Genomic DNA, 91,605 nt, shown 5'->3' with positions numbered 1-91,605 from the left:
TCATGCCAATGGCACTGCCCGGTAGCTAAATGCGGAAGAGATAAGTGCTGAAAGCATCTAAGCACGAAACTTGCCCCGAGATGAGTTCTCCCTGAGACTGTAAGTCTCCTGAAGGAACGTTGAAGACGACGACGTTGATAGGCCGGGTGTGTAAGCGCAGCGATGCGTTGAGCTAACCGGTACTAATGAACCGTGAGGCTTAACCTTACAACGCCAAAGAAGTCTGGCGTGTTGAGAGACATTCAGCTTGTGACGGATAAACGTTCATGGCGAAGGCGGTGGACGAAACAGAATTTGCCTGGCGGCTGTAGCGCGGTGGTCCCACCTGACCCCATGCCGAACTCAGAAGTGAAACGCCGTAGCGCCGATGGTAGTGTGGGGCCTCCCCATGCGAGAGTAGGGAACTGCCAGGCATCAGATAAACGGAAAAGCCTCATGCGAAAGCATGGGGCTTTTTTGTATGCCGTATCAGTGATGCTGAACGCTTCTGAGCAGAATAAACGGCTGGAAGCAGATTTCCATATCGCTCCAGAACGTTCAGAAAATAGCTGGCAGGTCGGCTGCCCTCGACAACCAAATGCCGGCGAAAAGCCCCCGCTTTTGTTCTGTTGCATTTCAAAAACCCCCCAATACCCATTCATTACGCCCAGCCCCATACCCCGTGAAACATTTTCACCTTTCATACTCCTGCTCGACATTCTCGCCATTCCTGGTTATTGTTGGCTGTCTGGATGTCTAAACGTATAAACGTATGTTGTGAGGAAAAGGTTATGCCGATTCGGGTGCCTGATGAGTTACCAGCCGTCAATTTTCTGCGCCAGGAAAATGTCTTCGTGATGACGACATCACGCGCCAGCGTTCAGGAGATCCGTCCGCTTAAGGTGCTGATCCTGAATCTGATGCCCAAGAAAATCGAAACGGAAAATCAGTTCCTGCGCCTTCTTTCCAACTCACCTTTGCAGGTGGATATCCGTCTGCTGCGCATAGACAGCCGTGAGTCACGCAACACGCCTGCGGAGCATCTCAATAACTTCTACTGTAATTTCGAAGATATCTGCGACGAAAACTACGATGGTCTTATCGTTACCGGCGCGCCGCTGGGCCTCGTTGAGTTTAACGATGTTGCGTACTGGCCGCAGATCCAGCAGGTGCTGGAGTGGGCAAAAGAGCATGTTACCTCCACGCTTTTTGTCTGTTGGGCCGTACAGGCGGCGTTAAATATCCTCTATGGTATCCCCAAGCAGACGCGCCAGGAGAAAATCTCCGGCGTTTACGAGCATCACATCACGCAGCCACATGCACTGCTGACAAAAGGGTTTGACGATACTTTTCTGGCACCGCATTCACGCTATGCCGATTTCCCGGCAGCGCTCATTCGTGACTACACCGATCTCGATATTCTGGCCGAATCGGAAGAGGGCGACGCCTACCTGTTCGCCAGCAAAGACAAACGTATTGCGTTCGTTACCGGCCACCCGGAGTACGACGCCCTGACGCTTGCCGGCGAATACTTTCGCGATGTTGAAGCAGGTCTGGCACCGCGCGTGCCGTATAACTATTTCCCCAATAACGATCCGACTAAAACGCCGCGCGCCACCTGGCGCAGCCACGGCAATCTGCTCTTTACTAACTGGCTCAACTACTACGTGTATCAGATCACGCCATACGATCTGCGCCATATGAATCCCACGCTCGAGTAATCTCCCGCGTACGCGATCCTTAAGCGTTTCAGCATACTTTATAAGGCACCTTCGGGTGCCTTTTTTATTTCCGAAAACCTCTTCATTATCAAAAATGACTTTAATTGTATTTTAATCAAAAGTTTATGCTGATAAAGAAATTAAAATGGAAATTGTTTTTGATTTTAGAAAAAGAATGAGTAGTCTTAATTGTGCTGTACGAAATCTGAACGTAAGAGATCGCGTACGTCTGCTATGGGGAATCTTTTGGATCAAAACCGAGGAGCGCTGCTATGAATCAACAGGCAATTACCGCAGAACTGGCTTTCAGCCAGCCTTTTGGCGAGCAGGAACGGCAGATCCTGACGCCGGAGGCCATCGAGTTTCTTACCGAACTGGTGGCGCGCTTCACGCCACAACGTAACGATCTGCTCGCCGCACGGCAACAGGTGCAGAAAGAAATTGATGGCGGAAAGCTGCCAGACTTTCTTTCGGAAACAGCTTCCATAAGAAATAGCGACTGGAAAATTCGCGGCATTCCTGAAGATTTGCAAGACCGTCGCGTCGAAATCACCGGCCCGGTCGAGCGCAAAATGGTCATCAATGCGCTGAATGCTAACGTCAAAGTATTCATGGCGGATTTTGAAGATTCCCTGGCACCCGCCTGGAACAAAGTCATCGAAGGGCAGATCAACCTGCGTGATGCGATAAAGGGCGCAATTACCTGGACCAACGAGGCGGGCAAAATTTACCAGCTCAAGCCTGACCCTGCTGTGCTTATCTGCCGCGTACGCGGCCTGCACCTGCCTGAAAAACATGTAACCTGGCGTGATGAACCCGTGCCTGGCAGCCTGTTCGATTTCGCGCTCTACTTCTTCCATAATTATAAAAATCTGCTGGCCAAAGGCAGCGGCCCCTATTTCTACCTGCCGAAAACGCAGTCCTGGCAGGAGGCGGCCTGGTGGAGCGACGTCTTCAGCTATGCCGAAGATCGCTTTAACCTGCCGCGCGGCACCATCAAAGCCACGCTGCTTATTGAAACGCTGCCTGCCGTTTTCCAGATGGACGAGATCCTGCATGCGCTGCGTGACCATATCGTCGGCCTCAACTGCGGGCGCTGGGATTACATCTTCAGCTATATCAAAACCCTTAAAAATCACCCCGACCGCGTCCTGCCGGACAGACAATCCGTCACCATGGATAAGCCCTTCCTGAGCGCTTATTCGCGGCTGCTCATTAAAACCTGTCACCGCCGCGGCGCGTTCGCGATGGGCGGCATGGCGGCGTTCATCCCGAGCAAAGATACCGAACGCAATAACTGGGTGCTTAACAAAGTGAAGGCGGATAAAGAGCTGGAGGCCGCGAACGGTCACGACGGCACCTGGATTGCTCACCCCGGTCTTGGCGATACGGTCATGGCGGTTTTTGACGCCGCGCTTGGCGAGCATAAAAATCAGCTGCATGTACTGCGTGAAAACGACGCGCCCATCACCGCCGCGCAACTGCTTGAGCCATGCCCCGGCGAGCGCACGGAAGAGGGGATGCGCGCCAATATTCGCGTGGCAGTGCAGTACATCGAAGCCTGGATTTCCGGCAACGGCTGCGTACCGATTTATGGCCTGATGGAAGATGCCGCGACGGCGGAAATCTCACGCACCTCCATCTGGCAGTGGATACACCATCAGAAAACGCTCAGCAACGGCAGCACAGTCACCAAAGATCTGTTCCGCCAGATGCTGGCCGAAGAGATGCGCGTCATTCAGGAGGAGCTTGGCGAGCAGCGCTACAGCCACGGCCGTTTTGACGAGGCCGCGCGGCTGATGGAGCAAATCACCACGTCTGATGAACTCATCGACTTCCTGACGCTGCCGGGCTATCGCCTGCTGGCCTGACCCTACACTACACCACCACAACAACACGGAGCATCTGCCATGACAACAACACGTACCCAACAGATTCAGCAGTTAGAGCAGGAATGGACAAACCCGCGCTGGGAGGGCATTCGCCGCCCTTATAGCGCGCAGGATGTGGTGAAATTACGCGGTTCGGTCAATCCGGAATGCACGCTGGCGCAGCTTGGCGCGGCAAGAATGTGGCGTCTGCTGCATGGCGAGTCGAAAAAGGGCTACGTCAACAGCCTGGGCGCGCTGACCGGCGGGCAGGCATTGCAGCAGGCGAAAGCGGGGATCGAGGCCATCTATCTCTCCGGCTGGCAGGTCGCGGCAGACGCCAACCTTGCCGCCAGCATGTATCCGGACCAGTCGCTCTATCCGGCGAACTCCGTGCCTGCGGTGGTTGAGCGGATCAACAACACGTTTCGTCGCGCCGATCAGATCCAGTGGGCTGCGGGCATTGAGCCTGGCGATCCGCGTTATGTCGATTATTTCCTGCCGATCGTGGCCGATGCCGAGGCGGGCTTCGGCGGCGTGCTCAATGCCTTTGAGCTGATGAAAGCGATGATTGAGGCCGGTGCCGCAGCGGTTCACTTTGAAGATCAGCTCGCCTCGGTGAAAAAGTGCGGCCATATGGGCGGCAAAGTGCTGGTGCCCACGCAGGAAGCTATCCAGAAGCTGGTTGCGGCCCGGCTCGCGGCAGACGTTATGGGCGTTCCGACGTTGCTGATTGCGCGCACCGACGCCGATGCGGCGGATCTCATCACCTCCGACTGCGATCCGTATGACAGCGAATTCATTACCGGCGAGCGTACCAGCGAAGGTTTCTTCCGTACCCGCGCGGGCGTCGAGCAGGCGATCAGCCGCGGGCTCGCCTATGCGCCGTATGCGGATCTGGTGTGGTGCGAAACCTCCACGCCGGATCTCGATCAGGCGCGACGCTTCGCCGAAGCCATCCACGCCCGCTTCCCCGGCAAGCTGCTGGCGTATAACTGCTCGCCGTCGTTCAACTGGAAGAAAAAGCTCGATGACAAAACCATCGCGTCTTTCCAGGAGGAGCTGTCGGCGATGGGGTACAAATACCAGTTCATCACGCTCGCGGGTATTCACAGCATGTGGTTCAACATGTTTGATCTCGCCCACGCCTACGCCCAGGGCGAAGGGATGCGGCATTACGTCGAGAAAGTGCAGCAGCCGGAATTTGCCGCGGGTAAAGAGGGCTACACCTTTGTGTCGCACCAGCAGGAGGTGGGCACCGGTTACTTTGATAATGTCACGACCATTATCCAGGGCGGCGTGTCGTCCGTGACGGCGTTAACCGGCTCGACCGAAGAAGCGCAGTTCTGACGCTGCTTTAAGCGTCGCATCCACCGGTTGCCAGCGGCGGGTGCGCCGTTTACCCGCCCTGCAACTCACATGGCGCTATACGTAGGGTGGATAAGCGTAGCGCATCCACCGATCGTAAGCTGTGGGCGCGCGTAACTTATCTGCCATATCTTTTATTTTCACACACGGAGCCTGCCTATGCCGCCGCGTGGACTGGAGCTACTCATCGCCCAAACCATCCTGCAGGGGTTTGACGCGCAATATGGTCGTTTTCTGGAAATTACCGCGGGCGCGCAGCACCGCTTCGAGCAGGCCGACTGGCACGCCGTCCAGCAGGCGATGAAAAGCCGTATCCATCTCTACGATCACCATGTCGGGCTGGTGGTGGAGCAGTTGCGCTGCATTATGGAAGGCAAGGCTACCGACCCCGATTTTCTGCTGCGCGTGAAGCGTCACTACACCGACTTGCTTCCCGATTATCCACGCTTTGAAATCGCTGAAAGCTTTTTTAATTCGGTCTATTGCAGGCTTTATGATCACCGCTCGCTGACGCCAGACAGGCTGTTTATTTTCAGCTCCCAGCCCGAGCGACGTTTTCGCACCATGCCGCGACCGCTCGCGAAAAATTTTTTCCCGGAGCAGGGCTGGCAGCCGCTTCTGACCACCTTGCTCACCGATCTCCCGTTGCGCCTGCCGTGGCAGGATCTGGCGCGCGACGTGCGCTACATCATCGCACATCTCAATGAGACACTCGGTCCGGCGCGCCTTGCGCAGGCGCATCTGGAAATGGCGAACGAACTCTTCTACCGCAACAAAGCCGCGTGGCTGGTGGGCAAACTGCGCCTGCCTGACGCCACGCTGCCTTTTCTGCTGCCTGTCCACCGCAGCGACGACGGCGAACTGTTTGTCGACACCTGCCTTACCGGCAGCGCCGGGGCGAGCATCGTTTTCGGCTTCGCCCGCTCTTATTTCATGGTGTATGCGCCGCTGCCCGCCGCGCTTGTCGAATGGCTGCGCGAAATCCTGCCGGGCAAAACCACGGCTGAGCTCTATATGGCGATTGGCTGCCAGAAACACGCCAAAACCGAAAGCTACCGCGAATATCTCCACTATCTGCGTCACGCCGACGAGCAGTTTATCGAGGCGCCAGGCATTCGCGGCATGGTGATGCTGGTCTTCACGCTGCCGGGGTTTGATCGCGTCTTTAAAGTCATCAAAGACCGCTTCGCCCCGCAAAAAGAGATGAGCGAAGCGCACGTGCGCGCCTGCTACCAGCTGGTCAAAGAGCACGACCGCGTCGGCCGCATGGCGGATACCCAGGAGTTTGAAAACTTCGTCATTGAAAAACGCCGTATCAGCCCGGAACTGATGGCGCTGCTGCAACAGGAGGTCGGGCAGAAGCTCACCGACATGGGCGATAAAATCTCCATCAGCCATCTCTATATTGAGCGCCGGATGGTGCCGCTCAATATCTGGCTGGAGCAGGCGACGGGCCAGCAGCTGCGCGACGCCATCGAAGAGTATGGCAACGCCATCCGCCAGCTCGCCGCCGCCAACATCTTTCCCGGCGACATGCTGTTTAAAAACTTCGGCGTCACGCGCCACGGGCGGGTCGTATTCTACGATTACGACGAGATCTGCTACATGACCGAAGTAAACTTTCGCGATATCCCGCCGCCGCGCTACCCGGAGGACGAGCTCAGCGCCGAGCCCTGGTACAGCGTAGCGCCCGGCGACGTCTTCCCGGAGGAGTTTCGCCACTGGCTCTGCGCCGACCCGAAAATCGGCCCGCTGTTTGAGGAGATGCACAGCGATCTGTTCAGCGCCAGCTACTGGCGCGCGCTACAGACGCGCATTCGTGAAGGGTATGTGGAGGATGTGTACGCGTACCGCCGCCGCCAGCGCTTTTGCGTGCGCTGGAAAAACCACAACGGCCACCCGGAGGCAGCCGTTTCAGCGATTGCGCCCTCTGCGGTGGGCGAGGGCTAAAGCGAAGGCGTCAGAAGGAAAATCTCTGACGCCCGCAGGCCATTTAACGAACGCCGCCGAAAGCCTGTGTCACTTCTTTTGCCGCGCGGATCACCATCGCGCCTAACTCCGTCACGCGATCGTCCGTCATGCGTGAAATCGGGCCGGAAATAGAGATCGCGGCGAACGCCTCGTGGTGCTCGTCGTAAATGCAGGCCGCCACGCAGCGCAGGCCAAGCGCGTGCTCTTCATCATCAAACGAATAGCCGCGCTTGCGCGTCTGGGCGAGATCGTCTTTCAGATGCGCAGGCGCCACCAGCGTCGCGTGCGTATAGGCTTTCAGCCCCTGGCGATGGAGCAGCGCGGAGACATCTTCATCGCTTAACTGCGACAAAAACGCTTTACCGGCACCGGACGCGTGCATCGGCAGCTTGCCGCCAATTGGCGCGGACATGCGCATCAGCTGGGTACACTGTACCTGATCGATAATAATGGCCTGATGGTCGCTCTTATCCAGCACGGCGAGGTTCACGGTTTCGCCGGACTCTTCCATCAGTTTGCGCAGAATCGGGTGGACAATCGCCAGCAGGTTGCGGCTTTGCAGAAAACTGCTGCCGATAATAAAGGCGTGCGCGCCGATAGCCCAGTGGCCTAAATCGCCGACCTGGCGCACAAAGCCCAGCTGCTGCATGGTCGTCAGCAGGCGGTGAGTGGTGGAATTCGGCAATCCGGCTTGCTGCGCCAGCTCCGTCAGCGCCACGCTACCCTGCGATTCAGCTATCCACTCCAGCAGTTTCAGGCCGCGCGTAAGCGACTGCACCTGACCCGTTGCCTGCGGGGCAGCAGCAGCGGCGGCGTTGCGGGGCTTTTTGCCACGTTTAGCGGGTACGGTAGCGACCATAGCGGCCTCCTTTTCTGTATCGTGGAAACCATTTTCGTTTTATTTGGCGATAATGCAACCGCCAGGCAACTCATCGGAGCAGTCAATAATGAACATGTCTCAAGTTGCCGTCGCTCGCCTTCCCCGGCCGATCGCTTTATGCCAGTATGGTTTGCTGGCCTTTCCGGCCTGGGTTTTGTCGAGTATCAGGAGCACATGTGAGTAGCAAATCTGAACAGCTGCACCGGCAATTAGCGGAACGCATTATGGTGCTGGACGGCGGTATGGGCACCATGATCCAGAGCTACCGTCTGGATGAAGAGGATTTCCGCGGCGAGCGTTTCGCCGACTGGCCGTGCGATCTTAAAGGTAACAATGACCTGCTGGTACTCACTAAGCCAGATATCATCGCCGCTATCCACTACGCCTACTTTGAAGCGGGCGCCGATATCATCGAGACCATCACCTTTAACTCGACGACCATCGCGATGGCCGATTACCAGATGGAATCGCTGTCGGCGGAAATCAACTACGAAGCCGCGAAGCTGGCCCGCGCCTGCGCCGATGAATGGACGGCGCGCACACCGGAAAAACCGCGTTACGTGGCAGGTGTGTTAGGGCCTACTAACCGTACAGCGTCGATTTCTCCTGATGTTAACGACCCGGCCTTCCGTAATATTACTTTTGATCAGCTAGTGGAGGCTTACCGCGAATCCACGCGTGCGCTGATTGAGGGCGGCGCAGATCTGATTCTCATCGAAACGGTCTTCGATACGCTTAACGCCAAGGCCGCGATTTTCGCCGTGAAGGCAGAGTTCGAGGCGCTCGGCGTCGAGCTGCCCATCATGATCTCCGGCACAATCACCGACGCCTCAGGCCGCACACTGTCGGGCCAGACCACCGAGGCGTTTTATAACTCGCTGCGCCACGCTGACGCGCTCACCTTCGGCCTTAACTGTGCGCTGGGCCCGGACGAGCTGCGCCAGTACGTGGCGGAGCTGTCGCGCATCGCCGAGTGCTACGTCACCGCGCACCCCAACGCGGGCCTGCCGAACGCCTTCGGGGAATATGATTTAGACGCCGATGTGATGGCCGCGCAAATCCGCGAGTGGGCGCAGTCGGGCTTCTTAAATATCGTCGGCGGCTGCTGCGGCACCACGCCGGAACACATCGCCGCCATGAGCCGCGCGGTGGAAGGTTTACCGCCGCGTAAACTGCCGGATATTCCCGTCGCCTGCCGTCTGGCGGGCCTTGAGCCGCTCAACATCGGCGACGATTCGCTGTTTGTGAACGTCGGCGAGCGTACCAACGTCACCGGCTCGGCCAAATTTAAGCGCTTAATCAAAGAAGAGAAATACAGCGAAGCGCTGGACGTGGCGCGCCAGCAGGTCGAAAACGGCGCGCAGATTATCGATATCAACATGGATGAGGGGATGCTCGACGCCGAAGCGGCGATGGTGCGTTTCCTCAACCTTATCGCGGGTGAGCCAGACATCGCCCGCGTGCCGATTATGATCGACTCCTCGAAGTGGGACGTTATCGAAAAAGGCCTGAAATGCATTCAGGGCAAAGGCATCGTTAACTCGATCTCCATGAAAGAGGGCGTCGAGGCGTTTGTGCATCACGCGAAGCTGGTGCGCCGCTATGGCGCGGCGGTGGTGGTGATGGCGTTTGACGAAGTGGGCCAGGCCGACACCCGCGAGCGTAAAATTGAAATTTGCCGCCGCGCCTACAAAATCCTCACCGAAGAGGTCGGCTTCCCGCCGGAAGATATTATCTTCGACCCGAACATTTTCGCGGTCGCGACCGGCATCGATGAGCACAACAACTACGCGCAGGATTTTATCGGCGCGTGTGAAGACATTAAACGCGAGCTGCCGCATGCGCTGATCTCCGGCGGCGTCTCTAACGTCTCGTTCTCGTTTCGCGGCAACGACCCGGTGCGCGAGGCGATCCACGCCGTGTTCCTCTACTACGCCATCCGCAACGGCATGGACATGGGTATCGTTAACGCCGGGCAGCTGGCGATTTACGACGATCTGCCCGCCGAGCTGCGCGACGCGGTAGAAGACGTCATCCTTAACCGCCGCGCCGATGGCACCGAGCGGCTGCTGGCGCTTGCCGAAAAGTACCGCGGCAGCAAAGCGGATAACGCGGCAGATGCCCAGCAGGCGGAATGGCGCACGTGGGATGTCAAAAAGCGCCTTGAGTATTCACTGGTCAAAGGCATTACCGAGTTTATCGAGCAGGATACCGAAGAGGCGCGCCAGCAGGCGGCCCGCCCGATTGAGGTAATTGAAGGCCCGCTGATGGACGGCATGAACGTGGTCGGCGATCTGTTCGGCGAGGGCAAAATGTTCCTGCCACAGGTGGTGAAATCGGCCCGCGTGATGAAACAAGCGGTGGCGTATCTTGAGCCGTACATTCAGGCCAGTAAAGAAGTGGGCAAGAGCAATGGCAAAATCGTGCTTGCGACCGTGAAAGGCGACGTGCACGACATCGGCAAAAATATCGTTGGCGTGGTGCTCCAGTGCAACAACTACGAAATTATTGATCTCGGCGTGATGGTGCCGACGGATAAAATCCTCAAAACCGCGCGTGAAGTAAACGCCGATATCATTGGGCTTTCCGGGCTTATCACGCCGTCGCTTGATGAGATGGTGAACGTGGCGAAAGAGATGGAGCGCCAGGGCTTTACGCTGCCGCTGCTCATTGGCGGCGCGACCACCTCGAAAGCCCATACGGCGGTGAAAATCGAGCAGAACTACAGCGGGCCGACGGTCTATGTTCAGAACGCCTCGCGCACCGTGGGCGTGGTCTCTGCGCTGCTCTCCGACACGCTGCGTGACGATTTCGTTGCGCGCACCCGCAAAGAGTATGAAACCGTGCGCATTCAGCACGGGCGCAAAAAACCGCGCACGCCGCCGGTGACGCTCGCCGCCGCGCGTGAAAACGATCTGGCGTTCGACTGGGAAAGCTACACGCCGCCCGCCGCGCACCGTCTGGGCGTTGAAGAAGTGACGGCAAGCATCGAGACGCTGCGTAATTACATCGACTGGACGCCGTTCTTTATGACCTGGTCGCTGGCCGGGAAATACCCGCGCATTCTGGAAGATGAGGTTGTGGGCGAAGAGGCGCAGCGCCTGTTTAAAGACGCCAACGAGATGCTCGACAAACTGAGCGCCGAAAAATCCCTGACGCCGCGCGGCGTGGTGGGGCTTTTCCCGGCGAACCGCGTGGGTGACGACATCGAAATCTACCGCGACGAGACCCGTACGCATGTGTTGTCAGTAAGTCATCACTTACGTCAGCAGACCGAGAAAGTGGGCTTTGCGAACTACTGTCTGGCCGATTTCGTCGCGCCAAAACACAGCGGCAAAGCAGACTACCTCGGCGCGTTCGCCGTGACCGGCGGGCTGGAGGAGGACGCGCTGGCGGAGGCCTTCGACGCGCAGCATGATGATTACAATAAAATCATGGTCAAAGCGGTGGCCGACCGTCTGGCGGAAGCGTTCGCCGAGTATCTGCATGAGCGCGTGCGTAAAGTGCTATGGGGCTACGCGCCGTATGAAAACCTCAGTAATGAGGAGCTCATCCGCGAAAATTATCAGGGCATTCGCCCGGCGCCGGGTTATCCCGCCTGCCCGGAGCACACCGAGAAATCGGTTATCTGGGATCTGCTGGACGTGGAAAACCGCATCGGCATGAAGCTCACGGAGTCTTACGCGATGTGGCCGGGCGCGTCAGTTTCCGGCTGGTATTTCAGCCACCCGGAAAGCAAATATTTCGCCGTAGCGCAGATCCAACGCGACCAGGTGGAAGATTACGCGCAGCGCAAAGGGATGAGCGTGAGCGAGGTAGAGCGGTGGCTCGCGGCGAACCTTGGTTACGACGCCGATTAGTTTCGGATTAGGCCTGTAAGACGAACACGCTGGTGGGTGCGCGTTGCTTACCCACCCTACAACCGAAGCGTAGGGCGGGTAAGCGCAGCGCACCCGCCGTTCCCGTCATGATCCAACAACCACCATTTCCGCGATCCTCAACGCGCTGGTGGGTGCGCGTTGCTTACCCACCCTACAACCGAAGCGTAGGGCGGGTAAGCGCAGCGCACCCGCCGTTCCCGGCATCCTCCAACAACCGCTATTTCCGCGCTCATCAACGCGCCGGTGGGTGCGCACGGCTTACCCACCCTACAACTGAAACGTAGGGCGGGTAAGTGCAGCGCACCCGCCGTTCCCGTCATGATCCAACAACCGCTATTTCCGCCCTCATCAACGCGCTGGTGGATGCGCGCGGCTTACCCACCCTACAACCGAAACGTAGGGCGGGTAAGCGCAGCGCACCCGCCGTTCCGTCATGATCCAGCACCCATCATTCCCGCCTAATTCAACTCCCGGTTGACCCTTCATATACCCACCCGCCAATACTTCCTCCGGTTAATTACTTATACTCATCAAAGGAGCGGCATCGCGCCTGCTTCTTAGGAAAACACAACGATAAGGAGAAGCCGTGTTAACGCTGTTACACCTGCTTTCTGCTGTGGCGCTGCTCGTCTGGGGCACTCACATCGTGCGTACCGGCGTCATGCGCGTCTTCGGCGCGCGCTTAAGAAGCGTGCTCAGCCGCAGCGTTGAGAAAAAACCGCTCGCCTTCTGCGCGGGCATTGGCGTGACGGCGCTGGTGCAGAGCAGCAACGCCACCACGCTGCTTGTCACCTCGTTCGTCGCGCAGGATCTGGTGGCGCTGACGCCCGCGCTCGTCATCGTGCTTGGCGCGGATGTCGGTACGGCGCTCATGGCGCGCGTGCTCACCTTCGATCTCTCGTGGCTCTCGCCGCTGCTGATTTTTATCGGCGTCATCTTCTTTCTGGGCCGTAAACAGAGCCGCGCAGGCCAGCTCGGGCGCGTCGCTATCGGCCTTGGGCTGATTTTGCAGGCGCTGGAGCTCATCGTGCAGGCGGTCACGCCCATCACCAACGCCTCCGGCGTACAGGTCATTTTCGCCTCGCTCACCGGCGATATCATGCTCGACGCGCTCATAGGCGCGGTGTTCGCGGTCATCAGCTACTCAAGCCTGGCGGCGGTTCTGCTCACCGCGACGCTCACCGCCACGGATGTCATCTCCTTTCAGGTGGCGCTCTGTCTGGTGATTGGCGCAAACCTCGGCTCCGGCCTGCTCGCGATGCTCAACAACGGTGCCGCCAGCCCGGCGGCGCGACGCGTGGCGCTCGGCAGTCTGCTGTTTAAGCTGGTGGGCAGCGTGCTGGTGCTGCCTTTCGTGCCGCTGCTGGCGCAATCCCTGCACAGGCTGCCGGTAGAGGAATCGGAACTGGTTATCTATTTCCACGTCTTCTATAACCTCATCCGTTGCCTGGTGATGGTGCCCTTCGCGGGCATGATGGCGCGTCTCTGTCAGCGCATCATCCCGGACGCCCCGGAAACCGATCTGCGCATGAAGCCCCGGCATCTTGACCCGAGTGCGCTGGACACGCCAGCGCTGGGCCTCGCCAACGCCGCGCGCGAAACGCTGCGCATCGGCGACGTGCTGGAGCAGATGCTGGAGGTCTACGGCAAAGTGATGCATGGCGAACCGCGTCAGGAGAAGGCACTGCGGCGGCTCGCCGACGACGTGGATGTGCTCTACACCGCCATTAAGCTTTATATGGCGCGCATGCCGAAAGAAGATCTGGCGGAAGATGAGGCGAAGCGCTGGGCGGAAATCATTGAAATGTCGCTAAACCTTGAACAGGCGGCGGATATTCTGGAGCGTATGGGCAGCGAAGTGGCGAATAAATCGCTGGCCGCGCGCCGCGCGTTTTCACCGGAAGGCGTGAAAGAGCTGGATACGCTGCTGGAGAAACTGACCGCCAACCTGAAGCTCAGCCTGTCGGTCTTTTTCGCGGGCGACGTGCAAAGCGCTCGCCGCCTGCGACGCCATAAGCACCGTTTTCGCATTCTCAACCGCCGCTACGCGCACGCGCATGTGGACCGGCTGCATCAGCAAAACGTGCAGAGTATCGAAACCAGCTCGCTGCATCTGGGATTGCTTGGCGATATGAAGCGCCTGAACTCGCTGTTCTGCGCCGTGGCCTACAGCATTCTCGAACAGCCGGATGACGATGAGGAGCGGCTGGAAGAGTAGCCTTACAAAGCCGCTTTTATGATTTAACCGTTAAACCGAGACCCAACGCTTTCATCACTGCCAGCGTGGTTTTAAGCGTTGGGTTGCCTTTATCACATTATCTCCACTGGTTCTCTGGCAGGTCAGCCAGCATTTTCGTAAGAAGAAGGCTTAACGCCTGCCCCGCACGGGCGTGCTGGCGGACCATGAAAAGGTCGCGTCGCTGTCCGGTTTATACGCCTGCGCTTTTTTCTGTTTGCGCGTCTGCTTCGCCGCCTGTTCGCGCTGCGCCATCAGCTTGTCGATATACTCTTTTTTGACGTGGTTGGCTTCGGAATTGGTAAGCGGGCGGCCATGGGCGATGCGGGCGCGGTCGAGCAGGGTTTTTAATTCGCGCTGTTCGCTTTCCGTCATCTCTTTCTGGGTCAGTCGGGGCAGGGACATAGTGGCGACTCCTCAGGGGGTGAGGTGCCAGTGTAACGCAACGCCGCCGCTAACTCAGTAAATAAGCCCGGTTTCGCCGGGCTTATTTGATTAGCGTCCGGAACGCCGCGCGTTTTTGTCGACCGGTTTGCCGGACCAGTAGCCCGCGAGCAGCGAGCCGGAGAGGTTATGCCACACCGAGAACAGCGCGCCGGGCAGGGCCGCGAGCGGCGAGAAATAGAGTTTGCCGAGCGCGGCGGCAAGCCCGGAGTTTTGCATCCCGACTTCAATCGCCAGCGTCCGGCAGGTGGATTCGTCAAAGCCGAAGAGACGCCCGCCCCAGTAGCCGCCGAGCAGGCCGATACTGTTATGCAGAATCACCGCCACAATCACCATCAGCCCGACGGACGCGATATGCGAGGCGGAGCCCGCCACCACGGCGCTGATAATCGCCAGGATGCAAACCATGGAAAACGCGGGCAGGTAAGGCTCCACCGCTTTCACCACGCGCGGGAACAGGTGATGCACGATAAGCCCGAGCGCAATCGGGATCACCACGATTTGCAGAATGCTCAGCAGCATCCCCATCACATCGACCTGAATATGCGCGTCAACATAGAGGCGCGTCAGCAGCGGCGTGGCGACCACGCCTACCAGCGTTGAGACTGACGAAATGGTCACCGACAGCGCCACGTCACCTTTCGCCAGATAGATCATAACGTTAGACGCCGTACCGCTCGCCACGCTCCCCACCAGCACCATACCGACCGAGAGATCCGGCGGCATATGAAACAGCATCGCCAGCAGCCAGGCGGCCAGCGGCATCACCAGATAGTGCAGGAAAATCCCTGCGGCCACCGGTGCGGGGCGCGACAGCACGCGTTTAAAATCATCGAGTTTCAGGTGTACGCCCATACCAAACATAATCAGCATTAATAATGTGCTGACCCACGGGCCGATGGGCGTAAACGTGGCGGGCGTGTAATAAGCAATAACCGAGAGCAGCAGCGCCCAGAGCGGGAACAGCCGGGTGAGTGTCGCGAGCATCGTGTTTTCCTTGCACCCCGTGGCGAACCGTCGTCGTAACGCGGCATCGCCGGGGAGAATGTTGTGTTGTGTCGTTATAAACAGGCTGGGATCGAGCCCGGCCATTGTTATTGTTTATCGTGCGAAGGAAAGTTATTCAAACAAATTATGATGAAAAGGCCTCATTCAGGGGCTTTAACCTGCTCCCAGCTCAGCCCAAAACGCGCCAGATATTTACGCAGCCGGTCGGCGTCGTTCGGGTTGGCTTTCTTCTGGCGCGAAACCGCAAACAGCGTGCGTCCGGCCTCAGAGAGCGAGGCGCTACGCCTGCACACGGCAACAACCGCCGCCAGCTGATCCTGGTCGAAGAGATCGAGCGTTGCGGTATCGACAGGCAGCGCGGCGGCAGGGTCTGCGAGCGGCCGCCAGCTCGCGGTAAGACGGCCGATTTCCTCCTCGACTAAGGCGTCGGTAATGCGACCCTGCTCGGCAAGCGTCGCCATGCGCGCCACCGAGCTGCCCAGTTCGCGAAAGTTGCCCGGCCAGCGCGCCTGCGGCGAGCAGGCGAAGGCGAGATAATTTTCGCGCGCCGTTTTATCAAAGCGGATCTGGGTCTGCTGCTGGGCCGAGAAGCGCTGTAGCTCATACTCCACGTTCGGCGCGATATCCTCGCGGCGCTCGGCGAGGCCCGGCAATGCGAAGGCCCACATATTAATACGCGCAAAGAGATCTTCGCGAAAACGGCCTTCAGCCACCCATCGCGCCATGTCGCGGTGCGTACCGGCGATCAGCTGAAAATCGCTCTGCACTTCTTTATCCGCGCCGAACGGGAAAAAGGTCTTTTCCTCAATAGCTTTCAGCAGCATCGCCTGTTCATCGAGCCCCAGCTCAGCGATTTCATCCAGAAACAGCACGCCGCCGTCGGCCTCGCGCAGTAGCCCTGGCCGCGCCTGCTGCGCGCCGGTAAACGCGCCCTTCACGTGGCCAAAGAGCGTCGACATCGCGTTATCGCCGCGAAGCGTCGCGCAGTTCACGGAGACCAGTTTTCCCTGCACCAGATGCCGCGCCTGGCGCAGTTGGAAAATGCGCTTTGCGAGAAACGATTTCCCCGCGCCGGTCGGCCCCGTCAGCAGAATCGGCGCGGTGGATCGCAGCGCCACGCGCTCGATCTGGTCGATCAGACGGTTAAACGTGGCGTTGCGGGTGTCGATGCCGGATTTGAGGAACGACACCGACTGCTGCTGCTCGCGCTGGAAGCGGCTGGTCAGCGTCGCATAGCGGCTTAAATCGAGATCGATGACCGACGCCGTGCCGATGGTTTTCTGCGCTTCATCGTCGCCCTGACGATCGGGGCTGGTCTGTAACAGCGCCGCCGGGAGATACCGCGCTTCGGTCAGCAGGAACCAGCAGATCTGCGCCACGTGCGTGCCGGTGGTGATATGCACCAGATACTCTTCGTTATCGGTATCAAAGGGATAGCGCGTGGCGAAATCCAGCAGCGCGGCGTACACCTCCTCGAAATCCCACGGATCGTCCATCACCACGGTGTGCGGGCGTACTTCGGTATGCGGCGAGACGGCGGCGATATCTTCTGTGACCCGCTCTGCGAGCGACGCGTCGCGCGCCTGGTACAGCAGTTCAAAACGGTCGACAGGCAAACCGGGCTGCTGGCACAGCGCGACGGACGGACGCCATTTATTCCAGCGGTTGGCGCGCTTACCGCGCCGGTCCAGTACGGTGCCCAGCATGCCAATCACCACGCGACGCTTTTGCATCTCTTATCCTTAAAGATAAATAACGATATTAAAAGATAAATCATACGCCTTTCTGTTATAGCCGTCGCGCATCGAATAAAAAATTTATCTCTTAATAATCAACATATTAAAAATTTATTTTCACCTTAACCGAAACTGGCACGCTTCTGGCAATTATCACTTCGTCAGCACGCTGGGTATGCAGGGGTTTATAGCCCCGCCGGCGCACCGGGAACGGTAACACGTTATCCAGGGGGCGTTCCGCCAGTGCAATGACGTGGAAAACGGTCGGTTTATCAGGTTCGACTCCTGAACTTTCTTTCTCCTTCCAGAGAAACGTTAAAAGCAGTACCCCGGCGGTTGAGTCGTTAGCGACCGCCACACACTGACGCCGGTAACGGCGCCGGGCGGCAGGCAGAAAAGACCGGAACAGAGGTAGCTTCCCCCTCCCGCTTCGCGCCGTTATCCGCGTCAGCCACAACAGTAAGGGAAAAAAATGAATAACAAAGTGACGATTCGTAAAGGCCAGCTGGGTTTACTGGCAAAACAGGGCGATTTTTATCAGGTGCTGGAAGCGGGCGAACATCGCCTGCCGTGGTTTAACAAACCGGACGTGACGCTGGTGGAGATGAACAGCGGTGACGTCGCGCCGGAACTGGCCGACTATCTGCGCCGTTTTCAGCCAGAATGGGTAGAGAAATATTGCCTGGCGGTTGATACCGCCGATAACGAAACCGCGGCGCTGTGGCGTAACAACGTGCTGGTGGAAATTATCCCGCCGGGCGCGCGGCGTCTCTTCTGGCGCGACGGCGACAGCCTGCGCGCCGTGCGTATGGATACCCGCGACGTACAGGTGCCGACGGAGATAATGGCCGCCGTGTTGCAGCCGCGCTGCCGCGATGCCGTAGTGAAAGGGCGCGACGCTATCCTGACCGTCAATGTGCCCGCCTGGCACGTGGGCGTGCTGAAAATCGACGGCGTTACGCAGCCGCTGCTGCCGCCAGGCTTAAGCGCGTACTGGAAAATCAACCATCTGGTGGAGGCGGAAGTCGTGGATACACGCCTTCAGGCGATGGAAGTCTCCGGGCAGGAGATCCTGACCAAAGATAAAGTGAACCTGCGCATTAACCTGGGGGCCAACTGGCGCTATCAGGATGTGTTGCAGGCGTACAGCCAGCTTGCCAAACCGCTGGAGCATTTATACCGCGAGCTGCAGTTTGCGCTGCGCGAGGCGGTCGGCACCCGCACGCTCGATGAGCTGCTGGAAAATAAACAGATCATCGACGATGTGGTGAGCGCGCAGGTTATCGCCCGTATGGCACCGTTTGGTATCGACGTGGCGTCGACCGGCGTGAAAGACATCGTGCTGCCGGGCGACATGAAAACGATTTTGTCGCGGCTGGTGGAGGCGGAGAAATCCGCGCAGGCGAACGTGATTCGACGCCGTGAAGAGACCGCCGCGACCCGTTCGCTGCTGAACACCGCAAAAGTCATGGAAAACAATCCGGTCGCACTGCGACTGAAAGAGCTCGAAACCCTGGAAAAAGTGGCGGAGCGTATCGATAAGATCTCCGTATTCGGCGGCCTGGATCAGGTGCTGCAGGGGCTGGTACAGATTAAAGGGGTATAACAATGCAAGAGAATAGCTATCAGACGCTGGCGCAGGCTAACGGCGCGCCGGTAAAAATGTGGACCCACGGCGTGCCGGTAGAGCCGGAAGCGCGTGAGCAGCTGCTGAAAACGGCGAAAATGCCGTTTATTTTTAAACACCTGGCGGTAATGCCGGATGTGCATCTCGGTAAAGGATCGACCATCGGCAGCGTGATCCCGACCAAAGGGGCGATTATCCCGGCGGCGGTGGGCGTGGATATCGGCTGCGGGATGATCGCGGTGCGCACGTCGCTCGTGGCGCGCGATCTGCCGGATAACCTGAGCGGGCTGCGCAGCGCCATCGAACAGGCGGTTCCGCACGGGCGCACCACAGGGCGCGGCCAGCGTGATAAAGGCGCGTGGTCGAACACGCCGCAGGATGTGGATCACCACTGGGCATCGCTTGCCCCGCGCTTTAAACGCCTGACGGATAAATACCCCAACCTGCTGAAGACTAACAATCATCAGCATCTGGGAACGCTCGGAACGGGTAATCACTTTATCGAGATCTGCCTTGATGAACAGGAGCGCGTGTGGGTGATGCTGCACAGCGGATCGCGCGGCGTGGGTAACGCCATCGGCACCCATTTCATCGGGCTTGCGCAGAAAGATATGCAGCGCCATATGGCGAATCTGCCGGACCGCGATCTCGCCTATTTTGAAGAAGGCAGCAAGCACTACGCCGATTACATCGAGGCGGTGGAGTGGGCGCAGGATTTCGCGCGCCAGAACCGCGAAGTGATGATGAACCGCGTGCTGGCGGCGCTTTCCTCGATTATCACGAAGCCGTTTATGACGCAGCAGGAGGCCGTGAACTGCCACCATAACTATGTGCAGAAAGAGACGCATTTTGGTGAAGAGATCCTGGTGACGCGCAAAGGCGCGGTGTCCGCGCAAAAAGGCCAGATGGGGATCATTCCGGGGTCTATGGGCGCCAAAAGCTTTATCGTGCGCGGGCTGGGAAACGAAGAGAGCTTCTGTTCATGCAGCCACGGCGCAGGGCGCGCGATGAGCCGTACCGCGGCGAAAAAACGCTTCACGGTGGAAGATCAAATCCGCGCCACGGCGCACGTGGAGTGCCGTAAAGACAGCGATGTCATTGATGAGATCCCGATGGCGTATAAAGACATCGACGCCGTGATGGCCGCGCAGTTGTCGCTGGTGGAAATTGTGCATACGCTGCGTCAGGTCGTGTGCGTGAAAGGATAATTTTTAAGGAAAAATGATGGAACTGAACGGGGTGGATGCCGCCATGCGCGAGCGCGTGCGGCAGGTGTTAAACGACGTGGAAACAAAGTATGGCGTGAAGGTGCTTTACGCCTGTGAATCGGGCAGCCGGGGCTGGGGTTTTGCCTCGCCGGACAGCGACTATGACGTGCGCTTTCTCTATGTGCATCCGCCTGAGTGGTATTTACGGGTCGATGCGCCGCGCGATGTCATCGAGCTGCCCATCGACGACACGCTCGACGTCTGCGGCTGGGAGTGGCGCAAGGCGCTCGGGCTGCTCAAGCGGGCGAACCCGACGCTTATCGAGTGGCTCGACTCTCCCATCGTCTACCGGCAGGATGAAACCGCCATCGGCGCGCTGCGCGACCAGGTGCCGCAGTGGTTCTCGGCTGAGCGTGCGCGCTGGCACTACTACTCGATGGCCCGCAAAAACTTTCACAGTTATTTGCAGGGCGAGACGGTGCGGCTGAAGAAATATTTCTACGTGCTGCGCCCGCTGCTGGCGGTGCGCTGGGTGGAGGCCGGTAAGGGCGCGCCGCCGATGCGCTTTCGCACGCTGCTGGAGGGCACGGTGAACGATCCGCTGCTGCGGGCGGAAATCGACACGTTGCTTGCCGCCAAACAGCGGGCGGGTGAGGCCGAGTACGGCGCACCGATGCCGCGGATACACGCGTTTATCGCCGCAGAGCTGGCGCGCGGCGAAACGCCGCCGGAGCTGCCGCAGAGTGAAAAGGCGCAGGCGAGTCTGTTAGATAAGCTGCTTTATGACACGGTGATGGCCTGACAATGTCAGGCCATTTTTTTGGTTTACTCGAAGAGATTGTGGTGCAGCTTCTGGACGACCTGTTCGGCATCGTTGCCCGGCACCAGGAAGCAGAGGTTATAGCTCGACGCGCCGTAGCAAATCATGCGGATGTTAAACGGCTCCAGCACGCCAAACACCTCTTTGCCGACGCCGCAGGCTTTTGAGAGGTTATTGCCAATCAACGCCACCAGCGCCAGGTTTTCTTCCACCTCCACGCGGCAGAGCGAGGAGAGCTCGGTCAGCAGCGCCTGCGTCAGCAGCGTATCGCCGGTTGACGTGGAGCCGGTCGTGTCGAGCGTCAGCGCCACGCTCACTTCCGACGTGGTGATCAGATCGACCGAAATATTATGCCGCGCCAGGATGCTGAACACTTCCGCGAGGAAACCGCGCGAGTGCAGCATGTTCAGGCTGTGGAGCGTCAGCAGCGTCTGCTTGCGGCGCAGCGCCAGCGCGCGGAACAGCGGCGGGTTGGTGGTTTTGTTGCACACCAGCGTGCCGCCTGCTTTTGGGTCTTTGCTGGAGCCGACAAACACCGGAATATCGCTGCGCACGGCGGGCAGCAGCGTCGCCGGGTGCAGCACTTTCGCGCCGAATGTCGCCATCTCGGCGGCTTCTTCAAAGGCGATTTCATCAATGCGTTTCGCGGCGGGCACCACGCGCGGATCGGTGGTGTAAATGCCCGGCACGTCGGTCCAGATATCCACGCGACGCGCTTTCAGCGCCTCGGCGAGCAGGGCGGCGGTATAGTCGCTGCCGCCGCGGCCAAGCGTGGTGGTGCGTCCTTTGGCTTCGCTGCCGATAAAACCCTGGGTGATCACCAGCCCTTCCGCCAGGCGCGGCGCGAGCTGCTGCGTGCAGAGTTCGGCGAGCGCCGCGATATCCGGCTCGGCGCGGCCAAAGCGGTCGCTGGTGCGCATCACTTTACGCACGTCAAACCACAGCGCGTCCACACCGCGCTCGCGCAGGATTTCGACAAACAGCAGGGTGGACATCAGCTCGCCGTGGCTGACCAGCTCATCGGTAAGCGCGGTGGAGGTCGCAAGCGACGCGGCTTCGGAAAGCGTGGCGATGTTTTCCAGCAGGCGATCAATCTCTTCGCGGATAACCGTCGGGTTTTGCAGGCGCTCCAGAATGTCGTACTGAATTTTGCGGATGGCGTCGAGCTTTACATAGCGCTCGGTCGCTTCGAGGCCTTCTGCCAGCGCCACCAGCAGGTTGGTGATCCCGGCGGAGGCGGAAAGCACCACCAGACGGACGTGACCGTCGTCCAGAACGACATCGGCGCTGCGGTTCATGGCGTCGAAATCCGCCACGCTGGTGCCGCCAAATTTAGCGACCACTAAAGAATCTGTCATAACAACCTCGTGTCAGGGCGCCATTCATCATGTATGGCGGAATCTGTTCAGCCTGGGCACAAGGAAAGCGCAGTAAAGGGGCGGACGCAGGAGGATAAAACCAACGTTACGATACACCCAGAAGCGCTCCACCTTGCGAAACGTTCGACTGCCGTCGTTTCGGGTGACAGCCCAGGGGATTCAGCCCCTGCAGCCGATGACGCGCCTTACCAGACAGCGCGCCATCTCGGCGTCGTTCCCCCTCGCGTGTGGTCGTAGGACGGGTTCCTCGCACACGTTACCTGGCCGACGCGCCTCTTCCGGTTTTCCTTCATATTTCAGGCTGTGGCGGCGTTGGTTGCGCTTGCTCACCCCAGTCACATACTTTTGTATGCTCCTGGGGATGCGCGCGCTTACCGCCTTGCCACACCCCGAACTATTTTGGAAAACAATGATTTTCGTCCTGTTTGTGGCTACTTCGCTGCGTCGCCGCCTGCGCGTAACCCCAAACCGTTTGAAAATCGTGTTCTCTTTCTTTCTCAGGCTATGGCGGCATTGGTTGCACTTGCCATACCCGAACTCATCTGAAAAACGCTGACGCCGTGCTGCTGTTTTATTGCCGTAATGTGCAAAACCCTAAGCGGGCGTCAGAGACGGCTTCAGGTTGCGTAAGCAAGTAACTAAAGCCGCAGAAAAAAACAGGCCAGGCGCGCGCAGGGCGCGTCGGGCCGGTACTTATTCATAAATAAAGGGTTGGCCGGGGGATTGTCAACGATACGGTCATGGGGATTTTTCATATTACGCAGGCTGCCAGGAAAATAACTTATAACGACTATACTTTTCTCTTGTCGCCGGGGAGGCTGGCGTCCGGCCTTATGATAAAAATCATCACAATTTCAGCGACTGGCGCTACAATCGACCGCAGTCACAATTCTCAAATCACAAGAGTATTGCTATGAAAAACATCAACCCAACGCAGACTTCTGCCTGGCAGGCACTACAAAATCACTTCGACGCGATGAAGGATGTCACCCTCGCGGAACTCTTCGCGAAAGACGCTGACCGCTTCGGTAAATTCTCCGCCACCTTCAACGATCAGATGCTGGTGGACTACTCCAAAAACCGCATCACAGAAGAAACCCTCAGCAAGCTGCTGGACCTGGCAAAAGAGACCGATCTGGCGGGTGCCATTAAATCGATGTTCTCCGGCGAGAAGATCAACCGCACTGAAGACCGCGCCGTACTGCACGTCGCACTGCGTAACCGCAGCAATACGCCGATTCTGGTAGACGGCAAAGATGTGATGCCGGAAGTGAACGCCGTGCTGGAGAAGATGAAAAAATTCTCCGAGGCCATTATCTCCGGCGAATGGAAAGGCTATACCGGCAAACCCATCACTGACGTGGTGAACATCGGTATCGGCGGCTCTGACCTCGGCCCGTTCATGGTGACCGAAGCGCTGCGCCCGTACAAAAACCACCTCAACATGCACTTTGTTTCTAACGTCGACGGCACCCACATCGCCGAAGTGCTGAAAAAAGTGAACCCGGAAAGCACCCTGTTCCTGGTGGCGTCTAAAACCTTCACCACCCAGGAAACCATGACCAACGCCCACAGCGCGCGTGACTGGTTCCTGAAAACCGCCGGTGACGAAAAACACGTGGCGAAGCACTTCGCGGCGCTCTCCACCAACGCCAAAGCGGTCGGCGAATTTGGCATTGATACCGCCAATATGTTTGAGTTCTGGGACTGGGTCGGCGGCCGTTACTCCCTGTGGTCGGCGATTGGCCTCTCCATCATTCTGTCCGTGGGTTACGACAACTTTGTCGAGCTGCTCTCCGGTGCGCACGAGATGGACAAACACTTCTCCACCACGCCGTTTGAGAAAAACCTGCCGGTGCTGCTGGCGCTGATTGGCATCTGGTACAACAACTTCTTTGGTGCCGAAACCGAAGCGATTCTGCCGTACGACCAGTACATGCACCGTTTCGCGGCGTACTTCCAGCAGGGCAATATGGAATCCAACGGCAAATACGTTGACCGCAACGGCAACGCCGTGGATTACCAGACCGGCCCGATTATCTGGGGTGAGCCGGGCACTAACGGCCAGCACGCGTTCTATCAGCTGATCCACCAGGGCACTAAACTGGTGCCGTGCGATTTCATCGCGCCAGCGATTACGCATAACCCGCTCTCTGATCACCATCAGAAATTGCTCTCGAACTTCTTCGCCCAGACCGAAGCGCTGGCGTTCGGTAAATCCCGCGACGTGGTGGAACAAGAGTTCCGCGACCAGGGCAAAGATCCGGCTCAGCTGGAAAACGTGGTGCCGTTCAAGGTGTTTGAAGGCAACCGCCCGACCAACTCTATTCTGCTGCGTGAAATCACTCCGTTCAGCCTGGGCGCGCTGATTGCGCTCTACGAGCACAAAATCTTCACCCAGGGCGCCATTCTGAACATCTTCACCTTCGACCAGTGGGGCGTGGAGCTCGGCAAACAGCTTGCTAACCGCATTCTGCCGGAACTGGGTGATAACAAAGAAATCGCCAGCCACGACAGCTCCACCAACGGCTTAATTAACCGTTATAAAGCATGGCGCGGTTGATTTTAAATAAGCGTGTCAAATAAGCGTAATGATGCCGGCAATATGCCGGCATTTTTTTCTCAGATAAATCTTGTTGTTCGCCCGCGTCCCGCTACTCTTTAATCTTGAGGTTAATCCGAAAATCGCCGTGCCCGGCTTCTGCACGCCTGAAATGTTTCAGATAAACCGGATTTCCATTTTGCAGGGATATATTATAACAAGTTGAAAAACAGGCAATTTATATAAAATCTATTACGCCATCCTTCACTGTTTGTCTAATTATCCTAAAACCCTGTGCCTATTTCCCTGTGTCGTAAACCGGCAGGGGTTGTTGTGTATACTCGGAAGCGCCTGAAAAGCTTTTCAGGTAAATCTCCATTCATTCAATGAAGGGAAATTGATATGAAGAAAATCCTTAGTGGCGTTTTCGCCATTGCAGCGCTTGGCGCTGTCTCAGCCCAGGCTGCACCGGTTAGCGTCGGTGAAGCGGCAGGCTCGGCAGCGACCTCCGTGTCGGTTGGCAGCTCCAGCGCCACCGCGTCAAGCACTGTAGGGTCGGTTGTTGGTGTGGCGCTTGCCGCCACCGGCGGCGGCGATGGTTCCAACACCGGGACCACGACCACCACCACCACCAGCACTGCCACCCAGTAAACCCTTCGGGGGCTTTAACCATAACCACACTACGGTGTGGTTATTTTGACTTTTTTGGGGAAATATCGTGAAGCGACTCGCGATTGTGTTGATGTGCCTGATGATTCAGGCCTGCTCCACCACGACCAAGGGACTCGGCAATTCACTCAGGCAAAGTATTTTCGGCCCGGATGGCGTGCAGCTCACGGATGACGATATCCAGAACATGCCCTACGCCAGCCAGTACATGACGCTGAATAACGGCCCGCAGCTTTTTGTGGTGCTCGCTTTTTCTGAAAACGGCCAGCAAAAATGGGTGACGCAGGACCGCGCGACGATCGTGACGCAGCATGGCCGCGTCGTGAAAACCTTAAGCCTCGCCGATAACCTGATAGACATTAACAACCTGGCGGCCGATCCGCTGGCGCACGCAAATCAGATTATCGACGGCGCAAGCTGGACGCGCACGATGGGCTGGACGGAACGCCATCAGGTGCGTTACGCCACCGCCCGCTCCACCTTTACCTGGGATGGTACCGATACCCTGAAAGTGGGCAGCGACATCACGCCGGTGCGCATTCTGGATGAAGAAGTGACCACAGAAGCCGCCACCTGGCACAACCGCTTCTGGGTGGACAGCGATGGGCAGATTCGTCAGTCAAAACAATATCTGGGTGCGGGGTATTTTCCGGTCACCACCATTCTGTTGAAGGCAGCGAAATAATGAAAACCACACTTATCGCTTCGCTGATTTTTAGCCTCGGCAGCTTTTGCGCTTTCGCCGACGGCACCATTACCGTTTATCGGGACCATGCACAGCCGCTAAAAGTTTCCGGCGCGAAACATCTCGCCGATCTGGTTTCTCAACCGCAGTTAGCCGGCAGCTGGTGGCTGGGTGCGGTTATCAGCGAACGTCAGGCAAGCGTTGAGGCGCAGGCGCAGCATCAGGTGCTGTTAAATCGCCTCGCGTCTCTTGCCGCCGAAGAGGGCGGCGATGACGGCGCGGCGATTAACCGCGTGCACCAGCAGTTACAGGCCATCAAAGTGACAGGCCGTCAGAGAGTGATCCTCGACCCGGACCGCGTGCGGGTGCGTCCGCACAACAACCCGCCGCTGGAAGGCGATTACGAGCTGTGGGTGGGCCCGCAGCCGTCCACCATTACGCTTGTCGGGCTCGTCAGCGCGCCGGGCAAAAAAACGTTTACGCCCGGCAAACCGGTGACCGATTACCTGGACGACGTCAGCCGTCTGAGCGGTGCCGAGCGCAGCTACGCGTGGCTGATTCAGCCGACCGGGCGCGTGGAAAAGGTGCCGGTGGCGTACTGGAATAAGCGCCACGTAGAGCCGATGCCCGGCAGCATTCTGTATGTCGGCTTCGCTGACCATACGTTTACTTCAGCGTATGACGGGCTGAACGAGCAAATCATCTCTTCTCTGACGCATCGGATACCGGATTAATGAAAAAACATTACTACTTCAGCCTGCTGGCGCTGGCGGTCGCTTCCGCCTGCCATGCCGAAACGTATCCGGCACCGGTGGGCCCTTCGCAGTCAGATTTCGGCGGCGTCGGCCTGATGCAGACGCCGACGGCGCGTATGGCGCGCGAGGGCGAGCTGAGCCTGAACTATCGCGATAACGATCAGTATCGTTACTACTCCGCGTCCATTCAGCTCTTTCCGTGGCTGGAAACCACGCTGCGCTACACCGACGTGCGTACCCGCGAATACTCCAACGTTGACGCGTTCTCCGGCGACCAGACCTATAAAGATAAAGCGTTCGATCTCAAGCTGCGCCTGTGGGAAGAGGGCTACTGGCTGCCGCAGGTGGCGGTGGGCGCGCGCGATATCGGCGGTACGGGGCTGTTTGACGCTGAATATCTGGTCGCCAGCAAAGCCTGGGGGCCGTTTGATTTCTCGCTCGGTCTGGGCTGGGGCTATCTCGGTACGAGCGGCAACGTGAAGAACCCACTCTGTCAGTACGACGATAAATTCTGCTACCGCGACCCGAGCTATCAGCGCGCGGGCTCCATTGACGGCAGCACCATGTTCCACGGACCGGCGGCGATTTTCGGCGGTATCGAATACCAGACGCCGTGGCAGCCGCTGCGCCTGAAGCTGGAGTATGAAGGCAACAACTATACCCAGGACTTTGCGGGCAAAATCGATCAGAAAAGCAAATTCAACGTGGGCGCGATTTACCGCGTCGCCGACTGGGCGGACGTTAACCTGAGCTACGAGCGCGGCAACACCGTGATGTTCGGCTTCACGCTGCGCACCAACTTTAACGATCTGCGCCCGTCTTACACCGACAACCGTCGCCCTGAATATGATCCGCAGCCGCAGGACGCGGTGTTGCAGCACAGCGTGGTGGCGAACCAGCTCACTTCGCTGAAATACAACGCCGGGCTTAACGATCCGCAGATTCAGGTGAAGGGCGACACGCTTTACGTGACGGGCGAGCAGTATAAATACCGTGATTCGCGTGAAGGGGTCGAGCGCGCCAACCGCATCATCATGAATGACCTGCCGCAGGGAGTGAACCGTATCCGCGTGACCGAAACGCGCCTTAACATGCCGCAGGTCACAACAGAGACTGACGTGGCGAGCCTGAAGCGTCATCTGGAAGGTGAGCCGCTCGGCCATGAGACGCCGCTCGCACAGCAGCGCATGACGCCGGTCGTTGCCGAGAACCCGGAACAGGGCTGGTATATTGAGAAATCGCGCTTTAATGTCGCGATAAACCCGGTGCTGAACCAGTCCATCGGCGGCCCGGAAAACTTCTACATGTACCAGCTGGGCCTGATGGGCACCGCCGACTGGTGGATGACCGACCACCTGCTGACGTCCGGCAGCGTGTTTGTGAACCTCGCGAATAACTACGACAAGTTCAACTACACCGACCCGAAAGATAATTCGCCGCTGCCGCGCGTGCGTACCCGCGTGCGTGAATATGTGGAGAACAACTATTACGTTAACAACCTGCAGGCGAACTACTTCCAGCATCTGGGCGGCGATTTCTACGGTCAGATCTACGCGGGCTATCTGGAAACCATGTATGCCGGCGCGGGCGCGGAAGTGCTGTGGCGTCCGGTGGACAGCAACTGGGCGTTCGGTATTAACGGCAACTACGTGAAACAGCGCGACTGGACCAGCCCGCAGAATATGATGAAATTCACCGATTACAGCGTGAAAACCGGTCATCTGACCGCGTACTGGACGCCGCCATTTGCGCAGGATGTGCTGATTAAAGCGAGCGTCGGGCAGTATCTGGCAGGCGATAAGGGCGGCACGCTGGAGGTCGCGAAACACTTCGACAGCGGAATTGTGGTGGGCGCGTACGCGACTATCACTAATGTGTCGCCGGAGGAGTACGGCGAGGGCGATTTCACCAAGGGCGTGTATGTGTCGGTGCCGTTTGATCTCTTCACCACCAGCCCGACCCGCAGCCGCGCGGCGATCGGCTGGACGCCGCTCACCCGTGACGGCGGCCAGATGCTGGGCCGTAAGTTTGATCTCTATAGCATGACCAGCGATAAGAGCCTGAATTTCCGGTAATCGTGCGGTGGTTCAGGTTACGGAGCGGTGGGGGTTATGTGGGATGGTGGGTGCGCTGCGCTTACCCACCCTACGGATGGCCCATGTTTAACGGCGGGTGCGCTTCGCTTACCCACCCTACGGACGGCCCATGTTTAACGGTGGGTGCGCTGCGCTTACCCACCCTACAGATGATTCATGTGCAACGGCGGGTGAGAGGTTGTAGGGCGGGTAAGCGCAGCGCACCCGCCACACCACGCAATGTAATGACTACAATCGCCGCAACAACCGCGCCGGGTTACCGGCGTAAACGCCTTTCTCGGTAATCGACCTCGTCACCACGCTGCCTGCGCCAATCACCGCGCCGTCGCAAATCGACACCGCGAGAATGGTCGCATTACTGCCAATGGACACCCCATTACCAATCACAATCCGCCCCCAATTCTCGCTGTCCGGGTCCGGCTTGCCGTCGCGAAACATATCATTGGCGAACATCACACCGTGGCCGATAAAACAATCTTCGCCGATGGTCACATACTCGCAAATAAACGTATGCGACTGCACCCGCGTACCGCGACCGATGCGGGAATGGCGCTGGATCTCCACAAACGGGCCGACAAACACCTCGTCGCCCAGCTCGCAGCCATACACGTTGGCAGGCTGATAAATCACCACGTCGCGCCCGACGGTCACATCGCGCACGGCCACTTCACGCCATTCCGGCACGGGATTCGTCATCACGCACGCTCCCGCGCAATACGCGCGGCAATCTGCGTCAGCGCGGCGCGCGGGCTGGTGAGCAGTTTAGGGTGGCTGAAATAACGCTCCGCGCCCGCCATCGAAGCCTGCGCCAGCGCCACACAACCTGCGCCGCGCGCGAAAGCCTGCTGAGCGGCTTCGGCGACGCGCTGGTGAAAGGCGTCATGCTGGCCGCTCTCAAACAGCGCCCAGGCGTCGGGAATAAGCTCAACACCGAGCGGCGTGGTCGGCGGGAGTGTTGCACGAAACAGCGCGGCGGTCGGGTGCAGCGTGGTTGGCGCGGCGCAGAGCACCACGACGGGCTGTCCGGCGGTCACCGTCGCCTGCGCCAGCGCGCGGTCGACACGCATAATGCCCGGGTCCTGCGCGAGAAAATCGGCGGCACCGCCGAACGTAGAGCAGGTGAGCAGCACCACGTCGGCATCGGTACGCAGATCGGCGAGCGCCGCTATCGTCTCTTTTTCAATTTCGGGCGTGACGCCGCCTGCGGCTTGCGCCTGTTCGAGCAGATGCGGCATCACTTTATGGGTTAAGGCGTCTTGCGGGAGATTCAGCGCACGGGCAGCTTCATCAAAAACCGCCACATTGCTTTGCGCCGTATGCAGGCAGGCTATTTTCATCTTCTTTCCCTGTTATCAGTAAGCGTTACGGTGCCAGCCTCTCGCGGGCCGGGCAAAACCTGAACCTTTAACTATAGACGCTCGCTGCGTTTTTAGTCTTGCCACAGCCCGAGCGCCCATAAAAAAAGGCGGCCCGCGGGCCGCCGAAAACAACTTCTTAGTCAGGGATACAATGGTACTACAGTGGCAAAATAACGATGAAGAGACTTAACCTTTAACCCCGCCCGCCGTGAGGCCGCTTACCAGCCAGCGCTGCGCCAGCAGGAAGACCACGGTAATCGGGATGGCTGACAGCACGGCCGCCGCCGCGAAATCGCCCCACAGGTAGTTTTGCGGGTTGAGATATTGCTGCATGCCGACCGCCAGGGTGTAGCTGTCGACATCGCGCAGCAGCAGCGAGGCGACCGGTACTTCGGTAATCGCGCCGATAAACGAAAGAATAAAGACCACCGCAAGAATAGGCACCGACAGCGGCAAGAGCACCAGCCGGAACGCCTGCCACGGTGTCGCGCCATCCAGCGCCGCCGCTTCTTCAAGCGAGCCGTCGATGGTTTCGAAATAGCCTTTGATCGTCCAGACATGCAGCGCGATGCCGCCCAGATAGGCGAAGATCACGCCGCCGTGCGTATTAAGCCCGATAAACGGAATGTACTGGCCGAGACGGTCAAACAGGGCGTAGAGCGCCACCAGCGACAGCACCGCCGGGAACATCTGGAAAATCAACATGCCTTTCAGCAGCGCGCCTTTACCCGGGAAACGCATACGGGCGAAGGCATAGGCGCAGGTAGTGGAGAGTGCCACGATGCCTGCCGCGGTAATACCCGCGATTTTCACGGAGTTCCACAGCCACAGCAGCACCGGGAACGGCGGCGGCGTGACACGGCCGTCGGCGTGCTCCACGCTGAAACCGAGCGCCAGCCGCCAGTGCTCCCAGGAGATTTGATCCGGGATGAGGCTACCGGTCGCGAAGTTGCCGGGGCGCAGCGAAATCGCCACGACCATCAACAGCGGGAACATAATGGCGGCGATAAACGCCAGCAGCAGCAGGTGAGTTGCCAGCAGACGCAGCTTTTGCGATTTGGGTTGCACCATAGCCATGTGGGATCTCCTTAATCAAACTTAATGCGCGTGGCTTTGAGGTTCACGACCGCCAGCGCACCCACCAGCAGGAAGATAAGCGTGGCGATAGCCGCCGCGAGGCCAAAGTCCTGACCGCCGCCGCCTTCAAAGGCGATACGCCAGGTGTAGCTCACCAGCAGGTCGGTATAGCCCGCAGGCGTGGTGGTGCCGATGCGGTCCGGGCCGCCGTTGGTCAACAGCAGGATCAGCACGAAGTTATTAAAGTTAAACGCGAAGCTTGCGATCATCAGCGGCGTCAGCGGTTTGATAAGCAACGGGAACGTGATTTTAAAGAAGTTCTGGAACGGGCCGGCGCCGTCCATCGCGGAAGCCTCATAAAGATCGTCCGGGATCGCTTTCAAAAGCCCCATGCAGAGGATCATCATATACGGGTAGCCAAGCCAGGTATTGACGATGATGATCATGGTGCGCGCGGTCGTCGGGTCGGTAAACCACGCCGGTTTGATGCCAAACAGCGCGCTCAGCATCATGTTGATTTCACCAAAGCTCTGGTTAAACAGCCCCTTGAAAATCAGAATGGAAATAAACGACGGCACCGCATACGGCAGGATGAGCAGCACGCGGTAGATGGCTTTGCCCTTCAGCGATTCCCACTGCACCAGGCATGCCAGCACCATGCCGACCGCCACCGTCAGCACGACGGTCAGCGCCGCGAAAACAACCGTCCAGACGAAGATAGCCATAAACGGTTTCTGGATGCCTTCATCGGCAAAGACGCGCAGGAAGTTATCCCAGCCGATCGTCACGGTATAACCTGGGCTCAGCTTCTCATCGCCCCACTGGCCGTCGGCGTTCACCGCCTGATAAAAGCCGATGTCATTATTCGGGCGGTATTTCACGCCGCTCTGGTTATTAGTGAGCGTGCCGTCATCGGCGAGTGTATAGAGCGGACGGGTGCCGGAGAACTGGCGCAGCGAGCTCATAACGAGCTGGCTTTTGTCCGGCAGTTCAGCGGTGAGCTGGTTCAGTGCCTGACGATTTTGCGTGATGATGCGAAGGCTGGCGCGTTCGCCTTCTGGCAGGGCAGGCGCGGCGGAAAGCTTCAGTTTCTGCTCGCCGCCAAATTTAAACGGTTCAGAGACATAATAGTTGCCGCTGGCACCGTCCGAGAGGGCGAGACGCCACTGATCACCTGCGGGATACAGGCCAAAGGTGTAGCTTTCGCCTGCCTGATATTTACGATCCATCAGCACTTCACGCGCGCGCTCCTGCGTGAGCTGGTTGGTGCTGCTGTAGTTGGTAAAGGCGATGGCGATGGTGCAGGCGAGCGGAAAGAGCACGAACAGCCCCATGCCCGCGAGGCCCGGATAAACATAACGCCACGCGTAGGCGCGGCGATTCGCGAAGATGTAGAGGCCAATTGAGCTTAAAATCAGCGTCATGATGGCGAACAGGTATTCCCCCTGTGCGTACATTAAAACGACAAGGTAACCCACCAGCAAGCCCAGCAGACCAATCGCCGACCATTTCAGCGCGTCGCTTTGCCACCAGTGTTTCTTTTTAATGACATCCATGGGGATAATCCTCAACAACGATGAAAACGTAGGTGTGGCCGTGCCACGGTGTAATGCCTTACAGGGTGTGGTGGGCGCGCTGCGCTAACCCACCTGCTTTTTTTCGTGGGTGCGCGTCGCTTACCCACCCTACATGGTGTTCGTGGGTGCGCTTCGCTTACCCACCCTACATGGTGTTTGTGGGTGCGCGTCGCTTACCCACCGTAACTCTCTGAGAATGGTGTTGTAGGGCGGGTAAGCAACGCGCACCCGCCATTTTCCACAAGGGTTACTTCGCGATACGGCCCTGCGCGTCTTTCAGCGCGGCGTCCACGGTCTGACGACCGGTTACGGCGTTGATGACGGCGGTACGTACGGCATACCAGAATGCGGACATTTGCGGCACGTTAGGCATAATTTCACCGGTTTTCGCGTTCGCCATGGTGGCGGCGATGCGCGGATCTTTCTCCAGTTTCTCCTGGTAAGATTTCAGCGCGACGGCACCCAGCGGCTTGTCTTTGTTTACCGCTTCCAGACCCTGGTCGGTCAGCAGGTAGTTTTCCAGGAACTCTTTCGCCAGCTCTTTGTTCGGGCTGGCGGCGTTGATACCTGCGCTCAGCACGCCCACGAACGGTTTAGACGGCTTGCCTTTAAAGGTCGGCAGCTGCGCCACGCCGTAATTGACTTTGCTCTTATCGATGTTGGCCCACGCCCACGGACCGTTGATGGTCATGGCGGTTTCGCCTTTGTTAAACGCCGCTTCTGCGATGGAATAATCGGTGTCAGCGTTCATGTGTTTATCTTTGATAAGCTGAACCAGGAAGTTCAGGCCCGCTTTCGCGCCCGCGGTATCCACGCCGACGTTTTTCACGTCATACTTGCCGTTTTCAAACTTAAACGCGTAACCGCCGTCCGCCGCGATGATCGGCCACGTGAAGTACGGCTCCTGCAGGTTGAACATCAGCGCGCTCTTGCCTTTCGCCTTCAGTTCTTTATCGAGTTTCGGGATCTCTTCCCAAGTTTTCGGCGGGTTCGGTACCAGGTCTTTGTTGTAAATCAGCGACAGCGATTCCACGGCAACCGGGTAAGCAATGATTTTGCCGTTATAGCGCACCGCATCCCACGTGAACGGGTAGAGTTTGTCCTGGAACGCTTTCTCCGGCGTGATTTCCGCCAGCAGGCCAGACTGTGCGTAGCCGCCAAAACGGTCGTGCGCCCAGAAAATAATATCCGGACCGTCGCCGGTCGCGGCCACCTGCGGATATTTCTCTTCGAGTTTATCCGGGTGCTCAACGGTCACTTTGATGCCGGTGTCTTGTTCAAACTTCTTACCCACTTCGGCCAGGCCGTTATAGCCTTTGTCGCCGTTGATCCAGATAACCAGCTTACCTTCTTCGATCTTGGCCAGAGCAGAGGCAGAAAAGAGCGCCGTCGTCAGCGCTGAGAGGGCGAGGAGGCGTACGCCGCTTTTAATTTTCATAACTCCTATCCTTTTAGTGGTTTGCGCGTGGATACACGTGTTGGCTTTACGTGTAACAGTCTGGGCATCTGACAAGCGCTTCTCATCCTCCTTTCCTCTACGCCCCACCGCCTCGTAGTGTGATCTGCATAACATAAGTGGATTTTCTGTGGCCTCGCGCACAGAAAACCGCTGCGTTTTTTGCCGGTTACATCACGAAAATCGCCGCGAGCCGCCCGGCCGCAGGACGGCTGACAACCCCTCATCCTCCCGTCTCCTCCCCCATAAAAAAGGCGGGGGTGGAGGATGGCTCGCCCTCGCGTAAGGCGCATAGTGCCGTCAACGTGTTTTTCCCGCGGCAAGCGGGTGAAGTAGACAAGGGAGAAGGGAATGGCAGGCGTTCAGCTTCGCAACGTAACAAAAGCCTGGGGCGATGTGGTGGTATCAAAGGATATCAATCTCGATATCACCGAAGGCGAGTTTGTCGTATTTGTCGGGCCGTCGGGCTGCGGAAAATCCACGCTGCTGCGTATGATTGCCGGGCTTGAGACCATCACCAGCGGCGATTTGCATATCGGCGGCAAGCGTATGAACGACGTGCCGCCCGCCGAGCGCGGCGTGGGGATGGTGTTTCAGTCTTACGCGCTCTATCCGCATCTGTCCGTGGCTGAAAACATGTCTTTTGGCCTGAAGCTGGCAGGCGCCCGCAAAGAAACCATCAACCAGCGCGTCACTCAGGTGGCGGAAGTGCTGCAACTGGCGCACCTGCTGGATCGTCGTCCGAAAGCGCTCTCCGGCGGTCAGCGTCAGCGTGTGGCGATTGGCCGTACGCTGGTGGCGGAGCCTTCCGTATTCCTGCTCGATGAGCCGCTCTCAAACCTCGACGCCGCGCTGCGCGTGCAGATGCGTATTGAGATCTCCCGTCTTCACAAGCGCCTTAAGCGCACCATGATTTATGTCACCCACGATCAGGTCGAAGCGATGACGCTCGCCGACAAAATCGTGGTGCTGGACGCAGGCCGCGTCGCCCAGGTGGGCAAGCCGCTGGAGCTTTATCACTACCCGGCAGATCGCTTCGTCGCGGGCTTTATCGGCTCGCCGAAAATGAACTTCCTGCCGGTGAAGGTCACCGCCACCGCTATCGATCAGGTGCAGGTGGAGCTGCCGAACCGCCAGTTGGTCTGGCTGCCGGTGGAAAGTACCCATGTTCAGGTGGGTGCCAATATGTCTCTTGGCATTCGCCCCGAACACCTCCTGCCGAGTGATATCGCCGATGTGACGCTGGAAGGCGAGGTGCAGGTGGTCGAACAGTTAGGTCATGAAACTCAGATTCATATCCAAATCCCTGCGCTGCGTCAGAACCTGGTCTACCGCCAGAATGACGTCGTGCTGGTAGAAGAGGGCGCCACATTCGCTATCGGCTTGCCGCCGGAGCGTTGTCATCTTTTTCGGGAAGATGGCACCGCCTGTCGTCGGTTGCATAAAGAGCCGGGCGTTTAAGCGCCCCCGCTTACAAAGAAAAGCAATGATCTCAGGAGATAGAATGATGATAACTCTGCGTAAACTCCCTCTGGCTGTGGCCGTGATGGCGGGCATTTTCGCCGCTCAGGCCTCGGCTGTGGACTTCAAAGGTTATGCCCGTTCCGGCATCGGCTGGACCGGCAGTGGCGGCGTGCAACAATGTTTTCAGGCAACAGGTGCCGATGCTAAATACCGTCTGGGTAACGAATGTGAAACCTATGCGGAACTTAAATTAGGCCAGGAAGTATGGAAGGAAGCCGATAAGAGTTTCTATTTTGACTCGAATATCGCTTACAAATCTTCCCAGCTTAACGACTGGGAAAACAGTGAAACGCCAGCGATTCGTGAATTCAACGTGGTTGGTAAAAACCTGATCGACTCTCTGCCGGGTGCAAACATTTGGGCAGGTAAGCGCTTCTATCAGCGTCATGACGTTCATATGATCGACTTCTACTACTGGGATATCTCCGGCCCAGGCGCAGGTATCGAAAATATTGATCTGGGCGTAGGTAAACTCTCTCTTGCTGCGACGCGTTCGACTGAACAGGGCGGTTCTTCAGCCTTTGGCGATCGTGATGCAACAACTGGCATTCGTACTTATAACAATGAAGTGCCAAACGATGTATTTGATGTTCGCTGGGCTGGCATTGAAACCAACCCGAACGGCGCGCTGGAGTTAGGTGTCGATTACGGTCATACCAATATTCCGGATGATTACTACCTGCAACCTGGCGCCTCCAAAGATGGCTGGATGTTCACTGCCGAACATACCCAGACCATCGGTACTGGTTTCAACAAATTCGTCGTTCAGTATGCGACCGACTCCATGATTTCTCAGGGTAAAGGTCAGGCTCGCGGTGGTGCAGTTGATAACGACGGTAGCCTGATCCGTATTCTGGATCACGGCTCAATCTCAATGGGCGATCGTTGGGACATGATGTATGTGGCGATGTATCAGGATACCGATCGCGATAACAATCGCGGCAATACCTGGTGGACCGTCGGTGTGCGCCCAATGTACAAATGGACGCCGATCATGAGCACCCTGCTGGAAGTCGGTTATGACAACGTTAAGTCTCAGCAGGTTGATGAAACCAATAGTCAGTACAAAATCACCCTGGCGCAACAGTGGCAGGCAGGCGACAGCATCTGGTCTCGCCCGGCGCTGCGTGTGTTCGCAACCTACGCCAAGTGGGATGAGAATTGGGGTTATGTCAAAACCTCTAACGGTTCTACCACCTCTGAAGCCGTCAAAAGTGGCACATTTACCGAGTTTGGTAACAGCAGCCGTGGCGACAATGATGAGTGGACCTTCGGTGCCCAGATGGAAATCTGGTGGTAATCACGCGTTAGTGTTGTAACAAGAGGGGCGAAAGCCCCTCTTAACCCTCATTGAAAAGTACAGATTTGCGGGAAGCGCGCTATTGCCTGGCTACCGTTTCCCTCTCCATCCGAGGTAATAAAAATGAAAAAACGTCTCGTCGCATTATGCTTAAGCGCAGGGCTGCTCGCAGGCCTGCCCGCCGTCAGCTTCGCTGATGTGAATATCGTGCCGCAGAACACTGCCGCTGCACCCGCTATCCCGACCGGTGAATTACAGCGCCTGACCTGGACGCCCGTCGCGCAGTCGCAAACCCAGACCACCGATCTCGCCGCTGTGGGGCAAACCCTCAACGTACCGGGCATTAGCGGTAAAGTCGCTGCCTATAGCGTACCGGCGAATATCGGCGAACTGACCATTACGCTCACCAGCCTTGCGAACAAACAGACCGGTATTTATGCCCCGAACGTGCTGGTGCTGGATCAAAACTTAACGCCAGCCGCGTACTTCCCGAGCAATTACTTTACCTATCAGGAACCGGGCGTGGTTTCTGAAGACCGCCTCGAAGGGGTTATCAAGCTGACCCCTGCGCTGGGGCAGCAGAAACTGTACCTGCTGGTTTTCACCACGCCGCAGGATCTGCAGAAGACCACCACCATGACCAACCCGGCGAAGGCATACGCCAAAGGCGTAGGTAACGCTGTGCCAGATATCGCCGATCCGGTGGCGCGCCACACGCCTGACGGCAAGCTTAAACTGAAAGTAAGCACGAACTCCTCCTCCAGCGTTCTGGTCGGCCCGCTGTTTGGTTCTTCCGGCCCGTCGTCTGTGACGGTCGGCAACACCGCCGCACCAGCTACGGCCTATACCGCGCCAGCGCCTGCCGCACCGGCGGCTGCGCCAGCCCCTGCCGCGAAGCGCGAGCCGGTACTTAACGACACCGAAGCCTATTTCAACCGCGCCATTAAAGAGGCGGTCGCGAAAGGCGATGTCGATAAAGCGCTGAAACTGTTGGATGAAGCGGAGCGTCTCGGCTCCACCACGGCACGTAAGACTTTTATCAGCAGCGTAAAAGGCAAGGGGTGACAGTCTCCCCACGCTGCTGATGTTTGCAACACCTGGTGCGCTTGCGCGCACCTTTTTTCCTGGCGCAGCATGCCGTCCTGTTGCACCCATGTTGCGCTTTTGTTCGTACTCCTTGTTTCCCCGCCCCCGTTTTGCTGGTTCTGCGTTACAATACGTCCACTTTTGGCCCCGGAGAGTCACGCATGTCCCATCCCGCGCTGAGACAACTGCGCGCGTTGTCCTTTTTTGACGATATCAGCACGCTTGATAGTTCGCTGCTCGACTGGCTGATGCTGGAAGATTCCATGACCCGCCGTTTCGAAGGCTTTTGCGAGCGCGTGACGGTCGACATGCTGTTTGAGGGCTTTGTCGGCCCCGAGGCGCTGGAGGAAGAGGGCGAGTTTTTGCCTGATGAGCCGCGCTACTGGCTGCGCGAAATCCTGCTGTGCGGCGACGGCGTGCCCTGGCTGGTTGGGCGCACGCTGGTGCCGGAGTCTACACTTTGTGGGCCGGAGCTGGCGTTGCAGCAGCTCGGTACCACGCCGCTGGGCCGTTATCTGTTTACCTCATCCACCCTCACGCGTGATTTTATCCAGCCGGGCCGCAGCGACGAACTCTGGGGACGCCGCTCTCTGCTGAGGCTTTCCGGCAAACCGCTGCTGCTGACTGAACTGTTTTTACCTGCATCACCTTTGTACGGAGAGGAAAAATAATGGAGTGGAGCCTGACGCAGAATAAGCTGCTCGCCTATCACCGCCTGATGCGCACCGATAAGCCGATCGGCGCGTTACTGCTGCTCTGGCCGACGCTGTGGGCGCTCTGGGTGGCATCGCCCGGCGTGCCGCCGCTGTGGATACTCGCGGTGTTTGTGGCAGGCGTCTGGCTGATGCGCGCCGCAGGCTGCGTGGTGAATGATTACGCCGACCGCAAATTTGACGGGCACGTGAAGCGCACCGCGCACCGGCCTCTGCCGAGCGGTGACGTGACCGAAAAAGAGGCGCGTAACCTGTTCGTCTTCCTGGTGCTGCTGTCGTTTTTGCTGGTGCTGACGCTGAATGTAAAAACTATTCTGCTCTCGGTGGCAGCGCTGGCGCTGGCCTGGATGTATCCGTTTATGAAGCGCTACACCCATCTGCCGCAGGTGGTGCTGGGCGCGGCGTTTGGCTGGTCGATTCCCATGGCGTTTTGCGCGGTGAGCGAGTCGCTGCCGTTAAGCTGCTGGCTGATGTTTTTCGCCAATATCTGCTGGGCGGTGGCGTATGACACGGAATATGCAATGGTCGATCGTGACGATGATGTGAAAATCGGCGTGAAGTCGACGGCCATCCTTTTCGGACGCCACGACAAGCTGATAATCGGACTGCTGCAGATAGCCGTGCTGGCGCTGCTTGGCACAGTCGGCTGGCTGAACGGTCTGCGGGCGTTTTACTATGCCGGTCTCGCAGGCGCGGGTGTGCTGTTTATCTGGCAGCAAAAAATCATCGCCGGGCGCGATCGCGACGCCTGTTTCCGCGCGTTTTTGAATAATAACTACGTGGGATTGCTGGTGTTTATCGGCCTGGCGCTAAGTTATCTGAAGTTCTGATAAAAGCGGGGAAACCCGCTTTTTTTATGGCTGGCGGCCGTGCGGTGATCGCGGGTGCGCTGCGCTTACCCGCCCTACATTTTTTCGGCGATCAAGGTTATGAGTAGAGTGGGTAAGCACAGCGCACCCATCGCGTTAAATGCGCGCCTGCCGGGCTAATGTTGTAGGGTGGGTAAGCGCAGCGCACCCGCCGTGTTAAAGGGATGCCCGCCGGGGTTAATTGGGCAGGGTGGATAAGCGCAGCGCACCCGCCGTGTTAAAGGCATGCCTGCCGGGGTTAATTTTGTAGGGCGGGTAAGCGAAGCGCACCCACCACCCAAATAGTTATCAGCCATTACCCCTGTTTTTCGCCAATAAAAAAGGCGGGTTTCCCCGCCTTGTTACTGTCTGTCGCCAGACTCAATCACGCGCCCGCTTGTGCCGCCGCGCTCTCGATAGTCAGCCTCACATCGGAGGTCATCAGCTCTGCCAGCATCTGGTAAACCTTCATGGTTTCCGCCGGTTCGGCATCACCCGTATCGCTGATATAGCCTTCATCACGCAGCGTCAGCACCAGCGTTGAGAACACGGCTTTATCGAAGAACTCCGGCGCGTTAATGCCGTGCAGTACGGAAAGACGCTGCGCCACCGTGCGGCTCTCTTTCTCAAGCGTACCGCGGTTGATGGACGGATTCGCGCTCAGCAGCCAGAAGGTAATCGCGTAGCGTTGCAGCGTTTCGCGCACGCCAGCGGCGAGCAGCTGCAGCGTGCGGGAGCGCGCCGGGTTCACCTGAAGCCATTCGTCGTCAGCAAGAATAAGCCCCTGCTGCGCCAGCTCGTTAACCAGCGCATCGACGACCGCCGACACCTCTTCTTTTTCCCAGCGCAGGAACAGCTCCGTCTTCAGCATCGGGAATAACAGTTCCACCTGTTGCTGCACCGCCTCGCGGCTGATGCGACGATGCTGGGTGACGATAGCGGCGATAAGCGACGGCAGCACCAGCATATGCATGATGTTATTGCGGTAGTAAGTCATCAGCACCGCTTGTTCACGCGGCAGCACGATGATGTCGCCGATGGTGTCCTTCTCGACTTCAAACTTATTCATCTGCAACGCGTGTTCGATGAGCTGCGTTGCCGTGGCATCCGGCACCGTGGCATCTGCGGCGTAAGGCACATTACGCAGGAGACTCAGGTAGCAATCGAGCTGCTCGGTAAGCTGCTCGCGCGTTAACGAACGCTGGCGCGAGGCCAGCAGCGCGGTGCAACACAGGTTCATGGCGTTGGCCGCGCCTGCGTTGTTGATACGCACCATCAGCTGAGCGGCAATCTCATTCACCGTTGGCGTCAGCCACGCCGGGCGTACTGCTTCGATAGGATCGATAGCATCACGCCATTCCGGCACGTGCTGGTTCAGGAAGGTGATGAGCGGCAGCGGCTCGCCGAAGTTCACATAACCCTGACCGAGGTTACGCAGCTTGCTTAAGCCGCGCAGCATCTGCAGCAGGCTCTCTTTCTCTTTGGTGGCACCGCGCAGCTCTTTGGCATACGTGCCCACTTCCATCACATGCTCATAGCCAATGTAAATCGGCACCAGCGTAATCGGGCGGGTGCCGCCGCGCAGCATGGCCTGAATGGTCATGGAGAGCGTGCCGGTTTTCGGGTCAAGCAGACGACCGGTACGTGAACGCCCGCCTTCCACGAAATATTCCACCGAATAGCCACGGCTGAAAAGTTCGCCGAGATATTCGCGGAACACCGTCGAATAAAGCTTATTACCCTTAAAGGTGCGGCGGATAAAGAACGCGCCCAGGCGGCGGAAAATCGGCCCGGCGGGCCAGAAGTTCAGGTTGATGCCCGCGGCGATATGCGGTGGCACAAGCCCCTGATGATAGAGCACATACGAGAGCAGCAGATAGTCCATATGGCTGCGGTGGCAGGGCACATAGACAATTTCGTGGCCGTCGTGCGCAAGCTGGCGCACACGCTCGGCGTTATGCACGTTAATGCCCTGGTAGAGGCGGTTCCAGGTGAAACCAAGCACGCGATCGGTAATACGAATCGCCTCGTAGGAGAAGTCGGCGGCGATCTCTTCCATCAACGCGACAGCATTCTGCTGGGCTTTCTCGTGCGAGATTTTTTTAGTGCGCGCCTCGTCTTCGACGGCGCGGGCAATCGCTTTTGACGAGAGTAGTTTATTAAAGAGATCCTGGCGCGCAGGCAGGCGCGGGCCGACGGCGGCGAGGCGCTGGCGGGCGAAGTGCATGCGCGCCACGCGGGCCAGTTTCTGGGCGATACGCTTGTCGGTGCCGTGCTCGGTCGCCATACGGCGCAGCGATACGGGCGGTGAGAAGCGCACAAAGCTGTCGCGGCCAAGCCACGAGACCGCGAAGAATTTCTGAATGCCGTTCAGCATGCGCAGCGGCGGGTTTTCCTCGCCTTTTTCGCGGCCTGGCGAGCGGCCAAACATAACTGACACCGGTACCATCTGGACATCGAGATCCGGGTTGCTGCGATGCAGATCGAGATAGTTGTGGAAGAGTTTGATCGATTCTTCTTTCGGCGTGTAGTAAGTGAACACGCGGGGGCCGCCATGGATAAACACATAGCGCGGCAGTTCGGTGCCGTCGATGACCAGCGGATCCAGCGGATCGGGCAGATCGTGCTCCAGGCACTGCGCGCGTAGCGTCAGGAGATCCGCCTTCGAGTTATATGGCAACACATACATGATAGGGCGTGACGTATCGAGCCCAAGTTCGGGGCAAGGCGCCGCCGGGATGGACTTGCTTTTTACCAGCACGCTTAATGGTAAATTAAGTAATTTGTAGTAAATTCGTGGCCAACCGGACATAAACGATGTAAAGCCTCTGGTTAATAATGCAATTGCGGCGCAAGAATATCAGAAACTCCGTAGAATTTCTGTGGTGCTTCTTTATCGAAGCGCATTAGCATTGACGCCTGAATTTAAAAAAGGTTTCTTGTCATGGCCAATAACACCACGGGGTTAACCCGAATTATTAACGCTGCCGGCTATTCCTGGAAGGGATTACGCGCCGCCTGGAAAAATGAAGCGGCGTTCCGCCAGGAAGGGGTCGCCGTGATAGCGGCTATTCTTATCGCCTGCTGGCTGGATGTCGATCCGATCACCCGCGTGCTGCTGATTGGCTCCGTTACGCTGGTAATGATTGTCGAAATTCTCAACAGCGCCATCGAAGCGGTGGTGGATCGCATCGGCCCTGAATTTCATGAGCTTTCAGGGCGCGCCAAAGATATGGGCTCCGCCGCCGTTCTGCTGTCGATTATCCTCGCGCTCGTCGTGTGGGTCACGCTGCTCTGGCAGCATTTGCGATAAGTTTTCCAGAAATCGCGAAAGAAGCGCTTTTTTAACCGGTTATGGTTTTAAAATCACCTTTAGCTGTATATACTCACAGCATCACTGTATATGCACCCAGGGGGCGGAATGAAAGCATTAACTACCAGGCAACAAGAGGTGTTTGATCTCATTCGGGATCACATCAGCCAGACCGGCATGCCGCCTACGCGTGCGGAAATCGCGCAACGTCTGGGTTTCCGTTCGCCGAACGCGGCGGAAGAGCACCTTAAAGCGCTGGCGCGTAAAGGGGTGATTGAGATTGTCTCCGGCGCGTCGCGCGGTATCCGTCTGTTGCAGGAAGAAGAAAACGGGCTGCCGCTGATAGGGCGTGTGGCGGCGGGTGAACCGCTGCTGGCTCAGCAACATATCGAAGGGCATTATCAGGTTGATCCTGGCCTGTTTAAGCCAAACGCCGATTTTCTGCTGCGCGTAAGCGGGATGTCGATGAAAGATATTGGGATTATGGACGGCGATCTGCTGGCGGTTCATAAAACGCAGGATGTGCGCAACGGGCAGGTCGTCGTCGCGCGCATTGATGATGAAGTAACGGTAAAACGCCTGAAAAAACAGGGTAATACCGTTGAGCTTCTGCCGGAAAACAGCGAGTTTAAACCGATTGTGGTGGATCTGCGCGAGCATAACTTCTCTATCGAAGGTCTGGCGGTCGGCGTTATCCGCAACGGCGAATGGCTCTGAGCCCTTTCCTGGCTCACTGACGCCGCATTACCGTAACTGGCCCGCCCCGGTTACGGTAATGACCTCTCCCGTCGGCTAAAGACTGCATATTTTTTCATCTTCGCGTAACGGCATCGGAACGCCATATGCCCTTTCTCACTTCTACCGATAAAGCTCTCTGGCGCCTCGCGCTGCCAATGATTTTCTCAAATATCACCGTGCCGCTCTTAGGCCTGGTGGATACCGCGGTTATTGGTCATCTCGACAGCCCCGTCTATCTGGGCGGCGTCGCGGTGGGCGCTACGGCCACAAGCTTCCTGTTTATGCTGCTGCTTTTTTTACGGATGAGCACCACCGGCCTGACCGCGCAGGCGTTTGGCGCGCGCGATCCGATAGCGCTGGCCCGCGCCCTGGTGCAGCCCATGGCGCTGGCGCTTATCGCCGGTATGCTGATTATCGCGCTACGTGAGCCGCTGATACATCTGGCGCTGCATGTTACCGGCGGCAGCGACGCGGTGCTGACGCAGGCCCGACGGTTTCTCGAAATCCGCTGGCTCAGTGCGCCCGCCTCGCTCGCTAATCTGGTGTTGCTTGGCTGGCTGTTAGGGGTGCAGTACGCCCGCGCGCCGGTGATCCTGCTGGTGGTCGGCAATCTGCTTAATATCGTGCTCGATCTGTGGTTCGTGATGGGGCTTGGCCTTAACGTCCAGGGCGCGGCGCTGGCGACGGCGCTGGCAGAGTACGCGACGCTTGGCATCGGTCTTGTGATGGCGGCCCGCGTGCTGCGCCTGCGCGGTATTACCCTTGCGATGCTGAAAACCGCGTGGCGCGGCGGCGTTGGCCGACTGCTTGCGCTTAACCGCGACATCATGCTGCGCTCGCTGCTTTTGCAACTCTGCTTCGGTTCCATCACGGTGTTTGGCGCACGGCTCGGCAGCGATATCGTCGCGGTGAACGCCATTCTGATGACCCTTCTGACCTTCACCGCCTATGCGCTTGATGGCTTCGCCTACGCCGTTGAAGCCCATGCCGGGCAGGCCTTCGGCGCGCAGGATAAATCGCAGCTGAGCAGCGTCTGGCGCGCGGCATGCCGACAAGCAGGGATGGTGGCGCTGGCGTTCGCGTTGCTGTATGCCGTGGCGGGGCAGTACATTGTGTCACTGCTCACGTCATTACCTTCGCTTCAGGCGCTGGCGCAGCCCTATCTCTTCTGGCAGGTGATCCTGCCGGTGGTCGGCGTCTGGTGTTATCTGCTGGATGGTATGTTTATCGGCGCGACGCGCGGGGCGGAGATGCGTAACAGCATGGCCGTCGCGGCGCTCGGTTTTGGCCTGACGCTGCTCACCTTGCCAGAGCTTGGCAACCACGGCCTGTGGCTGGCGCTCACCGTTTTCCTGGCGCTGCGTGGGTTGTCGCTCGGCTATTTATGGCGCCGGGGCCGTCTTTTGCACTGAATATCCCTGATAAAGCGCCTCACCAGTAAAAGAAAATTTGTCGGTGTCAGCGCTTCGTTATGGTTAAAGATTCTGAATATCCCGCCAGGGTTAAAATTGACGTCTAAAATGAGTAGTACGTTCAGCAAATGATGAAGATGACTCGGGCTGAACCCCCACAGGAAAACCTGTGAGACTGATTCACTACCGAATGTTAAGGAGACGTCTATGAACAGAGATGAAGCTGGCGGTAACTGGAAACAGTTTAAAGGTAAAGTGAAAGAGCAATGGGGTAAATTAACCGACGATGATATGACCATCATCGAAGGGAAACGTGACCAACTGGTAGGTAAAATCCAGGAACGTTACGGTTACGCGAAAGATGAAGCCGACAAGGAAGTGACTGACTGGGAAAGCCGCCACGATTACCGCTGGTAATCGGGCCACCACCTCAAACGGTATTTTCCCTCTGAGGCTGCCCTGCCCACCGGTACAAGGATGTACCACCCAACCTGATTCAACGTCCTTTCTTTTTCACCGTAATGCTGTGGTCGTGACCACACTGTCCCTGATGGCGACACGCCTCAACTTCTGCACACGCCGCACACAGCCCATGCGCTTCAATCACGTTATGGCGTAACGCAAAGCCCATTCTGGCTGCCAGCGCATGCATAATATCTTCCACCCCTTCCGCTGCCTCTTCTTTTACCACGCCGCATCTGTCGCAAATAAACATCGCGGAAGTATGCGCCGGGTTATCAAATAAGTGGCACAGCACATAGCTGTTGGTGGACTCCACCTTATGCACGAACCCCTGCTCCAGCAGAAAATCAAGCGCGCGGTAAACGGTGGGCGGTTTCGCCTGCGGTTCGCTTTCGCGTAATAAATCGAGCAGATCATAAGCGCTGATCGCGCCCGGCTGGATAGTCATCAGGCGCAGCACTTCGAGGCGCTGCGGAGTCAGGCGCACATTACGTTGCTGGCAGAGCTTTTCAGCCTGCGCCAGAACTTCCTGCGAAATCGTCGTATCCATCGGCATCCTCTATGAATCGTGTTGATGTCATCACTTTATCATGAACTGGCTGAAACACCGACATCCCGCCTGTGTTATACCTTTCAGTGAACATTAACCGGAGGTTTATATGCATACGCGCCCTGAATGTATTTGTCACTGGCAGGAAGTCGAAGGCAACGATGACGCCTGTTACCCGGACAGCGACGAACTGATGTCCATCGGCGCGCCGCTGGCGAAGCGTACCGGGCTCACGCGGCTCGGCATTCATCATGAGCGCCTGCCGCCGGGGCGTCGTACGTCTTATCCGCATGCGGAAAGCAGCGAAGAAGAGTTTGTTTATGTGCTCGAAGGGTTTCCGGATGTCTGGCTCAACGGCGAGCTGTGGCCGTTAAAACCGGGCGACAGCGTCGGCTTCCCGGCAGGCACCGGGCTTTGCCACACGTTCATTAATAATACTGACAGCGACGTCCGGCTACTGGTGGTGGGCGAGGCGAACAAACCGGAAAACCGGATTTACTATCCGCTTAACGGCCCTTACGCCGCCACCCGTCCGGATCGCTGGATAGACCACCCGCCACAATTTTTTGGCCCGCACGACGGCTTACCTACACGAATTAAGAACCCTAATCTATAAATAATGAGGGCGATCACGAAACGAGCCCGATAGTGCCGTTGAGCTTTTAGCCTCAACCTCTGGCGTAGTGCGTTCTTCACAACAGAAATCGTCTCTGTCATGAACTGACAGAGGATGTCCTTGACGTTGCTAATAAGCAGGGTAAACAGTGAAAAATATAATCAAACCTTCAGTGGCAGCCGTCGCCCTTTCTCTGGTGATGGTCAATCAGGCGAGTGCAGCCAATACCTGGGCGCAGGCGCGTAACGATGCGATGGGCGGCACCGGCGTGGCGTCAGCCGATTACGGCAGCGGCGCGTTAATTAACCCGGCATTACTGGCACGTTCACAGCCAGAAGATGACATTACGGTAATTTTGCCGGCATTACAGGCGCAAATTACCGATAAAGACAATCTCGAAGATGAGATAGATCATATCAGCGACCGCGTCGATTATTATCGCGATGTGGTCAACAGCCTGACGCCGGGCGATATCGCGGCGAACCCGATTGGCACGCTGCGCCAGTTCCAGGGCGCGGCGCGTGAACTGGGCGACGAGCTGGAATACCTGCGCGGTAAAACGGCAAGCGCACGTGCGGCAGGCGGCATCGCGGTCAGTATTCCAAACGACGTGCTGGCGGTGGCGTTTGTGGCGAAAGCCTATGCGCATGCGCGTGTCAGCACCCGTGTGGATCAAAGCGACATCGACTATCTGCGCCGCATCCAGAACGATGATATTTACGCAGGCACACAGATCATCAACGCCGCGATTAACGGCTCTGACGCTATCACCGATCGCCTGACGTCTACCGCGTTTGGCCGCGCGGCGATCGTTTCTGATTACGGCGTGGCGTTCGCGCATCGGTTCCAGGTGGGCGACGTGCCGGTTTCCGTCGGCGTTACGCCGAAGCTGCAGAAAACCTGGCTCTATAACTACACGGCTTCGATTTATAACTACGACAGCAGCGACTGGAACAGCTCGCGCTATCGCAACGACGACACTGGCTTCAACGTTGATGCGGGTGTGGCAGCGGATTTTGGCCCGAACTGGACCGTGGGCGTGAGCGGGCAGAACCTGATGTCGCGTGATATCGATACCAAAGAGGTTAACGGGTATAAAGATACCTATCAGATCTCGCCGCTGGTGACGGCGGGCGTGGCCTGGCATAACGATCTGGTGACCCTGAGCGCCGATGGCGATCTGACGGAAACCAAAGGATTTAAGAGCGAAGAAAACTCGCAGTTCGTCGGCGTGGGTGCCGAGGTGCGTCCGCTTAGCTGGCTGGCGGTGCGCGCCGGTTATCGCGCGGACGTGAAAGATAACGAGAGCAACGTGTTTACTGCGGGCGTCGGTTTCGCGCCGTTTAACCGCGTGCATCTCGATCTGACCGGTATCGTTGGTGAAGACGAAACCTGGGGCGCAGGCGCGCAGTTGAGCCTGACCTTCTGACCATGTGCAGGGGCGCAATGCGCCCCTGCCTGAAGTTTGTGCTATAGTAGCGCCCCTTTTTCAGCCCGAACTTCGACTCGCTTAGCTATTATGACGTCCACATCCCGTAACGCTTTTCCCGCCCATCGTTTTTCCATCGCGCCGATGCTCGACTGGACCGATCGCCATTGCCGCTATTTCCTGCGCCAACTCTCATCGCAGGTGCTGCTCTATACCGAAATGGTGACGACCGGCGCGATCATTCATGGCAAAGGGGATTACCTCGCCTATAGCGAAGAGGAACATCCGGTGGCGTTACAGCTCGGCGGGAGCGATCCGGCGGCGCTGGCGCACTGCGCGAAGCTTGCCGAGACGCGCGGCTATGACGAGATAAACCTTAATGTCGGCTGCCCGTCCGACCGTGTCCAGAATGGCCGCTTCGGCGCCTGCCTGATGGGCGAGGCGCAACTCGTCGCCGATTGCATTAAGGCGATGCGCGACGTGGTCTCCATTCCGGTGACGGTGAAAACCCGTATCGGCATCGACGACCAGGACAGCTACGAATTCCTCTGCGATTTCGTCGGCACCGTGGCGGAGCAGGGCGGCTGCGACACCTTTATTATTCATGCGCGCAAGGCGTGGCTCTCCGGCCTGAGCCCAAAAGAGAACCGCGAAATCCCGCCGCTGGATTACCCGCGCGTTTATCAGCTCAAGCGCGATTTCCCGAAGCTTACGATGTCGATTAACGGCGGCATCAAAACGCTGGATGACGTGAAAACGCACCTTGAACATATGGATGGCGTAATGGTGGGCCGCGAGGCGTACCAGAATCCTGGCATACTGGCGTCGGTCGATCGCGAAATCTTCGGGCTTAATGTGCCGGATGCCGATCCGGTGGCGGTAGTGCGCGCCATGTATCCGTATATTGAGCGTGAGCTGGCGAAAGGCACATATCTGGGTCACGTCACCCGCCATATGCTCGGCCTGTTCCAGGGCATTCCCGGCGCGCGGCAGTGGCGTCGCTATCTCAGCGAAAACGCCCATAAGCCTGGCGCGGATATTAACGTGCTGGAGCAGGCGTTAAAGCTGGTGGCTGATAAACGTTAAGTTCACCAGAATATCGTCAATTTCACTAACGCCCCGGATGACATGCCGGGGCGTTTCTTTTGAATTCAGTAAGTTAAATCTGGCACGAAACTTGTAATAGCAGGGCATAACGTTTTTAAGGAGAACGAGAATGTTTGAACTGCTGTTTGTGGTGGCTTTCTTTCTGATGCTGCTGGCGACCGGCGTGTCGCTTATCGGGATTATCGCCGCGCTGATGGTGGCAACGCTGGTGATGTTTTTCGGTGGCGTGTTCGCGCTGATGATTAAAGTGTTGCCGTGGCTGCTGCTGGCAGTGGCGGTGGTGTGGGTGATCCGCACCGTGAAGGCCCCGAAAGTGCCCGAGTATCGTCGCACCTCACGTTACAGCCGGGCGAATCGCTGGCGTTACTAATAAGTTGCGGGGTTGATCACAACCTCGCAACTTTCCATGTTACTTTGCGCGCTAAGCCATGTTTTTTAACGGGCCTGTCTGGCACTATGTCAGCCGTGTTACCGAATTCATCAGCGCTGTACCCTACATATAGCGCAAACAATAAAAAGAAAGGGCTTCCTGCGGGAAGCCCTAATTCTTTCAGGGAATCAACAGGCTGGAGCCTTGCGTACTGCGGCTTTCCAGCGTCTTATGGGCGCGCGCGGCGTCTTTGAGCGCAAACTTCTGGCTCTGCGCCACCTCCACTTTAATCACCCCGCTGGCGATAAGCGAAAAGAGCTCGTTACTGGCTTCTTCCAGCTCGGCGCGATTGGTCAGATAGCCATTCAGTGACGGGCGGGTCACGTAGAGCGAGCCTTTCTGGTTAAGAATACCGAGATTCACGCCCGTCACCGGGCCGGAGGAGTTACCGAAGCTCACCATCAGGCCGCGACGTTGCAGGCAGTCGAGCGACGACTCCCAGGTCTCTTTACCCACCGAGTCATACACGACGCGCACTTTTTTCCCGCCGGTCAGTTCACGCACTCTTTCAGGCACATTCTCTTCACGGTAGTTGATGGTTTGCCACGCGCCCGCCTGTTTCGCCCGCTGGGCTTTTTCGGCCGAACCGACCGTGCCGATAAGCCGCGCGCCCAGCGCTTTCGCCCACTGGCAGGCGATAAGCCCGACGCCGCCCGCGGCGGCATGGAACAAAAACATCTCGTCGGGTTTAATTTCATACGTTTTGCGCAGCAGATAAAACACCGTCAGCCCTTTTAAAAAGCAGGCCGCCGCCTGTTCAAACGAGATAACATCCGGGAGCACAACGGCTTTCTCCGCCGGCACGTTATGCACCGAGCTGTAGGCACCGAGCGCCGACTGTGCGTAGACGACGCGATCGCCGGGTTTGAGGTGCGTCACGCCGCTGCCCACTTTAGTGACGACGCCCGCCGCTTCGGTGCCAAGGCCCGCCGGGAGCGCCGGTGGCGGGTAAAGACCGCTGCGAATATAGGTGTCGATATAGTTGATGCCGATGGCTTTGTTTTCCACCTGCACTTCCAGCTCGTCCGGGTCGGCCGGGGTAAAGGTCACCGCTTTTAACACTTCTGGTCCGCCATGCTGGCTGAACTCAATACGCGTCGCCATAGGAACTCCTTGTTAAGTGTCGGGCATGAAAGCAGGAGCGCGCAAACTGAGTACAAAACGACTCAGATCAGATACACTCCTCATTCTCTCTGATGATGATTTTTGGTAACTCCATTCACTATGGCAGGAAATAAACCCTTCAACAAACCCACTGAACCTCGTGACCCGCAGGTCGCCGGGCTGAAAATGCCGCCGCATTCCATGGAGGCGGAACAGTCGGTGTTGGGCGGTTTGATGCTGGATAACGAGCGCTGGGACGATGTGGCCGAGCGTGTCGTGGCCGAGGATTTTTACACCCGCCAGCACCGCATGATCTTCACCGAAATGCATCGCCTGCAGGAGATGGGCAAACCCATCGATCTGATTACGCTTTCTGAATCGCTGGAACTTCAGGGGCAGCTCGAAAGCGTCGGCGGTTTTGCGTATCTCGCGGAGCTGTCGAAAAATACGCCAAGTGCTGCGAACATCAGCGCTTATGCTGATATCGTGCGCGAACGCGCTGTCGTACGCGACATGATTTCCGTCGCCAATGAAATTGCCGACGCCGGTTACGATCCGCAGGGCCGTACCAGTGAAGATCTGCTCGATCTCGCCGAATCGCGCGTCTTTCAGATAGCCGAAAACCGCGCCAATAAAGACGAAGGGCCGAAAAGTATCGATCAGATCTTAGAAGCCACCGTCGCGCGTATCGAAACGCTCTATCAGCAGCCGCACGACGGCGTGACGGGCGTGGATACCGGCTATCAGGATCTCAATAAAAAGACCGCGGGCTTACAGCGCTCGGATCTGATCATCGTGGCGGCGCGTCCGTCGATGGGTAAAACCACCTTCGCGATGAACCTGTGTGAAAACGCCGCGATGCTGCAGGATAAACCGGTGCTGATCTTCTCCCTTGAGATGCCCGGCGAGCAGATCATGATGCGTATGCTGGCGTCGCTCTCCCGCGTGGATCAGACGCGTATTCGTACCGGTCAGTTGGATGACGAAGACTGGGCGCGTATTTCTGGCACGATGGGCATCCTGCTTGAGAAGCGCAATATGTATATTGACGACTCCTCGGGCCTGACGCCGACGGAAGTGCGCTCCCGCGCGCGCCGTATTTATCGCGAGCACGGCGGCTTAAGCCTGATTATGATCGACTACTTACAGCTGATGCGCGTACCGTCGCTCTCTGATAACCGTACGCTGGAAATCGCCGAGATTTCCCGCTCGCTGAAAGCGCTGGCGAAAGAGCTTCAGGTGCCGGTGGTGGCGCTCTCGCAGCTTAACCGCTCGCTGGAACAGCGCGCCGACAAGCGCCCGGTGAACTCGGATCTGCGTGAATCCGGCTCTATCGAGCAGGACGCCGACCTTATCATGTTTATCTATCGTGACGAGGTGTATCACGAAAACAGTGACTTAAAAGGCATCGCGGAGATTATTATCGGTAAGCAGCGTAACGGCCCGATAGGCACGGTGCGCCTGACGTTTAATGGGCAGTGGTCGCGGTTTGATAACTACGCGGGTCCCCAGTACGACGACGAATAATTAATTTGGCTATTTCACTTGCGATTTTGGGCTTGGGCAGTGCTCGCCATCCTCACGTACTTCAGTACGCTCCGGTGGCTGCGCGCTGGCCGCACCCAAACTCGCTGCGCCAATAACGCCAAATTGTCTGTAGCTTAAAAGTTAATACACCAAAATAACTGCAAGGAAAGTCAATGCAAGCGGCAACTGTGGTAGTAAACCGCCGCGCTCTGCGTCACAACCTGCAACGCCTGCGTGAACTGGCGCCTGCCAGTAAACTGGTTGCGGTGGTGAAGGCAAACGCCTATGGACACGGTCTTCTTGAGACCGCCCGCACTCTTCCTGATGCCGATGCGTTCGGCGTGGCGCGCCTCGAAGAGGCGCTGCGCCTGCGCGAAGGCGGCATTACCCAACCCATTCTTTTGCTCGAAGGCTTTTTCAACGCAGCCGATCTGCCCGCGATTGCCGCGCAACGATTCCACACCGCGGTACACAGCGAAGAGCAACTGGCGGCGCTGGAGCAGGCGACGCTCTCAGAGCCAGTCACCGTCTGGATGAAGCTGGATACCGGTATGCATCGCTTAGGCGTGCGCCCGGAGGCGGCGCAGGCGTTTTACGACAGGCTCGCGGCCTGTAAAAATGTGCTCCAGCCGGTGAACGTGGTGAGCCATTTCGCGCGTGCCGACGAGCCAGACTGCGGTGCCACCGAACGCCAGCTCGATATCTTCAACAGCTTTACCCACGACAAACCGGGTAAGCGCTCGATTGCCGCGTCCGGCGGGATCCTGTTCTGGCCACAGTCGCATTTCGACTGGGTGCGCCCCGGCATTATTCTCTACGGCGTATCGCCGCTCGATACCCACCCGTGGGGCGCGGAGCTTGGCTTTCAGCCTGCGATGTCGCTGACGTCAAGCCTTATCGCTGTGCGTGACCACAAAGCGGGCGAACCCGTCGGTTATGGCGGCACCTGGGTGAGCGAGCGCGATACGCGGCTTGGCGTCGTGGCGATGGGCTATGGCGACGGGTATCCGCGCTGCGCGCCGACGGGTACGCCGGTGCTGGTTAATGGCCGTGAAGTGCCGATTGTCGGGCGCGTGGCGATGGATATGATCTGCGTCGATTTAGGCCCTGACGCGGCGGAAAAAGCGGGTGATACGGTAATCATGTGGGGCGAGGCGCTGCTGGTCGAGCGTATCGCCGAAGCGACGGGAGTGAGTGCTTACGAACTTGTAACGCGGCTGACCTCCAGGGTGGCAATGCGTTACCTCGACTGAAGGTACGCATACGTTAATCCTCGTTTTTACTGACGGTGGGTGCGCTTCGCTTACCCACCCTACCAACATCGACATGTCTTCTGTAGGGTGGGTAAGCGAAGCGCACCCGCCGTGGAGGGCCACACAACGGCCCCGCCACTCGCATATGCAACATACCTGTCACATCGCTCTCGATCTGCTGCGCTATCCGGTTTATTGTGAAGACACATCACACCGTAAATCTGGAGAACCAAGCGTGTTTCAGAATGTTGACGCCTACGCCGGCGACCCCATCCTCTCGCTGATGGAACGCTTTAAAGAAGATCCCCGCAGCGACAAAGTAAACCTGAGTATCGGCCTCTATTACAACGAACAAAATATCATTCCACAGCTGCAGGCCGTAGCGCAGGCGGAACAACGGCTGAACGCGCAGCCGCACGGTGCCTCGCTTTATCTTCCGATGGAAGGGCTCAACAACTACCGCAGCGCCATTGCGCCGCTCCTGTTCGGTGCCGATCATCCGGCGCTGGCTGCAGGGCGTATCGCCAGCATCCAGACGGTGGGCGGTTCCGGCGCGCTGAAAATCGGTGCGGATTTCCTTAAGCGTTATTTTCCGCAGTCCCGTGTCTGGGTGAGCGATCCGACCTGGGAAAACCATATCGCCATCTTTAACGGCGCAGGCTTTGAAGTAAGCACTTACCCCTGGTTTGACGAAGAGACCAACGGCGTGCGTTTCGAGGCGCTGCTTGAAAAGCTCAACACGCTGCCTGCGCGCGATATCGTGCTGCTGCACCCGTGCTGCCACAACCCCACCGGCGCCGATCTGACTAACGCCCAGTGGGACGCCGTGGTTGACGTGCTAAAAGCGCGCGAGCTTATCCCGTTCCTGGATATCGCTTATCAGGGCTTTGGCGCAGGCATGGAAGAAGATGCCTACGCTATACGCGCTATCGCCAGCGCGGGCCTGCCGGCGCTGGTCAGCAACTCGTTTTCAAAAATCTTCTCGCTCTATGGCGAACGTGTGGGCGGGTTGTCTGTCGTTTGTGACGATGCGGAAACCGCTGCTCGCGTGCTCGGTCAGTTGAAAGCGACCGTGCGCCGCAACTACTCCAGCCCGCCGAATTTCGGCGCGCAGGTCGTGGCCACGGTACTTAACGACGCCACGCTGAAAGCGCAGTGGCTCGCGGAAGTGGAAGCAATGCGCCGCCGCATTCTGGAGATGCGCCAGGCGCTGGTGGATGTGCTCAAAACAGAAGTGCCGGGGCGCAATTTCGATTATCTGCTTAAACAGCGCGGCATGTTCAGCTACACCGGTCTCAGTGCCGCGCAAGTTGACCGCCTGCGTGATGAGTTCGGCGTGTATCTGATTAGCAGTGGACGCATGTGCGTGGCGGGCCTTAACAGCCGTAACGTAAAACAGGTGGCACAGGCGTTTGCCGCCGTGATGTAACGCCGTTTAAAAGCGCTGCCTGGCAGCGCTTTTGCTATTCTGCAACTCTGTTTTCGGATCTTCTTAAATGTGATTCGCCGATTTGTAAAATATCATTAGTTTTCACAAAGCAGTCGCTTCTTATATATCCCTACCGTTAAAGCACAACATTACTTTTTAAAACTTTAATGCGCTTTTCGTGAGTTATTTTCCATATTTGTTCATTAGTGGATGCCTTTACTACGTACGCGTTTTTCTGCTATTTATTTCGGAAATGTGTAATTACTTTTTATTGACGGAAAGGTTTGTATTCTTTTACAGGAATTTTTTGTGGAAATTGCATCGTGGCGATATAGGTAAAACAACTTTTATGTAGTCAGGTTGCGGGTACAACAACTATCAATTCGCAGCCTGTAAACAAGGATTGTTGAGGAATTAACGTGATTTTTTATCGTGCAACCGTATGTATAGCGATCCTGTCGTTGCTGGCGGCCGTTCGCTCCCAGGCTTTCGCCGATACTCCTGAAAATCAGCAGTCATTAAATCAAAAACAGCAGAACGAAGCCCGCCAGGAAAGCCTGGCTACGCAAAGTAAATCCTTACTTTCATCCACCAGTAATAAACCTGAAGAGGGGCTGAATTTACCTCAGGAAGCGCCCTGCTATCCTGTTAACGCCATTGAGTTTGAGAATAAAAACGCGGTAGCGCACTGGATGACATTTCAGGATGTGATGCGCAGCGTGAGAGGGAAATGCGTTGGTATTAATGGTTTGAAAATGATCCATAGAGCGGTGCAAAACCGGCTGATAGAACATGGCTATATTACGACGCGCGTATTGATTCCGGCGCAGGATCTCAAAAGCGGCACGCTCAAGTTTCAAATTCTTCCGGGCACGATTAGCGATATTGTTTTTAAAGGTGACGGTGAAGAATATATTCATGCAATAAATAATTTCCCTGAACGTGAGGGCGACGTTCTCGATTTGCGTGGCCTTGAACAAGGGCTCGAGAATCTGCAACGCACGCCTGGCTCTGAGGCAACGATCAATCTGGTGCCCGGCGCGAAGCCGGGCGAAACGCGCGTTGAAGTCATGCGTACTCAGCCGAAACACTGGCGTCTCGGTGCCTGGGCGGATGACTCCGGCAGCAAATATACCGGGCGTTATCAGAGCGGTCTGGCACTTTATCTGGATAATCTCACCTCGTTTAACGATATGTTTTATATCGCTTATGGCGGCGGGCTTAAAAATGAGGATGGCAGGCGCAGCGATAACGTCTCGGCGTTTTACTCAGTCCCGTGGGGGTACTGGCAGCTTGAACTGTATGGCAGCAAATACCGCTATACCCAAACTATTCATGACAGTGTCTCCCGCTATCTTTATAGCGGCATTGAAAAATACCTCAGCGCGCAGCTTAGCCGGGTTATTTACCGCAGCGCCAGCCAGAAAACCACGCTGGCGATAAAGGCTTTCCGCCGTCATTCCACCTATCTGCTTAATGATGTGGAAATCGAGGTGCAGCGGCGAAAAACCAGCAACTGGAAGCTGTCGCTGGAACATCTGGCATATCTCCCGTTCGGACAGATCAAAGGCAGTCTGGGCTACCAGAAAGCCGCGCACTGGTTTAATGAACAAGAGGATGCCGAAGAAATGGTCGGCAACGCCGATGCGCAGGCGCGCATTATTACGCTCGGCGTTGATGGCGCGTTCCCGTTCAGATTTGGCGATGTCGCGATGAGTTATGAGCCGCACTTTATGTCTCAGACATCGCCGGATCGCCTGACGCAGCCGGATAAATTCACGATCGGCAACCGCTGGACGGTGCGCGGTTTCGATGGCGAAACCACCATTTATGCTGATAAAGGCTGGTATCTGCGAAACGACATTAATCTCAATCTGCCGCAGTGGGGAATGCAGCCCTATCTTGGTGTTGATTACGGCGAAGTAAAAGGCTCGAAAAATGATTACTGGAGCGGCAAGCAACTGGCGGGCACGGCGCTTGGCGTGCGCGGCGTAAAAGGCCAATTTGGCTACGATCTTTTTGCCGGCGTGCCGCTTATGAAACCGCAGGATCTGCATACCAGTCCTTTCACGCTCGGTTTTGCCGTGCAGTGGCAATACTGACTCCATCTTGCTGGCGCGATGTGTAAAATTACAGCAGAACGCCAGCGAAATTTTGCCTTTTGCCGCTCAGCCTGCACACTTAGAAGATCACTATTTTTAAGGGGCAGCGTATGTGGTTTCAACAAACCCTGACATTAAAAGCCAGACCGCGGGGTTTTCATCTCATCACGGATGACATCATCAGCCAGCTTCCCGCGCTTTCACAGGTGAAGACCGGGCTGCTGCATCTCTTGCTTCAGCACACCTCAGCCTCTTTAACGCTTAATGAAAATTGCGATCCTTCGGTGCGTCGCGATATGGAGCGTTATTTTCTGGGCACTGTACCGGATAACGGGCATTACGAGCATGATGCTGAAGGACCAGACGATATGCCGGCGCATATCAAATCTTCCACGCTTGGCGTTTCCCTGACATTACCGGTTAAGCAGGGACGCCTGCTGCTCGGCACCTGGCAGGGTATCTGGCTTGGAGAACACCGTAACCATGGCGGTTCGCGGCGCATAGTCGCGACGCTTCAAGGAGAATCCTTATGACTAATTCTGATTTGCTGGATTACTGCATGAACAAACCGGGCGCTGAACAGAGCGAGCATCGGGAGTGGAAAGCGGCGCAAATTAAAGTCGGCGATGTGATGTTTGCGATGGTGCACGAGGTTAACCAGCGTCCTGCCGTGTCACTGAAAACCAGCCCGGAGCTGGCGGAACTCTTGCGTCAGGAACACAAAGATGTGTTTCCCAGCGCACAGCTGAATAAAGCGCACTGGAGCACGGTCTTTCTGGATGGCGACCTGCCGGATTCGCAGATTTACTATCTGGTTGATGCGTCGTATCAGCAGGCGCTGGGTCTGTTGCCAGAGCACATTCGCCAGCAACTGTCGGTATGAACGCTGGCAAGCGACGCTATTTCGCGATGCCTGACAGCGCGTTATGTGATTGAGCGACTAAGGGGGCCGGTCACCAGATCCAGCAGCCTGATCGTCAGGGACTGAATGCGCGCGCGCAATACGATCTCACTGCTGTTAGCGTGGATCTGCGCGATCGTTTTCTGTTTATTCAGCAGCGCAGTCATATCGTCTTCACTGATAAGCCCCTGCGCCCGATCCAGCAGCGCCTGAGCGGTTAACTCCGCGCTGGTTTTGATAAATGTCTCTCTGTCGCTCAGGCCCTGTTTCAGGAGACCAAGACATTCATCCACCGCGATTTTCCCGGCCTGCTTCTGAAATTGCGGCGATGTCAGTAGCTGGCTGACGGCGTTAATTAGCGTACTCATGAACACTCTCCTCTACTCACAGGGCGAAGCGGGGCGTCTGCATTCGCCCCGGACCGCTTCGAGATAAGCCAGCCGGGCCTGGTCACGCCAGAGCGCGGTCTGTGCTGGCGTAAAAGGGCGCTGTTGTTTGACCAACCGGGCATGATCTTCCTGATAAACCGATTGCAACAGGCGCAAATTATCGGTGCGCAGCGGGTCACCCAGGCTTTCGGCATACGCGAGGGCTTCAGCAAAGCGCAACTGCAGAGTGTGGTCAGCGTCTTCGAGCGCGGCGGTGTCCAGCACTCCCGAGGGCGCGGTAAAATCGTCGATAAACTGCAAATGTGCCGCCATCAGATCGGTTAACTGCGCATGCGCGCGTGGTTGATAATTTCCTACCAGACTACACGCTGAAATGAGCACCGTCAGACAAAGCAGCCATCCCGGAAGATAGCGCGTTAGCGTTGATATGCGCGGCATGAGATCCCCCTGCGTTTACCCGCTCTGTACGAAATTCAGCAGCAGACCGTGGCGCGCGCAAATCATCTTTGCTCACGCACTTCGCAAGAAACATCATCAGAAATAAGTGAGGGGAAATGAGGCGCGTCGGGCCGGACGACCCGACGCGTAAGAGTTACTTCAGAAGCGGTTTCAGGAAGCGAGCGGTATGCGAGGCTTCGCACTCCGCCACGGTTTCTGGCGTGCCGGAAACGAGGATCTCGCCGCCGCCGCTGCCGCCTTCCGGGCCCAGATCGACGATCCAGTCGGCGGTTTTAATAACATCCAGATTGTGCTCAATCACCACGATCGTGTTGCCCTGATCCCGCAGCTGATGCAGTACCGCCAGCAGTTGCTGGATATCCGCGAAGTGCAGACCGGTGGTCGGCTCATCGAGAATATAGAGCGTCTGCCCGGTGCCGCGTTTTGAAAGTTCACGGGCGAGCTTGACGCGCTGCGCTTCACCACCGGAAAGCGTGGTGGCGGACTGGCCGAGACGAATATAAGTCAGACCAACGTCCATCAGCGTTTGCAGCTTACGCGCCAGCGCTGGAACCGCGTCGAAAAACTCGCGCGCTTCTTCGATGGTCATATCCAGCACTTCATGAATGGTCTTGCCTTTATATTTGATCTCAAGCGTTTCGCGGTTATAGCGTTTGCCTTTGCACTGATCGCACGGCACGTAGATATCCGGCAGGAAGTGCATCTCAACCTTGATAACGCCATCGCCCTGGCAGGCTTCACAGCGGCCGCCGCGCACGTTAAAGCTAAAGCGCCCTGGCGTATAGCCGCGAGCGCGCGCTTCCGGCACGCCCGCGAACAGTTCACGCACTGGCGTAAAGACGCCGGTATAGGTCGCCGGGTTCGAACGCGGAGTACGGCCAATCGGACTCTGGTCGATATCGATAACTTTATCGAAATGTTCCATGCCCTGAACGTCGCGATACGGCGCCGGTTCGGCGATCGTCGCGCCGTTGAGCTGGCGCTGGGCAATCGGGAACAGGGTATCGTTGATAAGCGTCGATTTACCGGAGCCAGAAACGCCAGTCACGCAGGTAAAGAGCCCAACCGGCAGCGTCAGGGTCACATCTTTCAGGTTGTTGCCGCGCGCACCGGTCAGCCTCAGCACTTTTTCCGGATCGGCTTTCACGCGCTCTTTCGGCACTTCAATCTTGCGCTTACCGCTCATGAACTGGCCCGTGAGCGATTCCGGCACCGCCATAATGGCGTCAAGCGGGCCTTCCGCGACGACCTGGCCGCCGTGTACGCCCGCGCCCGGGCCGATGTCGATCACGTGGTCGGCGGCGCGGATGGCGTCTTCATCGTGCTCCACCACAATCACGGTATTGCCAAGATTACGCAGGTGAATCAGCGTACCGAGCAGACGTTCGTTATCGCGCTGGTGCAGGCCGATGGACGGCTCATCCAGCACATACATCACGCCCACCAGGCCCGCGCCAATCTGGCTTGCCAGACGGATACGCTGCGCCTCGCCGCCCGAAAGCGTTTCCGCCGAACGGGAGAGCGTCAGGTAGTTCAGTCCGACGTTCACCAGGAATTTCAGGCGATCGCCAATCTCTTTCAATACTTTTTCAGCAATTTTGGCGCGCTGGCCGGAGAGCTTCATGTTATTGAAGAACTCCATCGCGTGGCCGATGCTCATGTCGGAAATGGTCGGCAGCGCGGTGTTTTCGACAAACACGTGGCGCGCTTCGCGACGCAGACGCGTGCCTTCGCAGGTGGCACACGGGCGGTTGCTGATAAATTTCGCCAGCTCCTCGCGCACCGCGTTGGATTCGGTCTCTTTGTAGCGGCGCTCCATATTGTGCAGCACGCCTTCAAACGGATGACGACGCACGGACGTATCGCCGCGATCGTTCATATATTTGAATTCGATAGTTTCTTTACCGGAGCCGAACAGCACCGCCTTCTGCACTTTATCGCTGAGCGTATTCCACGGCGCTTCGACGTCAAACTTATAGTGTTCCGCCAGCGAGCGCAGCATCTGGAAATAGTAAAAATTGCGGCGATCCCAGCCGCGGATGGCACCGCCCGCGAGCGACAGCTCGCCGTTCTGCACCACGCGATCCGGGTCAAAATATTGCTGCACGCCAAGACCGTCGCAGGTCGGGCATGCGCCAGCCGGGTTGTTAAACGAAAACAGGCGCGGCTCAAGCTCGCGCATACTGTAGCCGCAAATCGGGCAGGCGAAGTTGGCGGAGAACAGCAGCTCTTCCGCTTTTTCGTCATCCATATCCGCCACGACCGCCGTACCGCCGGAAAGCTCAAGCGCGGTTTCAAACGATTCGGCCAGGCGCTGCGCTAAATCTTCACGCACTTTGAAGCGGTCCACGACCACTTCGATGGTGTGTTTCTTCTGCAATTCCAGCTTCGGTGGATCAGAGAGATCGCACACTTCGCCATCGATACGCGCGCGGATATAGCCCTGGCTTGCCAGGTTTTCCAGCGTCTTGGTGTGCTCGCCTTTACGCTCTTTAATGACCGGCGCAAGCAGCATCAGGCGCTTGCCCTCAGGCAGCGCCAGCACGTTGTCGACCATCTGGCTGACGGTTTGTGCCGCAAGCGTAACGTCGTGATCCGGGCAGCGCGGTTCGCCGACGCGGGCGTAGAGCAGACGCAGATAGTCGTGGATTTCCGTGATAGTCCCCACGGTAGAACGCGGGTTATGAGACGTCGATTTCTGCTCGATGGAAATAGCAGGCGACAGCCCTTCGATATGATCGACATCCGGCTTTTCCATCAGCGAAAGGAACTGACGCGCGTAGGCGGAAAGCGACTCGACATAACGGCGCTGCCCTTCAGCGTAGAGCGTGTCGAAAGCCAGCGAAGATTTGCCGGAACCCGACAGCCCGGTCACGACGATCAGTTTGTCGCGCGGAATGACGAGATTGATATTTTTGAGATTGTGGGTGCGGGCGCCCCGAACTTCTATCTTATCCATTCACCTTTCCTGGATTTGAACGCTAATGCCTGGGTGTTTGAAGGACAACCGGTGGCCAGAAACGGTTAATTATGACACAATTTAACCTGAATGGATATCCAGTATTTAGTTGCAACTGTGTATACTGTGTGAACATTTCCTGAAGCCGTCTCGCAGCTATCAACATTGAAGGCTGACGTGGTAGAATGGAATGTTTACACTATTAAGAAATGTTTTCAGGAGACACGATCATGGCCAGCAGAGGCGTAAACAAGGTGATTCTCGTCGGTAATCTGGGGCAGGACCCGGAAGTACGCTACATGCCGAACGGCGGGGCCGTGGCGAACCTGCGCCTGGCAACTTCCGAATCCTGGCGCGACAAGCAGACCGGTGAGATGAAAGAAGTGACCGAATGGCACAGCGTCGTGCTGTACGGGAAACTGGCGGAAGTGGCGGGCGAATATCTGCGTAAAGGCTCGCAGGTGTACATCGAAGGCCAGCTGCGCACCCGTAAGTGGCAGGATCAGAGCGGTCAGGATCGCTACTCTACCGAAGTTGTGGTGAATGTCGGTGGCACCATGCAGATGCTGGGCAGCCGTCAGGGCGGCGGCGCAGGCGGCAACATGGGCGGCGGTCAGCAGCAGGGCGGTTGGGGTCAGCCTCAGCAGCCGCAGCAGCAGGGTGGCGGCGCGCAGTTCAGCGGCGGCGCACAGTCCCGTCCGCAGCAGCAGGCGCCAGCGCCTTCTAACGAACCGCCGATGGATTTCGACGACGATATCCCGTTCTGATAGCGCGGCGTTCTGCACGGAAGGCCTCTCTTCAGAAAGTGTTGAAAAGCTCTGCTCCGGCAGGGCTTTTTCTTTATGGTTTTCGGCTGAGGCTGTTGAGTGCTTCGGGCCGATTCCCGCCAGGCACAGTTGTTTGTATCGTTAAGCACAATGCACCTCTTACTGACGATTAACGGCACCCCATTTTTCTCTGCTGGCACGATTAAACCGCCGACAAATGAAGGGCATGACGCTTTTCCGCGATGCGGCGCTAAATCTCGCCGCCGGAATGCCGATATAGGTTGCATGAAGTCTTCATACGTTCCGTACGTTTTCGGCAGGGATGATGCCCCACAGTGCAGGTTAGCCCATGTCAGAAAGAGATCGCGACCAACTCCTTAGCCAGGCGACCGACCAGTACTGGCAACACATTATTCCGATCGTCTGGCTGGCGTTGCTGATTCATGTCGGGCTGATTTTCCTGTTTCTGTCGATGAGTATTCCGACGCTCGCCATTTTTAATATTTTCAGCGTGATGGTTTATATCCACTGCCTGAATGAAATAGAGCATTACCGGTATCTGTATGTCGGTACGCTGATGAGCGTGGAAATTCTGGCGCATGCCGTTGCCACTACGGCGTTGCTGGGCTGGGAGAGTAATTTTTACCTGTTTGTTTTTTCGCTGATCCCCATCGTGTCGTTCAGCTTTCAGCAGGTGCCGGTGCGGCGCGCGCTGTTCCTGGCCGCGATCGCGGTGCTTGGCACGGTGGGTTACGCGCTGCGACATCACACCGGTACGGCGTCCGGGTTAAGCCCGTCAGTGCTGAACGGCATCGGCATTGCGAATGCCGTGATGGCGATTGGGCTGTTAACGTACACCACGCTACGTTCGGTCGAATTCACCCACACGATGAAATTCGATCTCTTTAATACGGCGAGCCGCGACAGCCTGACGAACCTCTATACCCGGCGTCACTTTATGCATCAGGTTTCGCTGCTCGATAAACAGGTGGGCAGTCATAACGTAACGCTGTTGCTGCTGGATATCGATCATTTCAAGGCCATTAATGACAGTTGCGGTCACAGCTATGGCGACATGATTTTGCAGCGCATCGCGCGGGCGATTACCGACAACGTGCGCGAAAGCGACATCGTGGCGCGCTGGGGCGGTGAAGAGTTTCTGGTAATGATGCCGGATACATCACTGGCAGATGCCAGACGTGTGGCGGAGCGGCTGCTGACGCGCATTCAGGAGTGGGTTGGCCAGACGGATAAAAATCCGCGAGAAGTCACCGCGACGCTTGCGATCAGCGCTTTCGGCAAAGATGAAGAGTTTGAAAAAGCGCTCAATCGCGCTGACAAAATGTTGTACGCCGGTAAGCAACAGGGGAGAAATCGTCTGGTTATCGCTGATTAACTTGCTGATTTAAAAATTAAAAAAAGCCAAAGATAACCCCGGGATACTCCTTAGTTAGCATTTTCCCGGTGGGGGTGAAGTGCCATGCTCTGCGATTCCTTCCTGTGCGACGGCGTTTATTGACGAGCCCGCCAGTTGCCGCCCGCAGGTGAATTTCACACAGGGAATGCAAGCGATGACACAGGAACCGAATCCGTTTACCGCCGCCTGGAGCCGTAACGGCAATCTGCTCTGCCACGGTCACTGGATTATTACGTTTGAAGAACGCCCGGTGACGTTGCCGCAACACTGGCAGGATAAGGCGATGAACACCTGGGGGATCTACTCGATTATCGATCCCGAGGACGAAACGTTCGCCGACGGGCTGGAAGAAGAGGAGTGGATTGTCGAGAACGTCGAGTGGCTGACCGACTGGTTTTTCGATAACCATATTCCGCTGGAGGAGCGTTATTACCGCGCCTTCTGGCGGGCTATCAATAAAGCGGACTGGCGCTGTACCAGTTGCGCCGGTTGTATGTAAGGGCCTGGCAGAAAATAAAAAAGCCCCTGATGCAGGGGCTTAAATGAAAGACGGTGAGGTTATCAGGTCACGACCATCGGCCATTCTGGCGGCGTGTGGCTCATCACTTCCACCATTACGTCTTTCATATTGTGCCAGATGGCGTGGAAGTCGATGCTGACGCCGAGCAGGCCCGTCGCGAAGACGCAGGACGCGGCGATACCCAGCCCGCTGCTGATCACCGCCAGCGCCTGGTAGTCGGATTTGCGAAACTGAATATTAAGCGTGCTGGCAAGAAACATTAAAACCGCACCCAGAAGTTGCCAGCGCATCAGTACCATGCTGGCGGTAAGCGTAGCCATGAAACCAGTCCTCAAAAAGCGTTCTGCCGCGCGGTGGCCGGAACGCGGCAGGCCTGGCGCGGCGCTAAAATTTAACGTGACGGCAAGCATGTAAACTTGCACACTAAGTGTGAACTGTATCACATTTGTTGTTTTATTCGCCAGTCTGGCGGGCGCGCTTTGGTGAAAAAAAGCGCACGATCCATGAGATCGCCGGCAACCGTTCGCAATAAAAAATGGTCGAAAAGAAAGCAGTGAAAAAATCCCACAACGGATTTTACTAATGCATAAATTTTCATTTCGACACAAAAAAAACGCCGCCCGTACATTTTTTCGGCAGCTTTGATTAATTTAACTTAAAACGCTTTCTGAAGTGGTTGATGAATTTTTAGCACGGTTATCAACGCGGATATTTCACTTAAGAAAAATTAAATAGCCATTCCCTATTTTCCTTATGGCAAATTTTAATGTTTCGCGTGAAATATTGGATGGATAACTGGAAATGGCTATTGCCAATGCGTGCTGATTGATGCAACGTAAACACCTGTTTGCGATGTGTCTCATCAGGCGATTAATGTGACACAGAAAGCAGGGATATGAGGCCATAATGAATTTCAGGGCACGACGTCAGGCGTTGCGAATCTCAGGCATAATCATGGTGGTCCTACTGCCTGTGATGCTTGCGCTTTGGGTCGCCCATCATCGCGCGGTCAACGAGACGCGGGCGCACCTGGATACCTTCGCACAACTGGTCCTCAACCGTACCGAGCTGGTATTAAGCCATGTCGATGAAGCCCGTAATGAAGCCGAAAAATATCAGGGCGAAATATGCTCCTCTGCGCATCAGCGTAATATGCTGGATATTTCACGCGGGCAAATTTATATCGAAGATCTCATTTACGCCCAGGGTGATGAACTATTATGTTCCCCTCTGTTCGATCAGCCTTTTATTCTCTCGCCTGCGAATTACACGCGCTCGCCGGATATCGCCATTTATTATTATCGTGACACGCCATTCTTTTCCGGTCACAAAATGGTTTATTTGCGTAAAGGGAATTATGTCGCGGTGGTTAACCCGCTCTCCTTTAGCGAAATATTATCTAATGATGACACTATCACTTATGGCGTGTATGACACCGTCACCCGGGAGTTTTTTTCGGTAAGTGACAAAGCCGACGCCCGTGCGCTCGCGCCTTTTGCGCGTTCACAGAATACGGATTTCCAGAAAGATGGCCGTTTCTGGTCGATAGTGCTTTCTGGTAAGCGCCCGATTGCCGTCGCCGTTTCCACCAGCGACGCCTGGTTCTGGCAGGCGTGGCGGCATCAGATGTCGGTCATGCTGCCCCTTGGACTTATCATGGGCGGTTTGCTGGTTTTTCTCGGCTCGCGCACCCGTCACCGTTTTAACTCGCCGAGCCGCCAGCTTCAGCGCGCGTTGCATAAACGCGCGCTGCGCCTGCATTACCAGCCGATTATGGATATCAAGCACGGCATGTGCGTCGGTGCGGAAGCGCTGCTGCGCTGGCCCGGCTACAACGGTCAGGTGATGAGCCCGGCGGAGTTTATCCCGCTGGCCGAAAAAACCGGGATGATCGCGCAGGTTACGGATTATGTGGTGGAAGAGTTATTTAATGACTTAGGCCATTTCCTGGCGACCCACCCGCAGATTTATATTTCTATTAACCTTTCGGCATCCGATTTCCATTCGTCGCGCCTGATAGCGTTAATCGAAGGGAAAAATAACCAGCACGGCGTACGCGCGCAGCAAATCAAGATTGAAGTGACTGAGCGGGGCTTTATTGACGTGCCGCGCACCACCCCGGTTATTCAGGCGTTTCGCCAGTCAGGGTTTGAGATTGCGATTGACGATTTCGGCACCGGATATTCCAACCTTCATAATCTCTATTCGCTGAACGTCGATATTCTGAAAATTGATAAGTCGTTTATCGATACCTTAACCACCAATAGCACCAGCCATCTGATTGCAGAGCATATTATCGATATGGCCCAGAGCCTGCGGCTGAAAATTATCGCCGAGGGCGTGGAAACCGCCGAACAGGTGGGCTGGCTGTTAAAGCGTGGAGTGCAATATTGTCAGGGGTGGCATTTCTCAAAAGCGCTACCGCGTCAGGAGTTTGTCGCCTGGCTGCAACAGGATGACGCCCGGGCGATGCCGGGCTGGCAGAACTGCGCCGTTAATCGTCAGGCGCTCTGACGATAATCGCTCGGCGTGCGGTCGAACTGACGGCGGAATATCCGCGAAAACGTCTGTTGCGACACATAGCCATAATCCATCGCAATATCAAAAATCGGTCGCCGGGTCGTACGCAACTCCTGCGCCGCCAGTTGCAAACGCCGCTTGCGAATATACTCACCCAGCGTCTGATGCATGACAGTGCGAAACATCCGCTGTAAATACCATTTCGAATAGCCCGACTTCTTTGCCACCACATCGATATTCAGTGGCTGGTCAATATGCTCATCAATCCATTGCGTCAGTGCGTGGATAATTTCCTGATGTGACATAAGCCGTCCTCTTCCTCTGTTTTGGGTTAGCCGTTCTTCTGGTCGGCGAGTATAATTCCTCAAGTTAACTTGAGGTAAAGCCCCCGATGGAAAAGAAAGCACCCAGAATCAAATCGCTGCTGACGCCGGGCGAAGTCGCGAAGCGCAGCGGTGTTGCCGTCTCCGCGCTGCACTTCTATGAAAGCAAAGGGTTGATTAAAAGCACCCGCAACAGCGGCAACCAGCGGCGTTACCGGCGCGACGTGCTGCGTCAGGTGGCGATCATTAAAATCGCCCAGCGTATCGGCATTCCGCTGGCGACGATTGGCGAGGCTATCGGCGTGCTGCCTGAAGGGCATAACCTGAGCCCGAAGGCCTGGAAGCAGCTCTCCACGCAGTGGCGCGAGGAGCTGGACCGGCGTATTAAAACGCTGACCGCGCTGCGTGACGATCTGGATGGCTGCATTGGCTGTGGTTGCCTGTCGCACCGCGATTGCCCGCTGCGTAACCCCGAAGACCGTCTGGGCGCGCAGGGCAGCGGGGCACGTCTGCTGGAGGACGAATAAGCGGCGCGCAAACAAATTCGGTGCGCCGCCGGTGGATTCTCTATAGTTAATGCAATGAAAAGCGAAAGGAAAACGCCATGCTGACGGTCCACCATCTGAATAACTCCCGCTCGCAGCGCATTCTTTTTGCGCTTGAAGAGCTTGGTAAGCCTTATGAACTGGTGCGCTACCAGCGCGAGCCCACTATGCTTGCGCCACCTGCGCTTAAGAAAGTGCATCCGCTCGGTAAGTCGCCGGTGCTGGAGGATAACGGCCAGAAAATTATCGAATCCGGCGCGATTCTGGAATATCTCCAGGAGACCTATGACACTGAACAACGCCTGAAGCCGCAGAGTGCGGAGGAGAAAATCCAGTACCGTATCTGGCTGCATTACGCCGAAGGCTCCCTGATGCCGCTGCTGTTGATGAAGCTGGTGTTTGGCAGTCTCGGGAAAAAGCCCGTTCCGTTCGGGCTTCGCACCCTCGGCAAAGCGCTCGGGCAGGGCGTTCAGAAAGCCTGGCTTAATAAGCAGCTCGCCACCCACACCCGCTTTATGGAAGATCACCTGACGCAGCATCCGTGGTTTGCCGGACAGACGTTCAGCATGGCGGATATTCAGATGAGCTTCCCGGTGATCGCCCTGCTGGCGCGCAGCGATTCCGGCGAGTTCCGCCAGCTACGTGCCTGGCTGACTAATCTTCAGGCTCGCCCGGCCTGGCAGCGCGCTATCGAAAAAGGCGGCCCGCTGGCAATCCCCGGCAGCTAATCGTTATGGCCTTCCTCTGAAGGCCCTATTTTGCGCATCAACGATATCGTTTGCGCAGCCTGCGCTGAATTATTCATCAGCCAGCGCAACTTTTTGCCAAAAGGCTTAAAGTTCTGTTGAAAATCCCCGTCCTAAGGCTGGATAATCGTTTGCCTTAAAATTTTGCCGTTTTTTGCGCGTGGAGTTAAACGTTTGCTTTTTGTGGCCCCTCCAAAACCACAAACAGAACGCAGGGAGTTAACGTTTGATCCGCAGCGGGTTGTTTGCCACGCGCGAGCTTTAAAAACTCACACTTTTCAGGGGATGTCTCATTATGTCTACGCCTTCTGCGCGTAACGGCGGTTCACTCGACGCCTTTTTTAAAATTTCCGCGCGCGGCAGTAACGTGCGTCAGGAGATTGTTGCCGGTCTCACCACGTTTCTCGCGATGGTCTATTCAGTGATCGTCGTGCCGGGCATGCTCGGCAAAGCCGGTTTCCCGCCTGCCGCCGTGTTTGTCGCCACTTGTCTGGTGGCAGGCGTTGGCTCCATCGTGATGGGGCTGTGGGCGAATTTGCCGCTGGCGATTGGTTGCGCCATCTCGCTGACCGCCTTTACCGCGTTCAGCCTGGTGCTCGGGCAGCACATCAGCGTACCGGTCGCACTCGGCGCGGTCTTCCTGATGGGCGTGCTGTTTACCGTGATTTCCGCAACCGGCATTCGTAGCTGGATCCTGCGTAACCTGCCGCAGGGCGTGGCGCACGGCACCGGCATTGGTATCGGTCTGTTCCTGCTGCTGATTGCCGCGAACGGCGTGGGCCTGGTCATTAAGAACCCGCTCGACGGCTTGCCGGTGGCGCTCGGCCATTTCGCGAGTTTCCCGGTGATCATGTCGCTGATTGGCCTTGCAGTCATTATCGGCCTTGAGAAACTCAAAGTGCCGGGCGGCATTCTGCTGACCATCATCGGTATTTCGATTGTCGGCCTGATTTTCGACCCGACGGTGAAATTCACCGGCCTGTTCGCCATGCCGTCGCTGAGCGATGAGAAGGGCAATTCGCTGATTGGCAGCCTGGATATCATGGGCGCGCTCGATCCTGTGGTGATTCCGAGCGTGCTGGCGCTGGTGATGACCGCCGTGTTTGACGCCACCGGCACCATTCGCGCGGTCGCGGGCCAGGCGAATCTGCTGGATAAAGACGGTCAGATCATCGACGGCGGCAAAGCGCTGACCACCGATTCCCTCTCCAGCGTCTTCTCAGGCCTGGTGGGCGCGGCACCGGCGGCGGTGTATATCGAATCTGCCGCAGGCACCGCGGCGGGCGGTAAAACGGGCCTGACGGCGATTACCGTCGGCGTGCTGTTCCTGCTTATCCTGTTCCTCTCGCCGCTCTCGTACCTGGTGCCGGCGTATGCTACAGCGCCCGCGCTGATGTATGTTGGCCTGCTGATGCTGAGCAACGTGGCGAAAATCGACTTCGCTGATTTCGTGGACGCGATGGCGGGGCTGATTACCGCGGTGTTTATCGTGCTGACCTGCAACATCGTGACCGGCATCATGATAGGCTTTGCGTCGCTGGTCATTGGCCGCGTCGTTTCCGGCGAGTTCCGCAAGCTCAATATCGGTACTGTCGTCATCGCTATCGCGCTGGTCGCTTTCTACGCGGGCGGCTGGGCAATCTAAACCTTTCTTTAACGAAGCGGGCTGCGGCCCGCTTTTTTCCTGCTTTCAGGGCACAACCTGATTCCTTTTCCGGCGCGTCAGTGTTCTATTATCAAAGGTGAGTCTTTCATCACAGATAATAAGGAGCCGCTCAGACCGCATGGAAATCTTTTTTACCATCCTCATCATGACCCTTATGGTATCGCTCTCCGGGGTCGTCACTCGTATGCTGCCCTTCCAGATCCCGCTGCCGCTGATGCAGATAGCCATCGGGGCGCTGCTCGCCTGGCCTACGTTCGGTCTGCACGTCGACTTTAACCCCGAGCTGTTCCTGGTCCTGTTTATTCCGCCGCTGCTGTTCGCCGACGGCTGGAAAACCCCGACCCGCGAATTTCTCGATCACGGCCGCGAAATTATCGGCCTCGCGCTGGCGCTGGTGGTGGTCACCGTTGTCGGCATCGGTTTTCTGATCTACTGGATGGTGCCGGGTATTCCGCTCATTCCTGCTTTCGCGCTGGCGGCGGTGCTGTCGCCAACCGATGCGGTGGCGCTCTCCGGCATTGTGGGTGAAGGCCGCATCCCGAAAAAAATCATGGGAATTTTGCAGGGCGAGGCGCTGATGAACGACGCCTCCGGCCTGGTGTCCCTGAAATTCGCCGTCGCGGTCGCGATGGGGACGATGGTCTTTACCGTGGGCGGCGCGTCGCTGGAGTTTTTAAAAGTGGCGATTGGCGGCCTGCTCGCCGGGATCGCGGTAAGCTGGCTGTATGGCCGCTCGCTGCGCCTGCTGAGCCGCTGGGGCGGCGATGAGCCCGCTACGCAGATAGTCCTGCTGTTCCTGCTGCCGTTCGCCTCTTATCTGATTGCCGAACATATCGGCTTCTCCGGCATTCTGGCCGCGGTGGCCGCCGGGATGACCATCACCCGCTCCGGCGTGATGCGCACCGCGCCGCTGGCGATGCGTCTGCGCGCCAACAGCGTCTGGTCGATGCTGGAGTTTGTGTTTAACGGCATGGTGTTCCTGATGCTTGGCCTGCAACTGCCGGGGATTATGGAAACGTCGCTTGCCGCAGCGGAGAAAGATCCGAACGTCGAGACCTGGATGCTGTTCATGGATGTCGTTCTGATCTACGGCGCGCTGATTGGCGTGCGTTTCCTGTGGCTGTGGATCATGAAGCGCTTTAGCCTGCGTTTTCTGAAGAAAAAACCGCTGACGTTTGGCGAGTACTCGACGCGCGAGCTGCTGGTGGCGTCGTTCGCTGGCGTGCGCGGGGCGATTACGCTTGCGGGTGTGCTCTCTATTCCGCTGCTGCTGCCGGACGGCTCGCCGTTCCCGGCGCGCTATGAGCTGGTGTTCCTGGCCGCGGGCGTCATTCTTTTCTCGCTGTTTGTCGGTGTGATCCTGCTGCCGATTCTGCTGCAACAGGTCGAGACGCCGGACCACGGCCTGGCGCATAAAGAAGAACGGATGGCGCGTTCGGTGACGGCGGAAGTGGCGATTACCGCCATTCAGAAAATGGAAGAGCGTCTGGCTGCGGATACCGAAGAGAACATCGACGACCAGTTGCTAAGAGAGGTTTCCGCGCGTGTGGTGGGGAACCTGCGCCGCCGTGCCGACGGGCGCAACGATGTCGAAAACAGCGAGCTTGAGGAAAATCTTGAGCGCCGTTTCCGCCTGACCGCACTGCGTGCCGAGCGCGCCGAGCTGTATCACCTGCGCGCCACGCGGCAAATCAGTAACGAGACGCTGCAAAAAATGCTGCACGATATGGACCTGCTCGAAGCGCTGCTGATGGAGCGTAAATAACCGCAACCGCCGGAGTTTTCCGGCGGTTTTTTTTACCGTCCCGTCAGCCGTCGCACCAGTTCAAACTCGCTAAAATTCACCGGCCGCTGTTGCTGCATCGAGATATTCCCGGCAATGCCTGTGAGAATGGACATCGCGCCCGCACGGTGATCGGCGGCGCGTTGCAGCGGGTCGTCGCCCGGCTCGCCGAAGAGGTCCGCCAGCATCGCGTTGTCGCCGCCGCCGTGTCCTCCTTCGCCCAGCGTGAAATCCGCCTTCCAGGGGGCCGCGAACATCGGGTAAACCATGATATCGCAACGGTCGAGACTGCCTTCGGCCTCACGCAGCCCGCCGCCGTTAACGTAAGAGTTTTCCACCAGTTTCATTTCAAGCCGACCGCGGCTGCCGTTAAACACCACGTTGAGTCCCTCCTGCGGCAGATACGCATTGAGCGAATAGGTGAGCTGCGTCTGGTTCTGGTATTTCACCAGCACTGAGAGCGTATCCTCAATGGTAATGCCGTCGCCAAAAACGCTCTGATCGCGAAAGTAGCTGTCCTCGTGTTCGGCATCCAGATACAGCGCTTTAAGCGGCGCGCTCTCCTCCATGTGCAGCGCGAACGGGTCGTCTTTCGCCGCCGCATAGCCATGGGCGCGCGGGTAAAAGTGCGAAACGCCGCGCTTTTCGGCGTTTTCACGCCCATAAAAACGCAGCGCGCCTTCGGCGTAAACCCGTTGCGGGTAGCTGCCGAGCCAGAAATTCATTAAGTCGAAATGATGGGTGGATTTATGCACCAGCAGGCCGCCGCTGTTGCGCTTCTCCCGGTGCCAGCGGCGGAAATAGTCCGCGCCATGTTCGGTATTCAGCAGCCATTCGAAATGCACCGAAAACACCTCGCCGATGGTGCCGTTCATCAGCAGTTCGCGCACTTTGCTGTGGTGCGGCGCATAGCGGTAGTTGAAGGTCACGCGCACCTCGCGGCCCGTCTCTTCAATGGCGTTGAGGATGCGCAGCGCACGCGCTTCGTCGATGGTCATGGGTTTTTCGGTGATAACATCGCAGCCCGCATGAAGGGCGCGGACGATATAATCGTCGTGGGTCCGGTCCATCGTGGTGACGATGACCGTATCGGGCCGGGTGTCGCGGATCATCGCTTCAAACTGCGCGGCGACGAAACAGGGCGCTGGCGGCGCGCCTGCGTTTTCCAACAGGCGATTAGCGTAGCGCATGCGGGTCTGGTTGGTGTCGCAGAACGCGACCATCTGCGCGGTGTCGCGAAACGTCTTACCGATAGCCTCGATATACATACCGGCGCGCCCGCCGGTTCCCACCAGGGCGTATTTTTTCATCGCCATGCTCCTCTCAGCCAAAATGACGTGTTGTATGCATAAAATAAAAACAACGTTTCATTTTGCTAATGTAGCGCGACCAGAGACACGGAACAGGGCGGGAGAGGAAAAGTGTGATCCCCGGCCAGAATGGCCGGGGCGGAAGGGTTAGTGCGCGCGGCCCTGTTCGATGCCAAGACCGGTTTGGGAGCGGATGAACTGCGCGCGGAACTGCTCACGCTCCAGATTGCCCTCCGGGCTGTTGTCGGTTGCCGAGAAGACCCAGATCCCGATAAACGCCACGGCGATGGAGAACAGCGCCGGATATTCATACGGGAAGACCGGCGCGGCGTGGCCAAGCACCTGCACCCAGACGGTCGGGCCGAGGATCATCAGCACCACTGCGGTGAGCAGGCCGAGCCAGCCGCCAATCATCGCGCCGCGCGTAGTGAGCTTCGACCAATACATCGAGAGTAAAATAATCGGGAAGTTACAGCTCGCCGCAATCGAGAACGCCAGGCCCACCATGAACGCGATGTTCTGCTTCTCAAACAGAATCCCGAGCAGGATAGCCACCACGCCGAGCACCAGCACGGTGATTTTGGAGACGCGCAGCTCATCGCGCTCGGTAGCGCCTTTGCGAAACACGTTGGCGTAGAGATCGTGCGACACCGCCGACGCGCCCGCGAGCGTCAGGCCCGCCACAACCGCCAGAATCGTGGCGAAGGCGACCGCCGAGATAAAGCCCAGGAATAGGTTGCCGCCCACGGCATCGGCCAGATGTACCGCCGCCATGTTGTTGCCGCCAATCAGCGCGCCGGTGGCGTCTTTAAACGCCGGGTTCGCGCCCACCAGCATGATGGCGCCGAAGCCGATGATAAAGGTCAGGATGTAGAAATAACCCATAAACCCGGTGGCGTAGAACACGCTTTTACGCGCCTCACGGGCGTCGCTAACGGTGAAGAAGCGCATCAGAATATGCGGCAGACCAGCGGTGCCGAACATCAGGCCGAGGCCGAGCGACAGCGCGGAAACCGGATCTTTCACCAGACCGCCGGGGCTCATGATGGCGCTGCCTTTCGGGTGAACCGCCATCGCTTCCGTAAACAGGTTGTTGAAGCTAAAGCCCACATGCTTCATCACCATAAACGCCATAAAGCTTGCGCCGAACAGCAGCAGTACGGCTTTGATGATCTGCACCCAGGTGGTGGCCAGCATGCCGCCGAACAGCACATACATCACCATCAGCACGCCCACCAGCACCACGGCGATGTGGTAGTTCAGGCCAAACAGCAGCTCAATAAGCTTGCCTGCGCCAACCATCTGCGCGATGAGATAGAGTGCGACCACCACCAGCGAACCGCAGGCGGAGAGCAGACGGATAGGGCGCTGCTTCAGGCGGTAGGAGGCGACGTCCGCAAAGGTGTAACGCCCGAGGTTACGCAACCGCTCGGCAATTAAAAACAGAATAATCGGCCAGCCCACCAGGAAGCCCAGCGAGTAGATAAGCCCGTCGTAGCCGGAGGTATAAACCAGCGCGGAGATGCCGAGGAACGACGCGGCAGACATAAAATCGCCCGCGATGGCAAGCCCGTTCTGAAAACCGGTAATGTTGCCGCCTGCGGTGTAGTAATCGCTGCGCGAACGGGTGCGTTTGGAGGCCCAGTACGTGATGCCAAGCGTCAGCGCCACGAAGATCAGGAACATGATGATGGCCTGCCAGTTGGTCGGCTGGCGCTGCACATCACCGGTCAGCGCATCGGCGAGGGCGGCGGGCGAAAGCAGCGTCAGCAGCGGGAAAAGCACCTTTTTCATGATGACTGCACCTCTTTCAGCACGGCGTTATTCAGCCGATCAAATTCACTGTTGGCGCGCCAGACGTACACGCCGGTGAGAATAAACGAAATCAGGATCACGCCGATGCCGATAGGTATACCGCGCGTCACGCTGCTGCCGGGCGAGAGCGGCGTGCCGAGCCAGCCCGGCGCAAACGCAATAAGCAGGATAAAACCGACGTAAATAATCAGCATGATGAGGGAAAGGGTGAAGGCAAACCGTTGCCGCTTATGCACTAACTCCCTGTAAGGCGCACTGCTCTCTATCTGCTGACAAATATCGTTATTCATCATCGCAGTCTCCAGAAGTAAGGTAGGGGTTGTTATTATTCCCTCTCCCTTTGGGGGAGAGGGTTAGGTCGAAAGGTCAGTATGCAGGCGTGGTTATGATGGCATCGCGATGGACTGCTTCTCTTCGAGCAGTTTTTCCACCACACCCGGATCGGCGAGCGTTGAGGTATCGCCAAGGTTGCTGGTATCGCCCGCCGCGATTTTGCGCAAAATACGGCGCATGATTTTGCCGGAGCGGGTTTTCGGCAGCGAATCGGTCCAGTGCAGCACGTCCGGCGTCGCCAGCGGGCCAATCTCTTTACGCACCCAGTTACGCACTTCGCTGTACAGCTCGGCTGACGGCTCTTCGCCGTGGTTCAGCGTCACGTAAGCGTAGATAGCCTGGCCTTTGATGCTGTGCGGAATGCCCACCACCGCGGCTTCGGCGATTTTCGGGTGCGAGACCAGCGCAGATTCAATCTCGGCAGTGCCAAGACGGTGCCCGGAGACGTTGAGTACATCGTCCACGCGCCCGGTTATCCAGTAGTAACCGTCTTCGTCACGGCGCGCGCCATCGCCGCTGAAGTACATGTTTTTAAACGTTGAGAAATAGGTCTGCTCGAAACGTTCGTGATCGCCAAACAGCGTACGCGCCTGGCCCGGCCAGGAGTCGGTAATGACCAGATTGCCTTCCGTCGCACCCTGTTGCGGATTGCCTTCGTTATCCACCAGCGCTGGCTGCACGCCGAAGAACGGACGCGTGGCGGAACCGGCTTTTAGCTCGGTCGCGCCTGGCAGCGGCGTAATCATGAAGCCGCCGGTTTCGGTCTGCCACCAGGTGTCGATTACCGGGCATTTTTCATTACCGATTTTCTTCCAGTACCACTCCCACGCTTCCGGGTTGATAGGCTCACCGACCGACCCGAGAATGCGCAGTGAGGAACGGTCAGTCCCGTCGATAGCCTTATCGCCTTCCGCCATCAGCGCGCGAATGGCTGTCGGCGCGGTATAGAGAATATTCACTTTGTGTTTATCCACCACCTGCGCCATACGGTTAGCGGAAGGCCAGTTCGGGACGCCTTCAAACATCAGCGTGGTCGCGCCGCAGGCGAGCGGCCCGTAGAGCAGATAGCTGTGGCCCGTCACCCAGCCCACATCGGCGGTGCACCAGTAGATATCGCCAGGATGGTAGTCAAAGGCGTAGAGGAATGTGGTGGCCGCATAAACCAGATAGCCGCCCGTGGTATGCAGCACGCCTTTCGGTTTACCGGTCGAGCCGGAGGTGTAGAGAATAAACAGCGGATCTTCGGCGTTCATCTCGACGGGCTGATGGTGCGCGCTGGCTTTCTTCACCAGCTCGCTCCACCAGAGATCGCGTCCTTCATGCCATTCGATGTTTCCGCCGGTGCGCTTAAACACCACCACATGCTCCACGCTGGTGACGCCGGGGTTTTTCAGCGCGTCATCGACGTTTTTCTTCAGCGGAATCGCACGACCAGCGCGCACGCCTTCATCCGCGGTGATAACGAGACGCGCGCTGGAGTCGATAATGCGTCCGGCGACGGCTTCCGGCGAAAATCCGCCGAAAATGACCGAGTGCACCGCGCCAATGCGGGCGCAGGCGAGCATCGCAACGGCGGCTTCCGGCACCATTGGCATATAGATAGCGACCACGTCGCCTTTCTTAATGCCAAGAGAGGTCAGTGTGTTTGCAAAACGGCAGACGTCGCGGTGGAGTTCGCGGTAGCTGATGTGTTTGCTCTGGGTCGCGTCATCGCCTTCCCAGATAATGGCGGTCTGATCGCCGCGCTCGCTCAGGTGCCGGTCAAGACAGTTTGCTGCCAGATTTAGTGTGCCGTCTTCATACCATTTAATCGAGACATTGCCAGGCGCGAAAGAGGTGTTTTTCACCGTCTGGTAAGGCGTGATCCAGTCGAGGATTTTGCCTTGTTCGCCCCAGAAGGCGTCAGGGTCATGCACGGATTGCTGATATTTCGCATCATATTGTTCCGGCGTAATCAGGCAACGTTCCGCAATAGCTGCGGGAATAGGGTGTTTATGGATTTGGCTCATGGCTTTTTTCTCCTTTTAGATGTTAATGATATGTCACGCAAAAGTTAAGAACAGGCTTGCGAATAGCTTTGTTTACTTTTTGGGCGGCAGATCACGCATTGCCGAAACTGCATGAAAATTCATCAAACGAATCTTTCAAGGAAAATAATTGCTGTTAAGTATTATTTACTGACTCGATTTTATAATGTCTTAAATAACATTAACTTATAGATGATTAGCGCGATAAATTAGGGTTATTAAGGCAATTTTCAGTGAATATGCCTGTTCTTTAAGGGTTGCGCAGGACGCCGTGCAAGTGGTACTGATTAAACGCGTTAAAAAACCCCACAATATCACCCAACGTTTGTCATACCCCTTTCAGCTTGCGTCGTTCTCATTCGAGCACGCGTGGGAATGGCGCTGTAATTTAGGAAGTAAAGTCGTTATGAAAAACAGTAAAATCAGCCTGGCCTGGCAGATCCTGCTGGCCCTGGTGCTGGGTATTCTTCTGGGCAGTTTTCTCCATTATCAGACGGATAGCCGCGAATGGCTGGTGACCAATCTCCTCTCGCCCGCTGGCGACATTTTTATTCATCTGATTAAAATGATCGTGGTGCCGATTGTTATCTCCACGCTGGTGGTGGGCATCGCCGGTGTCGGCGACGCCAAACAGCTCGGGCGCATCGGCGCGAAAACCATCCTCTATTTTGAAGTGATCACAACCGTCGCAATTGTCATTGGCATTACGCTTGCGAACGTGTTCCAGCCAGGCAGCGGCATTGATATGTCGCAACTGGCTGCCGTGGATATTTCAAAATATCAGCACACGACCGAAGAGGTGCAGAGCCATGCACACGGTCTGATGGGCACGATCCTCTCACTGGTGCCGACCAACATTTTCGCCTCGATGGCGAAAGGCGAGATGCTGCCGATTATCTTCTTCTCGGTGCTGTTCGGGTTGGGGCTGTCTTCACTGCCCGCCGCGCACCGTGAGCCGCTGGTGACCGTCTTCCGCTCTGTCTCCGAAACCATGTTTAAAGTCACCCATATGGTGATGCGCTATGCACCGGTGGGGGTGTTTGCGCTGATCTCCGTGACGGTGGCGAACTTTGGTTTCGCCTCGCTATGGCCGCTCGCGAAACTGGTGATTCTGGTTTATGTGGCGATTCTGTTCTTCGCGCTAATCGTGCTGGGCGCGGTGGCGCGGATGTGTGGGCTGCGCGTCTGGACACTGATCCGCATTCTTAAAGATGAGCTGATTCTGGCGTACTCCACGGCCAGCTCGGAAAGCGTGCTGCCGCGGATTATCGAGAAAATGGAAGCCTACGGGGCGCCTGCGTCTATCACAAGTTTCGTGGTGCCGACCGGTTACTCCTTTAACCTTGACGGCTCCACGCTCTACCAGAGCATCGCGGCGATTTTTATCGCCCAGCTTTATGGTATTGAACTGTCGCTGGGTCAGGAGATTATCCTGGTGCTGACGCTGATGGTGACCTCGAAAGGGATTGCGGGCGTGCCTGGCGTGTCGTTCGTCGTCCTGCTGGCGACACTTGGCAGTGTCGGCATTCCACTGGAAGGACTGGCGTTTATCGCGGGCGTGGACCGTATCCTCGACATGGCGCGCACCGCGCTGAACGTGGTCGGCAACGCGCTGGCGGTTCTGGTGATTGCCAAGTGGGAACACAAGTTTGACCGCAAAAAAGCGCAGGCTTACGAGCGGGAAATGCTGGGCCGCTTTGACAGCACCGCCAATAATTAATTTTCTGCGCATCTGTAGGTGTACAAACCCCGCTTCTGGCGGGGTTTTTTATGGCGACGGTGTAAGCCATGTGCCGGAAGCGGTAAAAAACGGGTGCGTTAAGCACTCAACGCCAGCAAGTCGGGCGGAGCGAACCCCGCCCGGAGAGTGTTACCGGTCAGAGCAGGAAAGCCGTGCCGCCACCTCCTTATTTCCTTGCTTTATGGTTAACTCACACAACGTGCCGTGGTTAATTAAAGCGAAAATTAATATCGTGACGCAAAATACAACAAAACATGCGAAAAGATATTTCAGTGGCTTCATGCCTTTTACTCCTTGCCTTTCGGCGAGTAAGCGGCTAATCTCAACTTGTGTGGAGTTGAGGGATAGCCTCGGGTTAATAGGAATATTGCCCGGGGCTTTCTTCTTTCTGTCCCTCGCGTCGGCTTAAGACAGAAAGTCTTAAGCACCCGGCGCTTATCATAATGATCTCTTATTAAAATGAGAATAAAAATCCCAATGTAATTTTCGTTGGGTTTGTTGCATTGGGTTGGCTTATAAATTAAATAGTGTCGTTTGGTAATATGAATATTTAAAGCGTAAGGGGAAATAAATACCCGAAAGGGTAGAAGGATTGGGTGCGTTAAGACCTCCGCTCCTGGCAAGCCGGGCGAGGAAACCCCGCCCGGGAGAGCCTTACTTGCCGGTACAGGCAAGCTTAGCCGCCACCTCCTGACTGCCGCTTCTGATGGTGAGCTCGCATAACGTACCCTGATTCATTAATGCAAAAATCAAAATAGTGATGCAGACCATGAATAAACAGGCCAGTAAATAACGCAGTGGCTTCATGCCTTTTACTCCTTGCATTCTGAAGAGTAAGAGGCTAATCTCAACTTGCTGGAGTTGAGGGATAGCCTCGGGTTAATAGAAATATTGCCCGGGGCTTTCTTCTTTCTGTCCCTCACGTTTGCTTAAGACAGAAAGCCTTAAGCACCCGCGCTTATAATAATCCTTTCGCTAAAAAATTAAATAAAAAGCCTGATGTAATTCATTTGTGGTTTTTACATTAATTATGGAACCTTTCTCGCAAATTTCCGCGTTTAAATAACGAAAGCTGTAACAGGTAAATATAACGCCATCCATTAATATGGGATTGAATGTCTCTTTTTTCTTTCTGCGCGCGCAGCAACGCCCGGGTTGTGTATCCTGATAATGAGAGAAAGCGTGACGGGCGCTGATCACGCCCGAAAACTATCGGGAATGATAGTATACCCGGCCGCCGTACACCCTTATCATCTCTCCCTTATGCCTGCGCGATAGTGAGCACGTACACGCGCCATTCGGGCAGGCTACCGACAACCACAGCCGGAATATAAAGAGAGTCACAGTGGATAACCTCATTAGCGCGCCATTAACAGGACAACACGAAACGCCGGTGAACCTGCCGGGGTTAATGCAGGTGCTCAGTAAACACCTTTACTCCACGCCGATGGTCGCCATCCGTGAGCTGGTGCAGAACGCGCACGACGCGATTGTCAGACGTCGACTGGAAGAGGGGGCGGCGGGCCAGCTTGCGGAGATCCGCGTCACGGGCGATACCCAAACCCGTACCATCGTCATTCACGATACCGGCTCTGGCCTCACTGAGCAGGAGATCCACGATTTCCTCGCGACCGTCGGCGTCGGCTACACCCGCCATCTGCGCCAGCAGGATGATGAAACCGGGCTTATCGGCATGTTTGGCCTGGGCTTTCTTTCCGCTTTTGTGCTGGCGGAGCGGGTAACGGTACACACCACCTCCTGGAAAACGCCGGAGGAAGGCTGGCTTTACGCCTCCGCCAGCGGCGAAACCTACAGCGTCACGCCGGCAAGCCCGCGCGAGCCAGGGACGACCGTCACGCTGCATCTCAAAGACGAGTTTTTATATCTCGCCAACAACAAGTTGCTGAGCGATGTGCTGGGTCGCTACTGCATATTAATGAAAGAGCCGCTGTTTGTCGGTGAAGAGCAGACGGCGGTAAATCACCTGACGCCGCCCTGGCGTGTAACGTCGCAGGATGGCGTGGCGCTGCATCCGGCGCTGCGTCAGAAGCAAAATATTGAATTCGCCAGCCGCTTCGAGCGCGCGTTTACGCCGCTTTGTACCTTGCTGGTTGAGCCCTCTGGCGACAGTGACGCGGTAGGTATGCTCTGGCTTCAGGATGGCGCGACGTATGGCACCAGCGATAACCGTAATCTGTCGCTGTTTTTGCGCGGTATGCTGCTCGACGATCAGGCGCGCGAGCTGCTTCCGCCGTGGGCCGGGTTTGTCGGCGGCGTTATCGAATCGAATCGTCTTACGCCGACGGCCAGCCGCGAAGATTTACAGCGCGATGTCACCTGGTATGCCACGCAGGCGGCGCTCACCGAGGCGCTGATTAACGGTCTGGCCGATCTCGCGAAGCAGCAGCCTGCCGTCTGGCGTCGTGTGCTGGTGCGCCATAACGAAGCGTTGCTCGGCGCGGCTATCTGCGACGATCGCCTCTTCGATCTGCTGAAAGATGAACTGCTGATCCCGACCTCTCAGGGCGATCTGCCGGTTAAAGCGTTGCGCCAGAACAACACGCTGAACGTAATGCTCAGCGAAGAGGGCGGTTTTGAAGAGATGCTGTTCCGGCTTTCGGGCCGTCCTGTCGCGCTGGGCTATCGCTACGCGGTGGTGCCGTTCCTGCGACGCTGGGCGACGCTCTACGGCGCGCGGCTGGTGGAAGTGGGGACGTCAGCGGGTAACGAACAACTCTTTGCGCTGCATGACGTCAGCGCCGAAGAAGAGGCCTGGTGGAGCGAACAGCTGCGCGACGACGAAGAGTGCGTAATGTCCTCTTTCGAGCCTGCGACGCTGCCGCTGGTGATGGTGGTCAACCGTGACGCCGAGCTTAAAGCGCGTCTTGAGCAGGACGACGCCGATCGCCGCATGAGCACCGCCGCGTTGATGCTCGCCCGCCAGTTTGCCAGCAAAATCGAACAGCAGGCGCCGGTGCGCCTCTACATCAACTTTAACAATCCTGCGGTAAAAGCCTTATCACAGGCCTGGCGTGCCGGGCAGCCCATCGCGCCCGCCGCCATGCAATTACTGAAAAGCCTCAAAATTATTCTTGCTCTGGCCACGGGGGATTCCCGTGAGTACGACTTTCGCCAGGCGCTGGACACATTCAGTTGCATCACGGCGCAACTTATTACACCGACAACAGAAGGAAGCAACTAATGGATATCTGGGCATGGTATGAGCAATATGAACGTGACCTGGCAGAAGCCGGTAAACCCTGGATAACGCAGCATGTTAATAAGCTTATCGAGTCTGTTGTTGAAGTGCAGACCGGTAAAACCGAAGCGCTGCTGCCGGAAGCGCGCGCGCTGAAAAAGACCGCGGGCAATCCGTGGATTGACGTGATGGTTGGCCACTGGGAGATGCGTCACCGCATCGGCAATCTTGGCGAAGGCGAAAAAGCGCTGGGTGATGTCGTGGCGCTGTTTGAGCGCGCTCACCAGGCCGATGCCGCAGAGTGCCCGCAGTCGATTTGCGTGACCCAGGATCTCAGCGCCTGCTACAGCAATGTGGACGGCCCAGGCTGGGCGGACGAGCGTATCGCCGTTTGCCAGGAGACGCTTTCGAAAATCACCCCGCTGCGCAGCTGCTTCCTGTGCCTTTCTGAAGAACAGTTCTTCGCGATGGTCGATAAAGGCCAGGTTGAAGAGGCGCTGGCCTTTGTGCAGCAGCAGATGGAGAAGCGCCGCGCGGCAGGCGAAGAGGACGTCAATGGCCTCAAAGAGAACGAAGCGCAGGCGCTGATGCTGCTTGGCCGTTATGACGAGGCGCTGGCGATTATCGATAAGCTTCATGAAGACGAGCTGGAAAACAGCAGCGAGCAGGTCCGCCAGGTCATGATGATGATGAAGGCGGAAGTGCTGGCGCTGATGGGGCGTGAAGAAGACGCTCGCGAATGGCTGCTGCCGTGGGATCGTCTCACCGCCTATAACCGTATGCGCTGGGTGCGCGTGGTGGAGCAACTGGTGCGCCTCAACCCGGCTTACAACAACTGGCAGACCGGCAGCGCGCTGCAGCTGATTCTGGAACAGCGTGTAGAAGCGCAGGCGTGGCGCGAAGCGGTGATGGTCGCGAAAAGCCATATTCGCCTCGCGCTGGCGCGTGGTGCTACCTGGGTCGCCCGTCGTGCCCTGATGCAGGCGAAACAGTGCGCAGCAAAACTGCGTAACCCGCACGATGAAGACGCCGCGCTGGCGGAATTCGCAAGCCAGTTAGCGGGCATGGAAACGCAGGTTGAGCTGCCGGTGCCTGCCGAATCGCTGATGGCATGGCTGGAAGAGCGCGGCCAGCAGGAAAGCGTGACGCGCGATCCGGAACAAGAGGCCCAGTGGCTGCTGCTCGCTTCCGCGCAGCGCCCTGACGATGAAGAACTGCTGATGCTGGCAGGTGCCGCGCTGGAAGCGTGCCAGGCGCAGGGCGAAGCGACGGATCTCCTGCTTGGCTGGCAGAAACGCCACCCGCAGGAAGAGGCCGCGCCGCTGTTCCATCTGCTCTCTGCGCTCCTGAACGCGCGCCGTTACGACGACATCTTAGCGCTCGCCGAAAGCTATCGCGACGCGCTGCCGCACGTGGCGCTGTGGTTTGAAGCTCAGGTGGCGCAGGCGCAGGAAGACTGGGAAAAACTGGAGTCCGTAAGCCAGGCGCTGCGCGCCACGCCGCAGGGGCAGCAAAAGATCGCGCCGCTGATGCTGGCGGGCCAGGCGGCAATGCGCCAGAAAGCCTATGACCGCGCCACGGCGTACCTGAAAGACGCGGTGGCGATGCTGGACGCGCGCGAAGAAGACGCCAGCAATGTCCTGTGGGATCTGCTGACCGCCGCCAGCGCCAGCGAAGACTGGTTGACCGTGCGCGAAGCCGGCGCGCGGCTTGGCATGAAGTTCAGCACCGATGAAGGCCCGGTTGAAGAGCGGTGGGGCACCGTTCGTCTGCGTTTCTTTGAAAACCACGACGAACATTATTACTTCGCTCAGCGTACCGGCCCGGTGACGGCGCGCGTGTTCCAGCCGTCCTGGCGTAAAGCCTTACAGCATATGAACGAGTCGGTGGTCTTTGACGCCAATCTGCTGAACACCCCGCCGGAAGATGAAAAAGAGCGCGAGAACTTCATCCCCGTGCATAACGTGGTGAAAACGCTTGAGCCGAGCGAATATGCGCCGAGCTGGTTTATCGACGGCGTCGATCCGGGCGAGGAGACCTTCAACGCGTTTGTGAATGGCGTGCGCCAGCGTGGCGGTGCCATCTGGGTGCATTGTGAATCCGATTATCAGGTGACGGACAGCGAAAGCGGCGAAACGCTGCCTGGCATCTATTTCATGCTGGCGATGCCGCAGTCGGTCTCGCCGCTGGAAGTGGACGCGATGCTGCGTGAATTCACCCAGGGCTGGAAACACCCGATCCACTGGCTGGATGTTGCCATGACGGGCGGTCTTGATGAAACGCGTCACCGTCAGGTGATGGCGCGCTATCAGCTCTAGTTTTGCATCACGGGCGGCGTTCATCGCCGCCCGATTTGAGAATCCTCCGCTGTCTGCCTCTCTTCGCCCTCATTACTTTAAGACCAGTCAAACACAGGGCTGGCATTATGAAATCATCTCTTCGCGCTTTGCTTTTCGCCACACTTTCTCTTTCCAGCAGCCACGCGCTGGCAGATGGCCTGGATTCTGTCTTTAACGACACCATTAACTCGGTAACAGAAGCGATCAACGAGGCTTACCATCCGGATAGCAGCGAGGCGTCGGACGATCGTTCCTATGACGATGAAAGCCGCACGCGCTACGACGAGCGGCGCAGACGTCTGGAAGAGCGCCACCGGCAGCTTGATGAGCGCCAGCGTCGTCTGGATGAAGAACGCCGTCGCCTGGAGGAAGAAGAGCAACGGCTGGAGGACGACGATTATCGCTAACGGCCGCTGTCGGCGATCTCGACATGCGTAGTGCGAGGGATAGCCAGCAGACGATCGCCGCAGGTCAGCAACAGATCAATGCCAAGCGATCCGGCATGCAGGCGATCTGCCAGTTGCGCAATCAGACACTCCGGCAGCTGTGGCGCTATCATGCGTTCCTCCGCAATACCGGTGCCTGTCAGGCGCAGCATACGCCCGCCGCTCAGACTGTTGACCTGTAACACCAGCGTGGCGCTGTGCTCTGGCGCGATCACGCTGCCGTGCGCCAGTCTGTCGGGAAGTAACGGATTCAGGTGTTCATCGGCAATGGCGAAAACTGCCTCGTCCGGCGTATCAGCAATCCGCGTGCCGGTGTGAAAGCGCAGATTAGAGCGCACGATATCATTTGCCAGCGAAGGCGACAGCCAGACGGGCGTATCGTTGTCGACAAGCGTAAGCAGCACGCTGGTGGTCGCCACGCCAAGCGGCTGCCAGCCATGGCGGAGCAACTGCAGTGAGACAATCACGCCGGGCTCGCTCATGGCTTTTAGCAGGCGACGAAAGCATTGCTGTGCATCATGCACGGGTGAATCAAAAGCGGTGTTTAACGTCATCAGAATCTCCATACTGCTGCGCAACGCGGCGGTACGTCCTGGACGCCGCCACAAGCAGGTTGCGGCACATCCTGACGGTCTAATATGACCTTGCTGTTAAACAAACATGACAGCCAGATGAAATGTGGCGCAATAAAAGGAGGAGATGAGCGGCCAGGCTTTAACGGAATCATCGATGAAAGAGGTTAATATTGGGCTTAAGTCAGGTAAGAAAGGAGGTGATATTTTTACGATAATAATCTTTTTAGCCTGATAAAGATTATTATTACAGCGCGATTTTTTGTGTTTTTGATTTTGACTTATTATTTCTTTAATTATATTTATTGCCGGCGAGTTATATTTTATTTTGCGCTGATTAATAATATTCCTAAAAGAAACTGGCGAAAAGTTAAGCAGTGCTTAATTCAAGTGTAGTTATTATTTATTTTATTGATTTTTAAGGGTATTTATCTGGATTAACGCTCTGAATTCTATTTTACGCTGCTTTTCGTTTTTGTTTTAATCTTTTTTTAAAAGAAGCACGAAAATAAGCGTGAAATCCCGTTAACGAAGCGTCATACCGGCAGTGTCGCCCATAAAAAACACAGGGGTAAATCGATCGAGCACGCTATTTTATTCTGAGCAGAGCTCCGTCCAGTTAGCGGGCAGCCGGACGGCCTGACGCTGGCAGCGCAGGCTGCCAGCCCAGGAAAAATGCGCCTTGTGGCTCCGTCAGCTTTTTTTGACGAACTCCGACTTGAGCTTCATCGGGCCAAAGCCGTCGATTTTGCAATCAATGTTGTGATCGCCTTCCACCAGACGGATGTTTTTCACTTTTGTGCCAATCTTCAGCATCGATGAGCTGCCTTTGACCTTGAGATCCTTAGCAATTGTGACGCTGTCGCCATCGGCCAGCAGGTTGCCGTTGGCGTCTTTAACGACCAGGGCGTCGCTTTCAACACCGGTTTCGCCTTCGCGCCATTCGTGGGCGCACTCCGGGCAGACGTAAAGATTATTATCCAGATAAGTATATTCTGAGCCGCATTGCGGGCAGGCTGGCAGTGACATGGTGTCTCCTTAGAATGAACCAACAGGGCAGCAAAACAGGGCTGCAAAAGAAGCGGTCGCTTACGCGGCGCGCATGAAAGGCGGGATTATACCCTAAACCCTTACGTTTTACGGGCTTGTCTGTGGCGCAAACGCGCAGGCACCCGAAGCCGATAAACTTTTTTACTGCCAGGGATAAAACATATATCGTGATTTATTGCCAGGCGGTGTTATTCTGGAGTGGTTAATGTTGATCTGAATTATTAAAACCATCCCCTGAAGTCGGAACATTTTTGTCAAATGACCGATGTGAGGATATATTCTTTCGCTCTGAAAAATCGATCGGCCCACTGGTCTTACAGCGTGATTATTTGGTTTTTGACGAACAGGAAGGTTTGAAACGTTTCTCGTCGTCTCATACATATTTTACCACAACGATGGTATGGCATTTTTACGCCACTTTTCGTCATGTAGCCTCATGACGCGCAGGATATTTTCCACACGTAATTATAAAAGCCGCATTGAGCTAATAAAAAGATAAGGCAAAAGGTCATTTAATTTGTGTTAAGGAAAGATTTTTCATGCACACACAGACTGTATTTGAAATGAATCAGGAAGCGGAGCGGCTTCTTCAGTTGGCTCTGTATAATCTCAGCGCCCTGAAACAAATGCCGCTGGCGGTGCAGGATGACTGTGGGAACGTTGCCAGCCGCCAGACCGCCGCCGTGCATCCGCTTCATTTTTCCTTACGCGGCCTTGATGCGCAGCAAGAGATGCTGCAGGCCGAATTGCGAAAAACCACCCAGCAGGAGATGGTCGTGGCGATTGTCGGCACGATGAAAGCGGGGAAATCGACCACGATCAACGCCATCGTTGGCAAAGAAGTTCTGCCAAACCGCAACCGCCCGATGACGGCGCTGCCGACGCTGATTCGCCACACGCCGGGCCAGAAAGAGCCGGTACTGCATTTCACCCACGCCGGACCCATAGAAACGCTGATGCAGGCGCTGCGCGCGCGATTAGAGAACGCTTCGCGCGAAAGCCTGGCGCTGCGTCTTGAAATCGATCGCGATATGGACCTCCTGCTGGCGCGCATTCTTAACGGCACCTCGTTTGAAAAACATTATCTCGGCGCTCAGCCCATTTTTCACTGTCTGAAAAGTTTAAACGATCTGGTACGGCTCTCGGCCGTGCTTGACGTGCCGTTCCCGTTTCGCGCTTACGCGGCCATTGAACATATTCCGGTGATAGAAGTGGAGTTTACTCACCTCGCGGGTATGGAGAGAGGGCTTGGCCAGCTTACGCTACTGGACACGCCAGGGCCGAACGAAGCCGGACAGCCGCACCTGCAAAAGATGCTGCAGGAGCAGATTGCCCGCGCCTCCGCCGTGCTGGCGGTGATGGACTATACCCAGCTGAAATCGACCTCCGATGAAGAGGTGCGTCTGGCCCTCGCGGCGGTGGGCGAATCCGTGCCGCTCTACGCGCTGGTCAATAAGTTTGATCAACTGGATCGCAACAGCGACGACGAAGATCAGGTGCGCGCGCTGATCGCCGGCACGCTGATGAAAGGCGCTATCGATCCGACGCATATTTTTCCGGTTTCTTCCATGTGGGGCTATCTGGCTAATCGCGCGCGTCAGGAGCTTGACGAGCACGGCGCGCTGCCGCCGTATGACCAACAGCGCTGGGTGCAGGATTTCGCTGAAGCTGCGCTGGGTCGTCGCTGGCGAAACGCCGATTTCACCGACGCCGCGCATCTGCGCCACGCCGCCGATCTGCTGTGGGAGGATTCCCTTTTCGAAGCGCCTGTTCGGGCGATTCTGCACACCGCGCATGCCCACGCCTCGCTCTACGCGCTGCGCTCGGCCTGCGCAAAATTAACTCACTCTGCGCAATGCACCCGAGACTACCTGGACTTCCGCTGCCAGGGGCTCGATATCGCAAATGACCAACTGGTGGAGAGTATCTCTCAAATGAATAATGACATCGCACAGCTAAAACGTTGCCAGGCAGACGCCAGCAAAGCCATTCAGGAAGAGGTTGTTAAGGCGCTCGGGCGCGCGTCGGAAACTATTGCGGGTCATGAACAGAAAGTGCTGGCGGATATCGCCAGTTATTTTGATACCGGCAAAGTGCCCTCGCTGTCGCTCAGCAGCCCTGTGCGTCGCGCGGTGACCTGGGGAAGCGATTTTGACGCAGGCAGCGAGCAGCTGATTCTGGATCAGGAGAGCAACGCGCGGATGCTGCTGCATAAAATTCGTGCTTCCTGCGAGCTGATCCTGCTGTCGGTACAGGAAAATCTGACCCGGGAGCTGGCGGCCCATTTCAGCGAGCTGGAAACCGCACTGGGAGATATCCTGCGCGCGGCCCTGGCGCCGCTTGAGCAGCGCGTCACGGAAGGCCTGCGTCGCACCGGCTTTCGCGCGCACATTACGCTGCCGGTATTTCAGCGTAGCCAGCTTAATTTCAACGCGCATCAGCTGTTTAACGACATTATTGAAGAAGAGAGCGTGCCGGTCGCCAGTGCCCCGCGCAACGACGGCGTGCGCGGCACCGTGGCCCGCTGGCTTAACAGCAAAGATCTCGGCTGGGACGACTGTACGGCGATGCGCTCCCGCTATGTTATCAATCTGCTGCAACTGAAGCAGACGCTCAGCCGTTACGTCAGCCGCTTCTGCGCGCAGATCCGCCAGGCGATGAACGCGCAGGTGGATATCTCTGTTACGGCGGGCATGGCGACGTTTTTCGCCGAGTTCCAGATGGCGATGGCGGCGATTGAGGCGAACCTTCAGCAGAGTCTTGCGGCGCGCCAGCAGAGTGAATCGGCGCGCAACGCGCTGCGTGAGAAGCTGCAGCAGTGCGCCCGCACCGCGCGCGATATTAACGAAGACGCCCGTGCGCTGCGTGATGACATCCAGACGCTGTTTTCCGTGGAGCACTGAACGCCATGAACGGGTCACTGCTTGAAGGGCCGGGCCGACATTTACGCGCGCTGCGCGGGCGACTGATGGTGGATCTGGCGAAGGGCGAAGACGAAGAACGTTACGGTCGCTCGCATCCGCAGCATCAAAACATGCGAGAGCGGCTGCAAAAATCGCTGGCCGTCACGCGTGCGGAACCCATTGCGGCCACCCCGGAGGTAGCGGCGCTGCATCTGCTGGAGTCGCTCTCTCGCCAGAGCCCGCCGGGGCATCTGGCATTAAGCCTCACCGCGCAGGCGCTGGCGCGTCGCAGCCAGCGTCTTGCTGAGAAAGGCGTTTGCGCGCCCTTTGCACAGGCGCTTGAGGTGACAGCCGGGCAGTATCAGCACAGCGCCGCGCGGCTTGAGGCGCAACTGCGTCAGAGCGATTTACTGGCCGCGGCGCAGCGCCACGCCAGCGAGGTTATGGCGCGCTGGCAACGCGGTGAATTTAACGGCTGGTCGCCAGTCGGGCGCTGCTACGTGGCGCTTCAGGAGCTGCACTGGGGGGCGTTCGGCGATGCCTTGCGCTTAGGTGAACCCCAGTACAAAACCGCGTTGTTACCGCCGGTGTATGACGACACCGCCAGATTACTTGCGCACAGCGTTAACGCCTCGCCCGACACGCGGCATTTCTACCACCAGTGGTTGCATACGCCGCCACAGCCGGGCCTGCTTGAGCATAAAGATATCCTCTGCTGGCTGGGCGCGATGCATGACAGCGAGCGTCAGCCGGTCAGCTGGTCGGTGACGCAAACCTGGCAGAGCGTCTCGCTCGGGATGCCGCGGATCTGTTCCGCAAGGCGGCTGGTGAACGCGCTGGTGGAAGAGATTTTCCTGCTCTGAACGCCCAACCACACCCCGCCGATGCGGGGTGCTTTCTTCTTTACACGGACTTTACCGGTGCAGCGTGCTCGTACTGACGCTTTCAGCGTGTGCTACCGCTGGTGCCTGTTTCGCCACATGGCGGGCATAGAGCGCGGTAATGATGGGCACCAGAATCGCCGTCACGATAACGCTCGCGGCGACCAGGGCTGTGGCTTGCGCGGCCACCGGCTCAAACGCGGGGTTGATTTGCGCGATGATAACCGGGTTCGCGACCGCCGCCCCCGCCGCGGAAGAGGCCGCCACGCCAGCCGTACCGTTGCCGCCGCCCAGAAACTTATCTGCCATGATCAACGGAATACCGGTAATAATGATGACGGCGACACCCAACACAATCCCCAGCAGGCCCGTTTCCAGAATCACGCGCAAATTAATGGTATTGCCGAGCGCGAAGCCAAAGAACGGGATCAGCACCGGCGTGGCTTTGCTGAAGAACGCGCGCAGATCGTGGTCAAGATTGCCGAGCGCGAAGCCTATCAGAAACGGCAGCACCGCGCCGATGAAGTGATGCGGCTCGAAAGAGGCGAGACCGGCAGATCCCAGAATCACCATCGTCATTAACGGGCCCGATTCCAGCGACATCAGCACAAACGCGCCGGACTCTTCCTTTGTACCGTACTGGTTCATCAGGCTGGCATACAGCCCGCCGTTGGTCATGTCCATCGCGGAAACGATAGCCAGTACCGACA

General features: G+C 57.2%; 75 protein-coding genes, 2 rRNA genes, 1 pseudogene and 1 riboswitch (1 of these 79 cut by a window edge). Of the genes and pseudogenes, 49 read left to right on the top strand and 29 right to left on the bottom strand.

Annotation, left to right across the window (positions count from 1 at the left end; all coding sequences use genetic code 11):
* The 6 genes from ACUW6V_RS10675 to aceK all read left to right on the top strand — a co-directional run.
* Window positions 1-207: ribosomal RNA gene (locus ACUW6V_RS10675) — 23S ribosomal RNA — on the top strand; the annotation flags it as partial.
* A gap of 90 nt (window positions 208-297) precedes the next feature.
* Window positions 298-413: ribosomal RNA gene (gene rrf / locus ACUW6V_RS10670) — 5S ribosomal RNA — on the top strand.
* Window positions 414-770: 357 nt separating this feature from the next.
* Complete coding sequence (gene metA, locus ACUW6V_RS10665; RefSeq protein WP_012123595.1) at window positions 771-1,700, top strand: homoserine O-acetyltransferase MetA; 930 nt, start codon at window positions 771-773, stop codon at window positions 1,698-1,700.
* Window positions 1,701-1,972: 272 nt separating this feature from the next.
* Complete coding sequence (aceB, locus tag ACUW6V_RS10660) at window positions 1,973-3,571, top strand: malate synthase A (RefSeq protein WP_115080098.1); 1,599 nt, start codon at window positions 1,973-1,975, stop codon at window positions 3,569-3,571.
* A 39-nt stretch (window positions 3,572-3,610) separates the two neighbouring features.
* Window positions 3,611-4,918 carry an isocitrate lyase gene (gene aceA / locus ACUW6V_RS10655; RefSeq protein ID WP_004387511.1) on the top strand — a complete coding sequence of 436 codons (1,308 nt, stop codon included), beginning with the start codon at window positions 3,611-3,613 and terminating at the stop codon, window positions 4,916-4,918.
* 177 nt (window positions 4,919-5,095) lie between these two features.
* Complete coding sequence (gene aceK / locus ACUW6V_RS10650; RefSeq protein ID WP_012123597.1) at window positions 5,096-6,886, top strand: bifunctional isocitrate dehydrogenase kinase/phosphatase; 1,791 nt, start codon at window positions 5,096-5,098, stop codon at window positions 6,884-6,886.
* Window positions 6,887-6,929: 43 nt separating this feature from the next.
* Here aceK and iclR read toward each other — a convergent pair whose 3' ends face one another.
* Window positions 6,930-7,766 carry a glyoxylate bypass operon transcriptional repressor IclR gene (iclR, locus tag ACUW6V_RS10645; RefSeq protein WP_004387513.1) on the bottom strand — a complete coding sequence of 279 codons (837 nt, stop codon included), beginning with the start codon at window positions 7,764-7,766 and terminating at the stop codon, window positions 6,930-6,932.
* Window positions 7,767-7,963: 197 nt separating this feature from the next.
* On the opposite strand from iclR, the gene metH reads away from it, so the two are divergent.
* Together metH and ACUW6V_RS10635 are read left to right on the top strand one after the other, a co-directional pair.
* Window positions 7,964-11,647, top strand: a complete 3,684-nt coding sequence (gene metH, locus ACUW6V_RS10640) for a methionine synthase (protein WP_454038339.1) — start codon at window positions 7,964-7,966, stop codon at window positions 11,645-11,647.
* 607 nt (window positions 11,648-12,254) lie between these two features.
* The gene (locus ACUW6V_RS10635; protein ID WP_454038338.1) at window positions 12,255-13,886 is read left to right on the top strand and encodes a Na/Pi cotransporter family protein; all 1,632 of its coding nucleotides are present in this window, start codon (window positions 12,255-12,257) and stop codon (window positions 13,884-13,886) included.
* Window positions 13,887-13,902: 16 nt separating this feature from the next.
* Here the strand turns inward: ACUW6V_RS10635 and ACUW6V_RS10630 are convergent.
* From ACUW6V_RS10630 to ACUW6V_RS10610, 5 genes and pseudogenes are all read right to left on the bottom strand, one after another.
* Window positions 13,903-13,980, bottom strand: a pseudogene (locus tag ACUW6V_RS10630) (addiction module antidote protein); the annotation flags it as partial.
* 56 nt (window positions 13,981-14,036) lie between these two features.
* The gene (locus ACUW6V_RS10625; RefSeq protein WP_007702377.1) at window positions 14,037-14,309 is read right to left on the bottom strand and encodes a DUF3811 domain-containing protein; all 273 of its coding nucleotides are present in this window, start codon (window positions 14,307-14,309) and stop codon (window positions 14,037-14,039) included.
* A gap of 90 nt (window positions 14,310-14,399) precedes the next feature.
* Complete coding sequence (gene panS, locus ACUW6V_RS10620; protein ID WP_454038337.1) at window positions 14,400-15,335, bottom strand: ketopantoate/pantoate/pantothenate transporter PanS; 936 nt, start codon at window positions 15,333-15,335, stop codon at window positions 14,400-14,402.
* 161 nt (window positions 15,336-15,496) lie between these two features.
* The gene (gene rtcR / locus ACUW6V_RS10615; protein WP_454038336.1) at window positions 15,497-17,089 is read right to left on the bottom strand and encodes an RNA repair transcriptional activator RtcR; all 1,593 of its coding nucleotides are present in this window, start codon (window positions 17,087-17,089) and stop codon (window positions 15,497-15,499) included.
* A 106-nt stretch (window positions 17,090-17,195) separates the two neighbouring features.
* Entirely contained in the window at window positions 17,196-17,450 is a 255-nt protein-coding gene (locus tag ACUW6V_RS10610) for a hypothetical protein (RefSeq protein ID WP_014727948.1), read from the bottom strand.
* 114 nt (window positions 17,451-17,564) lie between these two features.
* Between ACUW6V_RS10610 and ACUW6V_RS10605 the strand changes: the two genes are divergently transcribed.
* Genes ACUW6V_RS10605 through ACUW6V_RS10595 form a run of 3 tightly spaced genes read left to right on the top strand, consistent with a single transcriptional unit; the run spans window position 17,565 to window position 20,729 of the window.
* A complete protein-coding gene (locus ACUW6V_RS10605) occupies window positions 17,565-18,698 on the top strand; it encodes a slipin family protein (RefSeq protein WP_007871440.1) in 1,134 nt (377 codons plus the stop codon).
* A gap of 2 nt (window positions 18,699-18,700) precedes the next feature.
* Window positions 18,701-19,927 (top strand): RtcB family protein, encoded by a 1,227-nt coding sequence (locus tag ACUW6V_RS10600; RefSeq protein ID WP_004387522.1) that lies wholly within the window; start codon window positions 18,701-18,703, stop codon window positions 19,925-19,927.
* A gap of 16 nt (window positions 19,928-19,943) precedes the next feature.
* Window positions 19,944-20,729 carry a nucleotidyltransferase domain-containing protein gene (locus tag ACUW6V_RS10595; protein ID WP_007852504.1) on the top strand — a complete coding sequence of 262 codons (786 nt, stop codon included), beginning with the start codon at window positions 19,944-19,946 and terminating at the stop codon, window positions 20,727-20,729.
* 23 nt (window positions 20,730-20,752) lie between these two features.
* On the opposite strand, the gene lysC is transcribed toward ACUW6V_RS10595, so the two are convergent.
* Window positions 20,753-22,105, bottom strand: coding sequence for a lysine-sensitive aspartokinase 3 (gene lysC, locus ACUW6V_RS10590; protein WP_004387523.1), 1,353 nt, complete (start codon window positions 22,103-22,105; stop codon window positions 20,753-20,755).
* A gap of 113 nt (window positions 22,106-22,218) precedes the next feature.
* A riboswitch (Lysine riboswitch) is annotated at window positions 22,219-22,412 on the bottom strand.
* Window positions 22,413-23,039: 627 nt separating this feature from the next.
* Between lysC and pgi the strand changes: the two genes are divergently transcribed.
* From pgi to ACUW6V_RS10565, 5 genes are all read left to right on the top strand, one after another.
* The gene (gene pgi, locus ACUW6V_RS10585) at window positions 23,040-24,689 is read left to right on the top strand and encodes a glucose-6-phosphate isomerase (protein ID WP_087600031.1); all 1,650 of its coding nucleotides are present in this window, start codon (window positions 23,040-23,042) and stop codon (window positions 24,687-24,689) included.
* 381 nt (window positions 24,690-25,070) lie between these two features.
* The gene (yjbE, locus tag ACUW6V_RS10580) at window positions 25,071-25,319 is read left to right on the top strand and encodes an exopolysaccharide production protein YjbE (protein WP_004387525.1); all 249 of its coding nucleotides are present in this window, start codon (window positions 25,071-25,073) and stop codon (window positions 25,317-25,319) included.
* Window positions 25,320-25,386: 67 nt separating this feature from the next.
* Complete coding sequence (locus ACUW6V_RS10575; protein ID WP_069682693.1) at window positions 25,387-26,022, top strand: YjbF family lipoprotein; 636 nt, start codon at window positions 25,387-25,389, stop codon at window positions 26,020-26,022.
* Window positions 26,022-26,756, top strand: coding sequence for a capsule biosynthesis GfcC D2 domain-containing protein (locus tag ACUW6V_RS10570; protein ID WP_004387527.1), 735 nt, complete (start codon window positions 26,022-26,024; stop codon window positions 26,754-26,756). The genes ACUW6V_RS10575 and ACUW6V_RS10570 overlap by 1 nt, the downstream gene beginning before the upstream one ends.
* A complete protein-coding gene (locus ACUW6V_RS10565; protein ID WP_085045363.1) occupies window positions 26,756-28,852 on the top strand; it encodes a YjbH domain-containing protein in 2,097 nt (698 codons plus the stop codon). Before ACUW6V_RS10570 ends, ACUW6V_RS10565 begins: the two co-directional genes overlap by 1 nt.
* 249 nt (window positions 28,853-29,101) lie before the next feature.
* On the opposite strand, the gene ACUW6V_RS10560 is transcribed toward ACUW6V_RS10565, so the two are convergent.
* From ACUW6V_RS10560 to malE, 5 genes are all read right to left on the bottom strand, one after another.
* Window positions 29,102-29,569, bottom strand: a complete 468-nt coding sequence (locus tag ACUW6V_RS10560) for an acyltransferase (RefSeq protein WP_012123611.1) — start codon at window positions 29,567-29,569, stop codon at window positions 29,102-29,104.
* Window positions 29,569-30,210 carry a hypothetical protein gene (locus tag ACUW6V_RS10555; protein ID WP_014727953.1) on the bottom strand — a complete coding sequence of 214 codons (642 nt, stop codon included), beginning with the start codon at window positions 30,208-30,210 and terminating at the stop codon, window positions 29,569-29,571. Before ACUW6V_RS10555 ends, ACUW6V_RS10560 begins: the two co-directional genes overlap by 1 nt.
* 207 nt (window positions 30,211-30,417) lie before the next feature.
* Window positions 30,418-31,308 carry a maltose ABC transporter permease MalG gene (gene malG / locus ACUW6V_RS10550; protein ID WP_004387533.1) on the bottom strand — a complete coding sequence of 297 codons (891 nt, stop codon included), beginning with the start codon at window positions 31,306-31,308 and terminating at the stop codon, window positions 30,418-30,420.
* 11 nt (window positions 31,309-31,319) lie between these two features.
* The gene (gene malF, locus ACUW6V_RS10545) at window positions 31,320-32,864 is read right to left on the bottom strand and encodes a maltose ABC transporter permease MalF (RefSeq protein WP_014727954.1); all 1,545 of its coding nucleotides are present in this window, start codon (window positions 32,862-32,864) and stop codon (window positions 31,320-31,322) included.
* Window positions 32,865-33,132: 268 nt separating this feature from the next.
* Window positions 33,133-34,323, bottom strand: coding sequence for a maltose/maltodextrin ABC transporter substrate-binding protein MalE (gene malE, locus ACUW6V_RS10540; protein ID WP_004387535.1), 1,191 nt, complete (start codon window positions 34,321-34,323; stop codon window positions 33,133-33,135).
* Between the two features lie 369 nt (window positions 34,324-34,692).
* Here malE and malK point away from each other — a divergent pair, with 369 nt between their 5' ends.
* The 5 genes from malK to ubiA all read left to right on the top strand — a co-directional run bounded on the left by malK (window position 34,693) and on the right by ubiA (window position 39,794).
* A complete protein-coding gene (gene malK / locus ACUW6V_RS10535) occupies window positions 34,693-35,802 on the top strand; it encodes a maltose/maltodextrin ABC transporter ATP-binding protein MalK (protein ID WP_004387536.1) in 1,110 nt (369 codons plus the stop codon).
* Between the two features lie 43 nt (window positions 35,803-35,845).
* The gene (locus ACUW6V_RS10530) at window positions 35,846-37,165 is read left to right on the top strand and encodes a maltoporin (RefSeq protein WP_097582509.1); all 1,320 of its coding nucleotides are present in this window, start codon (window positions 35,846-35,848) and stop codon (window positions 37,163-37,165) included.
* Window positions 37,166-37,288: 123 nt separating this feature from the next.
* On the top strand, window positions 37,289-38,230 hold the full coding sequence (gene malM, locus ACUW6V_RS10525; RefSeq protein WP_171964228.1) for a maltose operon protein MalM: 942 nt from the start codon (window positions 37,289-37,291) through the stop codon (window positions 38,228-38,230).
* A 182-nt stretch (window positions 38,231-38,412) separates the two neighbouring features.
* A complete protein-coding gene (gene ubiC / locus ACUW6V_RS10520; RefSeq protein ID WP_004388585.1) occupies window positions 38,413-38,922 on the top strand; it encodes a chorismate lyase in 510 nt (169 codons plus the stop codon).
* Complete coding sequence (ubiA, locus tag ACUW6V_RS10515) at window positions 38,922-39,794, top strand: 4-hydroxybenzoate octaprenyltransferase (RefSeq protein ID WP_454038335.1); 873 nt, start codon at window positions 38,922-38,924, stop codon at window positions 39,792-39,794. Before ubiC ends, ubiA begins: the two co-directional genes overlap by 1 nt.
* 403 nt (window positions 39,795-40,197) lie before the next feature.
* On the opposite strand, the gene plsB is transcribed toward ubiA, so the two are convergent.
* On the bottom strand, window positions 40,198-42,624 hold the full coding sequence (gene plsB / locus ACUW6V_RS10510; RefSeq protein ID WP_004388587.1) for a glycerol-3-phosphate 1-O-acyltransferase PlsB: 2,427 nt from the start codon (window positions 42,622-42,624) through the stop codon (window positions 40,198-40,200).
* 132 nt (window positions 42,625-42,756) lie between these two features.
* Here plsB and ACUW6V_RS10505 point away from each other — a divergent pair, with 132 nt between their 5' ends.
* The 4 genes from ACUW6V_RS10505 (at window position 42,757) to ACUW6V_RS10490 (ending at window position 45,692) form a co-directional block, all read left to right on the top strand.
* Window positions 42,757-43,125 carry a diacylglycerol kinase gene (locus ACUW6V_RS10505; protein WP_004388588.1) on the top strand — a complete coding sequence of 123 codons (369 nt, stop codon included), beginning with the start codon at window positions 42,757-42,759 and terminating at the stop codon, window positions 43,123-43,125.
* Window positions 43,126-43,233: 108 nt separating this feature from the next.
* Complete coding sequence (lexA, locus tag ACUW6V_RS10500) at window positions 43,234-43,842, top strand: transcriptional repressor LexA (protein ID WP_007888886.1); 609 nt, start codon at window positions 43,234-43,236, stop codon at window positions 43,840-43,842.
* A gap of 125 nt (window positions 43,843-43,967) precedes the next feature.
* A complete protein-coding gene (gene dinF / locus ACUW6V_RS10495) occupies window positions 43,968-45,275 on the top strand; it encodes an MATE family efflux transporter DinF (protein WP_087600035.1) in 1,308 nt (435 codons plus the stop codon).
* Between the two features lie 207 nt (window positions 45,276-45,482).
* A complete protein-coding gene (locus ACUW6V_RS10490; protein WP_004388591.1) occupies window positions 45,483-45,692 on the top strand; it encodes a CsbD family protein in 210 nt (69 codons plus the stop codon).
* Window positions 45,693-45,771: 79 nt separating this feature from the next.
* Here the strand turns inward: ACUW6V_RS10490 and zur are convergent, their stop codons facing one another.
* Complete coding sequence (zur, locus tag ACUW6V_RS10485) at window positions 45,772-46,287, bottom strand: zinc uptake transcriptional repressor Zur (RefSeq protein WP_007871399.1); 516 nt, start codon at window positions 46,285-46,287, stop codon at window positions 45,772-45,774.
* Window positions 46,288-46,396: 109 nt separating this feature from the next.
* Here zur and ACUW6V_RS10480 point away from each other — a divergent pair, with 109 nt between their 5' ends.
* The 4 genes from ACUW6V_RS10480 to pspG all read left to right on the top strand — a co-directional run bounded on the left by ACUW6V_RS10480 (window position 46,397) and on the right by pspG (window position 49,809).
* On the top strand, window positions 46,397-46,903 hold the full coding sequence (locus ACUW6V_RS10480) for a cupin domain-containing protein (protein WP_015386310.1): 507 nt from the start codon (window positions 46,397-46,399) through the stop codon (window positions 46,901-46,903).
* Window positions 46,904-47,051: 148 nt separating this feature from the next.
* A complete protein-coding gene (locus ACUW6V_RS10475; RefSeq protein WP_014727957.1) occupies window positions 47,052-48,332 on the top strand; it encodes a conjugal transfer protein TraF in 1,281 nt (426 codons plus the stop codon).
* Between the two features lie 90 nt (window positions 48,333-48,422).
* Window positions 48,423-49,418 (top strand): tRNA dihydrouridine(20/20a) synthase DusA, encoded by a 996-nt coding sequence (gene dusA / locus ACUW6V_RS10470; RefSeq protein ID WP_454038334.1) that lies wholly within the window; start codon window positions 48,423-48,425, stop codon window positions 49,416-49,418.
* A 130-nt stretch (window positions 49,419-49,548) separates the two neighbouring features.
* Window positions 49,549-49,809: an envelope stress response protein PspG gene (gene pspG, locus ACUW6V_RS10465; protein ID WP_014727959.1), complete on the top strand. Its 261-nt coding sequence runs from the start codon at window positions 49,549-49,551 to the stop codon at window positions 49,807-49,809.
* 180 nt (window positions 49,810-49,989) lie between these two features.
* On the opposite strand, the gene ACUW6V_RS10460 is transcribed toward pspG, so the two are convergent.
* Window positions 49,990-50,973 (bottom strand): NADPH:quinone reductase, encoded by a 984-nt coding sequence (locus ACUW6V_RS10460; protein WP_454038333.1) that lies wholly within the window; start codon window positions 50,971-50,973, stop codon window positions 49,990-49,992.
* A 120-nt stretch (window positions 50,974-51,093) separates the two neighbouring features.
* Here ACUW6V_RS10460 and dnaB point away from each other — a divergent pair, with 120 nt between their 5' ends.
* The 6 genes from dnaB to ACUW6V_RS10430 all read left to right on the top strand — a co-directional run bounded on the left by dnaB (window position 51,094) and on the right by ACUW6V_RS10430 (window position 58,167).
* A complete protein-coding gene (gene dnaB / locus ACUW6V_RS10455) occupies window positions 51,094-52,500 on the top strand; it encodes a replicative DNA helicase (RefSeq protein WP_004388597.1) in 1,407 nt (468 codons plus the stop codon).
* A gap of 173 nt (window positions 52,501-52,673) precedes the next feature.
* On the top strand, window positions 52,674-53,753 hold the full coding sequence (gene alr, locus ACUW6V_RS10450) for an alanine racemase (RefSeq protein WP_454038332.1): 1,080 nt from the start codon (window positions 52,674-52,676) through the stop codon (window positions 53,751-53,753).
* A gap of 235 nt (window positions 53,754-53,988) precedes the next feature.
* Window positions 53,989-55,182 (top strand): aromatic amino acid transaminase, encoded by a 1,194-nt coding sequence (tyrB, locus tag ACUW6V_RS10445; RefSeq protein ID WP_454038331.1) that lies wholly within the window; start codon window positions 53,989-53,991, stop codon window positions 55,180-55,182.
* 419 nt (window positions 55,183-55,601) lie between these two features.
* Window positions 55,602-57,284 (top strand): ShlB/FhaC/HecB family hemolysin secretion/activation protein, encoded by a 1,683-nt coding sequence (locus ACUW6V_RS10440; RefSeq protein ID WP_454038330.1) that lies wholly within the window; start codon window positions 55,602-55,604, stop codon window positions 57,282-57,284.
* Window positions 57,285-57,394: 110 nt separating this feature from the next.
* Window positions 57,395-57,817 (top strand): secondary thiamine-phosphate synthase enzyme YjbQ, encoded by a 423-nt coding sequence (locus ACUW6V_RS10435; RefSeq protein WP_012123629.1) that lies wholly within the window; start codon window positions 57,395-57,397, stop codon window positions 57,815-57,817.
* Window positions 57,814-58,167, top strand: a complete 354-nt coding sequence (locus ACUW6V_RS10430) for an MmcQ/YjbR family DNA-binding protein (RefSeq protein ID WP_007893292.1) — start codon at window positions 57,814-57,816, stop codon at window positions 58,165-58,167. The genes ACUW6V_RS10435 and ACUW6V_RS10430 overlap by 4 nt, the downstream gene beginning before the upstream one ends.
* Window positions 58,168-58,208: 41 nt before the next feature.
* Here the strand turns inward: ACUW6V_RS10430 and ACUW6V_RS10425 are convergent, their stop codons facing one another.
* The 3 genes from ACUW6V_RS10425 to uvrA form a co-directional block, all read right to left on the bottom strand.
* Entirely contained in the window at window positions 58,209-58,553 is a 345-nt protein-coding gene (locus ACUW6V_RS10425; RefSeq protein ID WP_171965633.1) for a hypothetical protein, read from the bottom strand.
* A 12-nt stretch (window positions 58,554-58,565) separates the two neighbouring features.
* Window positions 58,566-59,012 carry a hypothetical protein gene (locus ACUW6V_RS10420; protein WP_454038329.1) on the bottom strand — a complete coding sequence of 149 codons (447 nt, stop codon included), beginning with the start codon at window positions 59,010-59,012 and terminating at the stop codon, window positions 58,566-58,568.
* Window positions 59,013-59,166: 154 nt separating this feature from the next.
* Window positions 59,167-61,992 carry an excinuclease ABC subunit UvrA gene (uvrA, locus tag ACUW6V_RS10415; RefSeq protein ID WP_097564156.1) on the bottom strand — a complete coding sequence of 942 codons (2,826 nt, stop codon included), beginning with the start codon at window positions 61,990-61,992 and terminating at the stop codon, window positions 59,167-59,169.
* 230 nt (window positions 61,993-62,222) lie between these two features.
* Between uvrA and ssb1 the strand changes: the two genes are divergently transcribed.
* The 3 genes from ssb1 to ACUW6V_RS10400 all read left to right on the top strand — a co-directional run bounded on the left by ssb1 (window position 62,223) and on the right by ACUW6V_RS10400 (window position 64,675).
* The gene (ssb1, locus tag ACUW6V_RS10410) at window positions 62,223-62,759 is read left to right on the top strand and encodes a single-stranded DNA-binding protein SSB1 (RefSeq protein ID WP_142969971.1); all 537 of its coding nucleotides are present in this window, start codon (window positions 62,223-62,225) and stop codon (window positions 62,757-62,759) included.
* Window positions 62,760-63,108: 349 nt separating this feature from the next.
* Entirely contained in the window at window positions 63,109-64,155 is a 1,047-nt protein-coding gene (locus tag ACUW6V_RS10405) for a GGDEF domain-containing protein (protein ID WP_063265181.1), read from the top strand.
* A gap of 175 nt (window positions 64,156-64,330) precedes the next feature.
* Window positions 64,331-64,675, top strand: a complete 345-nt coding sequence (locus ACUW6V_RS10400; protein WP_014727966.1) for a hypothetical protein — start codon at window positions 64,331-64,333, stop codon at window positions 64,673-64,675.
* Between the two features lie 62 nt (window positions 64,676-64,737).
* Here the strand turns inward: ACUW6V_RS10400 and ACUW6V_RS10395 are convergent, their stop codons facing one another.
* Window positions 64,738-65,016 carry a YjcB family protein gene (locus tag ACUW6V_RS10395; protein WP_004386205.1) on the bottom strand — a complete coding sequence of 93 codons (279 nt, stop codon included), beginning with the start codon at window positions 65,014-65,016 and terminating at the stop codon, window positions 64,738-64,740.
* Between the two features lie 586 nt (window positions 65,017-65,602).
* Here ACUW6V_RS10395 and ACUW6V_RS10390 point away from each other — a divergent pair.
* Window positions 65,603-67,210, top strand: a complete 1,608-nt coding sequence (locus ACUW6V_RS10390) for an EAL domain-containing protein (RefSeq protein WP_142408030.1) — start codon at window positions 65,603-65,605, stop codon at window positions 67,208-67,210.
* Here ACUW6V_RS10390 and soxS read toward each other — a convergent pair.
* Complete coding sequence (soxS, locus tag ACUW6V_RS10385; RefSeq protein ID WP_004386206.1) at window positions 67,198-67,521, bottom strand: superoxide response transcriptional regulator SoxS; 324 nt, start codon at window positions 67,519-67,521, stop codon at window positions 67,198-67,200. The genes ACUW6V_RS10390 and soxS overlap by 13 nt on opposite strands.
* An 86-nt stretch (window positions 67,522-67,607) precedes the next feature.
* On the opposite strand from soxS, the gene soxR reads away from it, so the two are divergent.
* The 4 genes from soxR to ACUW6V_RS10365 all read left to right on the top strand — a co-directional run bounded on the left by soxR (window position 67,608) and on the right by ACUW6V_RS10365 (window position 72,261).
* Window positions 67,608-68,066, top strand: coding sequence for a redox-sensitive transcriptional activator SoxR (gene soxR / locus ACUW6V_RS10380; protein ID WP_004386207.1), 459 nt, complete (start codon window positions 67,608-67,610; stop codon window positions 68,064-68,066).
* 77 nt (window positions 68,067-68,143) lie between these two features.
* On the top strand, window positions 68,144-68,812 hold the full coding sequence (locus ACUW6V_RS10375) for a glutathione S-transferase family protein (protein WP_014727969.1): 669 nt from the start codon (window positions 68,144-68,146) through the stop codon (window positions 68,810-68,812).
* Between the two features lie 313 nt (window positions 68,813-69,125).
* Window positions 69,126-70,475 (top strand): guanine/hypoxanthine transporter GhxP, encoded by a 1,350-nt coding sequence (ghxP, locus tag ACUW6V_RS10370; RefSeq protein ID WP_004386209.1) that lies wholly within the window; start codon window positions 69,126-69,128, stop codon window positions 70,473-70,475.
* Window positions 70,476-70,614: 139 nt separating this feature from the next.
* Window positions 70,615-72,261 carry a Na+/H+ antiporter gene (locus ACUW6V_RS10365; RefSeq protein ID WP_007778478.1) on the top strand — a complete coding sequence of 549 codons (1,647 nt, stop codon included), beginning with the start codon at window positions 70,615-70,617 and terminating at the stop codon, window positions 72,259-72,261.
* A gap of 32 nt (window positions 72,262-72,293) precedes the next feature.
* Here ACUW6V_RS10365 and ACUW6V_RS10360 read toward each other — a convergent pair whose 3' ends face one another.
* The 4 genes from ACUW6V_RS10360 to acs form a co-directional block, all read right to left on the bottom strand.
* Window positions 72,294-73,589 carry a Gfo/Idh/MocA family protein gene (locus ACUW6V_RS10360; protein WP_454038328.1) on the bottom strand — a complete coding sequence of 432 codons (1,296 nt, stop codon included), beginning with the start codon at window positions 73,587-73,589 and terminating at the stop codon, window positions 72,294-72,296.
* Window positions 73,590-73,736: 147 nt separating this feature from the next.
* Window positions 73,737-75,386 carry a cation/acetate symporter ActP gene (gene actP / locus ACUW6V_RS10355; protein ID WP_063265186.1) on the bottom strand — a complete coding sequence of 550 codons (1,650 nt, stop codon included), beginning with the start codon at window positions 75,384-75,386 and terminating at the stop codon, window positions 73,737-73,739.
* Window positions 75,380-75,694, bottom strand: coding sequence for a DUF485 domain-containing protein (locus tag ACUW6V_RS10350; protein ID WP_038878758.1), 315 nt, complete (start codon window positions 75,692-75,694; stop codon window positions 75,380-75,382). The genes actP and ACUW6V_RS10350 overlap by 7 nt, the downstream gene beginning before the upstream one ends.
* Before the next feature lie 93 nt (window positions 75,695-75,787).
* On the bottom strand, window positions 75,788-77,746 hold the full coding sequence (gene acs / locus ACUW6V_RS10345) for an acetate--CoA ligase (RefSeq protein WP_012123641.1): 1,959 nt from the start codon (window positions 77,744-77,746) through the stop codon (window positions 75,788-75,790).
* Between the two features lie 424 nt (window positions 77,747-78,170).
* On the opposite strand from acs, the gene gltP reads away from it, so the two are divergent.
* The gene (gene gltP / locus ACUW6V_RS10340) at window positions 78,171-79,484 is read left to right on the top strand and encodes a glutamate/aspartate:proton symporter GltP (RefSeq protein WP_004386215.1); all 1,314 of its coding nucleotides are present in this window, start codon (window positions 78,171-78,173) and stop codon (window positions 79,482-79,484) included.
* 150 nt (window positions 79,485-79,634) lie between these two features.
* Here the strand turns inward: gltP and ACUW6V_RS10335 are convergent, their stop codons facing one another.
* A complete protein-coding gene (locus ACUW6V_RS10335) occupies window positions 79,635-79,787 on the bottom strand; it encodes a Hok/Gef family protein (protein ID WP_015742631.1) in 153 nt (50 codons plus the stop codon).
* A gap of 372 nt (window positions 79,788-80,159) precedes the next feature.
* Window positions 80,160-80,312, bottom strand: coding sequence for a Hok/Gef family protein (locus ACUW6V_RS10330; RefSeq protein WP_007887548.1), 153 nt, complete (start codon window positions 80,310-80,312; stop codon window positions 80,160-80,162).
* Between the two features lie 538 nt (window positions 80,313-80,850).
* Here ACUW6V_RS10330 and ACUW6V_RS10325 point away from each other — a divergent pair.
* From ACUW6V_RS10325 to yjdP, 3 genes are all read left to right on the top strand, one after another.
* Window positions 80,851-82,707, top strand: a complete 1,857-nt coding sequence (locus tag ACUW6V_RS10325) for an ATP-binding protein (RefSeq protein WP_454038327.1) — start codon at window positions 80,851-80,853, stop codon at window positions 82,705-82,707.
* Entirely contained in the window at window positions 82,707-85,022 is a 2,316-nt protein-coding gene (locus ACUW6V_RS10320) for a hypothetical protein (RefSeq protein ID WP_454038326.1), read from the top strand. Before ACUW6V_RS10325 ends, ACUW6V_RS10320 begins: the two co-directional genes overlap by 1 nt.
* A 107-nt stretch (window positions 85,023-85,129) precedes the next feature.
* The gene (yjdP, locus tag ACUW6V_RS10315) at window positions 85,130-85,450 is read left to right on the top strand and encodes a DDRRRQL repeat protein YjdP (RefSeq protein WP_007871335.1); all 321 of its coding nucleotides are present in this window, start codon (window positions 85,130-85,132) and stop codon (window positions 85,448-85,450) included.
* Here yjdP and phnH read toward each other — a convergent pair.
* Both phnH and ACUW6V_RS10305 read right to left on the bottom strand, forming a co-directional pair.
* Window positions 85,447-86,043, bottom strand: coding sequence for a phosphonate C-P lyase system protein PhnH (gene phnH / locus ACUW6V_RS10310; RefSeq protein ID WP_007871333.1), 597 nt, complete (start codon window positions 86,041-86,043; stop codon window positions 85,447-85,449). The two genes, yjdP and phnH, sit on opposite strands and share 4 nt — an antisense overlap.
* A 711-nt stretch (window positions 86,044-86,754) precedes the next feature.
* Window positions 86,755-87,090 carry a zinc ribbon domain-containing protein YjdM gene (locus ACUW6V_RS10305; RefSeq protein ID WP_004388249.1) on the bottom strand — a complete coding sequence of 112 codons (336 nt, stop codon included), beginning with the start codon at window positions 87,088-87,090 and terminating at the stop codon, window positions 86,755-86,757.
* 560 nt (window positions 87,091-87,650) lie between these two features.
* Between ACUW6V_RS10305 and crfC the strand changes: the two genes are divergently transcribed.
* Window positions 87,651-90,014 (top strand): clamp-binding protein CrfC, encoded by a 2,364-nt coding sequence (crfC, locus tag ACUW6V_RS10300; protein ID WP_454038325.1) that lies wholly within the window; start codon window positions 87,651-87,653, stop codon window positions 90,012-90,014.
* 5 nt (window positions 90,015-90,019) lie between these two features.
* The gene (locus ACUW6V_RS10295) at window positions 90,020-90,877 is read left to right on the top strand and encodes a diguanylate cyclase regulator RdcB family protein (RefSeq protein WP_076726274.1); all 858 of its coding nucleotides are present in this window, start codon (window positions 90,020-90,022) and stop codon (window positions 90,875-90,877) included.
* A gap of 51 nt (window positions 90,878-90,928) precedes the next feature.
* Here ACUW6V_RS10295 and kdgT read toward each other — a convergent pair whose 3' ends face one another.
* A protein-coding gene (kdgT, locus tag ACUW6V_RS10290) for a 2-keto-3-deoxygluconate transporter (RefSeq protein ID WP_041460360.1) crosses the window boundary here: on the bottom strand, window positions 90,929-91,605 show its 3' portion. It continues 325 nt past the right edge of the window; 677 of the gene's 1,002 nt are visible here — the last part of the coding sequence; its start codon lies beyond the right edge, outside the window — the gene reads right to left on this strand; it ends in the stop codon at window positions 90,929-90,931.

The organism is Cronobacter sp. 153480017-3 (assembly GCF_053627815.1).
Note: the sequence above shows the minus strand (reverse complement) of the source record. Positions and strands in the feature narration are given on the sequence as shown.

What these genes read in the sequence shown, in the direction of transcription:
- metA (WP_012123595.1), top strand. Translation starts at nt 771, where the DNA reads ATGCCGATTCGGGTGCCTGATGAGTTACCAGCCGTCAATTTTCTGCGC.
- aceB (WP_115080098.1), top strand. Translation starts at nt 1,973, where the DNA reads ATGAATCAACAGGCAATTACCGCAGAACTGGCTTTCAGCCAGCCTTTT.
- aceA (WP_004387511.1), top strand. Translation starts at nt 3,611, where the DNA reads ATGACAACAACACGTACCCAACAGATTCAGCAGTTAGAGCAGGAATGG.
- aceK (WP_012123597.1), top strand. Translation starts at nt 5,096, where the DNA reads ATGCCGCCGCGTGGACTGGAGCTACTCATCGCCCAAACCATCCTGCAG.
- iclR (WP_004387513.1), bottom strand. Translation starts at nt 7,766, where the DNA reads ATGGTCGCTACCGTACCCGCTAAACGTGGCAAAAAGCCCCGCAACGCC.
- ACUW6V_RS10625 (WP_007702377.1), bottom strand. Translation starts at nt 14,309, where the DNA reads ATGTCCCTGCCCCGACTGACCCAGAAAGAGATGACGGAAAGCGAACAG.
- panS (WP_454038337.1), bottom strand. Translation starts at nt 15,335, where the DNA reads ATGCTCGCGACACTCACCCGGCTGTTCCCGCTCTGGGCGCTGCTGCTC.
- rtcR (WP_454038336.1), bottom strand. Translation starts at nt 17,089, where the DNA reads ATGCAAAAGCGTCGCGTGGTGATTGGCATGCTGGGCACCGTACTGGAC.
- ACUW6V_RS10605 (WP_007871440.1), top strand. Translation starts at nt 17,565, where the DNA reads ATGAATAACAAAGTGACGATTCGTAAAGGCCAGCTGGGTTTACTGGCA.
- ACUW6V_RS10600 (WP_004387522.1), top strand. Translation starts at nt 18,701, where the DNA reads ATGCAAGAGAATAGCTATCAGACGCTGGCGCAGGCTAACGGCGCGCCG.
- ACUW6V_RS10595 (WP_007852504.1), top strand. Translation starts at nt 19,944, where the DNA reads ATGGAACTGAACGGGGTGGATGCCGCCATGCGCGAGCGCGTGCGGCAG.
- lysC (WP_004387523.1), bottom strand. Translation starts at nt 22,105, where the DNA reads ATGACAGATTCTTTAGTGGTCGCTAAATTTGGCGGCACCAGCGTGGCG.
- pgi (WP_087600031.1), top strand. Translation starts at nt 23,040, where the DNA reads ATGAAAAACATCAACCCAACGCAGACTTCTGCCTGGCAGGCACTACAA.
- yjbE (WP_004387525.1), top strand. Translation starts at nt 25,071, where the DNA reads ATGAAGAAAATCCTTAGTGGCGTTTTCGCCATTGCAGCGCTTGGCGCT.
- ACUW6V_RS10570 (WP_004387527.1), top strand. Translation starts at nt 26,022, where the DNA reads ATGAAAACCACACTTATCGCTTCGCTGATTTTTAGCCTCGGCAGCTTT.
- ACUW6V_RS10565 (WP_085045363.1), top strand. Translation starts at nt 26,756, where the DNA reads ATGAAAAAACATTACTACTTCAGCCTGCTGGCGCTGGCGGTCGCTTCC.
- ACUW6V_RS10560 (WP_012123611.1), bottom strand. Translation starts at nt 29,569, where the DNA reads ATGACGAATCCCGTGCCGGAATGGCGTGAAGTGGCCGTGCGCGATGTG.
- ACUW6V_RS10555 (WP_014727953.1), bottom strand. Translation starts at nt 30,210, where the DNA reads ATGAAAATAGCCTGCCTGCATACGGCGCAAAGCAATGTGGCGGTTTTT.
- malG (WP_004387533.1), bottom strand. Translation starts at nt 31,308, where the DNA reads ATGGCTATGGTGCAACCCAAATCGCAAAAGCTGCGTCTGCTGGCAACT.
- malF (WP_014727954.1), bottom strand. Translation starts at nt 32,864, where the DNA reads ATGGATGTCATTAAAAAGAAACACTGGTGGCAAAGCGACGCGCTGAAA.
- malE (WP_004387535.1), bottom strand. Translation starts at nt 34,323, where the DNA reads ATGAAAATTAAAAGCGGCGTACGCCTCCTCGCCCTCTCAGCGCTGACG.
- malK (WP_004387536.1), top strand. Translation starts at nt 34,693, where the DNA reads ATGGCAGGCGTTCAGCTTCGCAACGTAACAAAAGCCTGGGGCGATGTG.
- ACUW6V_RS10530 (WP_097582509.1), top strand. Translation starts at nt 35,846, where the DNA reads ATGATGATAACTCTGCGTAAACTCCCTCTGGCTGTGGCCGTGATGGCG.
- malM (WP_171964228.1), top strand. Translation starts at nt 37,289, where the DNA reads ATGAAAAAACGTCTCGTCGCATTATGCTTAAGCGCAGGGCTGCTCGCA.
- ubiC (WP_004388585.1), top strand. Translation starts at nt 38,413, where the DNA reads ATGTCCCATCCCGCGCTGAGACAACTGCGCGCGTTGTCCTTTTTTGAC.
- ubiA (WP_454038335.1), top strand. Translation starts at nt 38,922, where the DNA reads ATGGAGTGGAGCCTGACGCAGAATAAGCTGCTCGCCTATCACCGCCTG.
- plsB (WP_004388587.1), bottom strand. Translation starts at nt 42,624, where the DNA reads ATGTCCGGTTGGCCACGAATTTACTACAAATTACTTAATTTACCATTA.
- ACUW6V_RS10505 (WP_004388588.1), top strand. Translation starts at nt 42,757, where the DNA reads ATGGCCAATAACACCACGGGGTTAACCCGAATTATTAACGCTGCCGGC.
- lexA (WP_007888886.1), top strand. Translation starts at nt 43,234, where the DNA reads ATGAAAGCATTAACTACCAGGCAACAAGAGGTGTTTGATCTCATTCGG.
- dinF (WP_087600035.1), top strand. Translation starts at nt 43,968, where the DNA reads ATGCCCTTTCTCACTTCTACCGATAAAGCTCTCTGGCGCCTCGCGCTG.
- ACUW6V_RS10490 (WP_004388591.1), top strand. Translation starts at nt 45,483, where the DNA reads ATGAACAGAGATGAAGCTGGCGGTAACTGGAAACAGTTTAAAGGTAAA.
- zur (WP_007871399.1), bottom strand. Translation starts at nt 46,287, where the DNA reads ATGGATACGACGATTTCGCAGGAAGTTCTGGCGCAGGCTGAAAAGCTC.
- ACUW6V_RS10480 (WP_015386310.1), top strand. Translation starts at nt 46,397, where the DNA reads ATGCATACGCGCCCTGAATGTATTTGTCACTGGCAGGAAGTCGAAGGC.
- dusA (WP_454038334.1), top strand. Translation starts at nt 48,423, where the DNA reads ATGACGTCCACATCCCGTAACGCTTTTCCCGCCCATCGTTTTTCCATC.
- pspG (WP_014727959.1), top strand. Translation starts at nt 49,549, where the DNA reads ATGTTTGAACTGCTGTTTGTGGTGGCTTTCTTTCTGATGCTGCTGGCG.
- ACUW6V_RS10460 (WP_454038333.1), bottom strand. Translation starts at nt 50,973, where the DNA reads ATGGCGACGCGTATTGAGTTCAGCCAGCATGGCGGACCAGAAGTGTTA.
- dnaB (WP_004388597.1), top strand. Translation starts at nt 51,094, where the DNA reads ATGGCAGGAAATAAACCCTTCAACAAACCCACTGAACCTCGTGACCCG.
- alr (WP_454038332.1), top strand. Translation starts at nt 52,674, where the DNA reads ATGCAAGCGGCAACTGTGGTAGTAAACCGCCGCGCTCTGCGTCACAAC.
- ACUW6V_RS10435 (WP_012123629.1), top strand. Translation starts at nt 57,395, where the DNA reads ATGTGGTTTCAACAAACCCTGACATTAAAAGCCAGACCGCGGGGTTTT.
- ACUW6V_RS10430 (WP_007893292.1), top strand. Translation starts at nt 57,814, where the DNA reads ATGACTAATTCTGATTTGCTGGATTACTGCATGAACAAACCGGGCGCT.
- ACUW6V_RS10425 (WP_171965633.1), bottom strand. Translation starts at nt 58,553, where the DNA reads ATGAGTACGCTAATTAACGCCGTCAGCCAGCTACTGACATCGCCGCAA.
- ACUW6V_RS10420 (WP_454038329.1), bottom strand. Translation starts at nt 59,012, where the DNA reads ATGCCGCGCATATCAACGCTAACGCGCTATCTTCCGGGATGGCTGCTT.
- uvrA (WP_097564156.1), bottom strand. Translation starts at nt 61,992, where the DNA reads ATGGATAAGATAGAAGTTCGGGGCGCCCGCACCCACAATCTCAAAAAT.
- ssb1 (WP_142969971.1), top strand. Translation starts at nt 62,223, where the DNA reads ATGGCCAGCAGAGGCGTAAACAAGGTGATTCTCGTCGGTAATCTGGGG.
- ACUW6V_RS10405 (WP_063265181.1), top strand. Translation starts at nt 63,109, where the DNA reads ATGTCAGAAAGAGATCGCGACCAACTCCTTAGCCAGGCGACCGACCAG.
- ACUW6V_RS10400 (WP_014727966.1), top strand. Translation starts at nt 64,331, where the DNA reads ATGACACAGGAACCGAATCCGTTTACCGCCGCCTGGAGCCGTAACGGC.
- ACUW6V_RS10395 (WP_004386205.1), bottom strand. Translation starts at nt 65,016, where the DNA reads ATGGCTACGCTTACCGCCAGCATGGTACTGATGCGCTGGCAACTTCTG.
- ACUW6V_RS10390 (WP_142408030.1), top strand. Translation starts at nt 65,603, where the DNA reads ATGAATTTCAGGGCACGACGTCAGGCGTTGCGAATCTCAGGCATAATC.
- soxS (WP_004386206.1), bottom strand. Translation starts at nt 67,521, where the DNA reads ATGTCACATCAGGAAATTATCCACGCACTGACGCAATGGATTGATGAG.
- soxR (WP_004386207.1), top strand. Translation starts at nt 67,608, where the DNA reads ATGGAAAAGAAAGCACCCAGAATCAAATCGCTGCTGACGCCGGGCGAA.
- ACUW6V_RS10375 (WP_014727969.1), top strand. Translation starts at nt 68,144, where the DNA reads ATGCTGACGGTCCACCATCTGAATAACTCCCGCTCGCAGCGCATTCTT.
- ghxP (WP_004386209.1), top strand. Translation starts at nt 69,126, where the DNA reads ATGTCTACGCCTTCTGCGCGTAACGGCGGTTCACTCGACGCCTTTTTT.
- ACUW6V_RS10365 (WP_007778478.1), top strand. Translation starts at nt 70,615, where the DNA reads ATGGAAATCTTTTTTACCATCCTCATCATGACCCTTATGGTATCGCTC.
- ACUW6V_RS10360 (WP_454038328.1), bottom strand. Translation starts at nt 73,589, where the DNA reads ATGAAAAAATACGCCCTGGTGGGAACCGGCGGGCGCGCCGGTATGTAT.
- ACUW6V_RS10350 (WP_038878758.1), bottom strand. Translation starts at nt 75,694, where the DNA reads ATGAATAACGATATTTGTCAGCAGATAGAGAGCAGTGCGCCTTACAGG.
- acs (WP_012123641.1), bottom strand. Translation starts at nt 77,746, where the DNA reads ATGAGCCAAATCCATAAACACCCTATTCCCGCAGCTATTGCGGAACGT.
- gltP (WP_004386215.1), top strand. Translation starts at nt 78,171, where the DNA reads ATGAAAAACAGTAAAATCAGCCTGGCCTGGCAGATCCTGCTGGCCCTG.
- ACUW6V_RS10335 (WP_015742631.1), bottom strand. Translation starts at nt 79,787, where the DNA reads ATGAAGCCACTGAAATATCTTTTCGCATGTTTTGTTGTATTTTGCGTC.
- ACUW6V_RS10330 (WP_007887548.1), bottom strand. Translation starts at nt 80,312, where the DNA reads ATGAAGCCACTGCGTTATTTACTGGCCTGTTTATTCATGGTCTGCATC.
- ACUW6V_RS10320 (WP_454038326.1), top strand. Translation starts at nt 82,707, where the DNA reads ATGGATATCTGGGCATGGTATGAGCAATATGAACGTGACCTGGCAGAA.
- yjdP (WP_007871335.1), top strand. Translation starts at nt 85,130, where the DNA reads ATGAAATCATCTCTTCGCGCTTTGCTTTTCGCCACACTTTCTCTTTCC.
- phnH (WP_007871333.1), bottom strand. Translation starts at nt 86,043, where the DNA reads ATGACGTTAAACACCGCTTTTGATTCACCCGTGCATGATGCACAGCAA.
- ACUW6V_RS10305 (WP_004388249.1), bottom strand. Translation starts at nt 87,090, where the DNA reads ATGTCACTGCCAGCCTGCCCGCAATGCGGCTCAGAATATACTTATCTG.
- crfC (WP_454038325.1), top strand. Translation starts at nt 87,651, where the DNA reads ATGCACACACAGACTGTATTTGAAATGAATCAGGAAGCGGAGCGGCTT.
- ACUW6V_RS10295 (WP_076726274.1), top strand. Translation starts at nt 90,020, where the DNA reads ATGAACGGGTCACTGCTTGAAGGGCCGGGCCGACATTTACGCGCGCTG.